General features: G+C 66.6%; 84 protein-coding genes and 1 tRNA gene. 49 read left to right on the top strand and 36 right to left on the bottom strand.

The window, feature by feature from the left end; translation table 11 throughout:
• Positions 1-657: 657 nt before the first annotated feature.
• Entirely contained in the window at positions 658-855 is a 198-nt protein-coding gene (locus tag BN2503_RS19950) for a DUF1010 domain-containing protein (protein ID WP_074930167.1), read from the bottom strand.
• A 244-nt stretch (positions 856-1099) separates the two neighbouring features.
• Here BN2503_RS19950 and BN2503_RS06745 point away from each other — a divergent pair, with 244 nt between their 5' ends.
• The 9 genes from BN2503_RS06745 (at position 1100) to BN2503_RS06705 (ending at position 9233) form a co-directional block, all read left to right on the top strand.
• Complete coding sequence (locus BN2503_RS06745) at positions 1100-1765, top strand: phage integrase N-terminal SAM-like domain-containing protein (protein ID WP_434799879.1); 666 nt, start codon at positions 1100-1102, stop codon at positions 1763-1765.
• A gap of 81 nt (positions 1766-1846) precedes the next feature.
• A complete protein-coding gene (locus BN2503_RS06740; protein ID WP_054255883.1) occupies positions 1847-3154 on the top strand; it encodes a replication-associated recombination protein A in 1308 nt (435 codons plus the stop codon).
• Between the two features lie 253 nt (positions 3155-3407).
• Positions 3408-4337, top strand: coding sequence for a branched-chain amino acid ABC transporter permease (locus tag BN2503_RS06735; protein WP_054255882.1), 930 nt, complete (start codon positions 3408-3410; stop codon positions 4335-4337).
• A 13-nt stretch (positions 4338-4350) separates the two neighbouring features.
• Entirely contained in the window at positions 4351-5427 is a 1077-nt protein-coding gene (locus BN2503_RS06730) for an ABC transporter permease subunit (RefSeq protein WP_054255881.1), read from the top strand.
• A 21-nt stretch (positions 5428-5448) separates the two neighbouring features.
• The gene (locus tag BN2503_RS06725) at positions 5449-6231 is read left to right on the top strand and encodes an ABC transporter ATP-binding protein (RefSeq protein WP_054255880.1); all 783 of its coding nucleotides are present in this window, start codon (positions 5449-5451) and stop codon (positions 6229-6231) included.
• 13 nt (positions 6232-6244) lie between these two features.
• On the top strand, positions 6245-6973 hold the full coding sequence (locus BN2503_RS06720) for an ABC transporter ATP-binding protein (RefSeq protein WP_054255879.1): 729 nt from the start codon (positions 6245-6247) through the stop codon (positions 6971-6973).
• 83 nt (positions 6974-7056) lie between these two features.
• Positions 7057-7419 carry a DMT family protein gene (locus BN2503_RS06715; protein WP_054255878.1) on the top strand — a complete coding sequence of 121 codons (363 nt, stop codon included), beginning with the start codon at positions 7057-7059 and terminating at the stop codon, positions 7417-7419.
• A gap of 127 nt (positions 7420-7546) precedes the next feature.
• Complete coding sequence (locus BN2503_RS06710) at positions 7547-8194, top strand: DUF47 domain-containing protein (RefSeq protein ID WP_054255877.1); 648 nt, start codon at positions 7547-7549, stop codon at positions 8192-8194.
• A gap of 28 nt (positions 8195-8222) precedes the next feature.
• The gene (locus BN2503_RS06705; protein WP_054255876.1) at positions 8223-9233 is read left to right on the top strand and encodes an inorganic phosphate transporter; all 1011 of its coding nucleotides are present in this window, start codon (positions 8223-8225) and stop codon (positions 9231-9233) included.
• A gap of 55 nt (positions 9234-9288) precedes the next feature.
• Here the strand turns inward: BN2503_RS06705 and BN2503_RS06700 are convergent, their stop codons facing one another.
• Together BN2503_RS06700 and BN2503_RS06695 are read right to left on the bottom strand one after the other, a co-directional pair.
• Positions 9289-9735, bottom strand: coding sequence for a hypothetical protein (locus BN2503_RS06700; protein WP_054255875.1), 447 nt, complete (start codon positions 9733-9735; stop codon positions 9289-9291).
• Positions 9732-10259 (bottom strand): GNAT family N-acetyltransferase, encoded by a 528-nt coding sequence (locus BN2503_RS06695; protein ID WP_054255874.1) that lies wholly within the window; start codon positions 10257-10259, stop codon positions 9732-9734. The genes BN2503_RS06700 and BN2503_RS06695 overlap by 4 nt, the downstream gene beginning before the upstream one ends.
• Before the next feature lie 133 nt (positions 10260-10392).
• Between BN2503_RS06695 and rpsP the strand changes: the two genes are divergently transcribed.
• From rpsP to hisC, 7 genes are all read left to right on the top strand, one after another.
• A complete protein-coding gene (rpsP, locus tag BN2503_RS06690) occupies positions 10393-10647 on the top strand; it encodes a 30S ribosomal protein S16 (protein WP_054255873.1) in 255 nt (84 codons plus the stop codon).
• Between the two features lie 78 nt (positions 10648-10725).
• Positions 10726-11295 (top strand): ribosome maturation factor RimM, encoded by a 570-nt coding sequence (gene rimM, locus BN2503_RS06685; protein WP_054255872.1) that lies wholly within the window; start codon positions 10726-10728, stop codon positions 11293-11295.
• Positions 11296-11307: 12 nt separating this feature from the next.
• Entirely contained in the window at positions 11308-12075 is a 768-nt protein-coding gene (trmD, locus tag BN2503_RS06680) for a tRNA (guanosine(37)-N1)-methyltransferase TrmD (protein WP_054255871.1), read from the top strand.
• 120 nt (positions 12076-12195) lie between these two features.
• A complete protein-coding gene (gene rplS, locus BN2503_RS06675; protein ID WP_054255870.1) occupies positions 12196-12579 on the top strand; it encodes a 50S ribosomal protein L19 in 384 nt (127 codons plus the stop codon).
• A 69-nt stretch (positions 12580-12648) separates the two neighbouring features.
• The gene (locus BN2503_RS06670) at positions 12649-13344 is read left to right on the top strand and encodes a CoA pyrophosphatase (RefSeq protein WP_054255869.1); all 696 of its coding nucleotides are present in this window, start codon (positions 12649-12651) and stop codon (positions 13342-13344) included.
• 149 nt (positions 13345-13493) lie between these two features.
• Positions 13494-14456 (top strand): CobD/CbiB family protein, encoded by a 963-nt coding sequence (locus tag BN2503_RS06665; RefSeq protein ID WP_054255868.1) that lies wholly within the window; start codon positions 13494-13496, stop codon positions 14454-14456.
• A 79-nt stretch (positions 14457-14535) separates the two neighbouring features.
• Positions 14536-15618, top strand: coding sequence for a histidinol-phosphate transaminase (hisC, locus tag BN2503_RS06660; RefSeq protein WP_054255867.1), 1083 nt, complete (start codon positions 14536-14538; stop codon positions 15616-15618).
• Between the two features lie 6 nt (positions 15619-15624).
• Here the strand turns inward: hisC and BN2503_RS06655 are convergent, their stop codons facing one another.
• Genes BN2503_RS06655 through BN2503_RS06640 form a run of 4 tightly spaced genes read right to left on the bottom strand, consistent with a single transcriptional unit; the run spans position 15625 to position 19869 of the window.
• A complete protein-coding gene (locus BN2503_RS06655; protein ID WP_054255866.1) occupies positions 15625-17283 on the bottom strand; it encodes a SulP family inorganic anion transporter in 1659 nt (552 codons plus the stop codon).
• A gap of 14 nt (positions 17284-17297) precedes the next feature.
• Complete coding sequence (gene rsgA, locus BN2503_RS06650) at positions 17298-18248, bottom strand: ribosome small subunit-dependent GTPase A (protein WP_054255865.1); 951 nt, start codon at positions 18246-18248, stop codon at positions 17298-17300.
• Complete coding sequence (locus tag BN2503_RS06645; protein ID WP_054255864.1) at positions 18245-18574, bottom strand: 4a-hydroxytetrahydrobiopterin dehydratase; 330 nt, start codon at positions 18572-18574, stop codon at positions 18245-18247. The genes rsgA and BN2503_RS06645 overlap by 4 nt, the downstream gene beginning before the upstream one ends.
• A complete protein-coding gene (locus tag BN2503_RS06640; protein ID WP_054255863.1) occupies positions 18571-19869 on the bottom strand; it encodes a M48 family metallopeptidase in 1299 nt (432 codons plus the stop codon). Before BN2503_RS06640 ends, BN2503_RS06645 begins: the two co-directional genes overlap by 4 nt.
• Positions 19870-19906: 37 nt before the next feature.
• Between BN2503_RS06640 and orn the strand changes: the two genes are divergently transcribed.
• The 4 genes from orn (at position 19907) to BN2503_RS06620 (ending at position 25400) form a co-directional block, all read left to right on the top strand.
• Positions 19907-20482 carry an oligoribonuclease gene (gene orn, locus BN2503_RS06635; protein WP_054255890.1) on the top strand — a complete coding sequence of 192 codons (576 nt, stop codon included), beginning with the start codon at positions 19907-19909 and terminating at the stop codon, positions 20480-20482.
• 129 nt (positions 20483-20611) lie between these two features.
• Positions 20612-21742, top strand: coding sequence for a branched-chain amino acid ABC transporter substrate-binding protein (locus BN2503_RS06630; protein WP_054255862.1), 1131 nt, complete (start codon positions 20612-20614; stop codon positions 21740-21742).
• A gap of 272 nt (positions 21743-22014) precedes the next feature.
• Positions 22015-23811, top strand: coding sequence for a DEAD/DEAH box helicase (locus BN2503_RS06625; protein ID WP_054255861.1), 1797 nt, complete (start codon positions 22015-22017; stop codon positions 23809-23811).
• Positions 23812-23969: 158 nt separating this feature from the next.
• Positions 23970-25400, top strand: a complete 1431-nt coding sequence (locus BN2503_RS06620; protein ID WP_054255889.1) for a sensor domain-containing diguanylate cyclase — start codon at positions 23970-23972, stop codon at positions 25398-25400.
• Between the two features lie 25 nt (positions 25401-25425).
• Here BN2503_RS06620 and BN2503_RS06615 read toward each other — a convergent pair whose 3' ends face one another.
• From BN2503_RS06615 to BN2503_RS06600, 4 genes are all read right to left on the bottom strand, one after another.
• The gene (locus BN2503_RS06615) at positions 25426-26655 is read right to left on the bottom strand and encodes a multidrug effflux MFS transporter (protein WP_054255860.1); all 1230 of its coding nucleotides are present in this window, start codon (positions 26653-26655) and stop codon (positions 25426-25428) included.
• Between the two features lie 65 nt (positions 26656-26720).
• Positions 26721-26796 (bottom strand) — tRNA-Lys (locus BN2503_RS06610).
• 78 nt (positions 26797-26874) lie between these two features.
• Complete coding sequence (locus tag BN2503_RS06605) at positions 26875-27744, bottom strand: NAD(P)-dependent oxidoreductase (protein WP_054255859.1); 870 nt, start codon at positions 27742-27744, stop codon at positions 26875-26877.
• A gap of 121 nt (positions 27745-27865) precedes the next feature.
• A complete protein-coding gene (locus BN2503_RS06600) occupies positions 27866-28843 on the bottom strand; it encodes a GMP reductase (RefSeq protein WP_054255858.1) in 978 nt (325 codons plus the stop codon).
• 216 nt (positions 28844-29059) lie between these two features.
• On the opposite strand from BN2503_RS06600, the gene BN2503_RS06595 reads away from it, so the two are divergent.
• Both BN2503_RS06595 and BN2503_RS06590 read left to right on the top strand, forming a co-directional pair.
• Positions 29060-31465 carry a UvrD-helicase domain-containing protein gene (locus BN2503_RS06595; protein WP_054255857.1) on the top strand — a complete coding sequence of 802 codons (2406 nt, stop codon included), beginning with the start codon at positions 29060-29062 and terminating at the stop codon, positions 31463-31465.
• Positions 31466-31725: 260 nt separating this feature from the next.
• Positions 31726-32736, top strand: coding sequence for an FUSC family protein (locus tag BN2503_RS06590; protein WP_233495019.1), 1011 nt, complete (start codon positions 31726-31728; stop codon positions 32734-32736).
• 344 nt (positions 32737-33080) lie between these two features.
• Here the strand turns inward: BN2503_RS06590 and BN2503_RS06585 are convergent, their stop codons facing one another.
• The 5 genes from BN2503_RS06585 to BN2503_RS06565 form a co-directional block, all read right to left on the bottom strand.
• Positions 33081-35036, bottom strand: coding sequence for a PhoX family protein (locus BN2503_RS06585; RefSeq protein WP_054255855.1), 1956 nt, complete (start codon positions 35034-35036; stop codon positions 33081-33083).
• A 147-nt stretch (positions 35037-35183) separates the two neighbouring features.
• Positions 35184-36017, bottom strand: coding sequence for a BPSS1780 family membrane protein (locus BN2503_RS06580; RefSeq protein ID WP_054255854.1), 834 nt, complete (start codon positions 36015-36017; stop codon positions 35184-35186).
• Positions 36018-36027: 10 nt separating this feature from the next.
• Entirely contained in the window at positions 36028-36987 is a 960-nt protein-coding gene (locus tag BN2503_RS06575) for a homoserine kinase (protein ID WP_054255853.1), read from the bottom strand.
• A gap of 83 nt (positions 36988-37070) precedes the next feature.
• Positions 37071-37433: a hypothetical protein gene (locus BN2503_RS06570; RefSeq protein WP_054255852.1), complete on the bottom strand. Its 363-nt coding sequence runs from the start codon at positions 37431-37433 to the stop codon at positions 37071-37073.
• Positions 37434-37479: 46 nt separating this feature from the next.
• On the bottom strand, positions 37480-37899 hold the full coding sequence (locus tag BN2503_RS06565) for a hypothetical protein (RefSeq protein WP_054255888.1): 420 nt from the start codon (positions 37897-37899) through the stop codon (positions 37480-37482).
• 72 nt (positions 37900-37971) lie between these two features.
• On the opposite strand from BN2503_RS06565, the gene polA reads away from it, so the two are divergent.
• The 3 genes from polA to BN2503_RS06550 all read left to right on the top strand — a co-directional run bounded on the left by polA (position 37972) and on the right by BN2503_RS06550 (position 42897).
• Positions 37972-40758 (top strand): DNA polymerase I, encoded by a 2787-nt coding sequence (polA, locus tag BN2503_RS06560; RefSeq protein WP_054255851.1) that lies wholly within the window; start codon positions 37972-37974, stop codon positions 40756-40758.
• Positions 40759-41028: 270 nt separating this feature from the next.
• Positions 41029-41922 (top strand): dienelactone hydrolase family protein, encoded by an 894-nt coding sequence (locus BN2503_RS06555; protein ID WP_054255850.1) that lies wholly within the window; start codon positions 41029-41031, stop codon positions 41920-41922.
• Positions 41923-41994: 72 nt separating this feature from the next.
• Positions 41995-42897, top strand: coding sequence for a ZIP family metal transporter (locus BN2503_RS06550; RefSeq protein ID WP_054255849.1), 903 nt, complete (start codon positions 41995-41997; stop codon positions 42895-42897).
• Positions 42898-42919: 22 nt separating this feature from the next.
• Here BN2503_RS06550 and BN2503_RS06545 read toward each other — a convergent pair whose 3' ends face one another.
• A complete protein-coding gene (locus BN2503_RS06545) occupies positions 42920-43684 on the bottom strand; it encodes a LytR/AlgR family response regulator transcription factor (protein ID WP_054255848.1) in 765 nt (254 codons plus the stop codon).
• Positions 43685-43780: 96 nt separating this feature from the next.
• Complete coding sequence (locus tag BN2503_RS06540) at positions 43781-44818, bottom strand: sensor histidine kinase (RefSeq protein WP_054255847.1); 1038 nt, start codon at positions 44816-44818, stop codon at positions 43781-43783.
• A gap of 52 nt (positions 44819-44870) precedes the next feature.
• Here BN2503_RS06540 and argH point away from each other — a divergent pair, with 52 nt between their 5' ends.
• Together argH and BN2503_RS06530 are read left to right on the top strand one after the other, a co-directional pair.
• Positions 44871-46340 (top strand): argininosuccinate lyase, encoded by a 1470-nt coding sequence (gene argH, locus BN2503_RS06535; RefSeq protein WP_054255846.1) that lies wholly within the window; start codon positions 44871-44873, stop codon positions 46338-46340.
• A gap of 119 nt (positions 46341-46459) precedes the next feature.
• The gene (locus BN2503_RS06530) at positions 46460-47425 is read left to right on the top strand and encodes a Bug family tripartite tricarboxylate transporter substrate binding protein (RefSeq protein WP_054255845.1); all 966 of its coding nucleotides are present in this window, start codon (positions 46460-46462) and stop codon (positions 47423-47425) included.
• Positions 47426-47737: 312 nt separating this feature from the next.
• On the opposite strand, the gene BN2503_RS06525 is transcribed toward BN2503_RS06530, so the two are convergent.
• From BN2503_RS06525 to grpE, 4 genes are all read right to left on the bottom strand, one after another.
• Positions 47738-49102 (bottom strand): MBL fold metallo-hydrolase, encoded by a 1365-nt coding sequence (locus BN2503_RS06525; RefSeq protein WP_054255887.1) that lies wholly within the window; start codon positions 49100-49102, stop codon positions 47738-47740.
• A 96-nt stretch (positions 49103-49198) separates the two neighbouring features.
• Positions 49199-50332, bottom strand: a complete 1134-nt coding sequence (gene dnaJ / locus BN2503_RS06520) for a molecular chaperone DnaJ (protein WP_054255844.1) — start codon at positions 50330-50332, stop codon at positions 49199-49201.
• 98 nt (positions 50333-50430) lie between these two features.
• Positions 50431-52389, bottom strand: a complete 1959-nt coding sequence (gene dnaK, locus BN2503_RS06515; protein WP_054255843.1) for a molecular chaperone DnaK — start codon at positions 52387-52389, stop codon at positions 50431-50433.
• A gap of 82 nt (positions 52390-52471) precedes the next feature.
• The gene (gene grpE, locus BN2503_RS06510; RefSeq protein ID WP_054255842.1) at positions 52472-53014 is read right to left on the bottom strand and encodes a nucleotide exchange factor GrpE; all 543 of its coding nucleotides are present in this window, start codon (positions 53012-53014) and stop codon (positions 52472-52474) included.
• 222 nt (positions 53015-53236) lie between these two features.
• On the opposite strand from grpE, the gene rpsF reads away from it, so the two are divergent.
• The 13 genes from rpsF (at position 53237) to BN2503_RS06445 (ending at position 66652) form a co-directional block, all read left to right on the top strand.
• The gene (rpsF, locus tag BN2503_RS06505) at positions 53237-53605 is read left to right on the top strand and encodes a 30S ribosomal protein S6 (RefSeq protein WP_054255841.1); all 369 of its coding nucleotides are present in this window, start codon (positions 53237-53239) and stop codon (positions 53603-53605) included.
• Positions 53606-53620: 15 nt separating this feature from the next.
• Positions 53621-53911 (top strand): primosomal replication protein N, encoded by a 291-nt coding sequence (priB, locus tag BN2503_RS06500; protein ID WP_054255840.1) that lies wholly within the window; start codon positions 53621-53623, stop codon positions 53909-53911.
• Between the two features lie 18 nt (positions 53912-53929).
• Positions 53930-54211, top strand: coding sequence for a 30S ribosomal protein S18 (rpsR, locus tag BN2503_RS06495; protein ID WP_054255839.1), 282 nt, complete (start codon positions 53930-53932; stop codon positions 54209-54211).
• Positions 54212-54223: 12 nt separating this feature from the next.
• Positions 54224-54673 (top strand): 50S ribosomal protein L9, encoded by a 450-nt coding sequence (gene rplI / locus BN2503_RS06490; RefSeq protein ID WP_054255838.1) that lies wholly within the window; start codon positions 54224-54226, stop codon positions 54671-54673.
• Between the two features lie 108 nt (positions 54674-54781).
• A complete protein-coding gene (gene dnaB / locus BN2503_RS06485) occupies positions 54782-56194 on the top strand; it encodes a replicative DNA helicase (protein WP_054255837.1) in 1413 nt (470 codons plus the stop codon).
• 72 nt (positions 56195-56266) lie between these two features.
• Entirely contained in the window at positions 56267-56851 is a 585-nt protein-coding gene (locus tag BN2503_RS06480) for a DNA-deoxyinosine glycosylase (protein ID WP_054255886.1), read from the top strand.
• On the top strand, positions 56823-57587 hold the full coding sequence (locus BN2503_RS06475; protein ID WP_054255836.1) for a class I SAM-dependent methyltransferase: 765 nt from the start codon (positions 56823-56825) through the stop codon (positions 57585-57587). Before BN2503_RS06480 ends, BN2503_RS06475 begins: the two co-directional genes overlap by 29 nt.
• 29 nt (positions 57588-57616) lie before the next feature.
• On the top strand, positions 57617-59407 hold the full coding sequence (gene tfpB / locus BN2503_RS06470) for a type IV pilus assembly ATPase TfpB (RefSeq protein ID WP_054255835.1): 1791 nt from the start codon (positions 57617-57619) through the stop codon (positions 59405-59407).
• Positions 59408-59515: 108 nt separating this feature from the next.
• A complete protein-coding gene (locus BN2503_RS06465) occupies positions 59516-60004 on the top strand; it encodes a tripartite tricarboxylate transporter TctB family protein (protein WP_054255834.1) in 489 nt (162 codons plus the stop codon).
• A gap of 3 nt (positions 60005-60007) precedes the next feature.
• Positions 60008-61519 (top strand): tripartite tricarboxylate transporter permease, encoded by a 1512-nt coding sequence (locus BN2503_RS06460; protein WP_054255833.1) that lies wholly within the window; start codon positions 60008-60010, stop codon positions 61517-61519.
• A 21-nt stretch (positions 61520-61540) separates the two neighbouring features.
• Complete coding sequence (locus BN2503_RS06455; RefSeq protein WP_054255832.1) at positions 61541-62839, top strand: DUF3422 family protein; 1299 nt, start codon at positions 61541-61543, stop codon at positions 62837-62839.
• Positions 62840-62882: 43 nt separating this feature from the next.
• On the top strand, positions 62883-64001 hold the full coding sequence (locus tag BN2503_RS06450) for a TRAP transporter substrate-binding protein (RefSeq protein WP_082366513.1): 1119 nt from the start codon (positions 62883-62885) through the stop codon (positions 63999-64001).
• Positions 63998-66652, top strand: coding sequence for a bifunctional diguanylate cyclase/phosphodiesterase (locus BN2503_RS06445; RefSeq protein ID WP_054255831.1), 2655 nt, complete (start codon positions 63998-64000; stop codon positions 66650-66652). The genes BN2503_RS06450 and BN2503_RS06445 overlap by 4 nt, the downstream gene beginning before the upstream one ends.
• A gap of 67 nt (positions 66653-66719) precedes the next feature.
• Here the strand turns inward: BN2503_RS06445 and BN2503_RS06440 are convergent, their stop codons facing one another.
• Entirely contained in the window at positions 66720-67622 is a 903-nt protein-coding gene (locus BN2503_RS06440) for a DMT family transporter (RefSeq protein WP_054255830.1), read from the bottom strand.
• Between the two features lie 123 nt (positions 67623-67745).
• Between BN2503_RS06440 and BN2503_RS06435 the strand changes: the two genes are divergently transcribed.
• Together BN2503_RS06435 and BN2503_RS06430 are read left to right on the top strand one after the other, a co-directional pair.
• Complete coding sequence (locus BN2503_RS06435; protein ID WP_054255829.1) at positions 67746-68732, top strand: quinone oxidoreductase family protein; 987 nt, start codon at positions 67746-67748, stop codon at positions 68730-68732.
• Positions 68729-69532, top strand: coding sequence for an NUDIX hydrolase (locus BN2503_RS06430; protein ID WP_054255828.1), 804 nt, complete (start codon positions 68729-68731; stop codon positions 69530-69532). The genes BN2503_RS06435 and BN2503_RS06430 overlap by 4 nt, the downstream gene beginning before the upstream one ends.
• Positions 69533-69543: 11 nt before the next feature.
• Here the strand turns inward: BN2503_RS06430 and BN2503_RS06425 are convergent, their stop codons facing one another.
• A complete protein-coding gene (locus tag BN2503_RS06425; protein ID WP_054255827.1) occupies positions 69544-70443 on the bottom strand; it encodes a LysR family transcriptional regulator in 900 nt (299 codons plus the stop codon).
• A gap of 94 nt (positions 70444-70537) precedes the next feature.
• Here BN2503_RS06425 and BN2503_RS06420 point away from each other — a divergent pair, with 94 nt between their 5' ends.
• Complete coding sequence (locus BN2503_RS06420) at positions 70538-71518, top strand: bile acid:sodium symporter family protein (protein ID WP_054255826.1); 981 nt, start codon at positions 70538-70540, stop codon at positions 71516-71518.
• Here BN2503_RS06420 and BN2503_RS06415 read toward each other — a convergent pair.
• From BN2503_RS06415 to BN2503_RS06400, 4 genes are all read right to left on the bottom strand, one after another.
• Entirely contained in the window at positions 71509-73173 is a 1665-nt protein-coding gene (locus BN2503_RS06415) for a Na/Pi cotransporter family protein (protein WP_054255825.1), read from the bottom strand. The genes BN2503_RS06420 and BN2503_RS06415 overlap by 10 nt on opposite strands.
• A gap of 85 nt (positions 73174-73258) precedes the next feature.
• Positions 73259-73759: a signal peptidase II gene (gene lspA / locus BN2503_RS06410; RefSeq protein ID WP_054255824.1), complete on the bottom strand. Its 501-nt coding sequence runs from the start codon at positions 73757-73759 to the stop codon at positions 73259-73261.
• The gene (gene ileS, locus BN2503_RS06405) at positions 73756-76611 is read right to left on the bottom strand and encodes an isoleucine--tRNA ligase (RefSeq protein WP_054255823.1); all 2856 of its coding nucleotides are present in this window, start codon (positions 76609-76611) and stop codon (positions 73756-73758) included. The genes lspA and ileS overlap by 4 nt, the downstream gene beginning before the upstream one ends.
• A gap of 96 nt (positions 76612-76707) precedes the next feature.
• On the bottom strand, positions 76708-77757 hold the full coding sequence (locus BN2503_RS06400; protein WP_054255822.1) for a bifunctional riboflavin kinase/FAD synthetase: 1050 nt from the start codon (positions 77755-77757) through the stop codon (positions 76708-76710).
• A gap of 120 nt (positions 77758-77877) precedes the next feature.
• Here BN2503_RS06400 and BN2503_RS06395 point away from each other — a divergent pair, with 120 nt between their 5' ends.
• Positions 77878-78435, top strand: coding sequence for an HNH endonuclease (locus BN2503_RS06395; RefSeq protein WP_054255884.1), 558 nt, complete (start codon positions 77878-77880; stop codon positions 78433-78435).
• A gap of 63 nt (positions 78436-78498) precedes the next feature.
• Here BN2503_RS06395 and BN2503_RS06390 read toward each other — a convergent pair whose 3' ends face one another.
• On the bottom strand, positions 78499-79818 hold the full coding sequence (locus BN2503_RS06390; protein ID WP_054255821.1) for a tetratricopeptide repeat protein: 1320 nt from the start codon (positions 79816-79818) through the stop codon (positions 78499-78501).
• Positions 79819-79824: 6 nt separating this feature from the next.
• Positions 79825-80073 (bottom strand): ATP-binding protein, encoded by a 249-nt coding sequence (locus tag BN2503_RS20465; RefSeq protein ID WP_074930165.1) that lies wholly within the window; start codon positions 80071-80073, stop codon positions 79825-79827.
• On the opposite strand from BN2503_RS20465, the gene BN2503_RS20460 reads away from it, so the two are divergent.
• Complete coding sequence (locus BN2503_RS20460; RefSeq protein WP_158447343.1) at positions 80065-80187, top strand: IPTL-CTERM sorting domain-containing protein; 123 nt, start codon at positions 80065-80067, stop codon at positions 80185-80187. The genes BN2503_RS20465 and BN2503_RS20460 overlap by 9 nt on opposite strands.
• Before the next feature lie 488 nt (positions 80188-80675).
• Here the strand turns inward: BN2503_RS20460 and BN2503_RS06385 are convergent, their stop codons facing one another.
• The 4 genes from BN2503_RS06385 to BN2503_RS06370 form a co-directional block, all read right to left on the bottom strand.
• On the bottom strand, positions 80676-81320 hold the full coding sequence (locus BN2503_RS06385; protein WP_054255820.1) for a DUF937 domain-containing protein: 645 nt from the start codon (positions 81318-81320) through the stop codon (positions 80676-80678).
• Positions 81321-81522: 202 nt separating this feature from the next.
• On the bottom strand, positions 81523-82638 hold the full coding sequence (locus tag BN2503_RS06380; protein ID WP_054255819.1) for an acyl-CoA dehydrogenase family protein: 1116 nt from the start codon (positions 82636-82638) through the stop codon (positions 81523-81525).
• Between the two features lie 12 nt (positions 82639-82650).
• Entirely contained in the window at positions 82651-83832 is a 1182-nt protein-coding gene (locus BN2503_RS06375) for an acyl-CoA dehydrogenase family protein (RefSeq protein ID WP_054255818.1), read from the bottom strand.
• A gap of 45 nt (positions 83833-83877) precedes the next feature.
• Entirely contained in the window at positions 83878-84594 is a 717-nt protein-coding gene (locus BN2503_RS06370; protein ID WP_054255817.1) for a YceH family protein, read from the bottom strand.
• A 20-nt stretch (positions 84595-84614) separates the two neighbouring features.
• Here BN2503_RS06370 and purN point away from each other — a divergent pair, with 20 nt between their 5' ends.
• Positions 84615-85196, top strand: coding sequence for a phosphoribosylglycinamide formyltransferase (purN, locus tag BN2503_RS06365; protein WP_054255816.1), 582 nt, complete (start codon positions 84615-84617; stop codon positions 85194-85196).
• Between the two features lie 221 nt (positions 85197-85417).
• On the opposite strand, the gene xopAW is transcribed toward purN, so the two are convergent.
• On the bottom strand, positions 85418-86377 hold the full coding sequence (gene xopAW / locus BN2503_RS06360) for a XopAW family type III secretion system calcium-binding effector (RefSeq protein ID WP_054255815.1): 960 nt from the start codon (positions 86375-86377) through the stop codon (positions 85418-85420).
• A 214-nt stretch (positions 86378-86591) separates the two neighbouring features.
• Here xopAW and BN2503_RS06355 point away from each other — a divergent pair, with 214 nt between their 5' ends.
• The gene (locus tag BN2503_RS06355) at positions 86592-87308 is read left to right on the top strand and encodes a response regulator (protein ID WP_054255814.1); all 717 of its coding nucleotides are present in this window, start codon (positions 86592-86594) and stop codon (positions 87306-87308) included.
• Positions 87305-88342, top strand: coding sequence for an ATP-binding protein (locus tag BN2503_RS06350; RefSeq protein ID WP_054255813.1), 1038 nt, complete (start codon positions 87305-87307; stop codon positions 88340-88342). The genes BN2503_RS06355 and BN2503_RS06350 overlap by 4 nt, the downstream gene beginning before the upstream one ends.
• 24 nt (positions 88343-88366) lie before the next feature.
• Here the strand turns inward: BN2503_RS06350 and BN2503_RS06345 are convergent, their stop codons facing one another.
• Positions 88367-88627 (bottom strand): DUF1653 domain-containing protein, encoded by a 261-nt coding sequence (locus BN2503_RS06345; protein WP_054255812.1) that lies wholly within the window; start codon positions 88625-88627, stop codon positions 88367-88369.
• A gap of 76 nt (positions 88628-88703) precedes the next feature.
• Here BN2503_RS06345 and BN2503_RS06340 point away from each other — a divergent pair.
• On the top strand, positions 88704-90062 hold a 1359-nt coding region (locus BN2503_RS06340; protein ID WP_054255811.1), incomplete at its 3' end, for a M48 family metallopeptidase.

Here is a 90062-nt window from a genome sequence, read left to right as displayed (position 1 = left end):
ACGTTCGACCCCGAACACGTGCCGCTGACGCCGCATGAGCGGGCCGCGCGGCAAGCTGTGCCCATGGCGGCTTGAGCCGCTACACACCGCCAAACAACGGTATCCCTTCCCCACTGGACGTGCGCTCGAAGATGCTCTCCACAGGTCAGACCGGCAGCAGGTGAACTCGATAACTCGGGCGTGGCATGGCGCAAGCCCCGACCACGGCGAACGAATGGAGTCCTGCTGAGCGGTTCGTATCTGGGGCCTCGGTGAACACCACCGAAACAAGCCCGCCTGTAGATGTGCAGTCTGTCCTTGCATGGTGTCGCCTTCGATCAATACGTCCCACTCACTGTCGCGAGAGGAGTCAATATCGAATCAAAGGAAAAAAGCCCCGGCATGATTGGTTGAATTAGCGGGAAGTCCCTGTAGCCGGGTTAGGTGCCTGTTTTGTAGAAAAAATGGAAAAGTATCCAAGGAGCAATAGCTAAGATTGCACCAAAAATTCTATAGAAAAGTTTCGCTCGCTTTAACCCAATTTCCTCATTGGGTGCACTTTTGTACAGCCTGTAGCCTGATTGCCTGTCAAATCGAAGAAGAATTTTTGCTGGAATTAAAGCGATGAGTGCTCCAATTAATGTGAGTATCAATGGAAAATTATTATTCATGATTGACCTAACGGGCGAGGTAAGCCGACCGCCGTAGGCGGGTCGGCTTGACCGAAATGTTAGAGCCAGAAGCCGAAACGGATAACCTGAATTTGGCGACGGGCGCTAACTGCGAAAAAGCACGGAGCCACCGAGGCAGCGCAGCACTACCAAAACAATAGCTGCTTGTGCTTGCTACACAAGGTCCAGAGGCCAAAAAGACCATAAACCGGCACCAAGCCGACAGGCGAAGCCCAGAGAAACGGCAAACCCAGCGCTGCACAACGCTTGAGAAACTGAATGCCGTTTGAATAAGCATGAGCTTGAATAAAGGGGTTTTTCAGTGGTGCTAACTAGATTTAGACAACCGCATGCTACTGACCCGGCGCGGCCTAAGTCAAGCGCGCAGCACAAAATCTCCTAAGCCAACCCCATGGCGGCGGTAATTTAGGCCGCCTAAAATTCCACGGATGATGGATGCGCCCTCCACCCCACCTGTTCTCGCCGCGTCGCAGCCGCCCAAGTTGCTGGATTCGTTGCGCCAGCGCATTCGGGTGCTGCACTATTCCATTCGCACCGAGCAGGCTTACGTGGATTGGGCACGCCGTTTCATTCTGTTCCATGGCAAGCGCCATCCACGCGAGATGGGGGCGCCGGAGGTCACGGCCTTTCTCACCCATCTGGCTGTGGCGCGCAATGTGTCCGCCTCCACGCAGAACCAGGCCAAGGCCGCCATTCTGTTTCTCTACAAAGAGGTATTGCAGCAAGACTTGCCGTGGCTGGATGAGGTTGTTTCGGCCAAGAAGGCGCGCCGCCTGCCGGTGGTGCTGACGCAGCGCGAGGTGCGCGAACTGCTGCTGCACTTGCAGGGCACGCAGTGGCTGGTGGCTTCGCTGCTGTACGGTACGGGCATGCGCATTCTTGAGGCGTTACGCTTGCGCGTGAAGGATGTGGAGTTCGAGCGGCGTGAGCTGGTCGTGCGCGAGGGCAAGGGCAACAAGGACCGGGTGACAGTGCTGCCCGAGATCCTGCTGGCGCCGCTGCGCGAGCAACTGGAGCGGGCTCGCGTGCTGCAAGCGGGTTACGACATCCGTATCGTGCAGGAATTGCTGGGCCACAAGGATGTGAGAGCGTGAACACGTTCTGAATACCACCATGATCTACCCCCATGTTCTGAACAAGGGCGGGCGCGGCGTGCCGAGCCCGCTCGATGCGCTATGAGTCACGCTTCCCCGTTTTCCCACCAGCCCCTGGCCGAACGCCTGCGCCCGCGCACCCTGGGCGAGGTAATTGGCCAGCAGCATGTGCTGGGGCCTGGCATGCCGCTGCGGCTGGCGTTCGAGTCGGGGCGGCCGCACAGCTGCATCCTGTGGGGGCCGCCGGGCGTGGGCAAGACCACCATTGCGCGGCTGATGGCCGAGGCGTTCGATGCGCAGTTCATCAGCATCAGCGCGGTGCTGGGCGGGGTGAAGGACATCCGCGACGCCGTGCAGCAGGCCGAGCGCGCGCGCGACGGCCTGGTGCCGCAGCGCACCATCGTCTTTGTGGATGAGGTGCACCGCTTCAACAAGAGCCAGCAGGATGCGTTTCTGCCGCACGTCGAAAGCGGGCTGTTTACCTTCGTCGGCGCCACTACCGAGAACCCTTCGTTCGAGGTCAACTCGGCGCTGCTGTCGCGTGCCACGGTCTACGTGCTGCAACCGCTCGCGGCCGATGATTTGAAGCAAATAGTGGCTAAAGCCCAGGCCCTGCAAGCGCTACCAGCTATCGAAAGCGAAGCGCTGGAGCGCCTCATCGCCTATGCCGACGGTGATGCGCGGCGCCTGCTGAACACGCTGGAGACGCTTGCCGTCACCGCCGAGCAGGCGAAGGTGGAAACCATCACCGATGCCTGGCTGCTGCAGGTGCTGGGCGAGCGCATGCGCCGTTATGACAAAGGCGGCGAGCAGTTTTACGACACCATCAGCGCGCTGCACAAGTCGGTGCGCGGCTCCGACCCCGACGCCGCGCTGTACTGGCTGGTACGCATGCTCGATGGCGGTGCCGATCCGCGCTACATGGCCCGGCGCATCGTGCGCATGGCCTGGGAGGACGTCGGCCTGGCCGACCCGCGTGCGCTGCAGATCGCAGGCGAGGCGGCGCAGACCTACGAGCGCCTGGGCAGCCCCGAGGGCGAGCTGGCGCTGGCGCAGGCGGTTATCTACCTGGCGGTGGCGCCCAAGAGCAATGCCGGCTACATGGCCTACAAGCTGGCGCGCACCTTTGTGCAGCAAGATGGCACCCGGCCGGTGCCCATGCACCTGCGCAACGCACCAACCCGGCTCATGAAAGAGCTGGACTACGGCAAGGGCTACCGCTACGCCCACGATGAGGAGGGCGGCTTCGCCGCAGGGGAAAACTACCTGCCCGAGGGCATGGAGCCGCCGGGCTTCTACCGGCCGGTGGACCGGGGGCTGGAGATCAAGATCGCGCAGAAGCTTGATGAACTGCGCGCGCGCAATGCCGCCGCACGCGCTGGCGAATGATAAGTTCGCATAGCAAGAATTTCGGCTTCCATTAGCGCTGCTGATGTTTTTCGTGGACTCCTGATGCTACGCAAATCCCCGGGAAAACCCCGTCCGCACGGACGGGGGCAGGTTTGGCGCACTGGCTAGAATTTGTTGCAAACCCGCGCAGAGAAGCCTGGCGGGTTTTTTGCTAGACACTGCTGGGGGCGCACAAGATGCCAACGCCGCAGGTGTTGGCAAGGCGCGCACGTCACGAACGAAGGACTTTTTTATGGACATTTTGCTGCAGCAGATCATCAACGGTCTGGTTCTCGGCAGCATGTACGCCTTGATAGCCTTGGGCTATACCATGGTGTACGGCATCATCCAGCTCATTAACTTTGCCCACGGGGAAGTGCTCATGATCGGCGCACTGACCAGTTGGAGCTGCATCGGAATGATGCAAGAGGCCATGCCTGGTGCACCAGGTTGGGTCATCTTGCTGCTGGCCACGCTCATCGCCTGTGTGGTGGCGGCCGCGCTGAATTTCTCGATTGAGAAGATTGCCTACAAGCGGCTGCGCAGCAGTCCGCGCCTGGCGCCGCTGATCACGGCCATTGGCATGTCGCTGCTGCTGCAGACGCTGGCCATGATCATCTGGAAGCCCAATTACAAGCCCTATCCCACCCTGCTGCCCACCACGCCGTTTGAAATTGGCGGCGCGGTCATCACGTCCACGCAGGTGCTGATCCTGGCCGTCACGGCGGTGGCGCTGGGGGCCATGGTGTACCTGGTGAACTACACCCGCCTGGGCCGCGCCATGCGTGCCACGGCAGAGAACCCGCGCGTGGCCGCGCTCATGGGCGTCAAGCCCGACATGGTGATTTCGGCCACCTTCATCATCGGCGCCGTGCTGGCGGCCATCGCCGGCATCATGTGGGCGTCCAATTACGGCACGGTGCAGCACACCATGGGTTTCCTGCCTGGCCTCAAGGCCTTCACGGCGGCCGTGTTTGGCGGCATTGGCAACCTGGCGGGCGCCGTTGTCGGCGGCCTTTTGCTGGGGTTGATCGAGTCCATCGGCTCGGGCTACATCGGTGACCTCACGGGGGGCGTGCTGGGCAGCCACTACACCGACATCTTCGCTTTCATCGTGCTCATCATCATCCTCACGCTGCGTCCCTCGGGCCTGCTGGGCGAGCGCGTGGCCGACCGCGCCTGAGGAGCCAACGACCATGAAAAACAACAAGATTCAATGGATTCTGGGCGCCGTGGCGCTGCTGGTGCTGCCGCTGGTGTTGCAGTACTTCGGCAACGCCTGGGTGCGCATCGCCGACCTGGCGCTGCTCTATGTGATGCTGGCCTTGGGCCTGAACATCGTGGTGGGCTACGCTGGCCTCCTCGACCTGGGCTACGTGGCGTTCTATGCCGTCGGCGCCTACATGTTCGGCCTGCTGGCCTCGCCGCACCTGACGGAGAACTTCGCCTGGTTCGCCGCCAATTTCCCGGACGGGCTGCACATGTCGCTGTGGATGGTGATTCCCGTGGCACTGGTGCTGGCGGCGTGCACCGGGGTGTTGCTGGGTATTCCGGTGCTCAAGCTGCGCGGTGACTACCTGGCCATCGTCACGCTGGGCTTCGGCGAGATCATCCGCATCTTCATGAACAACCTGGACCACCCGGTCAACATCACCAACGGCCCCAAGGGCCTGGGGCAGATCGACTCGGTCACGGTATTCGGCCTGAACCTGGCCAAGCGGCAGGAGATCTTCGGCTTCGATATCGCCTCGGTCACGCTGTATTACTACCTGTTCCTCGTGTTGGTGGTGTTCACCATCATCGTCTGCTACCGCCTGCAGGACTCGCGCATCGGCCGCGCCTGGATGGCCATCCGCGAGGACGAGATCGCCGCCAAGGCCATGGGCATCAACACGCGCAACATGAAGCTGCTGGCCTTCGGCATGGGCGCGTCGTTCGGCGGCGTGGCTGGGGCCATGTTCGGTGCCTTTCAGGGCTTCGTCTCGCCCGAGTCGTTCAGCCTGATGGAGTCGATCATGATCGTGGCCATGGTGGTGCTGGGTGGCATCGGCCACATTCCGGGCGTGATCCTGGGGGCGGTGCTGCTGTCGGCGCTGCCCGAGGTGCTGCGCTACGTGGCCGGCCCGCTGCAGCAGATGACCGATGGGCGCCTGGACGCTGCCATCCTGCGCCAGCTGCTGATTGCGCTGGCCATGATCGTCGTGATGCTGCTGCGCCCGCGTGGTCTGTGGCCTGCGCCCGAACATGGCAAGAGCCTGGAACAGAAGTCCTGACCCCACCACCGAGAGCAAGAAATGGCAGATACATCGAAAGAAGTGGTGCTCAAGGTCGCGGGCATCTCCAAGCGCTTTGGCGGCCTGCAGGCCTTGTCCGACGTGGGCATGACCATCCGGCGCGGCCAGGTCTACGGCCTGATCGGCCCCAACGGGGCGGGCAAGACGACGTTCTTCAACGTCATCACCGGCTTGTACACCCCCGACACCGGCAGCTTCGAGCTGGCCGGCCAGCCCTACGCGCCGCACGCCGTGCACCTGGTGGCCAAGGCGGGCATTGCGCGCACATTCCAGAACATTCGCCTGTTCGCCGACATGACGGCGCTGGAGAACGTGATGGTGGGGCGGCACATTCGCACGCATTCCGGCCTGCTGGGCGCCATCTTCCGCACCAAGGGGTTCAAGGCCGAGGAGGCCGCGATTGCCAAGCGCGCGCAGGAGCTGCTCGACTATGTGGGCATCGGCAAGTACGCCGACTTCAAGGCGCGCACGCTGTCCTACGGTGACCAGCGCCGCCTGGAGATCGCGCGCGCTCTGGCCACCGACCCGCAGCTCATCGCATTGGACGAGCCGGCCGCTGGCATGAACGCCACCGAGAAGGTGATGCTGCGCGAGCTGATCGACCGCATTCGCAACGACAACCGCACCATCCTCATCATCGAGCACGACGTGAAGCTGATGATGGGCCTGTGCGACCGCGTGACGGTGCTCGACTACGGCAAGCAAATTGCCGAAGGAACCCCTGCCGAAGTGCAGAAGAACGAAAAAGTGATCGAGGCCTATCTGGGCACCGGCGGGCACTGAAGGACCGAAAAAAATGGCCGAGAAATCCGACAAAGTTCTATTGCAGATCAAGGGCCTGAAGGTGGCCTACGGTGGCATCCAGGCCGTCAAAGGCGTGGACATGGAAGTGCGCGAGGGCGAGCTGGTCACCCTGATCGGCTCCAACGGCGCTGGCAAGACCACCACCATGAAGGCCGTCACCGCCTCGCTCATCGCCAACGACGGCGACATCGAGTACCTGGGCCGCAGCATCAAGGGCCGCGGCGCCTGGGATCTGGTCAAGGAAGGGCTGGTGATGGTGCCCGAGGGGCGTGGTGTGTTCGCGCGCATGACCATCACCGAGAACCTGCTCATGGGCGCCTACACGCGCAACGACAACGCCGGCATTCAGGCCGATATCGAGAAGATGTTCACCATCTTCCCGCGCCTGCGTGAGCGCAAGGACCAGCTGGCCGGCACCATGTCGGGCGGCGAGCAGCAGATGCTGGCCATGGGCCGGGCGCTGATGAGCCAGCCCAAGGTGCTGCTGCTGGACGAGCCCTCCATGGGCCTGTCGCCCATCATGGTGGACAAGATTTTCGAGGTCGTGCGCGACGTGTACGCGCTGGGCGTGACCATCGTGCTGGTGGAGCAGAACGCCAGCCGGGCCCTGGCCATTGCCGACCGCGGCTACGTGATGGAGTCGGGCGTGATCACCATGACCGGGCCGGGCCAGGAGCTGCTGAGCGATCCGCGCGTGCGTGCGGCGTACCTGGGCGAGTGAAGGGCGTGCTTCTTAATTGATAGCTGCTTGCGCTTGATGGTATTGGGCTAGATGCCTTTTTGGCACCTAAAATACCCGTCGCCATGACTTTTCTGCAATCCCTGCCCGTATCGGTCCAGACGGTTTTTTTGTTGCTCTTGAGCAACATTTTCATGACCTTCGCCTGGTACGGCCACCTGCGCAACCTCGCCAGCGCGCCCTGGTACGTGGCGGCGCTGGTGAGCTGGGGCATCGCCCTGTTCGAGTACCTGCTGCAGGTGCCGGCCAACCGCATTGGGTTCACGCAGTTCAACGTAGGGCAGCTGAAGATCTTGCAAGAGGTCATTACCCTTGCGGTTTTCGTGCCTTTTTCGGTGGTCTATCTGGGGCAGCCGCTCAAGTGGGACTACCTCTGGGCCGGGCTGTGCATGGTGGGGGCGGTGTATTTCATTTTCCGCAACGCCTGACGGCTACCCACCCAGAGGGGCGCGGCCGCCCGGTTAAACTCGCAGGCTTGGTGCATTTGTCATACGAATGACACAAATTGCGCTGGTCTCTGACTACCCCTTCCGACCACACCCACCAGGAACCCTCATGCTGTTTGGCAAGCTGTTGCCGCGCGAAGGCAATTTTTTTGAAATGTTCAACCAGCATGCCGAGCGCATCGTCGAAGCGGCGCAGGCGTTCTCTCTGCTGGTGTCCAACTACGGCGACCTGCATCTGCGTGAAAAGTACCACCAGGCCGTGGACAGCGCCGAAGGCGCCGCCGACCGCGTGACGCACGAGGTCAACCGCCTGCTGCACAAGACCTTCATCACGCCCATCGACCGCGAGCAGATCCACTCGCTCATCAACACCATGGACGACGTGGCCGACCTGTTCCAGGACTCGGCCGAGGCCATGGCGCTGTACGACATCCGCGCCATGACCGATGAGATCGCGCGCCTGACCGACCTGTGCCTGCGCTGCAGCGAACGCCTGCGCGACGCCGTCAAGCTGCTCGACAAGATCGCCGACCCCGCCGTGGCCGAAGCCGCCCTCAAGACCTGCGAGGAAATCGACCGCCTCGAAGGCGATGCCGACCGCGTGCTGCGCAGCGCCATGAGCAAGCTGTTTCGCGAGGAAACCGACGTGCGCGAGCTCATCAAGCTCAAAGCCATCTACGAGCTGCTCGAGACCATCACCGACAAGTGTGAGGACGTGGCCAACCTCATCGAGGGCGTGATCCTCGAAAACTCCTGACGCCTCGCGCGTAAAGGCTCTTTTCACCATGGAAACGGTACAAACCGCGCTATGGGTCGTGGTCGTGCTGGTGGCGCTGGCCATCGTGTTCGACTTCATGAACGGCTTCCACGACGCCGCCAACTCCATCGCCACCGTGGTCTCCACGGGCGTGCTGCGGCCCACGCAGGCCGTGTTGTTTGCGGCCTTCTTCAACTTCGTCGCCATCTTCATCTTCCACCTGAGCGTGGCCGCCACCATCGGCAAGGGCATCGTTCAGCCCGGGGTGGTCGATACGCACGTGGTGTTCGGGGCGCTGGTCGGCGCCATTACCTGGAACGTCATCACCTGGTACTACGGCATTCCGAGCAGCTCCTCGCACGCACTGATCGGTGGCATCGTCGGTGCAGTCATTGCCAAGTCGGGCGCCAACGCCTTGGTGGCAGGCGGCATCCTCAAGACCGTGGCTTTCATCTTCGTGTCGCCGCTGCTCGGCTTCATTCTTGGCTCGGTCATGATGGTGGTCGTCGCCTGGATCTTCCGCCGCACCCGCCCGAACAAGGTGGACAAGTGGTTCCGTCGCCTGCAACTGCTCTCGGCCGGCGCCTACAGCCTGGGCCACGGTGGCAACGACGCGCAGAAGACCATCGGCATCATCTGGCTGCTGCTCATCGCCACGGGCTATGCCTCGGCCAGCGACGCTTCGCCGCCGACCTGGACCATCGTGTCCTGCTATGCGGCCATCGGCCTGGGCACCATGTTCGGCGGTTGGCGCATCGTCAAGACCATGGGCCAGAAGATCACCAAGCTCAAGCCCGTGGGCGGGTTCTGCGCCGAAACCGGTGGCGCCATGACGCTGTTCCTGGCCACCATGCTGGGTATTCCCGTGTCCACCACCCATACCATCACCGGTGCGATTGTTGGTGTGGGTTCCACGCAGCGCGCCAGCGCCGTGCGCTGGGGGGTGGCGGGCAACATCGTCTGGGCCTGGATTCTGACCATTCCGGCCAGCGCGTTTGTCGCGGCGATTGCCTATTGGGTCAGCCTGCAGCTGTATTGATTGCTGCGGTTTTCATAGCTTCCAGCGCTTGCCAGGCAAGCGTTGGAGTCTGATTTCATTGTGAAATCTTGCGCGCTTCCTCGATCTGGTACTCGAAATAGTGCTGAAAACTGAACGCCAGGCTCGCCATGAGCATGCCGGCGCCGACCATCAGTGACAGCGCGATGCCCATCACGGTGAGCCAGTGCGTGGCGCCAGCAGCTTCATCGGCCGGGTGCTCAGGGTTGAAGCGTGCGTTCCAGCGCGCGGTCGGCGTCAGACCGTAGAGGATGGCGCGCAGTGCACACCCTGCCACCGTGAAACCCAGCAGCGGCACCAGCAGCCAGCTCAGCGGGTCGTCATGCCCTAGCGCTTGTACACGCGCGATGCCGTACATGCCCAACCCCGTTACCAGGGGCAGCAGCCAGCCGAGCAGATCGCGCGCGCCATGCAGGTAGAAGCGGTGCAGGCCCAGCGGCCCGCCGAGGAAGGCCAGCCAGGTGGCCAGGGTCTTGCTCTTCATGGCGCCGCAGGCGGGCTGGCGTCGCCTTCGCCTAGGGGCTTTTCCATCAACACCACGTCCAGCCAGGTGCCGAACTTCCAGCCCACCGAGCGCAGCGTGCCTGCGTGGGTGAAGCCGCAGGTGCGGTGCAGGCCAATGGAGCCGGCATTGGCCGAGTCGCCCACCACCGCCAGCATCTTGCGCACGCCCGCAGCCTGCGCGGCCTCGCACAGCGCGCTGAGCAGCAGCCGGCCCAGGCCCTGGCCCCGCGCTGAATCGAGGATATACACCGAGTCTTCGGCCGAGTAGCGGTAGGCCGGGCGTGGCTTGAACCAGTTGCAGTAGGCGAAGCCGAGTACCTGTCCGTCGTGCTCGGCCACGAGGTAGGGCAGGCCCTTGCCCAGCACATCGGCGCGGCGCGCGGCCATGTCGGTGGCGCTGGGCGGCTCGGTTTCGAACGTGCCGGTGCCGTGCAGCACGTGGTGGGCGTAGATGGCTGTGATGGCGGCGACGTCTGCGTCGCGGCTGGCGCGGATATGTGGCATCGAAAAACGAACTGGCTATAATTGGCGGCTTTGCTGCGTGTCGCTGGCCGGGTGGCCAAGTCGCGTGTCTCAAACGCCGCAAGAATATGGAACGGCAGCAGGTGCTGCATGTTCTCCACCCGAAGGATAAATCATGGTCGTCATTCGACTCTCCCGCGGCGGCTCCAAGGCCCGTCCGTTCTACAACATCGTCGTCGCCGACAAGCGCGTGCGCCGTGACGGCCGCTTCATCGAGCGTCTGGGCTTCTACAACCCCCTGGCCAAGGATGGCGAGGAAGGTCTGCGCATTGCTCAAGATCGTCTGGCCTACTGGCTCGGCGTGGGCGCCCAAGCGTCCGACACCGTCGAGCGCCTGGCCAAGCAAGCCGCCAAGAAGGCAGCCGCCTGATTCTTTTTTCAGGCCCTCCAGGGGCGGGTGCCGTCAGTAGATACTGGCGGCCCCGCCTTTTTCTTTTTCCAGAGCGTCATGTCTTCCTTTCCTCCACTCAAGCCGGCCGAACTCCCCGCTGATGCGGTAGAGGTGGGCCGCATTGCCGATGCCTGGGGCGTCAAGGGCTGGTTCAAGGTGCAGGCGCACAGCGCCAGCCCTGAAGCGCTGTTCGCAGCACCCCAGTGGTATCTGCAGCCGTCCGAAAAGGGCGCCAAGACCTTCAGCGGCACCGTGCTGCTGGAGCCGCGCCAGACGCGCACGCACTCGGATGCCATTGTCGCCAGCGCCCAGGGGGTGGAGGACCGCAATGCCGCCGAGGCGCTGCGTGGGGCACGCATTTTTGTCTCGCGTGCCTTTTTTCCGCAGACCGCCGAGGACGAGTACTACTGGGTGGATCTGATCGGCCTGGACGTGGTCAACCGCGAGGGTGTGGCCCTGGGCCGGGTGCGTGAACTGCTGTCGACGGGGCCGCAGACCGTGCTGGTACTCGCCTATGAAGAGGACGGCAAGGCGCGCGAGCGCATGATTCCCTTCGTCTCTGCCTTTGTGGACAAGGTGGATCTGCCCGGCAAGTCGATCACCGTCGATTGGCAGCCCGATTACTGAGCCAGCGCACCCATGCGCTTCGACCTCATCACCCTGTTTCCCGAGTTGTTCGCACCGTTCCTGGCCAGCGGCGTGACGCGACGCGCCTACGCCAGTGGCCAGGTGGCGGTGCACCTGTGGAACCCGCGCGACTTCGCCGAGGGCAACTACCGCCGCGTCGACGACCGTCCTTTCGGCGGCGGCCCTGGCATGGTGATGCTGGCCGAGCCGCTGGCGCGCTGCCTGGCCGCCATTCGCGCCGACCGGGCCGAAGCGCTGGACGCGCAGGCGCCGCTGGTGCTGTTCTCGCCCATAGGCGAGCGCCTGAACCACGAGGGCGTGGCGCAGTGGGCGCAGGGCCCGGGCGCCATCCTGCTGTGCGGGCGCTACGAAGGGGTGGATCAGCGCTTTATCGACGCCGAGGTGCAGCGGCAGATCAGCCTGGGCGATTTCGTGCTGTCCGGCGGCGAGATTCCGGCAATGGCGCTGCTGGACGCTGTGACGCGGCTGCAGCCCGGCGTGTTGCACGACGCTGGCAGCCACCAGTTCGACAGCTTCAATCCAGAGCTTGATGGGCTGCTCGACTGCCCGCACTACACCCGCCCTGAGGTTTGGCGCGGCCAGGCAGTGCCGCCCGCGCTGCTGTCGGGCCACCATGCCGAGATCGAACGCTGGCGCCGTGCGCAGAGCCTGCAGGCCACGGCCAGCCACCGGCCCGATCTGATTGCTGCGGCCCGCGCGCAAGGGCGGCTGTCGCGCCAGGATGAAGCCGTTTTGGCAAATTTGCCCGGCAAGCTATAATCAAAGGCTTTTCGATCCTCTGGCCGGCCGCTGCAAAGTGCTCTCAAGGTGCTCGCAGCCACACACCGTCAATCCCGACGCATGCCAATCCTGGCGCGGACAAGATCGTTGGATGCAACCATGAATCTGATCCAGACTCTCGAGCAGGAAGAAATCGCCCGCTTGAACAAGGAAATCCCCGAATTCGCGCCCGGCGACACCGTCATCGTGAGCGTGAACGTGGTGGAAGGCAACCGCAAGCGCGTGCAGGCCTATGAAGGCGTGGTGATCGCCAAGCGCAACCGTGGCCTCAACAGCGGCTTCACCGTGCGCAAGATCTCCAGCGGCGAAGGCGTGGAGCGTACGTTCCAGACCTACAGCCCGCTGATCGCCAAGATCGAAGTCAAGCGCCGTGGCGATGTGCGCCGCGCCAAGCTGTACTACCTGCGCGAGCGCAGCGGCAAGTCGGCCCGTATCAAGGAAAAGCTGCCGGCCCGCAAGGCCGCGCCCGTGGCTGCTGCATAAGCACCGCGTCTGCAGTCTTCCTGCACAGCCGCTACAGTGCCCCTGTAGCGGCTTTTTTATTGTCTGAGCGTGACCCAGCCTGCCCCCGCCTTCACCCCCTTGCCTGCGTTCGATCCGCGCAGCGTACCCGTGGCGCGCGTCGATGTGGATCTGCCCGCCGTGCCACTGCAGGACCAGACGCCTGCAGCCCTGCGCCAGCGCTTTGCTGCGCCGCCGGCTTGGCAGCCCGAAGTGGTGCTGGAAAAGAAATTCATGCAGCGCGAGCCCGCGCAGGCTTCGGTGCTGGTGCCCATCGTGCTGCGCGCCCAGCCCATGGTGCTGCTGACCGAGCGCACGGCGCACCTGTCCACGCATTCCGGGCAGATCGCCTTTCCGGGGGGGCGCGCCGACCCCGAAGATGCCAGCCCCGCCGCCACGGCGCTGCGCGAGGCGCAGGAAGAGGTTGGGCTCGACCCGGGCTGCGTTGAAGTGCTGGGGCCGCTGTCCACCTACGTCACGGGCTCGTCCTTCATCATTACGCCCATCGTGGGCCTGGTGCGGCCCGATGCCGCGCTGCAGGCCAACCCGCACGAGGTGGCTGACGTGTTCGAGGTGCCGCTGGCCTTTCTGCTCGACCCGGCGCACCACCGCCACCATGTGGTGGAGTGGGGCGGCGTGCGGCGCGAATGGTTCTCCATGCCCTACCAAGACGGGGACAAGAACCGCTTCATCTGGGGCGCTACGGCGGGCATGCTGCGTAATTTCTACCGTTTCATGCGCGCCTGATAGGGGTTGGCCTTTACCAACGTCGTTGGTTCGCCTTGCCGTGCGACAGCACTGTCTGCGGCTTCCCGCCTAGGTATCCGATGGAATGCAAACCCGTATGCGGGAGCGCTTCGCAGGCCGTGCGGGCGGCGCCAGTATGATTGGCGCCCATGAGTTTCTTCGCCATCCTGTTCGCTCTGCTGATCGAGCAGGCGCGCCCCCTGTCCCGCATCAATCCCATTCACGCCGGTGTGCGTGCGTGGGCGTTTTCGGTGCGCCGTAATTTCGACGCGGGTCGCCAGCACCATGGCTGGGTGGCCTGGGGCCTGACGGTGGTGCTGCCGGCACTGGTGGCGCTGGGCATCCATTGGCTGTTGCTGTGGGGCGTGGGCTGGCCCCTGGCGGTGCTGTGGAACGTCGCGGTGCTCTATATCACGCTGGGTTTTCGCCAGTTCAGCCACCATTTCACGCGCATCCGCGATGCCCTGGAGTCGGCCGATGAAGACGCTGCACGCGCCGCGCTGGCGCACTGGCAGCAGGTCGAAGTGGGGCAGTTGCCGCGCAGCGAGATCGTGCGCCATGTGATCGAGTACTCGGTCATTGCCGCGCACCGCCATGTGTTTGGCGTGTTGGGCTGGTTCTCCATCCTGGCGGCACTGGGCATGGGGCCCACCGGAGCGGTGCTTTACCGTCTGGCCGAGTTTGCCGCGCGCTATTACGACGAAGACAAGGCCGACAAAGGCAGCACCGCCCTGCAGCAGTCGGCGGCCCGGGCCTGGACGGTGATCGACTGGCTGCCCGCGCGGCTGACGGCGCTGAGCTTTGCCGTGGTCGGCAATTTCGAAGAAGCCATCGAAGGCTGGCGCTTCCATGCCCAGAACTTCCCCAACGACAACGACGGCGTGCTGCTCGCCGCCACCTCGGGCGCCATCAACGTGCGCCTGGGCGGCGAGGCCCTGCGTTCGCGTGTCGAGGCCGATGGCGCCGCTGCCAGCGAGGGCGACAGCGGCATCACCCCCGGGCGCGAGCCCGAGGTAGGCCACCTGCGCAGCGTCGTCGGTCTGGTCTGGCGCTCGGTGGTGGTGTGGATGCTGCTGCTGGCGCTGTTGACGCTGGCCCGCCTGCTTGGCTGAGCTTGCCTTTTTTGAGTTAAATCGGGCTCCAGCCCTTTCTGGATAAGCGCTGGAAGCTATGAAATCAGGAGTTCCGCGCATGTCTGTTTCTTCGCTCTGCAGCCCCGTGGTGGCCGGGTTGCAGCCCTATGTGCCGGGCGAGCAGCCCCGCATTCCCGGCCTGGTCAAGCTCAACACCAACGAGAACCCCTATCCGCCATCGCCGCGCGCGCTGGCTGCCATTGCGCAGGCCGCGCAGCAGGGGCTGCAGCTCTACCCCGACCCGCAGTCGCTGGCCTTGCGCGAAACCATTGCGGCACGGCATGGCTTGGACGTGGGGCAGGTGTTTGTGGGCAATGGCTCGGATGAAGTGCTGGCGCATGCCTTCTTCGCGTTCTTCCAGCATGCGGGCGCCCCGCTGCTGATGCCCGACATCACCTACAGCTTCTACCGCGTGTATTGCGGCCTGTGGGGCATCGCCGCCGAGCTGCAGCCGCTGGATGCCGGCCTGGGTATCGACGTGGACCAGCTGGCCGCGCGCTCCGCGCAGGGGGCGTGTGCCGGCGTCGTGCTGGCCAATCCGAATGCGCCAACCGGCATCGGCCTGCCCCTGGCGCGGATCGAGCAACTGCTGCAGGCCTGCCCGCAGCGCGTGGTGCTGGTCGATGAAGCCTATGTGGACTTCGGCGGCGAGAGCGCCGTGGGCCTGGTGGCGCGCTACCCCAACCTTCTGGTGGTGCACACGCTGTCCAAGTCGCGCTCGCTCGCCGGGCTGCGCGTGGGCGTGGCATTCGGCCAGCGGCCGCTGATTGATGCACTGGAGCGCGTCAAGGACAGCTTCAATTCCTATCCGCTGGACCGTCTGGCCCAGGCTGGCGCACGCGCCGCCTACGAGGACGAAGCGTATTTCGAACAAACCTGCCGTGCCGTGGCGCAGAGCCGCGAGGGGCTGCTGCTGGCGCTGGAGGATCTGGGCTTTGTGGTGCTGCCCTCGCAGGCCAACTTCCTCTTCGTGCGCCACCCGGACCATGATGCGGCCACGCTGGCGGCGCAGCTGCGCGAGCGCGCTGTGCTGGTGCGCCATTTCGCCCGGCCTGAGCGCATCGCCCAGTACCTGCGCATCAGCGTCGGGACGCCCGCACAGTGCGATGCGCTGGTGCAGGCGCTGCGGGCGCTGGTGTAGCGGCGCTCACGCCACCGCGGCCGCCGCTGCACGGGCGACGTCGGGCTGCAGCTCGGGCTGCAGCTGCTCGTACAGTCCGGTACGGCGCAGGATGTCGAGCGGTTGGCCCATCAGGCCCGAGACGATCAGGCGCACACCGTGCGTTGCGCAGGCATGGGCCAGGTTCTCCAGCGCCTCGGCGCCGGTCGAATCGACGTAGATGACGTTCTTCAAATCCAGCACCAGCGCCTGGGCGGGGAGGTGGTCTTCCATCGCCTCGAGCAGCTTGGTGGCACCGAAGAAGAGCGCGCCATACAGCCGCCAGACCTGGACACGCGCGTCGTGCCCGGCCAGTACAGGCAGGTCGTCGGAGCCGATCGGCTCGGCCCGCGACAGGCTGGAGATGCGGTAGATGAAGGTCAGGCAGGCGGCGAAGATGCCGAACTCCACCGCTACCGTCAGGTCGAAAACCACCGTCAGCAGGAACACGGACACCAGCGTCACCCGGTAGGGCAGGCGGTAGGTTTTCAGCCGTGCGAATTCGCGCCATTCGCCCATGTTCCAGGCGACGAACATCAGAATTGCCGCCAGCGTGGCCAGCGGGATGGACCCGGCCAGCGGCGCGGCCACCAGCATCACCAGCAGCAGTGCCAGCGCGTGCACCATGCCCGCGACGGGGCTCGTGGCACCGCTTTTCACGTTGGTCACGGTGCGCGCAATGGTGCCCGTGGCAGGCATGCCGCCGAAGAACGGCGTGACGAAGTTGGCAACGCCTTGCGCCATCAGCTCCTGGTTCGGGTCGTGGCGGTCATTGACCATGCCGTCGGCCACGCGCGCGCACAGCAGCGACTCGATCGCGCCCAGCAGCGCCAGCGTGATCGTCGGCATGAGCAGGTGGCGCGCTGACTCCCAGCTGAAGTCGGGCAGGGTGAAGGCCGGCAGTCCGGCCGGGATGCCGCCGAAGCGGCTGCCGATGGTCTCGACCGGCATGCCCGACAGCGCGACCACGGCGGTCGCCAGCACCAGCGCGACGATGGAGCCGGGCACGCGCGCGAGCGCGCTGGCCCAGGGGTGGCGCCATGCGGGCAGCCAGCGTTGCCAGCCCACGACCACTGCCAGCGACACCGCGGCCACCCCTGTGGCCCAGGGGTTGAGGGTAGACAGGTGCTGGTACAGCGCACCCAGCATGCCGAAGAAGTCGCCCGGCATCTTCACGATGGAGAGGCCCAGGAAGTCTTTGACCTGCGACAGCGCGATCAGCACTGCGATGCCGTTGGTGAAGCCGATGACCACGGCCACGGGGATGAAGCGCACCAGCGTGCCCAGCTGCAGCACCCCCATGAGGAACAGCAGTACGCCCGACAGCGCGGTGGCGAGGATGAGGTTGGCCACGCCGTACTGCTGCACGATGCCGTAGACGATGACGATGAACGCACCCGCCGGTCCGCCGATCTGCACCCGGCTGCCGCCGAGCGCGGAGATCAGGAAACCCGCGATGATGGCGGTGAACAGCCCTGCCTCGGGCGGCAGGCCGGAGGCGATGGCGAAGGCCATGGCCAGCGGCAGCGCGACGACGGCGACCGTCAGGCCCGCGCCGAAGTCCTGTACGAAGCGGGCGCGGTCGTAACCGCGCAGCGCGTCCAGCAAGCGCGGACGGAAGGACAACATCGGGGCGGCTCGCGCCATGGCAGTACCTCTCTTCAGTAGCGCGGCGCCTCGCTCAACTCCGCGAATAGTTCTTTATAAATTTTGTAGCGGTTAGCGCTTATCGTGCCTGGCCTGGAGTCCGATTCGACCTGTAATTGCACCGCGCACCCGGGCTCATGCAGATGCGTGCAGTTGTAGAACTTGCACGCGTTCGCGTGTGCGCCGATGTCGGGCATGCAGCGTGCCAGATCGGTGGGCGCGAGGTGGCGCAGGCCGAACTCCTGAAAGCCGGGCGAGTCGATGAGCGCGGTGGTGCGCGCCTGGTCCACCCAGTACCAGGCGGTACTCGTGGTGGTGTGCTTGCCGGAGTTGAGCGCCTGCGAAATTTCGCCCGTGAGCACCGAAGCCCCCGGCACCAGCAGGTTGATGAGCGTGCTCTTGCCCGCGCCCGATGGGCCCAGCACCAGCGTGGCCTTGCCTTGCAGGTGCTGCAGCAGCGCGGCGCGGTCCGCTTCGCCCGATTGCGCCAGGGACAGCGGCAGCACGTTGTAGTGGTGGCTGCCTGGCCCCGCCTTGCCGGCCATGTGGCGGTAGGGCAGCAGCCGTTCCCAGGCGCGCGCGAAGGGCTCCACCAGGTCGCTTTTGTTCAGCGCGATCAGCGGCGTGATGCCTTCGGCCTCGGCGGCAATCAGGGCGCGTGCGAGCTGGCTCTCCGAGAACACCGGCTCTGCAGCGATCAGGATCAGCACCTGGTCCAGGTTGGCTGCGAACGACTTGGTACGGATTTCGTCCTGGCGGTAGAACAGGTTGCGCCGGGGCAGCACTTTTTCGATGGTGCCTTCGTCGCCCTGGCCGGGGGGCGGCGCGAGCCAGCGCACCTGGTCGCCCACCACGGCCTGGCTTTTCTTGCCGCGCGGGTGGCAGATGCGGCGTTCGCCGTCGGGCGTTTCGACCACGCAGTGGCGCCCGTGGCTGGCCACCACCAGGCCTTCACGCGCGCTCATGGAGCGGCCAGCAGCGCGTCGATGCGCGCCGCACACTCGAAATCCGTGCCCGAGATGCCCTGCACATCGTGCGTGTTGAGGCGCACCACGCAGCGGCCGTAGTGCACCGACAGGTCGGGGTGGTGGTCCTGCGCGTGGGCGATGAAGGCCACCGCATTCACGAACGCCATGGTCTCGTGGTAGTTGGCGAAGCGGTAGGTTTTCTCAAGGGCGCCTGCGTGCAGTTGCCAGCCCGGATGCTGTGCCAGGTTTGCTTCAATTTCGATAGCTGTCAGCGCTCGCCGTTCCTGGGTTGACCAGTCTTTTTTCGGGAACATGGTAGTCATGCGTGTGCAGGGGAGGGGAGGCGCGCCAGCCGCTCGGTGGCCGGCGGGTGCGAGTAGTAGTACTTCACGTACAGCGGGTCGGGCGTGAGCGTGGAAGCGTTGTCCTGGTAGAGCTTGAGCAGCGCCGAAGCGAGGGCGCCGCCGTCGGCCTGGGCCATGGCGTAGGCGTCGGCCTGGAACTCATGGCGGCGCGACCATTGGGCCATCAGCGGGGCGATGAAGAAGCTGAACACGGGCACGGCCAGCAGGAACAGCAGCAGCGCCAGTGCGTCGTTCGGCGCAGCGCCGTCGAGTGAGAGGTTGGGTACCACGCCCAGGCCGGTGTAGAACCAGCCGCGTGTGGACAGCCAGCCCAGCAGCGCGAAGCCCGCCAGGCTGAGCGCGAACAGTCCCGCCATGCGCTGGGCGATGTGGCGGTGCTTGAAGTGGCCCAGCTCGTGCGCCAGGACGGCCTCGACCTCGGCCGGGGTGAGCTGCTGCAGCAGCGTGTCGTAGAACACCACGCGCTTGGCGGCGCCGAAGCCGGTGAAGTAGGCATTGGCATGTGCGCTGCGGCGGCTGCCGTCCATCACGAACAGGCCTTTGGCGGCAAAGCCGCAGCGTTGCATGAGGGCCGTGACACGGGCCTTGAGCGCCTCGTCCTGCAACGGCTGGAACCGGTTGAACAGCGGCGCGATGAAGCTGGGGTAGATCCACATCAGCAGCACGTTGAACCCCATCCAGGCGCCCCAGGCCCAGAGCCACCACAGGGGGCCGGCGGCACCCATCAGCCACAGGATCAGCGCGGCGATGGGCAGCCCGATGAGGGTGCCTACCAGTGCGGACTTGAGCAGGTCGGAGAGCCAGAGCTTCCACGTCATTTGATTGAAGCCGAAGCGTTGCTCCACACCGAAGGTTTGCGCCAGCGACAGCGGCAGGTCGATCAGCCCGCTGATGAGCGCGAAAGCCGCCAGCAGCGCCAACTGCTGCGCCATGCCGCCGCCCAGCCAGCCCAGCAGGGCCTGGTTCAGCAGATCCAGCCCGCCCATCAGCGTCCAGCCTACGAGCACGGCGGCGCCCAGCGCCATGTCAAGGAGGCCCAGGCGTGCCTTGGCCAGGGTGTAGTCAGCGGCCTTTTGGTGGGCCGCCAGGGGAATGCGCTCGGCAAAGGGTGCCGGAACCTGGGCGCGGTGCCGCGCCACGTGGCGGATCTGGCGCGAGGCGAGCCAGAATTTGATCATCAGCCCGGCGCACAGCGCCAGGGCGAACAGCAGGGACAGCGCCAGCGAGGGCGGCAAGGTATCACGTGGGGGCATGCGCGGGGAGTGTAGGGGATGGGCGACAATGCCGGCCATGTCCGAACCCTCTACCCCCACCCCTGTGTTGCCCAAATCCGAGCAGAACCTGGTCTGGCTCGATTGCGAAATGACCGGCCTTGAGCCCGAGACCGACCGCCTGCTGGAGATCGCCGTCATCGTCACCGGCCCGAACCTGGAGCCGCGTGTCGAAGGCCCGGTGTTCGCCATTCACCAGAGCGACGCCCAGCTCGACCAGATGGATGCCTGGAACAAGGGCACCCACGGCAAAAGCGGCCTGATCGACAAAGTGCGCGCCTCCACCATCACCGAGGCCGAGGCCGAGCAGCAGATCATTGACTTCCTGAGCCAGTACGTGCCCAAGGGCACGGCGCCCATGTGTGGCAACAGCATTGGCCAGGACCGGCGCTTTCTCGTCAAGTACATGCCGCGGCTGGAAGCCTTTTTCCATTACCGCAACCTCGACGTGAGCACGCTCAAGGAGCTGGCCAAGCGCTGGAAGCCCGAGGCCTACAACAGCTTCAAGAAAGCCCAGAAGCACACGGCGCTGGCCGATGTGCACGAGTCCATCGACGAGCTGGCGCACTACCGCACACACCTGCTGTCGGTGTGAGAAGCGGGCCGCAGCAGTGGCGCGTGCGGCGATAATCCGCCGCTGTCTGTATCCAGACCCCTCCCGAGGCGCTGGGCAACCCGCTTGGCGCCTGGGTTCATTTGCGCATTCTTTTACCGGAGACACGCCATGCAATTGCTTTCGTTCAAATCCCTTCTTGCTACCGCTGCCGCCCTGGCTTGTGCGGCCGTTTCGGCCCAGGAGCAGGTGGTCAAAATTGGCCACAGCGGTCCCCTTTCGGGTCCGAACACTTTTGCCGGCCGTGACAACGACAACGGTGTGCGCCTGGCCATCGAGGAACTGAATGCACGCAAGATCAGCGTGGGTGGCAAGACGCTGAAGTTTGAACTGGTCTCCGAGGATGACCAGTGCGACGCTAAGACCGGTGTGGCCGTGGCGCAGAAGTTTGTCGACTCTGGCGTGCGCTACGTCATGGGCCCGTACTGCTCTGGTGTGACTATTCCCGCCTCGCGCGTGTATGACAATGGTGGCACCCTGGTCTCCACAGTGGGCACCAACCCCAAGATCACGCAGTCGGGCTACAAGAACCTGTTCCGCATCGTCGCCAGCGACGTGCAGGCCGGTGCCAGCATGGCGGCCTACGCGGCCAACGTGCTCAAGGCCAAGAAGGTTGGCGTCATCGACGACCGCACCGCTTTCGGCCAGGGGCTGGCTGACGAGTTCGCCAAGGAAGCGCAGAAGCTTGGCATGACGGTGGCGGGGCGCGAGTTCACCAATGACAAGGCCACGGACTTCATGGCCATCCTGACCACGTTCAAGGCCAAGCAGCCCGAGGCCATCTTCTACGGCGGCTACGCGCCCCAGGCAGCGCCCATGGCACGCCAGATGAAGCAGCTGGGCGTACGTGCCAAGCTGCTCGGTGGCGACACCTTGTGCAGCCCCGAGATGGGCAAGCTCGGTGGCGACGCCGTGAACGACGTGGTGTACTGCGCCTACGCTGGCATGCTGATGGACAGCGACGCCGGTGCCAAAGCGTTCCAGGAAAAGTTCGCTAAGCGCTTTGGCCAGAACCCCGACGTGTACAGCCCGTTCTACTACGACCAAGTCATCAACATCGGCGAGGCCATGCAGAAGAGCGGCTCTATCGACCCTGCCAAGGTGGGGGCGTACATCCACCAAAACGCCCACAAGGGCGTGATGGGTGAATATGCCTATGACGACAAGGGTAACCGCATCAAGGCGCCCGTGGTTGTGATGACGTTTGAAGGCGGCAAGGCCAAGCCGCTTGCCAGCTATTGATATTGAGGGGGCGCCCTGCATGATTTGCGGGAAAACCCCAGTCGTGTCATAATTGCGAGATTGCACCGCCCTAGGTGGTGCAATTTTTTTGTGCATCTCCCTTCACTCACCGGGCCTTGCCTGCGGCGCACACGCTGTCGCATGTAGCAATCATTGCCCACCCTGGCCGTCCGCTGCGGCCCTGTGGTTTCGTTTGATGGTTGATGTTGTTGAACCATTAAACGAAGCCGCCGCAGGTAGCGCCTGCGGTTGCCCGTTTTGCGTGAGAAACCATGACCGACATGCTTGCTATGCAGGGCGACGCCGCGCCTGCCGATACCTCCTTGCCTCTTGAAAACCTGGCCCCTGCGGCTGCTTCCGTTCCCGCTGCGTTGCCCGAGGGCTTCGTGCGTCTGGGCCTTGCCCCCGAGTTGGTGCAGGCCGTTCGCGATCTGGGCTACACCCAGCCCACCGCTGTCCAGGAAAAAGCCATTCCCATGGCCATGGGCGTGGAAGGCGAAAACTTCATCGACCTGATGGTCTCCAGCCAGACCGGCAGCGGCAAGACCGCCGCCTTCCTGTTGCCCGTGCTGCACACCCTGGTGCGCCAGCAGGCAGAGCAGCAGGCGAACGAACGTGCTGAATACGAGCGCCTGTGCGCTGAGGCCGCTGCCCGTGGCGAGGCTGCGCCCAAGCGTGCGCGTCGCAAGGACCCGACCAACCCGCGCCACTTCAAGGCCGCCGTGCCGGGCGCGCTGATCCTGTGCCCGACACGCGAACTCGCACAACAGGTGGCACACGATGCCATCGATCTGGTGCGCCATTGCAAGGGCCTGCGTGTGGCGAACGTGGTGGGCGGCATGCCTTACCAACTGCAGATCGCCAAGCTGCAAAACGCCAACCTCGTCGTTGCCACGCCCGGTCGCCTGCTGGATCTGCAGCGCTCGATGCAAATCAAGCTCGATCAGGTGCAGTTCCTGGTGGTCGACGAGGCAGACCGCATGCTCGACCTGGGCTTTTCCGACGATCTGGCCGAAATCAACCAGCTCACCGCACAGCGCAAGCAGACCATGATGTTCAGCGCCACCTTTGCGCCGCGCATCCAGCAGCTTGCCATGCGCGTGATGCATGACAACGGCTCGGCGGTGCAGAAGGTCACCATCGACTCGCCCCAGGAAAAGCATGCCAACATCAAGCAAGTGCTGTTCTGGGCCGACAACGCGCAACACAAGCGCAAGATGCTTGACCACTGGCTGCGCGACGCCTCCATCGACCAGGCTATTGTGTTCGCCAGCACCCAGATGGAGTGCGATGGTCTTGCCAATGACCTGCAGCAGGACGGCTTCTCGGCCGTGGCGCTGCACGGCGCACTGAGCCAGGGTCTGCGTAACCGCCGCCTGATGGCGCTGCGCAACGGCCAGGTGCAGATCCTGGTGGCCACGGACGTGGCAGCGCGTGGCATCGACGTGCCCACCATCACCCACGTGTTCAACTTCGGTCTGCCCATGAAGGCCGAGGACTACACACACCGCATTGGCCGCACAGGCCGCGCCGGCCGCGACGGCTTGGCCGTCACGTTCGCCGAGTTCCGCGACCGCCGCAAAATCTTCGACATCGAAGGTTACAGTCGCCAGCCGTTCAAGGCGGAGGTGATCCCAGGCATGGAGCCCACCCAGCGCTTCCCGCAAGGCCGCCCAGAGGGTAACGGCCGCGGACGTGAAGGCCGTGAGAACCACAGCCGCGACCGCCGCTTTGGCCGTGGTGAAGGCCGTCCGGCCTTTGGTGACCGTGCAGCGCGCGGTCCCCGCATGTCTGACGGCCAGGGCGCGCCGCGTGGCTTTGGGGACCGCCCTGGATTTGGTGGTGACCGTGCCGGGTTCGGTGGTGGCCGCCGTGACAACGAGGGCTATGGCCGCAAGGGCGGATTTGGTGAAGGCGCGCGCGGCGGCTTTGGTCGCCCCGAGGCGGCCGCACCGCGCGGTGACTGGGGTGGTGGGCGCGGCAAGCCGGCTTTTAACAAGCAGGCGGGTGGTGCCAAGCCCTTCGTGCCCCACGACGCACGCAAGCGCACGCCGCATTCGGCACGCTGAGCGCCTGCGGGCGCAGCGCAGGGAGACCGGCCTTCGAGGCCGGTTTTTTTTGGCTCATTCCCCTGCGGAGCGCGCTGCTGCTCACGGTGGCTCACGATAATGTGCGGCGGAGGTGCCCGGTGACTTCTTTCCCTGTATCCAGCGTGGACTACGAACACATGTTCGAGCTTGCCCCTGTCTCGCTCTGGCTTGAGGATTACAGCGCCTTGCGGCAGCTGTTCACGCGCTGGAGGGCGGAGGGCGTGAGCGACATTCGCGCGCACTTGACGGGGGACCCGGAGCGGCTGGGCGCCTGCAGCGCCGCACTGAAGGTGCTACGGGTCAACCAACGCACCCTGGTGCTTTTCGCAGCGCCCGATCAGGCCACGCTGATAGACCGGCTCGACGAGGTGTTCCGGGGGGATATGCATGCGCGCCTGATCGATGAGCTGGCGGCGCTGTGGCACGGAGCGCTGGAGTTTTCCAACCGCACGGTGAACTACACCCTCGACGGGCGTCGCCTGGACGTGCAAATCCATGCGCGCATCCTGCCAGGCCACGAAGAGCACTGGGGGCGGGTGCTGGTGTCGTTGGAGGATGTCACCGCCGAAGTGCAGGGTGCCGAGCGCCTGCGCCGCAGCGAGCGTTATGCGCGTGACCTTTTCGAGCACTCTCCGGTGTCGCTGTGGGTCGAGGACTTCAGCCATATCCGGCACCTGCTGGATGAAGTGCGCGCCCAGGGCATTCGCGACTTTGCCACTTTCCTCAAAGTGCATCCGGAGTTCGTCACGCGCTGCCTTCAGGAGATCCGCGTCATCGACGTCAACCGGCAGACCCTCGCCATGTTTGGCGCCGCCGACAAAGCCGAACTGCTTGGGCGGATCAACCAAATTTTCCGCGGCGAGATGCGCGAGTCCTTTGCCGAGCAGCTGCAGGATCTGTGGGACGGCAAGCTGGTGCAGCAGCGCGAGGTGGTCAACTACGCACTGTCCGGGGATCTGCTCAACATTCACATGCAGTTTGCCGTGCTCGACAGCCATGCGCAGGATTGGGGGCTGGTGCTGATCTCGCTCGTCGACATCACGGCGCGCAAGAAGGCAGAGTCTTACCTGGAGTATCTGGGCAAGCACGATGTGCTGACGCAGCTGCGCAACCGGGCCTATTACATGGAGGAGCTCAACCGTCTCGCGCGCAAGGGCCCCTGGCCGGTGGCGATTCTGGCCATGGACATGAACGGCCTGAAGGAAGCGAACGACGAACACGGCCATGGCGCGGGCGATGCCATGCTGCGCCGCGTGGGCGAGGTGCTGGCCAAGGCGGTCGACGCGCCGGCCTGTGCTGCACGCATTGGCGGTGATGAATTCATGGTGCTGCTGCCCGCTACCGATGAACGTGGGGCACTGGCTGTGCAGGAGCGCATCCTGTCCTTGCTGGAGCTGAACAACCAGTTCTACCCGGGGCAGGCGGTTGGCTTGTCTATGGGTATTGCCTGCTGCCAGGAGGGGGAGTCGATCGAGGCCGCCGTGCACCGTGCCGACCAGGCCATGTATGCCGAAAAGGCGCGCTACTACCAGGAGCGCGAGATCGACCGCCGCCACCCGCGGTGCTGACGCAGGCAGCCGTCCACGCGCACCCTCAATGCGTGGAATGGCGGCCGATGTCCGGCCAGCGGTGGTGCAGGTAGATCCATGCCACCAGGCCAATGAGCATCAGCAGCAGCGAGACGCTGGCCAGTGCCACGGCGGAATACATCACCAGCGGCGCCACCATGCCCGCCACGATGCCGTTGGCCGTGGAGCCGACGAAGGCCTGCAGTGACGACGCCATGCCGCGGCGCTGCGGGTGCAGGTCCAGCACCAGCAGCGTGACCACGGGCACCATCAGCGCCCAGCCGAACGAGAAGATGCCGATGGGCAGCAGGGCCCAGAGCACATGTGGTGCCAGCAGCAGGTTGGCCACGAGGTTCAGTGCCGCGATCAACAGCATGATGAGAAAACCGTGGCGGATCTGGCGCTTTGGCGCGATGCGACCCGCCAGGCGGCCACTCATCCAGGCGCCGCCCATGATGCCCGAGATGGTGACCAGGAAGAACCAGAAGAACTGCGTGGGCTCCAGCCCCAGCACGCCGCCGAGGAAGGCCGGGGCCGACAGCACGTACAGGAACATACCGTTGAACGGAATGCCGCTGGCCAGTGCCAACAGCATGAAGCGCGGGCTGGTCCCCAGTTCCCAGTAGCCACGCAGCAGATGGCCGAAATGGATGGGCTGGCGCTCGCTGGGGGGGAGCGACTCGGGCAGCCAGCGGTAATTGGCCAGCCACAAGCACACGCCTACACCGGTGAGAAACCAGAAGACGCTGTGCCAGCCCAGGTGCACCGCCAACCAGCCGCCGACGATGGGAGCGATGGCCGGTGCCACGCCGAAGAAAATGGTGACCTGGCTCATCACCTGCTGCGCCTGGGCCGGTGGGAACATGTCACGGATGACGGCGCGCGACACCACAATGCCCGCGCCGGCGGACAGGCCCTGCAGCGCGCGGAACAGCACCAGCGCCCCAATGCTGTCCGATAGCGCACAGCCCGCCGAGGCCAGGGTGAACACTGCCAGGCCCCACAGCACCACGGGCCGGCGTCCCAGGCTGTCCGACAGCGCGCCATGGAATAGCGCCATGAAGGCGAAGGCGAACAGGTAGGCCGACAGCGTTTGCTGCATTTCCACCGGGGTGGCCTGCAGCGCTTGGGTGATGGCCGGGAAGGCCGGCAGGTAGGTGTCGATCGAGAACGGCCCCACCATGCCCAGCAGGGCCAGCAAGATGGCAAGGATCCAGCGCGGGCCGCGCCATAGTGCTTGGGCTTGGGGATGCATGTTTGAGAGGGAAAAGAAAAAAGCACCTGCCGACTTCTCGGCAAGTGCTTTATCTTCGGTTATTTTGGTGGGCCCTGAAGGATTCGAACCTTCGACCAACGGATTAAGAGTCCGCTGCTCTACCAACTGAGCTAAGAGCCCTTTGCTGCAGTTGCACTGCAGCAGAGCCACGAATTATGCACGAATTTTTGCGGCAGCAGAAAAAAGTGCCCGAAAAAATTATGCCATCGCGTTGCGGCGGGCCAGCTCGACGAATAGCCCGCTGTGGTCCAGGTCGTCCAGGCCGTGCGCTACGGCGTCGGCGTAGAGCGATTCAAAGAGTTGGGTCACCGGGGCCTCGAAGCCCAGCTCGTGCGCCGTTGCCAGGGCGTTGCGCATGTCCTTGAGCTGCACCGTCATGCGCCCGCGCGGCGCGAAGTCGCGCTCCACCATGCGCTGGCCGTGCAACTGCAGGATGCGGCTGTCGGCGAAGCCGCCAGTAATGGCCTCGCGCACCTTGGCCATGTCGGCGCCACCCTTGGCGGCAAGCAGCAGCGCCTCGGCGACGGCGCCGATGGTGATGCCCACGATCATCTGGTTGGCCAGCTTGGCGAGCTGCCCGGCACCATGCGGGCCGACGTGCGTGGCACGGCCCAGCACCTGCAACAGCGGCTGGGCACGCGCGAAGTCGGTCGCGCTGCCGCCGACCATGATGGCCAGCGTACCCGCCTCGGCGCCAACGGTGCCGCCGGACACCGGCGCGTCGAGCGCACCAATACCGCGTTGCGCCAGCCGGTCCGCGTGCGTACGCGCTTGTGCAGGCTGGATCGAGGCCATGTCCACGAACAGCGTGCCGGGCCGCATGGCGGCTGCGGCACCGTGCTCGAACAGCACGCTGGCCACGGCGGGGCCGTCCAGCAGCATGCTTATGACGATTTCACCGGCCGCCGCTGCGCTGGCGGCGCTGGCATGCGGCACGGCGCCATCGGCGGCCAGGGGGTGGGCCTTGTCCGCGTCGCGGTTCCAGACGTGCACGGTGTGTCCGGCCTGGCACAGCCGCCGCGCCATGGGAAACCCCATGCGCCCGGTGCCGAGCATGGCGATGTCCATGTTTGCTCCTTTTTACATAGCTGTTAGCGCTTTATGGGTGGGCGCTGGAGGCCATTTTTGGTATGAATCCAAGAGCCCGCCCAGAGTGGTCGGCGCCCGTTCGTAGGGCTGCCGCCCACGTTTACATCAGCAGGTGCTCGCCCGCGTTGTCGCCGCCGAGGATGACGTAGTTCACCTTGCGGATGTCCATCAGCTTCTTGCCGCCGGCGTAGCTGATGGAGCTCTGGATGTCCTGCTGCATTTCCACCAGTGTCTCGGCCAGCTTGCCCTTGATGGGCTCCAGGATGCGCTTGCCTTCCACGTGCTTGTATTCGCCCTTGTTGAAGTCGGAGGCCGAGCCGTAGTACTCCTTGAACAGCTCGCCATCGACCTCGACGGTCTTGCCCGGCGACTCCTCGTGGCCCGCGAACAGCGAGCCCACCATGATCATGGTGGCGCCGAAGCGGATGCTCTTGGCGATGTCGCCGTGGCTGCGGATGCCGCCGTCGGCGATGATGGGCTTGGTCGCCACGCGCGCGCACCATTTCACGGCCGACAACTGCCAGCCGCCGGTGCCGAAGCCCGTCTTGAGCTTGGTGATGCAGACCTTGCCGGGGCCGATACCCACCTTGGTGGCGTCGGCGCCCCAGTTCTCCAGGTCGATCACCGCCTCGGGCGTGCCCACGTTGCCGGCGATGACGAACGCCTTGGGCAGCTTGGCCTTGAGGTACTGGATCATGTTCTTCACGTTGTCCGAGTGGCCGTGGGCAATGTCGATGGTGATGTATTCGGGCGTGATGCCCTCGGCCACGAAGCGGTCCACGGTCTCGTAGTCGGGCTGCTTCACGCCCAGCGAGATCGAGGCGAAGCAGTCCTTGGCGTGCATGTCCTTGACGAACTGCACGTTGTCCAGATCAAAGCGGTGCATCACGTAGAAGTAGCCGTTTTGTGCCAGCCAGGTGCAGATGCGCTCGTCCACCACCGTTTTCATGTTGGCGGGCACGGCCGGGATGCGAAAACTGCGTCCGCCCAGCTCCACGCTGGTGTCGCACTCCGAGCGGCTCTCCACGCGGCACTTGCGCGGCAGCAGCAGGATGTTGTCGTAGTCGAAGATTTCCATGAGATTCCAAGCTCCTTTGAAAAGGCGCTGCCGAACCATTTCGGCAGCGTGGGGCGCTTGGCTTGGGACCGGCTTTGTGGGTGGCAGCGTACAAGCTGGCACCGAACCCTGGTTGCACAGGCACAAAAAAACCGGGCGTCAAGAAACTTGGGCCCGGTGATTGATTCTATACCTGCCCGCCCCTGTGGGGTGCGAGGGGGTTTCTACAATCCCCGCATGTATTCCCCTGATCCGCTTTCCGCCCCTGCCGCGCCGCTGCTGCAGGGCCTCAACCCCGAGCAGCTCGCCGCGGTCACCCTGCCTTCGGGCCATGCGCTCATCCTGGCCGGTGCGGGCTCGGGCAAGACGCGCGTGCTCACCACGCGTATCGCCTGGCTGCTGCAAAACGGCCACGCCACGCCGGGGGGCATCCTGGCCGTGACCTTCACCAACAAGGCCGCCAAGGAAATGGTGGCGCGCCTCACGGCCATGCTGCCGGTGAACGTGCGCGGCATGTGGATCGGCACCTTCCACGGCCTGTGCAACCGCCTGCTGCGCGCGCACCACAAGGCGGCGAACCTGCCGCAGGCGTTCCAGATCCTCGACACGCAGGACCAGCTCTCGGCCATCAAGCGCCTGTGCAAGCAGTTCAACGTGGACGAGGAGCGCTTTCCGCCCAAGCAACTGGCCTACTTCATCGCCAACTGCAAGGAAGAGGGCCTGCGCCCGCGCGACGTGCCCGCGCACGATGCCGACAGCCGCAAGAAGGTGGAGATCTATGCGCTCTACGAGGCGCAATGCCAGCGCGAAGGCGTGGTCGATTTCGGCGAGCTCATGCTGCGCAGCTACGAACTGCTGCGCGACCACGACCCCATCCGCGCGCACTACCAGCGGCGCTTTCGCCACATCCTGGTGGATGAGTTCCAGGACACCAACCGCCTGCAGTACCTGTGGCTCAAGCAGATGGCGGGCGACGAGGCGGAAGGCCGCTTGCAAAGCCACGGCTGCGTGATGGCCGTGGGCGACGACGACCAGAGCATCTACGCCTTTCGCGGCGCGCGCGTGGGCAACATGGCGGACTTCGTGCGCGAGTTCGCCGTGCAGCACCAGATCAAGCTGGAGCAGAACTACCGCAGCTACAGCAATATCCTCGACTCGGCCAACCACCTCATCAGCCACAACAGCCGCCGCCTGGGCAAGAACCTGCGCACCACGCAAGGCGCGGGCGAGCCCGTGCGCGTGTACGAAGCCGCCACCGACCTGGCCGAGGCGCAGTGGATGGTCGATGAAATCCGGCAACTGGTGAAGAACGACGGCTTCGCGCGCAAGGAAATCGCCGTGCTCTACCGCAGCAACGCGCAAAGCCGGGTGATCGAATCTCAGCTCTTCAACGCCAGCGTGCCTTACCGTGTGTACGGCGGCCTGCGCTTCTTCGAGCGCGCCGAAATCAAGCACGCGCTGGCCTACCTGCGCCTGCTGGAGAACCCGCACGACGACACCAGCTTTTTGCGCGTGGTCAACTTCCCGCCGCGCGGTATTGGTGCGCGCACGCTGGAGGTGCTGCAGGACGCCGCGCGCCAGGCCGGCTGTTCGCTGCACGACGCGGTGAGCGCCGTGCCCGGCAAGGCGGGCGCCAACCTGGGCGCGTTCGTGGCGCTGGTTGATGTGCTGCGCGAGCAGACGCAGGGCCTGTCGCTGCGCGGCATCATCGAGCAGATGCTCGAATCCAGCGGGCTGGTGGAGCACTTCCGCACCGAGAAGGAGGGCGCCGACCGTATCGAGAACCTGCAGGAACTGGTCAACGCCGCCGAGAGCTTCGTCACCCAGGAAGGCTTTGGCCGCGACGCCGTGGCCCTGCCGCTGGACGAGCACGGCCAGTCGCTCACGCAAAGCCCTGTCAGCCAGGGCCTGGATCCGGACGCGCCGCGGCTCGACGAACCGCTGCGCCCCACTGCCGGCATCATCGACGCCGACACCGGCGAGACCCTCTCGCCCCTGGTCGCTTTCCTCACCCATGCCGCGCTGGAAGCGGGCGACAACCAGGCCCAGGCCGGGCAAGACGCCGTGCAGCTCATGACCGTGCACGCCAGCAAGGGGCTGGAGTTCGACGCCGTGTTCATCGGTGGGCTGGAAGAGGGCCTGTTCCCGCACGACAACGCCTCCAGCGACCGCGATGGCCTGGAGGAAGAGCGCCGCCTGATGTACGTGGCCATCACCCGCGCGCGCCAGCGCCTGTACCTGAGCCACGCGCAAACGCGCCTGCTGCATGGCCAGACGCGCTACAACGTCAAGAGCCGCTTCTTCGACGAACTGCCCGAGGAAGCGCTCAAGTGGATCACGCCCAAGCAGCAGGGCTTTGGTTCTTTTGCTCCCAATTCAGGAGCTGGTAGCGCTTATGGGGCAAGCGCTGGAGGGCGATTTGGCTTCAAATCGGAAACCTTTGCCAGCGCATCGCCGGCGTCCTCCAAGGCCACGTCGCACGGCCTGCGCGCTGGGCTCGCCGTGTTCCACACCAAGTTTGGCGAAGGCAAGGTGCTGGCCATCGAGGGCCAGGGGGATGACGCGCGCGCGCAGGTGCACTTCCCGCGCCACGGCACCAAGTGGCTGGCGCTGTCGGTGGCCAAGCTCACGGTGGTGGAGTAGGGCCGCCACGGCGCGGCGCCTGCCGGGCGCCCGCCCGGGGCGTATGGAATCGTGGCCTGCGTGGCAGGCTTGTGCGGGAGATCGGTCAATGACGGGGGCAACGTAGAAAATCCGGGCCATCCTCCGCCGCGCGTCGGTCTTCGGCGCGGCGTCGGCTAACTGCCGCAGCGGCACCGGCTCTGCGCCCCACGCGCAAGCATGCGGCGCGGCATTTGCTGAGCCCGGCGCAGTGGCAAGAGAGCCTGGCCATTGCTCCGCCTGTGTCCTTGCACATCGCCTGCGTGGCAGGGCTGCAGTCGGCGCTGGCGGTGCTGGTGGCCATCGTGGCGGTGCATTTCTCGTCCTGGCCGCAGCTGGTGGGCTTTCCGGCCCTGGGGGCACTGGCCGCGTTGTTCGGGCGTTTCGCGCCCGTGGGGCGCCAGCGCATGCGCATCGTGGCCATCTGCGCCGCGTTGCTGACGTTGGCGGTGCTTTTGCCGTCGCTGGCGTCGCTGCTCGGCGCGTCCGCGGTGGTGCTGGTGCTCGTGTTGGCGCTGGTGGCTGGGGGCTCGACCGTGGCGGTGGCGCACTGGCAACTGGGCGGCCCTGGGGCCGTGATCATCGTGTTCGCGGCCGGGGCCGCGCTCGCACCGGCACCGACGCTGGAGGCCGTGCTCCTGCGCACGCTGGCCACGGCCGCAGGCGGTGCCCTGGCCTGGGCAACTTGCTGGCTCACGGACCCTTTGCGCGCACCTGGCCTCACCGGCCTGCGCCTGCCGCCAGCCCATGTGCCGTCGCTGCCCCACGTGGCAATTGCGGGCGCCCGCATCGCCTTGGTGGCGGGCCTGGCGGCGCTGATCGCCCACGCCGCCAGCTGGCAGCACCCGGCATGGGCCGCCATTGGCGCCACGGCCGTGATGCAGGGCGGGCACCTGCATGTCACCATGAACCGCGCGCTGCAGCGCATGGCGGGCACGGTGGTGGGGGCGTTCGTGGTTTGGGCCGTGCTGGCGCAGCACCCGCCGTTCTGGGCGGTGGTGGCGGCTATCGTGGTGTTTCAGTTCCTCACCGAGGTGGTGATCGGCTTCAACTACGCGCTGGGCCAGATCACGGTGACGCCAATGGCCTTGCTGATGACCTCCCTGGCCGCGCCTGCGGCCAGCGCCAGCATGCCGGTTGAGCGCGTGCTCGACACCATCCTCGGTGCGGCCCTGGGCATTGTGGCGGCCGTGGTGTTCTCCAGCGTGGATGACCGGGTGCATTTGCATGCCCACCGCAGCCGGGAACGCTGAGGCCACTGCCAGAGACCCAAAAAGAACGGGGCCCTAAGAGCCTGTTCACGATCTTTTCATAGTGCCCGCAAGGCAGCAAAAAGCCGCAATCTAGGCGCGTGCCGCAGGCCATGCTGGCGGCCTGGCCAAGGTGCGCAACGCCGAGTGCGGCTTTTTGCTGCCTTGCCCTTCGGGTTGCCCCGCAAAAGTGGCATCTGCGGCGTTGCAAAGGCTCGCCGGGCCACCAGCCCGGCTGCGCTTTGCGCCTTGCACCTGCCACTTTTGCGGGGCAACGGGCACTATGAAAAGATCGTGAACAGGCTCTAAGCCCCCGTGGTGCTAGCAGGCCATGCGGCCGCTGCGTCTTACGACTTCGCCAGGTTCATCTGCGTAGGCGTGCCGGTGAGGTAGCCCACGGCCGCGCCGGCCTTGTCACGATAGTTGGCCTTGACCAGCGGATCCAGCGTGTTCTTGACCACGTTGTGGATGCCACCCCAGTCGCCAGCGTGCTGGAAGTTGCTCATGATGTAGGTCCAGCCGTTGATCTCGTCCACGGCGTGCAGGCCGGTGGATTCGCCGCCCGCGGGGATCGACATGACGCGCGACAGCTGCTTGGTGTCGATGTGGTAGGCCCACAGGAAGTTGTTGACGTGCTGGCTGCTGTCCTCGCCGATGAACAGGGTGCGCATCTTTTCCGAGAACTTCAGGTTGTCCGGGTTGGCCACCTTGTTGGGGTTGGCCGTGTTGCCCAGGGCGTCGGCGGCTATGTCTTCGCCGACCAGCAGCGCCTTCAGGTCCACGGGCATCCAGTCGCTGTTGATGGCGCCGCCGGCCGTGTCCTTCAGGCCACCGCGGAGGTTGAGCGCCATCACGGCACCGGCCTTCAGCGTCTTGGGGATGGAGACACCGTTGCCCGGCACGTTGGCGGCGTTGCCGGCCACCATGGAGTCCTGGCAGTTTTGCAGGGCGGAGTAGGCCACCTTGTCCTGGATGTTGACGGTCGTGCCTTCCATCTTCGAGAAGCCCATGCTGGCGCCGCGGTAGGCGGCGTAGCGGTGGGTTTCGAGGAAGGCGGCGGCCTTGTCCATGCCGGGGTTGATCTTGATCCACTCGGTCTTGCCGTTGGCGACGATCTTGGTGAAGCTGGCGTCGTTCGGGTCGGCCTTCACCACGGTCATGATGTCCGTGGGCTTGAGCGTGTTGGCCAGTTGCTCGATTTCGGCGCTGGTGGCGGAGCCGAGCTTGATCCAGGTGAGCGCTGCTGCGCCGGTGGCTGCGGGGTCGATCGAGAAGCCCGCACCCACCTTGGCGGCGTACAGGGTGCCGGAGGACAGATCCTTTTCCCGGTCGGCCACGAACACGAAGTAGGCGCTGTTGGTGGCGTCGTCACCCATCAGCGCCGTACGCTGGTCGGGCATGACCTGCACCAGCTCGTGCGAAATGCGGCCCATGCAGAAGTGCTTCTTGATGCTGCCCGTGCCGTCGGGGTTGACGATGACTTCGGGCATGTGGCCATAGTGGTAGGGGTTGGCCTTGGTGGCGTCGCCGTACAGGTTCTGGCTGTAGGCCTGGAACATGGCGTTGCTGGCGATGCTGAAGGCATCGGGCTCGTATTCCTCGCTCGACAGGTGGGTGCCCCAGGGCGACAGGCTGGCGCCGCAGGTGATCCACAGGCCGTGCACCTTGGAGGTGTCCACGTTGTGGTACTTCACCAGGCTCAGCTTGCCGGTGGTCTGGTCCTGGTCCAGCGTCAGCACGGCGATGGGCGAGGGCAGCTTGCCGTACATGTCGGTCTTGCCGTCCTGCGCCCAGGTGGTGTACTCAAACTGCACCACGGCGAACACCGGCTTGCCCTTCACGCCATCTACCTTGGCATTGGGCACGGTGAGCAGCGAGGTGCCGTCGGGCGCGTCAGAGAAGAACTGGCGCTCGGCGCCGGCCACGCTCTTGTCGATGATGGGCTGGTTGTTGATGTCCACGTAGCCGCCGGCCAGCACCTTGCCGCCCTTGCCATCGGACACCAGATCGCCCGTGATGAAGAAAGGCTGGTAGGCCAGCTGGTACGACTGCGAGCTGCCGTCGCTGAACTTCACATTCAGCGCCGAGCCCACCGTGGTGGTGGCCATGGCGGCCGGGTTGGCCAGTGTGGGGGCGGCCATCGAGGTGAAGGAGGCCGAGGCGAAAGCGGCGCTGCTGCCGTCACCGCCGCCGCAACCCGTGGCCAGCAGGGCGGCCGTAGCAGTGGAGCCGAGGGGCAGCAGCGGGGCGCTGGCCAGGAATTGCAGGGCCTTGCGGCGTGTAGGCTGGGTCGGTTGGGACATGGTGGGGTCGTTATGTGGTCAAGAACGGAAGGTGCGGGCGCCGTCCATCACGGCTTCCACGGCGCATGCTAGGAACGCCGTGTGACATTTCCATGAAGGCAAAGAAAAACCCGGCCAGGGCCGGGTTTCGTGCAGGGGGCGGGGCGCTCAGTCCGCTGGTGGCGGGGGCGCGTCTTCCGTGGCGGGTGCGGGCGCCGCCTGCAGGTATTCCTCGGGCGGCTCGAAACAGTCGCGGAAGGTGAACACCACCGAGCTGAAGAACATGGCCGCCAGCACCATGGCCGCGCCGACCATGAGGCCCCCGGCGGCGGTGCCGACGGCCAGTGACAGCAGCCCGGTGACCAGCGCCACCACCATGCCCGCAGCCAGAAACACACCCATCCAGGCCAGGCCAAAAACCATGAAGGCGCCGAAGTTGCGCACGCAGGCCACGAGGCTGAAGAACAGCGCCTTGACCGGTGGCACGCCGTGCCAGTGCACCAGGCCGGGCGCGTGCCAGAACAGCAGCGACAGCGGCAGGTACAGCAGCACCGACAGCCACATCGCGCCCTGGAAGGCAGGGCTCTCGGCCACTTCTGGCGTCAGCTTGGCGCCACCGAAGTAAACCTGGGCGAACTGCCCGCCATCCACCAACGCCGACAGGCCCATGATGCCCAGGAAGCCCACCGCGTACATGCCGCCCAGCGCCAGCATGGCGCGCAGGCGCCGTTGCCCGGTGCGAAACGCCACCAGCAGCAAGGCGGGCGTGGGAAAGCGCCCCTGCTGCGCCTCGGCCGTGGCCACCATCATGGCCAGCGTGGCGGCAGGCAGCAGCGCCAGGGCAATGGGTGCGCCCACCAGCGGCACCAGCGTGGCCAGCGACATCGCGGCCATGGTCATGAAAAACAGCGCCGCCAGCGCCAGCGGCTGGCGCCAGAACGCGCGCACGCCAAGCTGTACCCATTTCACGCCGGTGTAGGCGGGGACGATGCGAAGTTTCATGGCCTGGAGTCTATGCGTCCATGTGCAGGGGGTGGGCAATGCGCTCGCGCAGCACGCGCTCGAAGTGCCCCGGGTCGTGGGGCTTCAGCATGCTGGCCTCGCGCGGCAGGTGGAAATCCCACAGGCGCGAGATCCAAAAGCGCAGCGCACCCGCACGTGCCATGGCAGGCAGCAACGTGCGCTCGGCAGCGGTGAGCGGGCGCACTGCCTGGTAAGCCGCCAGCATGGCCTGGGCGCGCGGGGCGTCATGCCTGCCCGTGGGCAAGTCCACGCACCAGTCGTTCAGGCATACGGCCAGGTCGAACAGGAAGGTGTCCACCCCGGCGAAATAGAAGTCGAAAAAGCCCGTGAGCCGCTCGCCGTCGAACATCACGTTGTCGCGGAACAGGTCGGCATGCACCGGGCCGCGCGGCAGCGCCGCGTAGCTGCTGCTGGCGGCCACGTGGTTCTGGTATGCCAGCTCGGCGCGCAGCAAGGTGCTCTGGGCCTCCTGCAGGTAGGGTAGCACCACGGGCACGGTCTCGTTCCACCAGGGCAGGCCGCGCAGGTTGGGCTGGCTGCGTTCGTAGTCGCGCCCCGCCAGGTGCATGCGCGCCAGCATGGCGCCCACGGCCTCGCAGTGCACGGCAGCGGGGGCCAACTGGCTTTTGCCCGCGAGCTTCTGCACGATGGCGGCGGGCTTGCCGCACACCTGGTGCAGGATGTCGCCGCTCTCGTGGTCGGCCTGCGGATCGGGCACGGGGATGCCCTTGTGCGCCAGGTGCTTCATCAGGTACAGGTAGAAGGGCAACTGCTCGGCGCTCAGGCGCTCGAACAGGGTCAGCACCCATTCTCCCTTGTCGGTGCTGAGGAAGTAGTTGGTGTTCTCGATGCCGCCCTCGATGCCGCGCAGGCCCGTGAGTTGGCCCAGGGACAGGCGTTGCAGCAGCGTCTGCGCTGCGTCTTCGGAAACTTCGGTGAAAACAGCCATGGTGCGAACGGGCGCGCCAGGGCGCCTGCAATCCGGAAAATCGGTCGGTGAAGAAGAGGGGGAGGGTGGAGAGGGGGTGTGCTTCAGAACTTGAGCACGTTCCACACGCGCGGGCCATTGGTGTCGGTGCTGTCGCTGCGGCTGCGGGTGTGCGGACTCTGGGTGCCAGGCTGCACCTCGTAGGCCGGCAGTTCGCCGGTCTTGGGCTGCACGGTGATGGTCTGGGTCTGGCCGCCCACGCGCAGCTCGTTCACGCGGCTGCCTTCGTCCTCGACCTGGATGCGCTCGGCACGCTGGTTCAGGCGTGGGTCTTTTTGCTCATCTCTTTGTAGCTGCTGGCGCTTGTCTGGCGCGCCTTCGGTGCTGTTTTGGCCCATATTTTGGGCAAGTACGGAGGTGCTGGCCAGGCAGGCCAGCAGCAGGAGGGGGATGGAAACGGCGCGCATGGCGCGATTGTAGGCGGGTGCGTAGGGGCGCGCCCCGCCCCGGCGCTCAGCGCTGCGGCGGGCAGCTCTGGGCCGTGCAGGCGCTGGTGTGCTGGGTGATTAGGCCGCGGTAGTTCTGGCCCATCTGGCCCATGCGGGCGCACACGTCGCCGCGCGCGTCGAAGGCGTAGCCCTGGCTGGCATCGGCGTTGAGCAGCTCCACGCGCGCCAGGCCTGCCTGGGCAAAGGCCTGCGGCTGGCGCCACTGCGGGGCGCAGATGCTATGGAAGACGAAGGTGGCGTACACCAGCTCGGTGACCTCGGGCTTGCCCATTTGCAGCTGCAGCACACCCTGTTGCATGCGCGCGGCCGTGAGGCCGTTGCCCAGCAGGGGTTTTTGCAGCACCTCGGGCACGTTCTGGAAGACCGGTTCGGCCAGGGTAAGGGTGCAGGCGCCGGCCAGCAGCAGGGGCAGGAGTTTTTTCATCGCGGTTTCCTTCGGCATCGGCGGATTGTGCCGTTGCACGAAGCCTTTTCCTTGCGGTGACAATCGTCCCCCATGACGCAAGACAAAACCTTGGTGCTGGTCGATGGTTCCAGCTACCTGTACCGCGCCTTCCACGCCATGCCCGACCTGCGTGCCGTGCCGGGCGACCCGAGCAGTAGCCCCACGGGCGCCATCCGCGGCATGGTCAATATGCTGCAGGCCCTGAAGAAAGAGGTGGCGGCCGACTACGCGGTGTGCGTGTTCGACGCCAGCGGCCCTACCTTCCGCGACGCCATCTACCCTGAGTACAAGGCGCAGCGCCCGGCCATGCCCGAGGCGCTGCGTGCGCAGATCGAGCCAATCCACGAGGTGGTGCGCCTGCTGGGCTGGACGGTGCTGGCGATTCCCGGCGTCGAGGCCGACGACGTGATCGGCACCCTGGCCTGCATGGCCGCGCGGCAGGGCGTGCAGGTGGTCATCTCTAGCGGCGACAAGGACCTGAGCCAGCTGGTGAACGAGCGCATCACCATCATCGACACCATGAATGGCAAAAAGCGCGACGTGGCCGGGGTGACGGCCGAGTTTGGCGTGCCGCCCGAGCGGATGATCGACTTCCAGGCCCTGGTGGGCGACGCGGTGGACAACGTGCCGGGCGTGCCCAAGGTCGGCCCCAAGACGGCGGCCAAGTGGCTGGGCGAGTACGGCTCGCTCGATGCGCTCATGGCCCGCGCGGGCGAGATCAAGGGCGTGGCCGGCGAGAACCTGCGCGCCACGCTGGACTGGCTGCCCACCGGGCGCCAGCTCGTCACCATCAAGACCGACTGCGACCTGAGCGGGCATGTGGCCGGTTTGCCTGCTCTTGATTCGATAGCTGTTGGCGCACAGCAGACGGGCGCTTTGGCCAGTTTTTATGAAAAATACGGCTTCAAGGGCCTGGCGCGCGCGCTGCAGGAGGCCCGCCCGGCGCCTACCCCCGCCGTGGCCATGCCGGGCGAGAGCGGCGACCTGTTCGCCGACCACAGCGCCAGCCCCGTGGCCGAGGCGGCGCAGCAGCGCAGCGTGGTGTACGACACCATCCTGAACTGGGCCGATTTCGACCAGTGGCTGGCCCGGTTGCTGAAAGCCGACCTGGTGGCGCTGGACACCGAGACCGACTCGCTCGACGCCATGCGCGCGCAGATCGTCGGCATCTCCTTCAGCGTGCAGCCGGGCGAGGCCGCCTACATTCCGCTGCGCCACGAGGGGCCAGACACCCCGGCGCAGCTGCCGCTCGATGAGGTGCTGGCGCGCCTCAAGCCCTGGCTGGAGGACGCGCGCCACGCCAAGCTGGGCCAGCACATCAAGTACGACCGCCACGTGCTCGCCAACCACGGCATCGAGGTGCGCGGCTACCGCCACGACACCATGCTGCAGAGCTACGTGCTCGAAGTGCACAAGCCGCACAACCTGGCCAGCCTGGCCGAGCGCCACACCGGCCGCAAGGGACTGAATTACGAGGACCTGTGCGGCAAGGGCGCGCACCAGATCCCGTTCGCCCAGGTGCCGGTGGACAAGGCTGCGGCCTACTCCTGCGAGGACTCCGACCAGACGCTCGAAGTGCACCAGGCCCTGTGGCCGCTGCTGCAGGCCAACGAGCGCCTGCGCGCCATTTACGAGCTGGAGATGGCCAGCAGTGAAACCCTGTTCCGCATGGAGCGCAACGGCGTGCTGATCGATGCCGCCTTGCTCGCGCAGCAGAGCCACGAGCTGGGCCAGCGCATCCTGCAGCTGGAGACCGAGGCCTACGAGATCGCCGGCCAGCCCTTCAACCTCTCCAGCCCCAAGCAGCTCGGCGAAATCTTCTTCGACAAGCTCGGCATGCCGGTGGTGAAGAAAACTGCCACCGGCGCGCGCAGCACCGATGAAGAAGTGCTGGAAAAGCTGGCCGAGGACTATCCGCTGCCCGCCAAGCTGCTGGAGCACCGCAGCCTCACCAAGCTCAAAGGCACTTACACCGACAAGCTCGGTGCGCTGGCACTGCCGCGCACCGGGCGCGTGCACACGCACTACGCGCAGGCCGTGGCCGTGACCGGGCGCCTGTCCAGCAACGAGCCGAACCTGCAGAACATCCCCGTGCGCACGCCCGAGGGGCGGCGCATCCGCGAGGCCTTCGTGGCACCGCCGGGGCGCGTCATCGCCAGCGCCGACTACAGCCAGATCGAGCTGCGCATCATGGCCCACATCAGCGGCGACCAGTCGCTGCTGCACGCCTTCCAGCACGGCCTGGACGTGCACCGCGCCACGGCCGCCGAGGTGTTCGGCGTGCCCGTGGACCAGGTCAGCAATGAGCAGCGCCGCTATGCCAAGGTCATCAACTTCGGCCTCATCTACGGCATGAGCAGCTTTGGCCTGGCCAAGAATTTGGGCCTGGACAACCAGGCCGCCAAGAACTACATCCAGCGCTACTTCGAGCGCTACCCCGGCGTGCAGCAGTACATGGAGGAAACCAAGGCCCGCGCCAAGTCGCTGGGCTACGTGGAAACCGTGTTTGGCCGCCGCCTGGTGCTGCCCGAGATCAACTCGCCCAACGGCCCGCGCCGCGCCGCCGCCGAGCGCGCCGCCATCAACGCGCCCATGCAAGGCACGGCGGCCGACCTCATCAAGCGCGCCATGGTGGCCGTGCAGGCGCGCCTGGATGCCGAGAAGCCCGAGATTCTGATGGTCATGCAGGTGCACGACGAACTGGTGTTCGAGCTGCCCGAGAGCGAGGTGGACTGGCTGCGCCGCGAGGTGCCGCGCACCATGGCCGGCGTGGCCGCGCTGAAGGTGCCGCTGCTGGCCGAAGTGGGCGTGGGGCGCAATTGGGAAGAAGCCCATTGAGCCGCCCCTGGGCGGCCCGCTGCGCGCATGCCGGAGGACGACGCGATGAACGACAAGCAAGCCACGGCCGACAAGCAGACGATGGCTGTCCTGCTGGCGGAAGGATTCGCACGTTGCCGTGCAAGTGGGCCTGATCTCGGGCGCCGCCATCGTCGCGGCGCTGGGCAAGTTCCTGCTGGCTTTGCTGCTGCTGGGGCTGGCCTGGGGCCTCGTGCGGCGCATGGCGTAAAAGCCAATCTCTGATTTTTCTTTTTTTCAAGGAGCGATGCCATGGCGTTTGACGAACTGAAGCAAGACCTCGATGCTCTCGTGCCCGGCCACACCGCCGACGGCGCCAGCCGCCGCACCGCCTTGCACCTGATGCTGGGGGCTGGCTACGCGGCCGCCGCCGCGCCAGTCATGGCGCAGACCGCCATCCAGACGCCCGCGCAGGGGCTGGTGGCAGGCATGGTGCAGATCGAGGTGGGCGGCTTCCAGATGCCGGCCTACCGCGCCGCGCCTGCGGGCCGCGGCAACCTGCCCGTGGTGCTGGTGGTGCAGGAAATTTTTGGCGTGCACGAATACATTACCGACGTGTGCCGCCGCCTGGCGCGCGAGGGCTATCTGGCCATTGCCCCGGCGCTTTATGCGCGCCAGGGTGATCCCGCGCAATACACCGAGGTGGCGCGCCTGCTGAGCGAGTTAGTCGCCAAGGTGCCCGACGCGCAGGTGCTGGGCGACCTGGATGCCACCGTGCGCTGGGCCGGCGCCCACGGCGGCGACCTGGCCAGGGTGGGCATCACCGGCTTTTGCTGGGGCGGGCGCATCACCTGGCTGTACGCGGCCCACGGCCCGGTGAAGGCCGGCGTGGCCTGGTATGGGCGCCTCGCGGGCGAGGCCAACGCGCTCACGCCGCGCCACCCGCTCGACGTGGCTGCCGCGCTCAAGGCGCCGGTGCTGGGCCTGTACGGCGAAAAAGACAGCGGCATCCCTCTTGACACGGTCGATAAGATGAAAGAAGCCCTGCGCAAGGGCTCGGCCGCCGCCCAGGCGTCCGAGTTCGTGGTCTACCCCGATGCGCCGCACGCTTTCCACGCCGACTACCGCCCGAGCTTCCGCAAGGAGGCGGCCGAGGACGGCTGGAAACGGGCGCTGGCCTGGCTGCGCCAGCACGGCGTAGCCTGACGACTCCTGGCCCTTCGGGGCTTTTTTTGATGAAAACAGGCGCAGGCCCTTATTGGGTAAGCGCTAAAAGCTATGACATTGCTAGCAATTCTCCTGGCCACACTGTCTGCCGGCATCGGCAGCGTCTGGGTGGCCGCGTTCCTGATGCGCGCCGGTCTGGCAGAGCCCGCGCGCCAGGTCGGCCCGCAGCAGCTGCTCAGCCTGGCCGCCGGGGCGCTGCTGGCCACGGCCTTCATGCACCTGCTGCCCGAGGCGTTCGAGAGCGCCGTGGAGGCGCGCCACCTGTTCGCCACGCTGCTGGTGGGCGTGGTGTTCTTTTTCCTGCTCGACAAGGCCGAGCTGTGGCACCACGGGCATGAGCATGGGCACGACCACGCGGGCCACGGGCACGGAGATGGCAGTGCGCATGGCCATGCGCACGACCATGACCACCATCACCACCACGCCCCTGCAACGGGGGGCTGGGCGGTGCTCACGGGCGACAGCGTGCATTGTTTTGGCGACGGCGTGCTCATCGCCTCGGCCTTTATGGCCGACATGCGCCTGGGCCTGGTGGCGGCCCTGTCGGTGCTGGCGCATGAGGTGCCACACCACATGGGCGACCTGATGGTGCTGCGCCAAAACAGCGCCAGCCGCCGCATGGCGCTCATCAAGGTGTCACTGGCGGGCGCCGTGACGGCGCTGGGCGGGTTGACGGGCTACTTCCTGGTGGGGCAACTGCACGACTGGCTGCCGTACTTCCTGGCGGTGGCGTCCAGCAGCTTCGTCTACGTGGCGCTGGCCGACCTGATTCCGCAACTGCAACGCCGCCTGAGCGCGCGCGAAACCGTGGTGCAGGTGGTGTGCCTGCTGGCCGGCATGGCGATGGTGATGGCCGTGAGCAGCCTGGTGCACCGCTACGCGCACGGCACCGGCGCGGTGCACGGCCATGTGCACGAAAACGCCCATGACCACGAGGAGGGGCATGGGCACTGATGCGCGTCTCGCCCGCTGAGGATCAGCGCGCGAGCTCCTCGCGCACGGCAGCCATCTGGCGCCGTGATACCGCCACAGGCTCGGCCAGGCCGTGCAGGCGCACGGCCCAGCCGTCGCCTTCCTCGGGGTCGCAGTATTTTTCCAGCGCACGCACGGCGTGGCGCGCAACCAGGGCGTTGCGGTGCACACGCAGGAAGTACGCGGGATGGCGCGCCTCGAAGTCCTGCAGCGCGCCGTCGAGCACGTAGGTGCGCTGCGCGGTGCGCGCGGTGATGTATTTCTGCTCGGCCTTGAGGTACAGCACCTCGGCCAGCGGCAGGCGCTCGGTGCGGCCCCGGTCCTGGATGAGCAGCGCCTCGCCCTCGGCGCTGGGCGCGGGCGCTGGGGCCGGGGCGGGCGGGGTGCCGCGCCCACGCTGCACCTTGGCCAGCGCCTGCTGCAGGCGCTGCAGGCGCACCGGCTTGGTCAGGTAGTCCACCGCGTCCAACTCAAAGGCGCTCACGGCATGGTCGGCGTGCGCGGTAACGAAGACGATGGCCGGTGGCTGCGCCAGCGCGCGCAGCGCGTGCGCCAGCGCCAGCCCATCCTGGCCGGGCATGTGGATGTCGAGCAGCACGGCATCGACGGCGCGGCCGCTGGGCGACTGCAGCAGCGCCAGGGCCTCGGCGGCGTGCGCGGCCTCGGCCACGGTGTAGCGCGGCTGGGGCTGCTGTGCCTGGCAGTCGGCCAGCAGCGTGCGCAGGCGTGCGCGGGCCAGGGCTTCGTCGTCCACGATCAGGATGTGCATGGGCTCCTCGAATCTGGTTGGTCATTCATGGCACGGTGGCTGGCGTGCATCGTACGAAACGGGTGCGCCCCAGGCCAGCGGACGATGGGGCGTTTCTCATCCGCAGGGGATCGAAATGCGCACCTGGTACAGGCCATTCTTCACCTTGGTGCTGAACTGTGCCTGCACGTCGTGCAGCAGGGCCAGGCGGGCGCGCACGTTGTCCAGGGCAATGCCGTGGCCGCGCGTGCTGGTGCTGCCCTCGTGCGGTGCTGGCAGGGTGTTGGTGATGCGCACCACCACCCGGTCGCCGCGCCGCTGCGTGGCGATGCGCAGCTTGCCGCCGTGGCGGCTGGGCTCTACGCCGTGCTTGACGGCGTTTTCCACCAGTGGCTGCAGCAGCAGCGGCGGCAGGTGAGCGCCGTCGGCGTTGGGGTCAAGCAGCCACTGCACGCGCAGCCGCTCGCCGAAGCGCACTTGTTCGATCGCCAGGTAGCGCTGCGCGAGCTGGATTTCCTCGCCCAGCGTGGCCGTCTCGCCCTGCTCGACCAGGGCGTGGCGGAACAGGTCGCTCAAATCCTCCAGCAGAGCTTCGGCCTGTGCGGGCTCGGCGCGCACCAGGGCGATGGCGCTGTTGAGCGTGTTGAACAGAAAGTGCGGGCGGATGCGCGCCTGCAGCTCGGCCAGGCGCGCCGTGGTGGTGGCGGGCGCACGGGCGCGCGCACGCAGTATCAAGCCCGCCACCAGCAGGGCCGAGAGCAGCGCGCCGGCGGCGGCGCAGGCCAGCCAGGGCGGGTTGTCGGCCAGCACCAGCGCCAGCAAGGCGCAGGCCAGCAGCCCGGCCAGGGTGCCCAGCAGCACACCCGCCGTGTACTGCTGCGCGATCGACAGGCGCTGCAGCCAGACCTTGAGGCTGCAGGCCACCAGCAACCAGGCCAGCGTGGCGGGCAGCACGCCGCCCGTGAGCAGCGCCAGAGCGGCCAGCCACTGCGCGGGGGTCTCGGTGGCAAACATCGCGCCCACGCCGGCCACGGCCTCGACGAACAGCACGGCGCGCAGCACCACGCCGGCGTGGCAGGCGTCGAAAACCAGGGCGCGTTTCGGCGTGGCGGTAGCGGCGGGGGATGGCGTCGATAAAATTTGCGTCTCTTGCATTGCGGCGTCCGGGTGTTCCGGGGGCCGGAACCCTTCGGATTATTCCCTCCCCATGCCTACCAGCCAATCCACGCACGCGCTTGCGCAGCCCTCCGCCAACCAGCTCGACACCAAGGCGCAAGCCTGGTCGGCCTTGTTTTCCGAACCCATGAGCGAGCTGGTCAAGCGTTACACCTCCAGCGTGTTCTTCGACAAGCGCCTGTGGCAGGCCGACATTGCCGGCAGCCTGGCGCACGCCGAGATGCTGGCTGCGCAGGGCATCATCAGCGCGGACGACCATGCGGCCATCCAGCGCGGTATGGCGCAAATCACGCAGGAAATCGAATCCGGTGCCTTCGAATGGAAGCTCGACCTGGAAGACGTGCACCTGAACATTGAGGCGCGCCTGACGCAGCTCGTGGGCGACGCCGGCAAGCGCCTGCACACCGGCCGCAGCCGCAACGACCAGGTGGCCACCGACGTGCGCCTGTGGCTGCGCGGCGAGATCGACCTGATCGGCGGCCTGCTCACCGATCTGCAAAAAGCCCTGGTGGAGGTGGCAGAAAAGAACGTGGATGTGATCCTGCCCGGCTTCACCCACCTGCAGGTGGCGCAGCCCGTGAGTTTTGCGCACCACATGCTGGCCTACGTGGAGATGTTTGCGCGCGACGCCGAGCGCATGGCCGACGTGCGCCGCCGCACCAACGTGCTGCCGCTGGGCAGCGCGGCGCTGGCTGGCACCACCTACCCGCTGGACCGCGAGCGCGTGGCGCGCACGCTGGGCATGGACGGCGTGTGCCAGAACAGCCTGGACGCCGTGAGCGACCGCGACTTCGCCATCGAGTTCACCGCCGCCGCCAGCCTGTGCATGGTGCACGTGAGCCGCCTGTCGGAAGAGCTCATCATCTGGATGAGCCAGAACTTCGGCTTCATCAAGATCGCCGACCGCTTCACCACCGGCAGCTCGATCATGCCGCAGAAGAAGAACCCCGACGTGCCCGAGCTGGCGCGCGGCAAGACCGGCCGCGTGGTGGGCCACCTGATGGGCCTGATCACGCTGATGAAGGGCCAACCCCTGGCCTACAACAAGGACAACCAGGAAGACAAGGAGCCGCTGTTCGACACCGTCGATACGCTCAAGGACACGCTGCGCATCTTTGCCGAGATGGTCGGCGGCCAGGTGAATCCCCAGACGGGGGCGAAAGAGGGCGGCATCACCGTCAACCCGCAGGCCATGGAGGCCGCTGCGCAAAAGGGCTACGCCACCGCCACCGACCTGGCCGACTACCTGGTGAAGAAGGGCCTGCCCTTCCGCGACGCGCACGAAACCGTGGCCCACGCCGTGAAGGCGGCCACCGCGCACGCCTGCGACCTGTCGGAACTGCCGCTGGCCGTACTGCAGGGCTTTCACCCCAGCATTGAAAAAGACGTGTACGAATGCCTGAGCCTGCGCGGCTCGCTGAACGCGCGCAACACCCTCGGCGGCACCGCACCGGCCCAGGTGCGCGCGCAACTGGCGCGCCACCGCGCACGCCTGGGTTGATCTAAAAATAGGAGCGGCTGGCGCTTGTTCAGCAAGGGTTTCGGATGGTTTTCATTATGAAACTGGCTTGTGGAAAGCGCTACCAGCTCCTGTATTCATAGCATTCGCTGGAGCCCTCCATGTCCCACACCCGCCGCCACCTGCTCGCCAGTGCACTGGCCGCTGCCGCTCTGCCCGCCTGGGCGCAGGGCGGCAAGCCGCTGCGCCTCCTGGTCGGCTTTCCCCCGGGCGGAGGTACCGACGCCATCGCCCGGCTGCTGGCCGACAAGCTCAAGGACCGTCTCGGCACCCCTGTGGTGGTGGAGAACCGCCCCGGCGCCGGTGGCCAGATCGCGGCGCGCGCGCTGAAGATGGCGCCCGCCGACGGCACCACGCTGTTCCTCACGCACGACCACACCATCTCCATCCTGCCGCAGGTGGTGAAGAACCCGGGCTTTGCACCGGACGAAGACTTTGTGCCCGTGGCCGGCATCGCCAGCTTCGTCAACGGCTTTGCGCTGGCTGGCGGTACCCCGGCGCGCAGCTTCACCGGCTACGTCGATTGGCTGCGCAGCCAGCACGGCGGCAAAGGCGCGGTGGGCATTCCGGCACCGGCGTCCACGCCCGAATTTCTGGTGCAGCTGCTGGCGCGGCGCTACCAGCTCGACCTGGTGGCCGCGCCTTACCGCGGCGGCGCGCCGCTGCTGGCCGACATGATGGGCAACCAGATCGCGGCCGGCATTGGCTCGGTGCAGGACTTCATCGAGAGCCACCGCGCGGGCAAGATCCGCTTCGTCGCCGTGCTCGGCGGCAAGCGCCAGGCCGAACTGCCCGATGTGCCCACGTTCGCCGAGCTGGGCCTGCCGGGCTTCGAAGACATGCCCTACTACGGCTTCTACGCCCCGCAGGGCACGCCGCAGAAAGCCATCGACACCTTCAGCGCCGCCGTGGCCGAGGTGCTGGCACTGCCGCCGGTGCGCGAGCAGCTCACGCACATGGGCTTGACGGTAGGGCACATGAACCCCGCGCAACTGGCCGCGCGCGAGCAGGCCTACACGCAGGTGTGGCGCAAGATCATCCAGACCAGCGGCTTCCAGCCGCAGTGAGTGGGAACACCCCACTGAGCGGCTGCGCGGCTTCCCCCGTTCGGGCGGCACCGGTTTTATGGGGTGTTGTGCTCCTGAAATAAGAGCTGCTAGCGCTTGCTGGGTAAGCTCCAGCGCCACAAAAGGCCAAGTGTTTCAGTTATCCATGGCGCCTCGCGCCACCCGCAGCCGATGCAACCGGCGCGGCCTAGGCGCGGGCAGCCGCGCAAGGGCCGCCCCGCCGCGCTGGCTGCGTCCCCCTGCCCGCATGGCGTAGCCATGCGAGAGCGGGGGGGAAGGCGCAAAGCGCCTCAGGGGGGTGTTGTTTCATCTTCAGAGTGTGTAGCTGGCGCCGGCGTGCGGCACCTGTGCGCGCCAGTGCAGCGTGTGCTCGATGCGTTGGCGCAGCGCGTCCGAGGCGCCCATGTCCCCGTGCACCACGAACACCTTGCCCGGCGCCGACGGCATCTGGCCGAGCCAGCCGATGAGCTGGGTGGCGTCGGCATGGGCCGAGGCCGAGTGCAGCTGCTGCACCTTGGCGCGGATCGCTACCTCCTGCCCCAGCATGCGCACGCTTTTTTCGCCCGCAGCCAGGCGTGCACCGCGTGTGCCCGGGGTCTGGTAGCCGGTGAGCAGGATCAGATTGCGATGGTGGCCCGCGTGCAGCGCCAGGTGGTGCAGCACACGCCCGCCCGTGGCCATGCCGCTGGCAGCCAGGATCACGCGCGGGCCGTGCAGCCGCGCCAGGGCCTTGGATTCGTCGGTGGTGCGCACCAGCGTCGTGCCCTGGGTCATGGTGTGGAGCTCCGCCGCAGTGAGGCGGTGCGCCCCCATGTGCTCGCCCAGCAGCTGCGTGGCGCTCACGGCCATGGGGCTGTCGAGGTACACCGGCAGGTTGGCCGGAATGCGGTTCTGGGCCTTGAGCCGCGCGATGGCCAGCATGAGCTGCTGTGCGCGTCCCACGGCGAACACCGGCACCACGGCCACGCCGCCGTGTGCGGCCAGGTGCGTGAGCGCGGGGGCGAGTTCGTCCTCCATGCACAGCGCGGGGTGCTCGCGGTCACCGTAGGTCGACTCGACCAACACCACATCGGCAGCCGGGGGGGCTTCGGGCGGCAGCATCAGCGGGTCGTCCGGCCGGCCCAGATCGCCCGAGAACAAGATGCGCTGCCCGCCCACTTCAAGCAGTACGCTGGCTGCGCCCAGAATGTGCCCGGCGCCGAAGAAGCGCGCGCGCCAGCCTGGCAGCGGCTCGAAAGGCTGGTGCAGCGGGTGGGCCTGCAGCAGGCGCAGGCTGTGCACGGCGTCAAGCCGTGTGTACAGCGGCAGTGCCGGGTCGTGGCGGCTCAGGCGGTGGCGGTTCAGGTAGGAGGCCTCTTCTTCCTGCAGGTGGCCGCTGTCAGGCAGCAGGATGCCGCACAGGTCGCGCGTGCCTGCGGTGCAGTGCACCGCCCCGGCGTAGCCCTGGCGTGCCAGCAGGGGCAGGTAGCCGCTGTGATCCAGGTGGGCGTGGGTGAGCACCACGGCGTCGATGCGCGAGGCGGGCACCGGCAGCGGTTCCCAGTTCATCTCGCGCAGGCTCTTGTAGCCCTGGAATAGCCCGCAATCGACCAGCAATTGCTGACCCGCGTGCTGCACGAGGTACTTGGAGCCGGTGACGGTGCCGGCGGCGCCCAGGAAGGTGATGCTGACGCTCATGGAAAAACGCTCCGTGGTGATCCTGCAGTCCATCGTACCCAGAAAAAAACCGCCTGGGCGGGGCCGCAGGCGGTTTTGGGCGCGGGGGGCGCGACTTCAGCTGAAGAAGCTCTTGAGCCGATCCGTCCAGCTTTCCGCGGAGGGCGAGTGCTTGCCGCCGCCTTTTTTCAGCGACTCTTCCAGTTCGCGCAGCAGCTTGCGCTGGTACTCGGTGAGCTTGACCGGCGTCTCGACCACGATGTGGCAGTACAGGTCGCCGGGGTAGCTGGCACGCACGCCCTTGATGCCCTTGCCGCGCAGGCGGAACTGCTTGCCGGCCTGTGTGCCTTCGGGAATGTCGATCACGGCCTTGCCCTGCAGCGTTGGCACCTCGATCTCGCCGCCCAGCGCGGCCGTGATGAAGCTCACGGGCACCTGGCAGTGCAGGTCGTCGCCATCGCGTTCGAAGATGTCGTGCTTGCGGATGCGGATCTCGATGTACAGGTCGCCCGGTGGGCCGCCGTTGGTGCCTGGCTCGCCGTTGCCGGTGCTGCGGATGCGCATGCCGTCGTCGATGCCGGCGGGGATCTTCACCTCGAGCGTCTTCTGGCGCTTGATCTTGCCCTGGCCATGGCAGGCCGTGCAGGGCTCGGGAATGATCTTGCCCGTGCCACGGCAGTGCGGGCAGGTCTGCTGTACGCTGAAGAAACCCTGGCGCATTTGCACCACACCGGCACCGCTGCAGGTGGTGCAGGTCTTGGCACTGGTGCCGGGCTTGGCGCCGCTGCCGTGGCAGGTGTCGCAGCTGTCCCAGCTGGGGATGCGGATCTGCGCATCCTTGCCGTTGGCGGCCTCCTCGAGCGAGATGTCCATGGCGTAGGACAGGTCGCTGCCGCGGTAGACCTGGCGGCCACCGCGTCCGCCGCGCGCGCCGCCGAACATGTCGCCGAAGATGTCGCCAAAGGCCTCGGCGAAACCGCCAAAGCCTTCCGCGCCGCCGCCAGGGCCGCGCATGTTGGGGTCCACGCCAGCGTGGCCGTACTGGTCGTAGGCCGCGCGTTTTTGCGTGTCGGAGAGCATCTCGTAGGCTTCCTTGGCCTCCTTGAATTTCTCCTCGGCGTTCTTGGCCGCGTCACCCTGGTTGCGGTCAGGGTGGTACTTCATCGCGAGCTTGCGATAAGCCTTCTTGATGTCGTCGTCCGAGGCGTTCTTGGGGACGCCCAGAACCTCGTAATAGTCTCGTTTGGACATGCTGGGGAATCCGGTGGCTTGAAAGATGCAACGCCGCGCGGGCCACCTGCATCACGGCAGGCACCAGCGCGGCGGCTTGTGTCAGCGCAAGCGCTGCATCATCCCTTCTTGACTTCCTTCACCTCGGCATCGACCACGTTGTCGTCGTCGGCAGGCTTGCCGCCCTGGGCCGAGGAAGCCGCGCCAGCACCACCGGCCGCGCCTTCGGCGGCACCGGCCGCAGCCTGGGCTGCCTGGGCATCGGCGTACATCTTCTCGCCGAGCTTTTGGCTGGCGGCCATCAGCGCGGTGGTCTTTTCGTCGATGGCGGCCTTGTCCTCGCCCTTGAGCGCTTCTTCCAGCGCCTTCACGGCGGCTTCGATGGCGGACTTCTCACCGGCGTCGAGCTTGTCGCCATGCTCGGCCAGGCTCTTGGTCACGCTGTGCACGGCGGCTTCGCCCTGGTTGCGCGCTTGCACCAGTTCCAGCTTCTTCTTGTCGTCGGCCGCGTTCAGCTCGGCGTCCTTCACCATGCGCTGGATCTCGTCTTCCGACAGGCCCGAGTTCGCCTTGATGGTGATCTTGTTTTCCTTGCCGGTGCCTTTGTCCTTTGCGCCCACGTGCAGGATGCCGTTGGCGTCAATGTCGAAGCTCACCTCGATCTGGGGCAGGCCGCGCGGTGCTGGCGGGATGCCTTCGAGGTTGAACTCGCCCAGCAGCTTGTTGCCCGAGGCCATCTCGCGCTCGCCCTGGTAGACCTTGATGGTCACGGCGGGCTGGTTGTCGTCGGCCGTGGAGAAGGTCTGCGCGAACTTGGTCGGGATGGTCGTGTTCTTGGTGATCATCTTCGTCATCACGCCGCCCAGGGTCTCGATGCCCAGGGACAGCGGGGTGACGTCGAGCAGCAGCACGTCCTTGCGGTCGCCCGAGAGCACCTGGCCCTGGATGGCGGCGCCCACGGCCACGGCTTCGTCGGGGTTCACGTCACGGCGTGGGTCCTTGCCGAAGAATTCCTTGACCTTCTCTTGCACCTTGGGCATGCGGGTCATGCCGCCGACCAAGATCACGTCGTTGATGTCCGACACGCTGATACCGGCATCCTTGATGGCCGTGCGGCAGGGGGCGATGGTGCGTTCGATCAGCTCTTCCACCAGCTGCTCCAGCTTGGCGCGGGTCAGCTTGATATTCAGGTGCTTGGGGCCCGATGCGTCTGCCGTGATGTAGGGCAGGTTGATGTCGGTGGCAGCCGAGTTGGACAGCTCGATCTTGGCCTTCTCCGCGGCTTCCTTCAGGCGTTGCAGGGCCAGCACGTCTTTGGACAGGTCGACGCCCTGTTCCTTCTTGAACTCGCCAATGATGTAGTCAATGATGCGCTGGTCGAAGTCTTCGCCACCCAGGAAGGTGTCGCCGTTGGTCGAGAGCACCTCGAATTGCTTCTCGCCATCGACGTCAGCAATTTCGATGATGGACACGTCGAACGTGCCACCGCCCAGGTCATACACGGCAATCTTGCGGTCGCCCTTCTCAGCCTTGTCCAGGCCGAAGGCCAGGGCAGCAGCGGTGGGCTCGTTGATGATGCGCTTGACTTCCAGGCCCGCAATGCGGCCAGCGTCCTTGGTGGCTTGGCGCTGGGCGTCGTTGAAGTACGCGGGCACGGTGATCACGGCCTCGGTCACGGGCTCGCCCAGGTAGTCCTCGGCGGTCTTCTTCATCTTGCGCAGCACTTCGGCGCTGATTTGTGGAGGGGCCAGCTTCTGGCCGCGCACCTCGACCCAGGCGTCGCCGTTGTCGGCCTTGGTGATGGTGTAGGGCATCAGGTCGATGTCCTTCTGCACCTCTTTTTCCTCGAACTTGCGGCCAATCAGGCGCTTGGCTGCGTAAATGGTGTTCTTCGGGTTGGTTACGGCCTGGCGCTTGGCCGAGGCGCCGACGAGGATCTCGCCGTCTTCCTGGTACGCAATGATCGAGGGCGTGGTGCGTGCGCCTTCACTGTTCTCGATCACGCGGGTGGTGTTGCCTTCCATGACGGAAACGCAGCTGTTCGTGGTGCCCAGGTCGATACCGATGATTTTTCCCATGTTGTTCTCCGTGATGCTGGAATGTTTGGATGCGGGTTAACTGTGGATAACTTGGCTGGCTTTCAAGGGGGCGAGGCGCGATTTATTTCGGCGCCGCCACGGTGACCAGGGCGGGGCGCAGCACGCGCTCGGCGATCAGGTAGCCCTTTTGCAGCACGCTCACCACGGTGTTGGGTTCCTGATCGGCCGGCACCATGCTGATGGCCTGGTGCTGGTGGGGGTCGAACTTGGTGCCCGGCGCCGGCGCCACCACGATGACCTTGTTGCGCTCCAGCGCAGACAGCAACTGGCGACGCGTCGCGTCCGAACCTTCGCGCAGTTGGGCCACGGTGGCATTCTCGATGGCCAGGGCTGCGTCGAGGCTATCGCACACGGCCAGCATGCTCTCGGCGAAACTTTCGACGCCGAACTTGCGTGCCTTCGACACTTCGTCCTCGGCGCGGCGGCGGGCATTCTCGGCCTCGGCTTTGGCACGCAGGAACTGGTCAGCCAGATCGGCGCTCTTGGCCTTGAGTTCGGCCAGCTCGGCCTGCAGGCGCGCCATTTCGTCGGCCGTGTTGGCGGCCATGGCGGCTTCGACTTCTTCGGGCGAGGGCGGGGTGGCTTGAGGGTTTTGCTCGGACATGTTTGGAAAGTGTTGAAAACCGTGACGGCCCGCACATGGGGGCGGGGCGGCCTTTTTCAAGACGCGCGGCTTGGGGTGTGAAAACCGGCTTCGTGCGGGTTGAAATGCCGGCAGTCAGAGCGGCTAAGTGTACAAGCGCTTTGTGCGCGGCTATAATCTTGCCCTTTGCCTTGCCACACCGCTACTTGACGCAGCGGGCGGCTTCAACCAAAAGGAGTGTGCATGCGTCACTACGAAATCATTTTGTTGATCCACCCGGATCAGAGCGAGCAAGTTCCGGCCATGCTGGAGCGTTACAAGGGCATGATCACCCAGGGCGGCGGCAAGATCCACCGCGTGGAAGACTGGGGCCGCCGTCAACTGGCGTACCTGATCAACAAGCTTGCCAAGGCCCATTACCTGTGCCTGAACATCGAAGCCGACCAGGCTGTGATGGCCGAGCTCGAGCACGCCTTCAAGTTCAACGACGCCGTGCTGCGTCACCTGACCGTGCAGAAGAAGAAGGCTGAAACGGGTCCTTCCTCGATGATGAAGACCGTCGAGCGCGAAGAAGCCCGCAAGGCCAGCCAGGCTGAGCAGGCCGCCGCCTGATAGCGCACGGGGAGTGTGGATAACCACGTTGCCTTGACCGCCTGTATCGCAGAGGCCCAGCCTTTGCGCTACACCCCCGCCGGTTTGCCTGCCCTCGATCTGCGACTCGAACATGGGTCGCGCCAGATGGATGCAGGACAGGCGCGGGACGTCAAGCTGGCGATCAAGGCCATGGCCTTCGGTACGTTGGCTGAGCGGCTGGCACGCCAAAACCTCGGGAGCTGTTTTCGCTTTCAGGGATTTCTGGCCATGTCGCGCAACGGCAAGTCGGTGGTGCTCCACATCCAGGACATTCAACAAGATTAATTTTCAAGAGGCTCGAAAATGGCCACGTTCAAGAAATTCAACAAGGACAAGCGTCCGAAGCGCAACACCCAGTCGCTGCTGTTCAAGCGCAAGCGCTTCTGCCGCTTCACCGTCGCTGGCGTCGAAGAAATCGACTACAAGGACGTCGACACCCTGCGTGACTTCATTGCCGAAAACGGCAAGATCATTCCCGCACGTCTGACCGGCACGCGCGCCATTTACCAGCGCCAGCTGAACACGGCGATCAAGCGCGCCCGTTTCCTGGCCATGCTGCCCTACAGCGACCAGCACAAGATCTAAGGAGCACGAACCATGCAAATCATTCTGCTCGACAAGGTCGTGAACCTCGGCAACCTGGGCGAGATCGTCAAGGTCAAGGACGGCTACGCCCGCAACTTCCTGATCCCCACGGGCCGCGCCCGCCGTGCCACGGCTGCCGCCAAGGCCGAGTTCGAAGCCAAGCGCGCTGAACTCGAAAAGGCCGCCGCTGAGAAGCTGGCTGCCGCTCAGGCCCAAGGCGAGAAGCTCGCTGGCACCACCGTGAAGCTGACCCAAAAGGCTGGCGTGGACGGCCGCCTGTTCGGTTCCGTGACCAACCACGACATCTGCGAAGAGATCAACAAGCTGGGCTTCCAGCTGGTCAAGTCGCAAATCCGTATGCCCGGCCTGATCAAGACCGTGGGCGACAACACCATCAGCGTGGCCCTGCACACCGACGTGGTGGTCGAAGTGACCGTTTCGGTCTACGGCGAAACCGCCTAAGCAACGGGTTCCCCGCTTGCCCTGCAAAGGCCGCCTCCGGGCGGCTTTTGTGTTTTCTGCCTGTTGTCCATCCGCCTAGTACGATGACGGGCTTGCCCGAGGATTGCCATGTCTGCCGTGATGCCCCCGCTCGATGATGACTTTGTCCCGCCGCCGCTTGATCGCGAGGTGGCGCAGCTGCGCGTGCCGCCGCATTCGATGGAGTCCGAGTCGAGCGTGCTCGGCGGCCTGCTGCTGGACAACAATGCCTGGGATCGTGTGGGGGACCTGCTGCGCGAGGGCGACTTCTACCGTCATGAGCACCAGCTGATCTTCTCGGCCATCGGTGCGCTGATCAATGCCAGCAAGCCGGCCGACGTGATCACCGTGTACGAGCACCTGCAGGGCCTTGGCAAGGCCGAGGAGGTGGGCGGGCTGCTGTACCTGAACCAGCTTGCTCAGTACGTCCCCAGTGCCACCAACATCCGGCGCTACGCCGAGATCGTGCGCGAGCGTGCCATCCTGCGCAAGCTGGTCACCGCCAGCGATGAGATCGCCACCAACGCCTTTAATCCGCAAGGCCGCACGGTGGAGCGCATCCTCGACGAGGCCGAGGCGAAGATTTTTGCCATTGGCGAGGAGGGCTCGCGCACCAAGCAGGGTTTTCAGTCGCTCGACACGCTGGTGATCGACCTGCTCGACCGCGTGCAGGAGATGGCCGACAACCCCGTGGACGTGACCGGCGTGCCCACCGGCTTCGCCGATCTGGACCGCATGACCAGCGGCCTGCAGGCGGGCGACCTGGTGGTGCTGGCCGCGCGCCCCTCGATGGGCAAGACCTCGTTCGCCGTGAACATTGCCGAGCATGTGGCACTCAACGAAGGCCTGCCCGTGGCCATCTTCTCGATGGAAATGGGGGCGGCGCAGCTGGCGGTGCGTATCGTGGGCTCCATCGGCCGCGTGAACCAGGGCAACCTGCGCACTGGCAAGCTCTCGGACGAGGAGTGGCCGCGGCTCACCGAGGCCATTGAGCGCCTGCGCACCGTGAGCCTGCACATCGACGAAACGCCGGGCCTCACGCCCACTGAACTGCGCGCCAACGCGCGGCGCCTGGCGCGCCAGTGCGGCAAGCTGGGCCTGATCGTGGTCGACTACCTGCAGCTCATGAGCGGCTCGGGCTCCAGCGGTTCCGACAACCGCGCCACCGAGCTCGGCGAGATCTCGCGCGGCCTGAAGATGCTGGCCAAGGAGCTGCAGTGCCCGGTGATCGCACTGTCGCAGCTCAACCGCTCGGTCGAGCAGCGTACCGACAAGCGCCCGATGATGTCCGACCTGCGCGAATCGGGTGCCATCGAGCAGGATGCCGACATCATCATGTTCATCTACCGCGACGACTATTACAACAAGGACTCGAACGAGCCCAACATCGCCGAGGTCATCATCGGCAAGCAGCGTAACGGCCCCACGGGCACGGTGAAGCTGTTCTTCCAGAAGAACCAGACGCGCTTCGAGAACCTGGCCATGGGGAGCGATGATTTTTAATCAAATCGGCCTCTAGCCCTTGATGGAAAAGCGCTAGCAGCTCTCTTTTTGATAGTTAACCCACGCATGCCCATGCCCACCGGGGACAACACCCCGCCCACGCCATCGCCGCCCCTTGTGCGCCTCACGGGCCTTGGTCCAGTGGCCGACGCGCGCACCGTGGTGCTGGTGCTGGGCAGCTTTCCCGGCGTGGCCTCACTGCGCGCGCAGCAGTACTACGCGCACCCGCACAACCAGTTCTGGCCTGTGCTCCAGGCGCTGTGGCCGCAGCACCCGCTGCCCGGGCGCGACGACTACGCCGCGCGTTGTGCGTGGCTGCTGGCGCGCGGCCTGGGCCTGTGGGACGTGTACGCCGCGTGTGAGCGTGAGGGCAGCCTGGACGCGCGCATCCGCAACGCCGTGCTCAACGACTTTGCCGCGCTGCGCGCGCGCTGTCCGCGCCTGGCCGCCATCGCCCACAATGGCGGCGAGAGCTTCCGGCACGCCAAGGCGGTGCGCGCGGTGCTGGGCGACGGCCTGCCGTCGCTGCGCCTGCCATCGACCAGCCCGGCCAACGCCTCCTGGCGCTTCGAGCGCAAATGCAACGCCTGGGCTGAAGCCCTGGCCCCTTTTGGATTGGTGGATACCATTGGCCCGCAAGAAAACTGCTGCGGCTGACCTGCCCGAGGTCAGCGTCTCTGAATACGGCAACGTGCGCAACCTGCACCTGGGAACGCCCTGGATCCAGGGCTCGATGCGCCTGGACGATCCCTTTGCCATCGAGCTGGAATACGTGCAGCGCATGATGGCCTGGCTGCTGTTCGTCGAGCCCGCCAGCGTTGCCAAGCGCCACGCCATGCAGCTGGGCCTGGGCGCGGGTGCCATCACCAAGTTTTGCCGCAAGAAGCTGCGCATGTGCTGCACCGTGGTCGAGCTGAATCCGCGCGTGGAGGCTGTGTGCCGTGCCTGGTTCAAGCTGCCGCCCGACGGCCCCCTGCAGCGCGTCGTGCTGGCCGACGCCGCCGAGGAGATCCAGAAGCCCGAATGGCTCGGCACGGTGGATGCGCTGGCGGTCGATCTGTACGACCACGAGGCCGCCGCCCCGGTGCTCGACAGCGCGGAGTTCTACGCCAGTTGCCGCGCGCTCCTGACCGAGGAGGGATGCATGACCGTCAACCTCTTTGGCCGTTCCGCGAGCTATGAGCGCAGCCTGGCCAGCATGGCGCAGGCCTTTGGCGAAGAGGCGCTGTGGGCCTTCAAGCCAACGCGCGAGGGCAACACCGTGGTGCTGGCGCAGCGCCAGGCCACGCGGCCCAAGCCGGCCGAGCTGCGCGCGCGCGCCGAAGCCGTGCAGGCGCGCTGGGAACTGCCGGCGACCAAATGGCTGCGCGTGTTCAAGCCCGTGGCGCGATAGTGGTGCGAGAACAAGCAGGAGAACGTCCCATGCATTCCACCCCCCCCAAGACCGAGTCCGCACCCCGCATCACCGGCCCGCTGGACTGGCGCCGCGTGGTCGATTGGCTGAAGGAGGACGGCGTCATCACCTCCGAAGAGGCCCAGCGCACCATCGCCCGCTGCTCGCAGGGCGAGAGCCACCAGCACCCGCTGGTGCGCCTGGCCAGCGTGGCCATGGCGCGTGCCGAGGGCGGCCGCCCGCTGCCGCTGGAGGAGCTGACCGAGTACGTCGCGCGGCGCAGCGGCCTGGCCTACCTGCGCATCGACCCGCTGAAGGTGGACGTGGGCCGTGTGGCCGACGCCATGAGCGCCAACTACGCCGAGCGCCACAAGGTGCTGCCGGTGCAGGTCACGCCGCAGGAGGTGGTGGTGGCCACGGCCGAGCCCTTCATCGACGACTGGGTGGCCGAGGTCGAGCGCCAGTCGCGCCGCAGCGTGCGCCGCGTCATGGCGAATCCGCAGGAAATTCAGCGCTACATGGGCGAGTTCTTCGCGCTGGCCAAGTCGGTGCGCGCGGCGCAGAAGAGCGGCGGCAGCGCCAGCGGCAGCACCTTCGAGCAGCTCGTCGAGCTGGGCAAGACCAACAAGCAGCTCGATGCCAACGACCAGGGCGTGATCCGCGTGGTGGACTGGCTGTGGCAGTACGCCTTCGACCAGCGCGCCAGCGACATCCACCTGGAGCCACGGCGCGAGCAGGGCGTGATCCGCTTTCGCATCGACGGCGTGCTGCACCCGGTCTACCAGATGCCCATGGGCGTGCTCAACGCCATGGTGGCGCGCGTCAAGCTGCTCGGGCGCATGGACGTGGTGGAGAAGCGCCGCCCGCTGGACGGCCGCATCAAGACGCGCAACCCGCGCGGCGACGAGGTGGAAATGCGCCTCTCGACCCTGCCCACGGCCTTCGGCGAGAAGATGGTGATGCGTATCTTCGACCCCGACAACGCCGTCAAGGACCTGGACGCGCTGGGCTTCGCGCGCCACGACGCCGACCGCTGGGAGGGCCTGGTGCGGCGCCCGCACGGCATCATTCTGGTGACGGGCCCTACCGGCTCGGGCAAGACCACTACGCTGTACTCCACGCTCAAGCGCATCGCCACCGAAGAGGTCAACGTCAGCACGGTCGAGGACCCGATCGAAATGATCGAGCCCAGCTTCAACCAGACGCAGGTGCAGCCGCAGCTCGATTTCAACTTCACCGAGGGCCTGCGCGCGCTCATGCGCCAGGACCCCGACATCATCATGGTGGGCGAAATCCGCGACCTGCCCACGGCCGAGATGGCGGTGCAGGCCGCGCTCACGGGCCACCTGGTGTTCAGTACGCTGCACACCAACGACGCGCCCAGTGCCGTGAGCCGCCTGATGGAGCTGGGCGTGCCCAACTACCTCATCAACGCCACGTTGCTGGGCATCTTGGCGCAGCGCCTGGTGCGCACGCTGTGCGCGCAGTGCAAGCAGCGCGACGAGAACGCGCGCATGGAAGACCTGGCCGAGGCCGTGCGGCCCTGGAAGCTCTCCGGTGGCTACCAGCCCTACAAGCCCGTGGGCTGCGTGGAGTGCCGCATGACGGGCTTCCGTGGCCGCATGGGCCTGTATGAACTGCTCACGGTGAGCGAGGCTTTCAAGGACCGTGTGACGCAAAGCCCGTCCATCGATGCCCTGCGCCGCCAGGCCGTACACGACGGCATGCGCCCGCTGCGGCTGGCCGGTGCGCTGCGCGTGGCCGAGGGGCTGACCACGCTGGAGGAGGTGGTGGCTGTCACGCCGCCTGTTGAGGCATGACGGTGCCTCTAGCAAAATAGGGCTCCAGCCCTTTGCTGGAAAGCGCTAGCAGCTATCAAATTAAGAGCTTTTTGCCGCAGCCCCGCGCTGCGCCGGGAGGAGTGGATCGTGAGAGTCAAGAACCAGAAGGATTTCCTGGCCGGCCTGTTGTTCATGGCCGTGGGCCTGGCTTTTGCCTGGGGCGCCACGCACTACCCCATAGGGCGTGGCGCGCACATGGGGCCGGGCTACTTTCCGCTGGTGCTGGGGGCGCTGCTGGCGTTCATTGGCGCCCTGGTGGTCTTCAAGGCGGCGGTGATCCAGACCGAGGGCGGCAACAAAGTCGGTCCCTGGGCCTGGAGGCCGCTGCTGTGCATCCTGGGCGCCAATTTCACGTTCGGCATCCTGCTGGCGGGCCTGCCCAGTGTGGGCATTCCCTCGCTGGGGCTGGTGGCGGCCATTTATGCGCTCACGTTCATCGCCAGCCTGGCCAGTGGGCCACTGCGTTTTCTGGAGGTGTTCATCCTTGCCAGTGTGCTGGCCGTGGGCAGCAGCCTGGCCTTCGTCGAGCTGCTGCAACTGCAACTGCCGCTGTGGCCGGCTTTCGTGGCGGGGTGAGGCATGGATTGGCTGCAACACCTGGCCACGGGATTCGGCGTCGCCTTCACGGCGCAGAACCTGCTGTACTGCTTCATCGGCTGCCTGCTGGGCACCCTGATCGGTGTGCTGCCGGGCATCGGCCCGGTGGCCACCATCGCCATGCTGCTGCCCGCCACCTACGCGTTGCCCCCCGTGGCGGCGCTCATCATGCTGGCGGGCATCTACTACGGTGCGCAGTACGGCGGCTCGACCACGGCCATCCTGGTCAACCTGCCGGGTGAGTCGTCGTCGGTGGTGACGGTGATCGACGGCTACCAGATGGCGCGCGCCGGCCGCGCCGGGCCGGCGCTGGCGGCGGCTGGCATCGGCTCGTTCTTCGCCGGCTGCGCGGGCACGCTGATTCTGGCGGCCTTCGCGCCGCCGCTGGCCGAGATGGCCATCCACTTCGGCCCAGCGGAGTACTTTTCGCTCATGGTGCTGGGGCTGATCGGTGCGGTGGTGCTGGCCTCGGGCTCGCTGCTCAAGGCCGTGGGCATGATCGTGCTGGGGCTGCTGCTGGGGGTGGTCGGCACGGACGTGAATTCCGGCACGGTGCGCTTTGCCTTCGATGTTCCCGAGCTGATCGACGGTATTGGCTTCGTGGCCATCGCCATGGGCGTCTTCGGCTACGGCGAGATCATCGCCAACCTGTCGCGGCCCGAGGAGGAGCGGGAGGTGTTTTCCGCCAAGGTACAGGGGCTGCTGCCCACGCGCGAGGACTTTCGGCGCATGACGCCCGCCATCCTGCGCGGCACGGCGCTGGGTTCGGTGCTGGGGGTGTTGCCCGGCGGTGGCGCGCTGTTGGCGGCCTTCGCGGCCTACACGGTGGAGAAGAAAACCCGCCTGCACCCCGGCGAGGTGCCCTTCGGCAAAGGCAACATCCGCGGGGTGGCGTCGCCCGAGTCGGCCAACAACGCGGGCTCGCAGACCTCCTTCATCCCGCTGCTGACGCTGGGCATTCCGCCCAACGCGGTGATGGCGCTGATGGTCGGGGCCATGACCATCCACGACATCCAGCCCGGCCCCCAGGTGCTGACCCATAACCCCGAGTTGTTCTGGGGCCTTGTGGCCTCGATGTGGATCGGCAACCTGATGCTGGTGGTTCTGAACCTGCCGCTGATCGGCATCTGGATCAAGCTGCTTTCGGTGCCCTACCGCTGGCTGTTTCCGTCCATCGTGCTGTTTTGCGCCATCGGCGTGTACACCACGAACAACAACAGTTTCGACGTATGGATGGTGGGCGCGTTTGGCCTGGCCGGCTATGTGTTCCACAAGCTGGGCATGGAGCCCGCGCCGCTGCTGCTGGGCTTCATCCTCGGGCCGATGATGGAAGAGTACCTGCGCCGCGCGCTGCTGCTGTCGCGTGGCGACTGGAGCGTGCTCGTCACGCGCCCGCTGTCGGCGGGGCTGCTGGCGGCCGCCGCGCTGCTGCTGGTACTCGTGCTGCTGCCGGCGGTCAAGCAAACGCGCCAGGACGCCTTCACCGAGGATTAGCCCCACATACCCGCCCCGACCATGCACCACACTCCCCTTCCCGCACTGCACCCGCAACGCGCGCTGCTGCACAACGAAATCCATGCCCGCCCGCCCGAGGCCCTGGCCGCGCCCATGGCGATCACGCACGTCGTCATGTGGGCGGACGCTGCGCAGCGCGAGGCCAGCAGGGCCCACCTGGCGGCGCTGCTGCGCGATCACCATCTGCCGCTGCCGGGCGAGCACAACACCCACCTGCGCGTGGACCTGGGGGCCTTCCGGCTGCGCTGGGAGCTGCACACCGAGTTCGTCAGCTGGACGTTCATGGCGCCCCTGGCGGCCGACGGCTTCGCCGAACGCGAGCCCACGGGCGCGAGCGAGAGCGTGCCCCGCGAATGGCTGGCGCAGCTGCCCGGCCAGTGCCTGTGCAGCCTGCACCTGTGGGTGCTGCCTACGCAGGGCTTCGGCAATGCCTCGCTGGTGCCCCAGGTGCTGCGCGAGGACACGCTGGTGGCCTCCACCGTGGCCGACGGCCATGGCGAGGTGTACACCGACTTCGCCATCCATGCCGACGGCAGCTCACGCATGGTGCTGCTCGCGGGCGGCATGACGCCGCGCCGCCTCGGGCGGCTGGTGCAGCGGCTGCTGGAGATCGAGACCTACCGCATGGCAGCGTTGCTGGGCCTGCCGGCCGCGCGCGACGCCGCGGCGGTGCTGGCCAGCGCCGAGCGCGAGCTGGCGGCACTGGCCGAGGCCATCCGCAGTGCCGACCGTGACGCCGAGCCGGCGCTGCTCGACCGCCTTACGCGCCTGGCGGGGCAGGTGGAGAGCCAGTACGCCGCCACGCACTCGCGCTTTTCCGCCAGCAACGCCTACTTTGAACTGGTAGACCGGCGCATCCGCGACATCGCCGAGTCGCGCCTGGCGGGGATGCAGACCATCGGCGAATTCATGGATCGGCGCCTGACGCCTGCGCGCAACACCTGTGAATGGGTGGCGCGGCGCCAGGATGGGCTGTCGCAGCGGGTTGCACGCATCAGCAGCCTGCTGCGCACGCGCGTCGAGATCGAGCAGCAGCAAAGCAGCCAGGCGCTGCTGGGCGCCATGAACCAGCGCCAGGACCTGCAGCTCAAGCTGCAGTCCACGGTCGAGGGGCTGTCCGTGGCCGCCATCACCTATTACTTTGTCGGCTTGGTGAGCTATCTGGCCAAGGGGGCGCAGACGCTGGGCTGGCCCTGGTCGCCAGAGAGTACGGCGGCGGTGGCCATCCCGCTGGTGGCGGGCAGCGTTTGGTGGTCGCTGCGGCGACTGCACCAGCGTATGTTCAAGAACCGGCATTGAAGCCTGGCGGAACGCGTCCAAGATCCGTCACAATGCAGGTTCCATGTCTGTCCCCGGAGGGCCTGTGCGCCACCTGCTGCCACTGCTAAAGGACGTCCTGCCTGCGTGCCTGCGCCGCTGGGCGGGCCTGGCCTTGTTGGCATGGTGTGGCGGCGCGTTGGCGCAGGTGGGCACCGCCCCGGCACCGTACAAGCTGCGTGTGGTGGGGGGGCTGGCGGGGGTCAACCAGTACCTGCAGCACGAAGAGCCGTTCTGGACCCAGCAGCTTGCGCGCCTGAGTGAGGGGCGCTACAGCGCCGATATCGTGCCGTTTGACCGCGCGGGCGTGCCGGGCGCAGAGATGTTGCGCCTGATGCAGCTGGGCGTGCTGCCGTTTGGTACGGTGCTGATGAGCGCGCTGGCAGGGCAGTATCCGCAGTACGCGGCGGCCGACCTGCCCGGCATGGGCGCCGACATGGCGGGCGTGCGCGCTGCCGCGGCTGCGTTCCGTCCCTACCTGGAAAGAGACCTGCGCCAGCGCCACGGCGTCGAACTGTTGGCCATCTATGCCTATCCAGCCCAGGTGCTGTTTTGTAAAAAGCCATTGGCGAAATTGACCGACCTGGCCGGGCGGCGCGTGCGCGTGTCGTCGGTGGGGCAGGCGGATTTCGTCGGCGCGCTGGGGGCGTTGCCGGTCCACACCGCCTTTGCCCAGATCATGCACAGCCTGGAGTCGGGTGACACCGAATGTGCGATCACCGGGACGCTGTCGGGCCACACGCTGGGCCTGTACCGCGTGACCCAATACCTCTACACCCTGCCCATCACCTGGGGCCTTGCGATCTTCGCGGCCAACCAGGCCGCCTGGAACGCGCTGCCGCCTGACCTGCGCGTGTTGCTGCAGCGCGAGCTGCCGCAACTGGAACGCACCATTTGGGCCGCTGCCGAGCGCGACACGGCCGATGGCGTCGCCTGCAACAGCGGTGCGCCGCAGTGTGGCCTGCAACGCAAGGGGCGCATGGTGGCGCTGCAGCCCTCGGCACAGGACGTGCAAAAAAGCCGCGAGATTTTCGAGGGCGTGATCCTGCCGCGCTGGCTGCAGCGTTGCAGTGTGGATTGCGCCGCCGTCTGGAACCAGACCATAGGCCCGGTGCGCAATATGCGCGTGCCCGCAGCACGATGACGGTGCCCACGTTTCCCCTGGCACGCATACGGGTCACGGTCTGGAGCGTGGTGGCGTTCTTCCTGGCAGCGCTGGCGCTGGGCGCAGCGCTGCTGATGCAGCGTATGCGCCAGGCCGACCTGGCCGACAGCGAAGCGCAGGTGGTGCACTTCGTGGCTGGCGCCGAGGCTGCACTGAACCGCGTGCTGCTGGGCTTTGACGTGCTGCTGGCCAGCACCGACGAAATGCTGGGCCTGTCGGCCCTGGAAGGTCGCCCTTTGGACGCTGCCACCGCCAGCCAGGTGCTGCGCCGGGCCACGCGGCAGAACCTGATGGTGCGCTTTGTCGCGCTGCTCGATGACCAAGGGCGCGTGCTGGCTTCGTCCGATCCGGCGGCAGAGCAATTGGTTGTCGAGGTGCCAGAGCGTTTTTTGCGCCAGGTGCTGGATCCGTCCGTGGCCTCGATGGTGGTGAGTCCCCCCATGGTCAGCTTTGCCAGCTCTGAGAGTGTGCTCTACATGGCGCGCGCCGTGCATATGGAGGACGGCAGGCGCTTGCTGGCGCTGGCCCAGGTGCCCGTGGCCATGCTGGTGCCGGTGCTGATGCAGAGCGTGGACATCGCCGGCCTGGAAGTGACGTTCGAGCGCCAGGATGGCGAGTTGCTGTTGGCGGTGCCGGCGGCGTCCGTGGCGCGCCGGGCCGTGCCGCAGCCCCTGCAGCCCGGTGCCCACTGGGGGCGGCAGGCCCGCCTGTCGCAGGTCGATGCGCTGGTGGTGGCCCAGCCCAGCCTGTACCCGCAGCTGTGGATTTCTGCCAGCCTGAGTACCGAGGCCGCCCTGGCGGGCTCGCGCACCGAGCGCATGGGCGTGCTGTGGGCCGCCCTGTTGTTCGCGGCCATGGTGCTGGGCGCAGGTGTGCTGGTGCAGTCGTACCTGGTGCGCATGTACGCGGCGCGCCAGGAAATTACCCAGGCCAAGGCTACGCTGGACCAGGCGCTGGGCTCGATGGTCAGCGGCTTCATGCTGCTGGATGCGCAGCGCCGCGTGGTGCAGTGGAACCGCCGCTACGAGGAGCTATTTCCCTGGCTCCAGGGCTCGCTGGTCGAGGGGCTGCCGTTCGAGGTGGCGCTGGAGATCAGCGCGCGCTGCCAGCTGCCGGGTGCCAGCGAGGCCCAGCGCAGCGAATGGGTGCAGCGGCGCATGCTGCTGCTGTACAACCCCGATGGCTGCAGTTTCGAGCAGTACCTGACCCCCGGCATGTACGTGCAGGTGACTGAGCGCCCCACGCCCGAGGGCGGCCGCGTCATCAGTTACCACGACGTGACGGAGCTGCGCCGCGCCAGCGCCGAGATCGAGTCGCTCGCGTTTTACGACCCGCTCACCGGTCTGCCCAACCGCCGCATGCTGCTCGACCGGCTGGGCCAGGCCACGCAGCAGGTGCAGCGCTCGGGGCACACGGGGGCGCTGCTGTTCCTCGACCTGGACCACTTCAAGGTGCTCAACGACACGCGCGGGCATGAGGTGGGCGACCAGCTGTTGCAGCAGGTTGCACAGCGGCTCAAAGCGTCTGTGCGCAGCTGCGACGTGGTGGCGCGTCTCGGGGGCGATGAGTTCGTGGTCCTGCTGGGCGAGTTGTCGTCCGACGCGGCGCAGGCCGCGTGGCAAGTGCAGCACGTGGGCGAGAAGATTTTGCACGCCCTGGCGCAGCCCTACATGCTGGATGGCCAGGTGCACCGCAGCTCCTGCAGCGTGGGGGCCGCGCTGTTCAGTGATGGCAGCCAGAGCGCGGTAGAGCTGCTCAAGCGCGCCGATATCGCCATGTACCAGGTCAAGGCCCAGCGCGGCAATGCGCTGTGTTTCTTCGACCCGCAGATGGAGGTGGAGATCAACCAGCGTGCACGCCTGGAGACCGACTTGCAGACCGCCCTGGTGGAGGGGCAGTTCGAGCTGCACTACCAGCCCCAGTTCACCCTGGCAGGGCAGATGGTGGGCGTGGAGGCGCTGCTGCGCTGGAGCCATCCGCAGCGCGGCATGGTGTCGCCCGGCGAGTTCATTGCCGCCGCCGAGGACAGCGGCCTCATCGTGCCGCTGGGCCAGTGGGTACTGCGCCAGGCCTGCATGCAGTTGGCCGCATGGCAGCAGGTGCCGCATTGCGCCAGTCTGCAACTGGCGGTCAACGTCAGCGCGCGGCAGTTCCGCCAGCCGGATTTTGCCCAGCAGGTCATCGCGCAGATTCAGCAAGCCGGCGCGCCCGCGCACCGCCTGAAGCTGGAGCTGACCGAGTCTCTGGTGCTGGAGGACGTGCAGGACTCCATTGCCAAGATGCACCAGCTGCGCACCAAGGGCGTACGCTTTTCCATGGACGACTTTGGCACCGGCCATTCCTCGCTGGCCTACCTCACGCGGCTGCCGCTGCACCAGCTCAAGATCGACCAGTCTTTTGTGCGCCACATCGGCCAGCAGCACACTGACGACGTGATCGTGCAGACCATCATTGGCATGGCGCGTACGCTGGAGCTGGAAGTGATCGCCGAGGGCGTGGAAACGCCGGCGCAGCGCGACTTCCTGGCCGACCACGGCTGCACGCTGTACCAGGGCTACCTGTACGGCCGGCCCATGCCGGTGCAGGAGCTGGTGGCGCGGGCGGCACAGGCAGGCCAGGGGGTGGCTTGATGTTTGAAGGCAAATAGGCCACCAGCCCTTTGCTGGAAAGCGCTGGCAGCTATCAAAAAAGAAGCTATCAGGTGCGTCTCGACGTCACCACGATCCCGCCCACGATCAGCAGGAACGCCACGCCGTGGTACAGCTGCGGCACCTCGCCCAGGAAGGCGGTCGAGAGCACGGCGGCGAACAGCGGCGTGAGGTTGATGAAGAAGCCCCCCAGCACCGGCCCCGCGCGCTGCACGCCCACGCCCCAGAAGCGGTAGGCCAGGATGGCCGGGCCGATGGCGATGAAGGCCAACCCCGCCAGCAGCGGCAGGCCCCACACGGCGGGGGCCGGCTGCAGCGCCTGTTCCACCCCGGCAAAGGTGCCGGACCAGGCCAGGCCGAACACCATTTGCGCCATCAGGAACGCAGACCAGTCGGTGCGGATCGACTGCGGCTCGCTGGTACGCACCAGCAGCCAGCTGTAGAACGCCCAGGAGATCGTGGCCAGCACCATGTACAGGTCGCCGGGCACCAGGCGCAGCGCCAGCAGCTGGTCCCAGCTGCCGCGGCTGAGCACCATCAGCACCCCCGTTACCGACAGCAGCGCGCCCGCCACCTGGCGGCGCGCCACGGGCACGCCGAAGAACAGCGCGCCCACCACCAGCATCCACACCGGCATGCCGGAGCCCACCAGCGTCACGTTCAGCGGGGTCGAGGTCTGCAGTGCCAGGTACTGCAGCGCGTTGTAGTTGCCAATGCCCAGCAGCCCCAGCCAGGCATAGCGGCGCCAGTGCGGCCACAGTCCGCTGCCCGGCCGCAGCACCTGCCAGGCCAGCGGCAGTAGCACCACGAATGCCAGTAGCCAGCGCACGAAGTTCAGGGTAATGGGCGGGATCAGCGGGCTCAGGGCGCGGCCTACCACTGCATTGCCGGCCCACAGCAGCGGGGCAGCCACGAGCATGGCGATGGTGGCGGGGGAGAGGCGGGATGTCATAGGGGGAGCAACTGTACCCGTTTGCATTCCCGCCTGCAGCGCGGGCGGGCGAAACATGGCACGATGGCTTTTTTGCCGCGTACCGCCAGGCCGGTGCGCGTTTTCTTCAGGAGTGAGCAGCCCATGTCCCTTGCCGTCCAAATCCGCCAGCATGGCGGCCCCGAAGTACTCGAACTGGCCGATCTGCCTGTGGGCGAACCTGGCCCCGGCCAGGTGCGCATTCGCCACCATGCCATCGGTCTGAATTTCATCGACGTCTACCACCGCACCGGCCTGTACCCGCTGTCCATGCCGGCCACCATCGGCATGGAAGGCGCCGGCGTGGTGGAGGCCGTGGGCGAGGGCGTGACCCACCTGCGCGTGGGCGACCGCGCCGCCTACGCCGCCAACCCGCCGGGCAGCTACTGCGAGGCGCGCGTGATGCCCGCCATGGGCGTGTGCAAACTGCCCGACGCCATCAGCTTCGAAACGGGCGCCGCCATGATGCTCAAGGGCCTGACGGCGCAGTACCTTCTGAAGAAGACACGGCCCGTCGAAGGCCTGGAGCGGGGCGACTTTGTGCTGTTCCACGCCGCCGCGGGCGGTGTGGGCCTGATTGCCTGCCAGTGGGCCAAGGCGCTGGGCCTGCAGCTCATTGGCACCGCCGGCAGCGATGCCAAGTGCCAGCTGGCGCTGGACAACGGCGCGGCGTACGCCATCAACTACGCAAGCGAAGACTTTGCTGCGCGCGTGAAGGAGATCACTGGCGGCAAGGGCGTGAAAGTGGTGTACGACTCGGTGGGCAAGGACACCTGGGACAAGTCGCTGGACTGCCTGCGCCCCTTCGGGCTGATGGCCAGCTTCGGCAACGCCTCGGGCCCGGTGCCGCCGTTTGCGCCCGGCAGCCTGGGCGCCAAGGGCTCGCTCTACGTCACGCGCCAGACGCTGTTTACCCACATCAGCACGCGCGAAGCCACGCAGGCCATGGCCGACGATCTGTTTGCCGTGGTGGCCAGCGGGCAGGTGAAAATTCACATCGACCAGCGCTACGCCCTGGCCGATGTGCAGCAGGCGCACCGCGACCTGGAAGCACGCAAGACCACCGGCTCCACCATTCTCACGCTGCCGTGAACGCAGCGCCCACCTGGGTGGCGGCGGTGCGCGCGCAGGCGCAGCGGCCGCCGCGTGTGCCGCGCCTGCCGCTGTGGGTGGCGGGGCAGGCTGTCGGGTCGGTGGAACCCGGGGTTTTGGATCAAATTGCCTCTAAAGGCTTGCTGGACAAGCGCTACAAGCTATTGAAAGATGAGCAATCGGGCTGGTCGCTGCACGCTCTCGGCGACGCCACGCCCGCACTCAATGCCCTGGCGCAGGCGCTGCGTGCCCAGGGCCGCTGCGGGCCCTGGCGCAACGAGCAGTTGGCCGTGTGCGACGCCCAGGGTCGGCGCATCGGCACCATCGAGCGCGGTGCCGTGCGCCCGCTGGGCCTGGCCACCCAGGCAGTGCATCTGGTGGCCCGTGCGCCCGATGGCCGCATGTGGGTGCAGTTGCGCGCCTTCAACAAGCCCAACAACCCAGGCCAGTGGGACACGCTGATGGGCGGCATGGTCTCGGCTGCCGATACTTTGCCGCAGGCGCTGGCGCGCGAAACCTGGGAGGAAGCCGGCTTGCGCGTGGATGCTTTGCACGGCGTAGCCCATGGCGGGCATGTGCAGCTGGCGGTGCCGAGCGAAGAGGCCCATGGCTGCGGCTACATGGTCGAGCGTATCGACTGGTTCCACGCCACCGTGCCCGATGGCATGGTGCCGCAGAACCAGGACGGCGAGGTAGAGCGCTTCGAGCTGCTGGCACCCGAGGCGCTGCTGGAGCGCCTGGCGCACGGTGCCTTCACGCCCGAGGCCACCCTGGTGCTGGCTGCTGCACTGGGGTGGTAGCCTGACGCGGGCTAGCTCTGCTGGCGTTCCTGGGCCACGCTGCGCACCAGGTCCCACACGCGCTGTGCCAGGGGGGAGAGCGCGCGGTTGCGCCGGTGTACCAGCACGATGTCGCGGTCCACGCGCGGCTGCAGCGGGCGTACCGCCAGGCGCGGCAGGCCTTCGGGTGGCAGCGCCAGCATGGGGATGACCGAGACGCCCAGGCCGGCATCGAGCATGCGGAAGATGGTGGTGGGGTGTCCGACCTCCTGCGCGACCCGTGCCTGCACGCCCTGTGCGGACAGCGCGCGGTCGATCAGGCGGCGACTGCCGGAAGCCTGGTCCAGCAGCACCAGCGGCTCGTCCGCGAGATCGGTCCAGCGCACCTGGCGCCGCCGCGCGAGCCGGTGTGTGGGCGGGCAGGCCAGGCAGAACGGCTCGGTGTAGATGGGCTCGCAGCGCAGCGCCTCGCGCTCGCGCGGGTCGATGACCACACCGAAGTCCACCTCCCCTGAGAGCACGCTGGCCAGCACATCGTTCTGGATGCGGTCGAGCAGCACTATTTGCACGCCGGGCAGATCGCGCTGGCAGCGCGCGATGCAGTCGGGCAGCAGGTTGGCCGACAGCGTGGGGCTGCTGGCCACGCGCACGCGCCCATGCAGCGCTGTGGCCATGCCGCGCACATCGAGCAGCGTGGCTTCCAGATCCTCCAGCACGCGAGGCAGCCGCGCAGCCAGGCGCTGGCCAGCGTCGGTCAGCTCGACCTCGCGCGTGGTGCGGTTGAGCAGTTGCAGGCCGAGCTGCGCCTCCAGTTCGGTGATGCTGCGGCTCACGGCCGGTTGCGTCAGGCCGATCTGGCTGCCCGTGCGGCTGAAGTTGCGCGTGGCGGCTACCGCGAGGAACACCTGGAGTTGGCGCAAAGTCACATTCATGCGCTGAAATCATAAAACTATCAGATAAATCGATTTCTCTTGGGGCGACGGCTGCGCTTCAATCGGCGCCTTCCCCCGTTTCGCCCCCGCTGCCATGGCCCGCTCCCGTTTTCTGCCCGACAACTTCACCCTCGCGCTGCTGACCACGGTGGCGCTGGCCAGCGTGCTGCCTGCAGCGGGTGGCGTGGCGCGCTTCTTCGAGGGGCTGACGGTGGCGGCCGTGGGGCTGCTGTTCTTCCTGCACGGCGCCAAGCTGTCGCGCCAAGCGATCGTCGCGGGTCTGTCGCATTGGCGGCTGCATCTGGTGGTGGTAGCCAGCACGTTTGTGCTGTTCCCGTTGCTGGGCTGGGTACTGCGGCCGGTATTGCAGCCGCTGGTCACCCCCGATCTGTACCTGGGTGTGCTGTTTCTGTGCGCGCTGCCGGCCACGGTGCAGTCGGCCATCGCCTTCACCGCCATGGCGCGCGGCAACATGCCGGCGGCCATCTGCAGTGCGTCGGCGTCCACGCTGCTGGGCATCGTCATCACGCCGCTGCTCACGGGGCTGCTGCTGTCACGTACGGCCGCCGCACAGCACGATGCGCTGGAAAGCATCGGGCGCATCATGCTGCAGCTGTTCGTCCCCTTCATTGCCGGGCATCTGCTGCGGCCGTGGATTGGCGGCTTGACCCAGCGCCATGCGCCGGTACTCAAGTTCGTCGACCAGGGCGCTATCTTGCTGGTGGTTTACACCGCGTTCAGCGCCGCCGTGGTCGAGGGGCTGTGGCACCAGATGCCGCTGCCCGCGCTGGCGGGGCTGCTGGTGGTGTGTGCGGTGATTCTGGCCCTGGCGCTGTGCTTCACCACCTGGCTCAGCCGCAGGCTTGGCTTTTCCAAAGAGGACGAGGTGACCATCGTTTTTTGCGGCTCCAAGAAAAGCCTGGCCAGCGGCGTGCCGATGGCCAAGGTGCTGTTTGCTGCCCATGCCGTGGGGGCGATGGTGCTGCCGCTGATGGTGTTCCACCAAATGCAGCTCATGGTTTGCGCCGTGCTGGCGCAGCGCTACGCGCGTCGGCTGCCGTCTGCTCAGGATTGAGGGCGTGCTGGCGCTGCGTCCTGAAGGCGGCTGGGCGCCAGGGTGCCGGTGGGCTCCAGGATCGGGTAGGCCATGGAGCACAGCAGCGAGTTGATGCGCTTGAGCTCGCTCAGCAGATCGATGTGCAGTGAGCTGGTCTCGATGCTGGGCACCGTGCGGTCCGACAGGCGCGCCAGGTGGGCCGCTGCGTAGCTGCGCTCCAGGTCGCGAAAGCGCACTTTCTCCTCGAGCAGGCGCCGTGCGTCGCGTACGTCACCATTGAGGAACACGCTCATGGCCAGGCGCAGGTTGTCCACCAGGCGGCCGTGCAGCTCGGTGATCTCCTGCATGCCAGCCTCTGAAAAGCGGAAGCCGCGCTTGATTTTCTTGTCTTCGATGTCGATCAGCACGCGCTCGATGATGTCGCCGATCTGCTCCATGTTGATGGTGAAGCCGATGATGTCGGTCCAGCGCCGGCCCTCGCGCTCGTCGAGTTCGGAGCGCGAGATCTTCGTCAGGTAGTACTTGATGGCCGAATACAGCTCGTCCACCGAGTCGTCAATTTGACGCAATTCGGCCGAGAGCTTGAGGTCGCCCGTGCGGATCACGGTGTACATCCCCACCAGCATGGCTTCCACCAGGTCGGCCTGGTGCAATGCCTCGCGTGCCGCGCAGGAAATGGCGAGGGAAGGCGTCGCCAGCGCGGAGGGGTCGAGGTGACGCGGGCGCAGCGGGTTCTTGCTGGCCGGGTCGGCCGGCGGCATGAGCCGCGCCATGAGCGAGGCCACCCACTGTGTCATACCGATAAAGCCCAGGCTGATGACCACGTTGTAGGCCAGGTGGAACAGCACCACGCTGGTGGCGATATCGCCCAGCCGCGGGTGCGCGTGGCGCAGCCACAGGCCGATGAGGGGCGCCACCAGCGCCACGCCCAGCACCTTGAAGACCATGTTGCCCCAGGTCACCTGGCGCACTTCCACCGAGGCCTTCAGCGTCGTCAGGATGGCCAGCAGGCCACTGCCCAGATTCGCGCCCAGCACCAGCCCCAAAGCCACCTCGGTGGGGACGACGTGCGAGGCCGCCATGGCCGCGATCAGCAGCACGATGGCCAGGCTCGAATACGAAATGACCGCCAGCGCCGCGCCCACCAGCAACTCGGCAACCAGGTCGCTGCTGACGCTGCCCAGCAGCGTGCGCACCACGGGCGAGGCCAGCAGCGGCTCGCTGGTCTCCACCACCAGGCGCAGCGCCAGCAGGATCAGCCCCAGGCCGATGAATACCCGCCCGACGCGCCCGGTCGTGGTGTCCTGGCGTGCCATGTACATGACTACGCCCACGAAGATGAACAGCGGCGAGAGCCACGACAGGTCCGTGGAGAACAGCACCGCCATGAGCGCGGTGCCCACGTCGGCGCCGCGCATCACCGCCAGCGCGGCGGGCAGCGAGATCAGGCCCTGGCCGACGAAGGAGGAGGTCATCAACGCCGTGGCGGTGCTCGATTGCACCAGTGCGGTGACGCCGATGCCGGACAGCGCCGCGCTGAAGCGGTTGCCCATGCTGCGCGCCAGCAGGCTGCGCAGGTTGGCGCCGAACACGCGCAGCACGCCCGTGCGCACCAGTTGCGTACCCCACACCAGGAGGGCGATGGCGGCCAGCAGATTAAGGAGGTGCTTCATGGGGCGGAGGGCGCCGCTGTGCGCGGCGCGAAACCTTGCAGCATACTGCCGATCCCGCCCTCATGCCAGAGCCCCTGGCGGCGGCTCAACCGGCTTTGCGCATGCGCAGCAGTTCGTCCACGATCAGGCAGACCGCGCCCACGGTGATGGCGCTGTCGGCCAGGTTGAAGGCAGGAAAGTGCCGCCCGCCCAGGTGAAAGTCGAGGAAATCCACCACGTAGCCGTGCTGCAGCCGGTCCACCACGTTGCCGATGGCGCCGCCCAGGATGCTGGAGAGCGAGAAGGCGAAAAGCCGCTGCCCGGGGTGCTGGCGCAGCTGCCAGACGATGAAGAGTGCTGCTACCAGGCCGAACGCCGTGAAGCCCCAACGCTGCCAGCCCCCGGCATCGGCCAGAAACGAGAAGGCAGCGCCCGTGTTGTGCGCCCGCACGATGTTGAAAAACCCGGTGACGGGGGTGGCGTCGCCCAGTTGGTAGGCGCCGAGGATCAGCGTCTTGGTGAACTGGTCTGCGATGAAAAGCACCAGCGCCCAGACCAGCCAGGGCCACAGGCTGCCAGTGCCACCAGGGGGCGTGCGCACCGTCATGCGTGTGCGCGGCTTTCGCCGCTGCCATACAGGTTGCTGGTGCAGCGCCCGCACAGGGTGGGGTGCTGCGCGTCGTGGCCCACGTCGGCGCGGTAGTGCCAGCAGCGCTCACATTTCGCATCCGAACGGGTTCTAACGCCGACCTGGAGCGCGCTACCAGCTACCAATTCAATAGCGGAAACGATAAATACGAACTTCAGATCGTCACCCAGGCTGGCGAGCAGCGCGTGGTCCTCGGGGGGGGCGGACAGGGTGATATCGGCCTGCAGCGATGCGCCAATGCCACCCGAGGCGCGCACAGCCTCGATTTCCTTGTTCACCACGTCGCGGATGGCACGAATGCGCTGCCACTTGGCCAGCAGCCCCTCGTCGGCATGGGCGATGGTGCCGTAGGTTTCGGTGAAGATCGACGCCGAGCTGCCGAACACCTTCCAGGCTTCCTCGGCTGTGAACGACAGGAAGGGCGCCATCCAGCGCAGCATGGCGTGCGTGATCTGGTGCAGCGCGGTTTGCGCGCTGCGCCGCGCCAGGCTGCGCGGCGCGGTGGTGTAGAGGCGATCCTTGAGCACGTCGAGGTAGAAACCGCCCAGGTCTTCCGAGCAGAACAGCTGCAGCTTGGCCACCACGGGGTGGAATTCGTACACTTTGTAGTGCGCCAGGAGTTCTTCCTGGAACTGCGCCGCACGTGTCAGCGCCCAGCGGTCGATCTCCAGCATCTCGCCGAACGGCACGGCGTCGCGGGCCGGGTCGAAGTCGCTCACATTGGCGAGCAGGAAGCGCAGCGTGTTGCGGATGCGGCGGTAGGCGTCCACCACACGCGCCAGGATCTTGTCGTCGATGGCCAAGTCGCCCGAGTAGTCGGTGGCCGCCACCCACAGGCGGATGATTTCAGCGCCCAGCTTGCCGCTGACTTCCTGCGGCGAGACGGTGTTGCCCAGGGACTTGCTCATCTTCTTGCCCTGGCCGTCCACGGTGAAACCGTGGGTCAGCAGGCCGCGGTAGGGCGCGCGCCCGAAGATGGCACTGGCCAGCAGCAGCGAGCTGTGGAACCAGCCGCGGTGCTGGTCGTGGCCTTCCAGGTACAGGTCGGCCTCGGGGCCTTCGTCGTGGTGCATGCCGGCGTGTGTGCCGCGCAGCACATGCCAGAAGGTGGAGCCGGAGTCGAACCACACTTCCAGAATATCCGTGCTCTTGGTGTAGTGCGCGGCCTCTTCGGCGCCCAGGATATCAGCGGCACTTACGCGGCTCCAGGCCTCGATGCCGCCCTGCTCGACGATGGACGCAGCCTGGTCAATGATCTCCATGGTGCGTGGGTGCAGCGCGCCGGTGTCCACATGCAGGAAGAAGGGCAGGGGCACGCCCCACGAGCGTTGGCGCGAGATGCACCAGTCGGGCCGCCCGGCGATCATGTCGCGCAGGCGGGCCTTGCCGTTCTCGGGGTAGAAGCGGGTGTGCTCGATGGCTTCTAGGGCAATCTGGCGCAGCGTTTTGGCGGGCTTTTGCGCCGGGTCGGTGAACACGCCCTCGCCCTCGTCCATGCGCACGAACCATTGCGCTGCGGCGCGGTAGATCACCGGGCTCTTGTGGCGCCAGCAGTGTGGGTAGCTGTGGCTGATGGTGGTGGTGTCGAGCAGGCGCCCGGCGACCTTCAGCGCGTCCAGGATGACTGGCACGGCCTTCCAGATGTGCTGGCCGCCGAACAGCGGCAGCTCGGGTGCGTACACACCGTTGCCCTGCACCGGATTCAGGATGTCCTGGTAGTCCATGCCATTGGCGACGCAGCTGTTGAAGTCGTCCACGCCGTAGGCCGGGGCCGAGTGCACGATACCCGTGCCGTCGTCGGCCGTGGCGTAGTCCGCGAGGTAGACCGGCGAGACGCGGTCGTAGCCCTTGTCCATGGCGCCGAGGGGGTGCTGGAAGGGTATGTGGTCGAGCTTTTCGCCCAGCGCGGTGGCGAGCACCTTGCCTTCGAGTTGCCAGCGTGTCAGGCATTTCTCGACCAGGGCTGAAGCCACGATCAGCAGGCCGCGCGGTGTATCCACCAGGCTGTATTCGAGTTCGGGGTTGACGTTGAGCGCCTGGTTGGCCGGAATCGTCCAGGCCGTGGTGGTCCAGATGACGATGAAGGCGTCCTTGTCCAGCCGCTCCAGGCCGAAGGCCGCGGCCAGCCGCGCCGGGTCGGCGGCGGGGAACATCACGTCCAGCGTCTGGCTTTGTTTGTCCTGGTACTCGATCTCGAACTCGGCCAGCGACGAAGCGCAATCGAAGCACCAGTACACCGGCTTCAAGCCGCGGTACACGAAGCCGCGTTCCATCACTTTCTTGAGTGCACGCAACTGGCCCGCCTCGCTGGCGAAGTTCATGGTCTTGTACGGGTTGTCCCACTCGCCGAGCACGCCCAGGCGCTGGAAGTCCACCAGCTGCTGCGCGATCTGCTCGGTGGCGAAGGCGCGGCCCCGAGCCTGCATTTCGTCACGCGGCAGGTTGCGGCCGTGCTTTTTTTCGATGGCGTTCTCGATCGGCAGGCCGTGGCAGTCCCAGCCCGGGGTGTACAGCGCGTCAAACCCTTCGAGCTGGCGCGCCTTGACGATCATGTCCTTGAGGATCTTGTTGACCGCATGGCCGATGTGGATCTGGCCGTTGGCATACGGCGGGCCGTCGTGCAGGATGAACTTGGGTGCGCCGCGCCGCGCGTCGCGCAGTTGCTTGTAAACGCCTTGGTCGTTCCACTCCTTGATCCAGCCCGGTTCGCGCTTGGGCAGGTCGCCGCGCATCGGGAATGGGGTGTCGGGCATGTTGAGCGTGGCGCGGTAGGCGCTCGCGGGGGCGTTCTTGGGGCTGGATTCGGACATGGGGAAACCTTCAAAGGGGACGCCCGGGCGATCGGGCCCGAGCCGAGGCTGCATGCGCTTGCGCAGGGAATGGCAAAAGGGGCGAAGCCTGCCCCGTCAAATTCGGTCGCGCGTGGTCTGGCGGCGGGTATCGGTGTAGCTGGGGGCGTGGTGCGTGGCGAACCAGGTGCGCGCGTTCTCGCAGTCCTGGGCGATGCCTTGGGTGAGCGCCGCGAGGCTGTCGTATTTCAGCTCGTCGTGCAGTTTGTGCAGCAGTTCCACGCGAATGATTTTACCGTAGCCCCCCTGGGGGCCCAGGTGGGCCGGCCAGTCGAGGCAGTGCGTCTCCAGCAGCACGCGGCCGCCGTTGGCATCTTCGGGGTCGAGCGAGGGGCGTACCCCCAGGTTGGCCACGCCGCGCAGCGGGGTGTCAGCCAGGCCATGCACCAGCACGGCGAAGATGCCGCTGGCCGCGCTTTTCCAGTGGGCAAAGCGCAGGTTCAACGTGCGAAAACCATCGCCCGCGCCTGGACGCGACTCAGCCAACTGGCGGCCCAGCTTGCGTCCATGTACCACGTGGCCACTGATGCTGTAGGGCCGGCCCAACAGCCGCGCGGCGGCTTGCATGTCGCCGCGCTCCAGCGCGTCGCGCACCGCCGTGCTGGACACGCGCAGGCCGTGCACCTCGTAGCTGTTCATGCGCGCGACGTCGAAGCCCTGGGCCTGGCCCGCAGCGTCGAGCAGCGCATAGCCGCCCGCCCGCTGCGCGCCGAAACGGAAGTCATCGCCCACCAGCACATAGCGCGCGCCCAGGCCGCGCAGCACCACGTCGTCGATGAAGGACTGTGCGCTCAGTCCCCCGAAAGCTGCGTTGAACGGCTGTACCACCACCTGCTGTACGCCGCAGCGCTCCAGCTCGGCCAGCTTGTCGCGCAGCGTGCCAATGCGCGCAGGCGCCAGCGCGGGGCGCTTGTGTATTTGCGCGAAATAGTCACGCGGGTGCGGCTCGAACGTCAGCACGCAGCTGGGCACGCCGCGCAGGGAGGCTTCGTTGTTGAGCAGTGCCAACATGGCCTGGTGGCCGCGGTGGACGCCATCGAAATTGCCGATGGTCAGCGCGCAGGCGCTGGCCAGGCCCGGCCGGTGAAAGCCACGGAAAATCTTCATGCTTTTATTTTGATAGCAGCTAGCGCAGTTCCAACAAGCGCAAGACGCCAATTTGTCATGGAATCAGAGTATATTGCGCAAGGCATATTCCATTCCCAGTACCCTTGCAGGAGGCGTGTGGTGAAGGTCTTGAAGCTGTCGGCCCAGGGGCTGCCCCAATCATGGATTTCGCTGGAACAGGCGGTGTTGCACTACGCCGCAGATGAAGTGCGCAGGGAGTCCGGCGGACAGATCGCGCTGTTTCGTGGCGGCCACAACGCATGCACCGGCATGCAGTCGCAGATCGCGGTCAACAGCATCATCGGCACCAAGGGCGTGCCAGCCATCAATCCTTTCGAGCTGCGGCCGGCGCTCACCAACAGCAAGCTGTTCGTGCGCGACCGCAACATGTGCGCTTACTGCGGAGGCCACTTTCACGAAAGCGAATTGACTCGGGAGCACATCATTCCCCAGGCGCGCAAGGGCGCGGATCACTGGATGAACGTGGTCACCGCCTGCAGGCCCTGCAACCACCGCAAGGGGCCGCGCACGCCAGAGCAAGCGCACATGCCCTTGCTTTATGCACCCTACGTGCCCAGCCTGTGGGAGGATTTCATTCTGCGCAATCGGCGCATCCTGGCGGATCAGATGGAGTTCCTGAAGGCGCATGTGCCCAGGTCGTCGCGGCTGCTCAACTGACGCTACCGCCGCAACGAAAAAACGCGGCCGTGGCCGCGTTTGGAGGGTAGGGTGTAAAGAGGGTCAGGCCGCAGCCTTGCGTGCCATCACCAGGAAGCCTTGCACAGGCTGGCCCGCTTCTTGGCGTATCACCACGTCTTCGATCTGTACGCTCTCGAACCCCGCCTGCTTGCACAGCTGCTGTACGTGGCTGCGTTTGTGGGCATAGCGGCCGTTGTCTTGTAGGAGCAGATCGGGCCCTTCTTCCGGTGCGGCTTCGCAGGAAAAATAGAAATCGCCAGCGGGCAGCAGGATGCGGTGGGCATTGGGAATAGCGTCGGAAATATCGCCCACGTAGACGAACACATCCAATGCGGTGATGACTTCGTAGGTCGATGCAGGTGTTTCACGCAATGCGTCGAGCAGGTTGACCGTGTGGAAACGGTCATACACGTCGTGACGCGCGGCCTGTTCGATCATCTTGGACGATAGTTCCACGCCGATCAGAAAGCCGTCAAGCCGGCCCAAGCAGGCCCCGAGCAGACCTGTGCCACAACCCAAGTCCAGGACATTGAGATTGCGCTCAGGGAATCTCGCAAGAATCTTGTCGGCCACAACGCGAGGGAGACGGTATCCGAGCTCCGTAACCAAGTGCTGGTCAAAACTCTCCGCCATGTTGTCGAACAGCTGGCGGTTCATCTCCAGCGGCTGGTGTGGCGGTGTAACCCCATGGGCTAGAGCGTTGTAGTAGGCGTAGATGGAGTCACCCGGCGCGAGCTCCAGCAGTTTCATCGTGTCCGCGATCGCCTGCCCGGGTTTGCCGATGGCAAGCAGGACCTTGACCCGGCCGAGCAGGGCGTGCTCATCTTTGTCGTTTTGTGCTGCCAGGCTGCTCCATTCTTGCAGCGCTTCCTCGTACCGGCCCAGGTTGTGCAGGTCCTGTGCCAGCAGGCGGCGCAGCTGCACATCGCCGGGAACCAGTTCCAGGCCGCGGCGCAGGTGCTTCAGCGCCATTTCGGCATGGCCTGCGCGGTGGGCAATGTCCACTACACCGGCGAGTACCCTCAAGTTCTTCGGCTCCAGCGCGGCCACTTTTTCGGCCGTTTCCACCGCCTCTGGGAACTGGTTCTGGCGTGCCAGCAGCAGCGCCAGCTCCAGCAGCCCGGGGCCCCAGCCAGGCGCCATGGCGACGCACTTGCGCAGTGCCTCGAAGGCGCCCTTGATGTTGCCCGACTTCTCCGCCATCAGGCCTGCCAGCATGAAGATGCGTGCGTCACCGGGCAGGATGCGCTGCGCCTGGTTCAGCGTCTGCGCGGCTTCGCGCAAGGCGCCCTGTGCGATTTGGGTGCGGGCGGTTTCGAGATATTTGCGGATGGGGTCGGCGTGGACGGCGGTGGCGCTCATGGACGGCTAGAGGGGAAGAAGGAGCAAACCGGGCATTATGCGGGATTCACCGTACCACCATCGCAGTTGTCGTTGGCGTCGCGCAGCGGCGGCAACACCAGCGTGAAGCAAGTGACCCCGTCCGGGCGTTGAATCCACCCGCACGTCGCCGCAGTGCAGCTGTGCCACGCGGCGCGCCACCCACAGGCCCAGGCCAAAGCCCAGCGTCTGGTCTGAGCGGCGGCCACGCTCGAAGCGCTCGAAGATGTGTTGCACCTCCTCGGGCGCGAGGCCAGGTCCCTCATCGGCTACGTGTCGGAGTGGGGCCTGATCGTCTTGTCAGCCCTGATGGGGCTGTTCATGGTGGGCATGCGCCGCCGCATGCGCTAATAAGCCTGAAAGCGCTACGCAAGCCTTGCAACATGGCTTGCCAATGACAAGAGCCCGTGATGCAGTTATGCATCACGGGCTTTTCTTATGGCTCTGTCACCTGTTTGTGTTGGTGAAAACGTGGCGTTTCCCGCAACGCCAGGCGCGGTGTGGGCTTTGGCCCTCTTGCCGCAACCCTCTTCGTCGAGGGGAACAACACGATTAGGTGACAGAGCCTTTTTTATTGCTGCCGGGCCGCCCCAACGCCATAACGTCACCTTTGGGAGCTGCGGTCACTCGCAGTGGGCAAGTGCCGGGGGAATTCACGCCCGAGGCGTTCAGGTAGGCGGGCGAGTCATATCAGTTTTCATGGTGCTGGGCACGACCATCGGCCTGTGAAACTGGCGAGGCCCAAGCGCAGGCAGCCGCGCAAGGGCTGTCCCGCAGTGAGGGCATCGTCCCCCTGCCTGCAACGCGCAGACTTGCGCGAGCCGGAGAGGCGCTTCGCCTCAGCGCCGCCCACCCAGCAGGCTGGCGCCGAGCTGGAGCAGGTCGCCCGCGTCGAACTTGCCGTCGCCGTTCTGGTCTAGCAGGCTGCCCAGCAGCCCACCGCCCAGGCCGCCCTGCTGCCGCGCATGCTCCTGTCCCCGCGTCTGGCCCAGGGCGGAGGCGTCCATGTTTCCCGCCTTCGCGCGGTTGGCCAGATAGGCCATGACCATGGGGGCGAGCATCGCCAGCAACTGGCCCGCCCTGCTGCCCAGGCCTGTGGCTTGGCCCAGCTGGTTTTCGGCCTGCTGGCGGTTGCCGCCCAAGATCTGCCCCAGGATGGCCGCGCCATCACCCAGGCCGCCGCCAGCGCCCCGGCCTGGCGCAGCGCCTGCGCCGCCCAGTACGGCGCCGAGCAGATCGCCCAGTCCGCCCAGCCCTTGCGGCGTGGCCTGGCCATGGTCGCGTTCCAAGGCGTTGAACAGCGCCGCTGCGTCTTGCGGCTGGGTGGCGTTTTGGCCCAGCGCGCCCAGTAGCAGCGGCAGAGCGGCGCCAACGGCGGACTCAATTTGCTGGCTACTGGCGCCCAGCTGCTGTGCTATCTGCTGCATGGGTGCGCCCTGGAGCTGTGCCAACAGATCATCTGCCATGGATTGCGGTGCGGTCATCGGCGTGTCCTTTTGCGGCGGCGCGCCAACGTGCAGGGGCCCCGTGCCCCTCCGTCGCGCCAGAGGGAAGCAGTATGCAGGCACAGCCGATGAGACCGGCCTGGACGTGGAGGGCGGTTGATAGTTCTTCACATTGCCAAAAAAAAGCCCCGCAGGCACTGAACCTGCAGGGCTTTTTCAGGCAGAAGGCGGGGGGCTTGCCTCAGGCGAACACCCCCGCCGTGTCTTGCATGCGTGCCGACACCTCGCCCAAGTGGTGCAGTGTGTCGCCCCAGGTCATTTCCAGCTGGGTGAGTGTCTTGAAGTAGTGGCTGCCGATGTACTCGTCGGTCACACCGATGCCGCCGTGCATTTGCACCGACTGCTGGCCGACAAAGCGCATGGACTGGCCCAGTTGCACCTTGGCCTGTGCCAGTGCGCGGCGGCGTTCTGGCGCGGGGGCGCCGAGCTTGAGGCTGGCGTAGTAGCTCATGGAGCGGGCCAGCTCCAGCTGCATCTTCATATCCGCCGCGCGGTGGCGCAGGGCCTGGAAGCTGGCGATGGGCACGCCAAACTGCTTGCGCTGGTTCAGGTAGTCGAAGGTGAGCGCGGCGGTCTGGTCCATCACGCCGACAGCGTAGGCGCAGGCGCAGGCAATGCCGGTGTCCACGGCCAGCTCCAGCGCGGCCAGGCCATCGGTGGTGAGCAGCGTGGCGGGGGCGTTGTCCAGCACCAGCTCGGCGGCGCGGCTGCCGTCCTGTGTGCCGTAGCCGCGCGGGGTTACGCCGGAGGCGGCACGCTCCACGAGGAACAGGGCGATACGGCCGTCCAGCTGGGCCGGCACGATGAAGGCATCGACCTGGTCGCCAGCGGGTACTATGCTTTTGGTAGCTGTCAGCGCATGCCCTGTGGGCGTTTTTGCCGCTTTCGCCTCGCAAACGTCAAGGCGGTAGCGTGCCTTGCGCTCCTGGTGCGCGAGCACCACCAGCGCCTCGCCGCTGGCGATGCGTGGCAGCCACGCGGCCTGTACCGCCTCTGGGGCATGGTGCGACAGCACGCTGGTGGCGACAAAGGTCTGCGCCAGTGGCTCCAGCACGATGCCGCGGCCCAGTTCCTCCATGGCCACCATGGCGTCGATGGCACCCTGGCCCAGGCCGCCGTGGGCTTCGGGCACGGTGAGGGCGGTCAGGCCCAGCTCGGCCAGTTCGCCGTAGGCGGCGCGGTCAAAGCCGCCAGCGGCGACGATGGCGCGGCGGCGCTCGAAGCTGTAGCCTTTGTCCACCCACTTGCGCATGGCATCGCGCAGGGACTGCTGGTCGTCGGAAAAATCGAAGTCCATGTTCTTGTCTCCTTAGCCAAGCACCGTCTGCGCGACGATGTTGCGTTGCACCTCGTTGGAGCCGCCGTAGATGGTGGTCTTGCGCAGGTTGAAGTAGGTCGAAGCGAGCGGCGCGTTACCGGCCTCGCCGCCGGGAAAGTCGCCTTGCCAGCCGGCTTCCATGGCTTCTTCGATGAAGGGCAGGGCGAACGGGCCAGCGGCCAGCATCATCAGCTCGGCGTAGCGTTGCTGGATCTCGCTGCCCTTGATCTTGAGCAGGCCGGCGATGTCGAGCGAGTTCTTGCCGCTCTTCTCGTTCGACAGCACGCGCAGCACCATCATCTCCAGTGCCACCACGTCCACTTCGAGCAGGGCGATCTGGTCGCGAAAGCGCGCGTCGTCCCACAAGCCCTCGGCCTTGGCGATGCGCTTCAGGCGCTCCAGCTCACGCTTGCTGCGGTTTACGTCGGCGATGTTGGTGCGTTCGTGGCTCAGCAGGTGCTTGGCGTAGGTCCAGCCCTTGTTTTCCTCGCCGATGAGGTTCTCTGCAGGCACCTCGACGTTGTCGAAGAACACTTCGTTGACTTCGCACTCCCCGTCGAGCAGCTTGATCGGGCGCACCGTCACGCCGGGGCTCTTCATGTCCAGCAGCAGGAAGGAGATGCCGGTCTGCGGCTTGCCCTCGTTGCTGGTGCGCACCAGGTTGAACATCCAGTCGCCGTACTGGCCCAGCGTGGTCCAGGTCTTCTGGCCGTTGACGATGTACTTGTCGCCCGCGCGCTCGGCGCGGGTCTTGACGCTGGCCAGGTCCGAGCCCGATCCGGGTTCGCTGTAGCCCTGGCTCCACCACACCTCGCCGCTGGCGATGCCGGGCAGGAAGCGCTGCTGCTGCTCCGGTGTGCCGTAGGCCATGATGACGGGCGCCACCATCACCGGGCCAAAGGGGATGATGCGCGGGGCGCCGGCGAGTGCGCATTCTTCCTCGAACAGGTGCTTTTGCACGGCGGTCCAGCCCGGGCCGCCGAACTGCTTGGGCCAGCCAAAAGCCAGCCAGCCCTTCTTGCCGAGAATCTTGGCCCAGCCCTGCATGTCCTCGCGCGTCAGGCGCAGGGCGTTATGGACTTTGTGGGAAATGTGCGCGGGCAAATTGGCGCGCACCCAGGTGCGTACCTCTTCGCGGAACGCCTGCTCTTCGGGGGTGAATGCGAGATCCATGCGGTTGTCTCCTTTGAGGCGTTATTTGTAGCACGGTCGTTCGTTTTATTCCTGTCCGGGTGGCGACATGGGCGCACCAATGCCAGATTCCGTACCCGGCTCCACGCCCAGCTCGGCGCACAGGCGGCGCACCGTGGCCTGCAGGGCCGCCACCTCTGCCTCCAGCGCTTCCACGCGTGCCTGCAGGGGGCCGCTGGCCGGGGCGCCGCCAGGGCTGGCGGCGGCCTGCAGCGCCTCCACGTCCACCGGGCCGCACAGCAGGTGGGCCCAGCGCGGCTCGCGTGCGCCGGGCGCGCGTGGCAGCAGCACCACGAGCGGCCCACCTTTCTCGTCGCTGCGCTCCTGCAACTCGGTGAGGAAGGCCTCCACCGAGGAAATGTCGGCGAAGCGGTGCCAGCGTTCGGCGTTGATGCGCAGCTCGCCCGCGGTTTGGGGGCCACGCAGCATCAGCAGGCCCAGTAGCACGGCCGACTGGTCGGGAACGCCCACGCCTCGCGGAAAGTTGTGCTCCCAGCGCGTGGCGCGCTGGCTGCTGATCTCCACCGCCAGGGCCATGCGGCGCAGCCCTTCCAGCGCTTCCTGGGCTTCGCTTTCAGTAACTTGCATCACCGGATCGCGGCTGGTTTTCTGGTTGCAGCCGGTCACCAGGGCGTTGAGTGTGAGCGGGTAGCTGTCGGGCACGGTGCGCGCCTTTTCGAGCAGGGTGGCAAGCACGCGGGCCTGCACGGGGGTGAGGGGCTGTTGGCGGGGATCGAAGGGCATGGCGGGGATAATTGAGGCAAATGAAGAACATCGTGATTTTGATCTCCGGCGGCGGCTCCAACATGGCTGCCATCGTGCGTACCGCGCAGCAGCAGGACTGGGCGCGCACCCTGGGCGCCCGCGTGGCGGCCGTGGTAAGCAACAAGGCCGACGCCAAGGGGCTCGCGTTTGCACGCGAGCAGGGCATTGCCACCGAAGTGCTGGACCACAAGGCCTTCGACAGCCGCGAAGCCTTCGATGCCGCGCTGGCCGAGGTGATTGACCGCTACGACCCCGCCGTGGTGGTGCTGGCCGGGTTCATGCGCATCCTCACGCCGGGGTTCGTCGCGCGCTATGCGGGGCGGCTGGTCAACATTCATCCGTCGCTGCTGCCGGCGTTCACCGGGCTGCATACGCACCAGCGCGCGCTGGAGGCCGGCTGCAAGTTCGCCGGCTGCACCGTGCATTTGGTGACGGCGGAGCTGGACGTGGGCCCCATCCTGGAGCAAGCCGTGGTGCCGGTGCTCGAAGGCGACACGGCCGACACCCTGGCCGCGCGCGTACTCACGCAGGAGCATGTGATCTATCCGCGCGCCGTGGTCGGGCTGCTGCAAAAACAATAGCTTCCAGCGCTTGCTGGGCAAGCGCTGGAAGCTATTTTCCCTATCAATCCTGCAGGCCTCAGAAGGTGTGAATGAATCCGGCGTGTCCGAGCAGGCCGTACAAACGTGCGCCATCAAGGCGCAAAGCGCAGCCATAGCGCGGGCTATTGAAGTGCATTTGCAACGCCGAGGGCGTGCGTTTTTGCGGGATGAGCGGGCATGGAGGATTCGTTCACACCTTCTTAAACTTGCGCGCTCACGCTGCTGGCCGTGGTGCTGGCCGCGCTGCCGGAGGCGGCGATCGCCTCGTACTCGCGCTTGGCCTGTTCGGCCAGTTGCACCAGGTTCAGCGTCGCGCCCTGTTCCTGCTGCGTGCCGGTGCCGGCCTGGGTGGCTGCAGCGGTCAGCTGGTCGATGAAGGTCTGCGCCTCGGTGCTGCTCAGCTTCTGGTCGCCATCGGTGTCGATGGCGGAGAACAGAGCCTGCGCCGCCTCCTGCGCGCTGCTGCTGCCGGCCAGGCGCTCGGCCAGCGAGACGGTGCCGTCCTCGTTGGTGTCGAGCGGATCGTAGGTGGTGCTGCTGGACTGCGCGCCACCCGCGCCGCCCGGACCGCCGGGCCCACCCGGGCCACCGGGCGGCGGCGGGGGCATACCCCCGCCCGCCGTGCCAGATGCCTGCTCCGACGGACGCCCCGCGTCGAATTCGGCCTGCGAGAGCTGGCCATCGCCGTCCGTGTCGAGCTTGGCGAACAGTTCATCGCTGCTGGTGCCCGTCTTGCTGGCCGTGCCGCCGGACATCTTTTCCAGCAGGCCCTGCACTTCGTCCTGGCTCACGCTGCCGTCGCCATCGCTGTCCACCTTGCCGAACAGGTCGTCGCCGGCCATGCCGCGCGACTGGGCGAACTCCACCGTGGTGGGCGGGGGCGGCAGCAGGTTCTTCATCGCGCTGCCCAGCTCCTCGCCGTTCAGGCTGCCGTCGCCGTCGGCGTCGTACTGCGCCAGCATGTCCTTGGCGCTGGTGTCCAGGCCCATGCCGGTCTTTTGCGCCACGTCGTCGATCAAGGACTGTAACTCCGTGCCGTCCACGCCGCCGCTCTGGTCGGTGTCCAGCTTGGAGAGCAGTTTTTCAGGGGTGCGCTGGCCCGCGCTGCGCTGCAGGCTGGCGCTCGACCAAGCGCTGCCAACGCTACTGATGCTCGTCATGGTGGGTTCCTTTCGTTCAGGGCCAGGACGAGCAGCCCCGGCCTGGAACCCATTCTTGAAGGAGCGCGTAAACCGGTGTTGTCCTGTTTGTACCGGGGCTGGTACAAAAGCGCGTCCGAGGTGCCGAACTGGCGGGCAAAGGCCGCGCATATCGCCGCTTGCCGTGGCGGGCGCGCTTCCTACACTGGCGCGCCCCCGGCCACATTCCACGCGCATGTCCCACATCTTGGTCGTCGACGACGACGAAGACATCACCACGCTGCTGACCCAGTACCTCGCCCGCTTCGGCTTCACCGCCCACGCGGCGGGCGATGGCCCGGCGCTGCGCGCACAACTGGCGGCGCACCCCATCGACCTCATCGTGCTCGACATCATGCTGCCGGGCACCGACGGCCTGACGCTGGCGCGCGAGCTGCGCCAGCGCACGCAGGTGCCCATCATCATGCTCACCGCGCGTGCCAACCCCTACGACTGCGTGCTCGGCCTGGAGATGGGGGCCGACGACTACATGGCCAAGCCGTTCGAGCCGCGCGAGCTGGTGGCGCGCATCCAGAGCGTGCTGCGCCGCCTGGGCACGCGCGCCGCGCCGCCGCCCGGCGTGGTGCGCTTCGACGGCTGGGCGCTGCACCGGCTGGAGCGCCATCTGGTGTCGCCGCGCGGCGTGGTGGTGCCGCTGTCGAACGCCGAGTTTCGCCTGCTCTGGACCTTCCTGGGCATGCCCCGGCGCGTGTGCAGCCGCGACCAGCTCATGGAACAGGCACGCGGCCGGGCCATGGATGCGCTCGAGCGCAGCATCGACCTGCTGGTCTCGCGCCTGCGCCACAAGCTCAGCGACGACCCGCGCGATCCGTCCATCATCAAGACCGTGCGCGGTGCGGGCTACGTCTTCAACGCGCAGGACGTGCAGGGCTACGCCGGAGGCCCGGCGTGAGCGCCCGCGCCGCGCTGGCGCGCGGCCTGCCGGACACGCTGTTCGGCCGCCTGGCGCTGCTGCTGGCCGCGGCCGTGCTGGTGAGCCACGTGCTGGCGCTCACGCTGATGTTCGAGCTGCGCCCGGCGCGCCCCGCGCCGCCGCCCCCGCCCCCCGGCCCGCCGGCGCTGCACGCGGGCCTGCTGCTGGACATCGGCGTGCGCCTGGGCGTGCTGCTGCTGGCCGCCTGGGTGGCCGCGCGCTGGCTGGCCCGGCCCATCGACCGCCTGGCCGCCGCCGCGCGCGAGCTGGGCCGCGACGTCGCCCGCCCGCCGCTGCCCGAGGACGGCACGCGCGAATGCCGCGAGGCCAGCCGCGTCTTCAACCAGATGCAGGCGCGCATCCGCCGCCAGCTGCAGGATCGCGACCGCTTCGTCGCCGCCGTCTCGCACGACCTGCGCACGCCGCTCACGCGCCTGCGCCTGCGCGCCGAGGCCCTGCCAGACGGCGCCGAGCGCGCGCGCTTCGCGCGCGACATCGCCGAGATGGACGCCATGATCGGCGCCACGCTCGACCACCTGCGCGGCGTCGCCGCCGGCGAGCCGATGGCGCCGCTGGACCTGCAGGCCCTGGTGCAGAGCCTGGCCGACGATGAGGCCGACTGCGGCCACGCCGTGCGGGTGGCGGGCCGCGCCGGCCCGCTGCCCGCGCAGGCCGGCGCGCTGCGCCGCTGCATCGCCAACCTGATCGGCAACGCCGTGCGCTACGGCGGCGGCGCCGAGGTCACGCTGGCCGACGACGGCGCGCGCGTGCGCATCGCCGTGCGCGACCACGGCCCCGGCCTGCCCGAGGCCGAGCTGGACCGCGTGTTCGAGCCGTTCTACCGCGCCGAGGGCTCGCGCAACCGCCAGAGCGGCGGCGTGGGCCTGGGGCTGTCCATCGCCCGCGACATCGCCGAGCGCCACGGTGGCAGCCTGCAGCTGCACAACGCCGAGGGCGGCGGCCTGCGCGCCACGCTGGTGCTGCCGCGCGCCAATTCGCTACTGAATGAATAGCTGCTAGCGCTTGATGGGAAAGGGCTAGAGGCTGTTTTCATTCAAATCCTCCAGGGCCGTGAAGCGCGGCTGGCGCACGCCGCCGATCACCACTGTTTCGGTGAACATCGCCGCAGGCCGCACCCACAGGCCGTGCGCGCCGTACAGCGCGCGGTACACCACCAGGGGTTCCAGCGTTTCGCTGTGGCGCGCGATATCCAGCACTTCATACAGGCCGCCCTTGTAATGGCGGTACAGGCCGGCGGGCACGCGGGGCAGGGGCGGGAGGTCGGCGTCGGAAGCCATGGGCGGTTTGGGTAGCATGTGCGGCTGCGGCAAAGGGGGCCGCGCCGCATCCTATGCCACCCCGGGGGGAGTTTCCATGGACCAGGCCGATTTTGTGCACCTGGTGCGCCTGAGCGAACACGCCAGCGCCGAAAACAGCCGCGCCTACCGCCGTGGCGTTGCGGCGTTCGCCGCGCTGGGCTATGCCTGGGTGCTGGGCTGCCTGCTGCTGGCCGGCGCGCTGGTGGCCTGGGCGCTGCCGCAGGTGCTGGCCGGGCGCTTTCGCTTCGCGCTGGTGTGGGTGTTGATCGCGGCGCTGGGCTTGTTGTGGACCAGCCTGCGCGCCCTCTGGGTGCGGCTGGACGCGCCCGAGGGCCTGCAGATCACCGCGCGCGACGCGCCCGCGCTGTTCGAGGCGCTGGAGCGCATCCGCCGCAAGGTCAATGGCCCACCGCTGCACGCCGTCTACCTGGACGGCGACTTCAACGCCAGCATCCGCCAGACGCCGCGCTGGGGCCTGTTCGGCGGCGCGGTGAACACCCTCACCATCGGCCTGTCGCTGCTCATGGCGCTCGACAAGGCGCGCCTGCTGGCCGTGCTGGCGCACGAGTACGGGCACCTGCGCGGCGGCCACGGGCGCTTCGCCGCCTGGATCTACCGCACGCGCCTGTCGTGGCTGCGCCTGCACGACAGCATGCGCGGCGACGCCGGGCCCGTGGCCGCAGCCACCCAGGCGTTCCTGGACTGGTACTTCCCGCGCTTCGCGGCCAAGACCTTCGCGATGGCGCGCCAGGACGAGTACGAGGCCGACCGCATCGCGGGCCGCCTGCTCGGGCGCGAGGCGGCCGTGGCGGCGCTCATCGAGGTCGAGATCAAGGGCGCCTGGCTGCAGGCGCACTTCTGGGCCGGCCACTGGCGCGCGGCGGCGGCGCACGCGCTGCCCGTGGGGCCGTACCAGGCGATGCGCGGCCAGCTCGCGCTCGCGCCCGAGCCGGCCTTCGCGCGCGAGGCACTGCGCCAGGCGCTGGCGCGCCTGAGCGGCGTGGACGACACCCACCCCGGCCTGCGCGACCGCGTCGAGGCCCTGGGCGGCGCGCCCGCGCTGCCCGATTGGTCGCGCCGCGGCGCGCTGGGGCTGCTCGGCGAGGCCGAGCGCTGGATCGCGCACTTCGACCGCGCCTGGTGCAAGGACAACGCCAGCGACTGGAAGCAGCACCACGCCTGGCTTGGCCGCGTGCGGGCGCGGGTGCAGGCCCTGGCCGCCGCGCGCGCCCAGGGCAGCGCCGACGAACTGGTCGAAGAAGCCACGCTGCGCCGCCAGCTCGACCCGCAGGCCCCGGTGCGCCCGCTGTACGAACTCGCCCTGCGGAGCCGCGACGGGCACCTGGGCGCCTTGCGCGGGCTGGTGCAGACGCTGCCCGAGGGCGACCGCGCCGCGCGCCTGCAAGGGCTGCAG

Origin of the sequence: Paenacidovorax caeni, assembly GCF_001298675.1 — a bacterium.
Classification (GTDB): Bacteria; Pseudomonadota; Gammaproteobacteria; order Burkholderiales; family Burkholderiaceae_C; genus Paenacidovorax; species Paenacidovorax caeni.
The sequence above is the reverse complement of the archived record's forward strand: the minus strand, read 5'-3'. Positions and strand labels throughout refer to the sequence as shown.

Excerpts from the sequence above, each read along its gene's own strand:
- BN2503_RS19950 (WP_074930167.1), bottom strand. The coding sequence starts at position 855 with ATGGTCTTTTTGGCCTCTGGACCTTGTGTAGCAAGCACAAGCAGCTAT.
- BN2503_RS06745 (WP_434799879.1), top strand. The coding sequence starts at position 1,100 with ATGATGGATGCGCCCTCCACCCCACCTGTTCTCGCCGCGTCGCAGCCG.
- BN2503_RS06740 (WP_054255883.1), top strand. The coding sequence starts at position 1,847 with ATGAGTCACGCTTCCCCGTTTTCCCACCAGCCCCTGGCCGAACGCCTG.
- BN2503_RS06735 (WP_054255882.1), top strand. The coding sequence starts at position 3,408 with ATGGACATTTTGCTGCAGCAGATCATCAACGGTCTGGTTCTCGGCAGC.
- BN2503_RS06730 (WP_054255881.1), top strand. The coding sequence starts at position 4,351 with ATGAAAAACAACAAGATTCAATGGATTCTGGGCGCCGTGGCGCTGCTG.
- BN2503_RS06725 (WP_054255880.1), top strand. The coding sequence starts at position 5,449 with ATGGCAGATACATCGAAAGAAGTGGTGCTCAAGGTCGCGGGCATCTCC.
- BN2503_RS06720 (WP_054255879.1), top strand. The coding sequence starts at position 6,245 with ATGGCCGAGAAATCCGACAAAGTTCTATTGCAGATCAAGGGCCTGAAG.
- BN2503_RS06715 (WP_054255878.1), top strand. The coding sequence starts at position 7,057 with ATGACTTTTCTGCAATCCCTGCCCGTATCGGTCCAGACGGTTTTTTTG.
- BN2503_RS06710 (WP_054255877.1), top strand. The coding sequence starts at position 7,547 with ATGCTGTTTGGCAAGCTGTTGCCGCGCGAAGGCAATTTTTTTGAAATG.
- BN2503_RS06705 (WP_054255876.1), top strand. The coding sequence starts at position 8,223 with ATGGAAACGGTACAAACCGCGCTATGGGTCGTGGTCGTGCTGGTGGCG.
- BN2503_RS06700 (WP_054255875.1), bottom strand. The coding sequence starts at position 9,735 with ATGAAGAGCAAGACCCTGGCCACCTGGCTGGCCTTCCTCGGCGGGCCG.
- BN2503_RS06695 (WP_054255874.1), bottom strand. The coding sequence starts at position 10,259 with ATGCCACATATCCGCGCCAGCCGCGACGCAGACGTCGCCGCCATCACA.
- rpsP (WP_054255873.1), top strand. The coding sequence starts at position 10,393 with ATGGTCGTCATTCGACTCTCCCGCGGCGGCTCCAAGGCCCGTCCGTTC.
- rimM (WP_054255872.1), top strand. The coding sequence starts at position 10,726 with ATGTCTTCCTTTCCTCCACTCAAGCCGGCCGAACTCCCCGCTGATGCG.
- trmD (WP_054255871.1), top strand. The coding sequence starts at position 11,308 with ATGCGCTTCGACCTCATCACCCTGTTTCCCGAGTTGTTCGCACCGTTC.
- rplS (WP_054255870.1), top strand. The coding sequence starts at position 12,196 with ATGAATCTGATCCAGACTCTCGAGCAGGAAGAAATCGCCCGCTTGAAC.
- BN2503_RS06665 (WP_054255868.1), top strand. The coding sequence starts at position 13,494 with ATGAGTTTCTTCGCCATCCTGTTCGCTCTGCTGATCGAGCAGGCGCGC.
- hisC (WP_054255867.1), top strand. The coding sequence starts at position 14,536 with ATGTCTGTTTCTTCGCTCTGCAGCCCCGTGGTGGCCGGGTTGCAGCCC.
- BN2503_RS06655 (WP_054255866.1), bottom strand. The coding sequence starts at position 17,283 with ATGGCGCGAGCCGCCCCGATGTTGTCCTTCCGTCCGCGCTTGCTGGAC.
- rsgA (WP_054255865.1), bottom strand. The coding sequence starts at position 18,248 with ATGAGCGCGCGTGAAGGCCTGGTGGTGGCCAGCCACGGGCGCCACTGC.
- BN2503_RS06645 (WP_054255864.1), bottom strand. The coding sequence starts at position 18,574 with ATGACTACCATGTTCCCGAAAAAAGACTGGTCAACCCAGGAACGGCGA.
- BN2503_RS06640 (WP_054255863.1), bottom strand. The coding sequence starts at position 19,869 with ATGCCCCCACGTGATACCTTGCCGCCCTCGCTGGCGCTGTCCCTGCTG.
- orn (WP_054255890.1), top strand. The coding sequence starts at position 19,907 with ATGTCCGAACCCTCTACCCCCACCCCTGTGTTGCCCAAATCCGAGCAG.
- BN2503_RS06630 (WP_054255862.1), top strand. The coding sequence starts at position 20,612 with ATGCAATTGCTTTCGTTCAAATCCCTTCTTGCTACCGCTGCCGCCCTG.
- BN2503_RS06625 (WP_054255861.1), top strand. The coding sequence starts at position 22,015 with ATGACCGACATGCTTGCTATGCAGGGCGACGCCGCGCCTGCCGATACC.
- BN2503_RS06620 (WP_054255889.1), top strand. The coding sequence starts at position 23,970 with ATGTTCGAGCTTGCCCCTGTCTCGCTCTGGCTTGAGGATTACAGCGCC.
- BN2503_RS06615 (WP_054255860.1), bottom strand. The coding sequence starts at position 26,655 with ATGCATCCCCAAGCCCAAGCACTATGGCGCGGCCCGCGCTGGATCCTT.
- BN2503_RS06605 (WP_054255859.1), bottom strand. The coding sequence starts at position 27,744 with ATGGACATCGCCATGCTCGGCACCGGGCGCATGGGGTTTCCCATGGCG.
- BN2503_RS06600 (WP_054255858.1), bottom strand. The coding sequence starts at position 28,843 with ATGGAAATCTTCGACTACGACAACATCCTGCTGCTGCCGCGCAAGTGC.
- BN2503_RS06595 (WP_054255857.1), top strand. The coding sequence starts at position 29,060 with ATGTATTCCCCTGATCCGCTTTCCGCCCCTGCCGCGCCGCTGCTGCAG.
- BN2503_RS06585 (WP_054255855.1), bottom strand. The coding sequence starts at position 35,036 with ATGTCCCAACCGACCCAGCCTACACGCCGCAAGGCCCTGCAATTCCTG.
- BN2503_RS06580 (WP_054255854.1), bottom strand. The coding sequence starts at position 36,017 with ATGAAACTTCGCATCGTCCCCGCCTACACCGGCGTGAAATGGGTACAG.
- BN2503_RS06575 (WP_054255853.1), bottom strand. The coding sequence starts at position 36,987 with ATGGCTGTTTTCACCGAAGTTTCCGAAGACGCAGCGCAGACGCTGCTG.
- BN2503_RS06570 (WP_054255852.1), bottom strand. The coding sequence starts at position 37,433 with ATGCGCGCCGTTTCCATCCCCCTCCTGCTGCTGGCCTGCCTGGCCAGC.
- BN2503_RS06565 (WP_054255888.1), bottom strand. The coding sequence starts at position 37,899 with ATGAAAAAACTCCTGCCCCTGCTGCTGGCCGGCGCCTGCACCCTTACC.
- polA (WP_054255851.1), top strand. The coding sequence starts at position 37,972 with ATGACGCAAGACAAAACCTTGGTGCTGGTCGATGGTTCCAGCTACCTG.
- BN2503_RS06555 (WP_054255850.1), top strand. The coding sequence starts at position 41,029 with ATGGCGTTTGACGAACTGAAGCAAGACCTCGATGCTCTCGTGCCCGGC.
- BN2503_RS06550 (WP_054255849.1), top strand. The coding sequence starts at position 41,995 with ATGACATTGCTAGCAATTCTCCTGGCCACACTGTCTGCCGGCATCGGC.
- BN2503_RS06545 (WP_054255848.1), bottom strand. The coding sequence starts at position 43,684 with ATGCACATCCTGATCGTGGACGACGAAGCCCTGGCCCGCGCACGCCTG.
- BN2503_RS06540 (WP_054255847.1), bottom strand. The coding sequence starts at position 44,818 with ATGCAAGAGACGCAAATTTTATCGACGCCATCCCCCGCCGCTACCGCC.
- argH (WP_054255846.1), top strand. The coding sequence starts at position 44,871 with ATGCCTACCAGCCAATCCACGCACGCGCTTGCGCAGCCCTCCGCCAAC.
- BN2503_RS06530 (WP_054255845.1), top strand. The coding sequence starts at position 46,460 with ATGTCCCACACCCGCCGCCACCTGCTCGCCAGTGCACTGGCCGCTGCC.
- BN2503_RS06525 (WP_054255887.1), bottom strand. The coding sequence starts at position 49,102 with ATGAGCGTCAGCATCACCTTCCTGGGCGCCGCCGGCACCGTCACCGGC.
- dnaJ (WP_054255844.1), bottom strand. The coding sequence starts at position 50,332 with ATGTCCAAACGAGACTATTACGAGGTTCTGGGCGTCCCCAAGAACGCC.
- dnaK (WP_054255843.1), bottom strand. The coding sequence starts at position 52,389 with ATGGGAAAAATCATCGGTATCGACCTGGGCACCACGAACAGCTGCGTT.
- grpE (WP_054255842.1), bottom strand. The coding sequence starts at position 53,014 with ATGTCCGAGCAAAACCCTCAAGCCACCCCGCCCTCGCCCGAAGAAGTC.
- rpsF (WP_054255841.1), top strand. The coding sequence starts at position 53,237 with ATGCGTCACTACGAAATCATTTTGTTGATCCACCCGGATCAGAGCGAG.
- rpsR (WP_054255839.1), top strand. The coding sequence starts at position 53,930 with ATGGCCACGTTCAAGAAATTCAACAAGGACAAGCGTCCGAAGCGCAAC.
- rplI (WP_054255838.1), top strand. The coding sequence starts at position 54,224 with ATGCAAATCATTCTGCTCGACAAGGTCGTGAACCTCGGCAACCTGGGC.
- dnaB (WP_054255837.1), top strand. The coding sequence starts at position 54,782 with ATGTCTGCCGTGATGCCCCCGCTCGATGATGACTTTGTCCCGCCGCCG.
- BN2503_RS06480 (WP_054255886.1), top strand. The coding sequence starts at position 56,267 with ATGCCCACCGGGGACAACACCCCGCCCACGCCATCGCCGCCCCTTGTG.
- tfpB (WP_054255835.1), top strand. The coding sequence starts at position 57,617 with ATGCATTCCACCCCCCCCAAGACCGAGTCCGCACCCCGCATCACCGGC.
- BN2503_RS06460 (WP_054255833.1), top strand. The coding sequence starts at position 60,008 with ATGGATTGGCTGCAACACCTGGCCACGGGATTCGGCGTCGCCTTCACG.
- BN2503_RS06455 (WP_054255832.1), top strand. The coding sequence starts at position 61,541 with ATGCACCACACTCCCCTTCCCGCACTGCACCCGCAACGCGCGCTGCTG.
- BN2503_RS06450 (WP_082366513.1), top strand. The coding sequence starts at position 62,883 with ATGTCTGTCCCCGGAGGGCCTGTGCGCCACCTGCTGCCACTGCTAAAG.
- BN2503_RS06445 (WP_054255831.1), top strand. The coding sequence starts at position 63,998 with ATGACGGTGCCCACGTTTCCCCTGGCACGCATACGGGTCACGGTCTGG.
- BN2503_RS06440 (WP_054255830.1), bottom strand. The coding sequence starts at position 67,622 with ATGACATCCCGCCTCTCCCCCGCCACCATCGCCATGCTCGTGGCTGCC.
- BN2503_RS06435 (WP_054255829.1), top strand. The coding sequence starts at position 67,746 with ATGTCCCTTGCCGTCCAAATCCGCCAGCATGGCGGCCCCGAAGTACTC.
- BN2503_RS06425 (WP_054255827.1), bottom strand. The coding sequence starts at position 70,443 with ATGAATGTGACTTTGCGCCAACTCCAGGTGTTCCTCGCGGTAGCCGCC.
- BN2503_RS06420 (WP_054255826.1), top strand. The coding sequence starts at position 70,538 with ATGGCCCGCTCCCGTTTTCTGCCCGACAACTTCACCCTCGCGCTGCTG.
- BN2503_RS06415 (WP_054255825.1), bottom strand. The coding sequence starts at position 73,173 with ATGAAGCACCTCCTTAATCTGCTGGCCGCCATCGCCCTCCTGGTGTGG.
- lspA (WP_054255824.1), bottom strand. The coding sequence starts at position 73,759 with ATGACGGTGCGCACGCCCCCTGGTGGCACTGGCAGCCTGTGGCCCTGG.
- ileS (WP_054255823.1), bottom strand. The coding sequence starts at position 76,611 with ATGTCCGAATCCAGCCCCAAGAACGCCCCCGCGAGCGCCTACCGCGCC.
- BN2503_RS06400 (WP_054255822.1), bottom strand. The coding sequence starts at position 77,757 with ATGAAGATTTTCCGTGGCTTTCACCGGCCGGGCCTGGCCAGCGCCTGC.
- BN2503_RS06390 (WP_054255821.1), bottom strand. The coding sequence starts at position 79,818 with ATGAGCGCCACCGCCGTCCACGCCGACCCCATCCGCAAATATCTCGAA.
- BN2503_RS06385 (WP_054255820.1), bottom strand. The coding sequence starts at position 81,320 with ATGACCGCACCGCAATCCATGGCAGATGATCTGTTGGCACAGCTCCAG.
- BN2503_RS06380 (WP_054255819.1), bottom strand. The coding sequence starts at position 82,638 with ATGGACTTCGATTTTTCCGACGACCAGCAGTCCCTGCGCGATGCCATG.
- BN2503_RS06375 (WP_054255818.1), bottom strand. The coding sequence starts at position 83,832 with ATGGATCTCGCATTCACCCCCGAAGAGCAGGCGTTCCGCGAAGAGGTA.
- BN2503_RS06370 (WP_054255817.1), bottom strand. The coding sequence starts at position 84,594 with ATGCCCTTCGATCCCCGCCAACAGCCCCTCACCCCCGTGCAGGCCCGC.
- purN (WP_054255816.1), top strand. The coding sequence starts at position 84,615 with ATGAAGAACATCGTGATTTTGATCTCCGGCGGCGGCTCCAACATGGCT.
- xopAW (WP_054255815.1), bottom strand. The coding sequence starts at position 86,377 with ATGACGAGCATCAGTAGCGTTGGCAGCGCTTGGTCGAGCGCCAGCCTG.
- BN2503_RS06355 (WP_054255814.1), top strand. The coding sequence starts at position 86,592 with ATGTCCCACATCTTGGTCGTCGACGACGACGAAGACATCACCACGCTG.
- BN2503_RS06345 (WP_054255812.1), bottom strand. The coding sequence starts at position 88,627 with ATGGCTTCCGACGCCGACCTCCCGCCCCTGCCCCGCGTGCCCGCCGGC.